The 115,343-nt window shown below is 52.8% G+C and carries 101 protein-coding genes (2 of these 101 cut by a window edge); 24 read left to right on the forward strand and 77 right to left on the reverse strand.

Annotated features, from left to right (window positions below):
* Positions 1 to 821, forward strand: partial view of a helix-turn-helix transcriptional regulator gene (locus AC2TF6_RS26005; RefSeq protein ID WP_491309129.1) — the 3' portion only. Its footprint begins 139 nt before the window's first position; only the last 821 of its 960 coding nucleotides appear in the window; the start codon falls outside the window, past its left edge; the stop codon is at positions 819 to 821.
* Positions 822 to 940: 119 nt separating this feature from the next.
* Entirely contained in the window at positions 941 to 1,927 is a 987-nt protein-coding gene (locus tag AC2TF6_RS26010) for an ABC transporter substrate-binding protein (protein ID WP_491309130.1), read from the forward strand.
* A gap of 262 nt (positions 1,928 to 2,189) precedes the next feature.
* Here AC2TF6_RS26010 and AC2TF6_RS26015 read toward each other — a convergent pair whose 3' ends face one another.
* The 9 genes from AC2TF6_RS26015 to AC2TF6_RS26055 all read right to left on the reverse strand — a co-directional run bounded on the left by AC2TF6_RS26015 (position 2,190) and on the right by AC2TF6_RS26055 (position 11,544).
* The gene (locus AC2TF6_RS26015; RefSeq protein ID WP_491309131.1) at positions 2,190 to 3,101 is read right to left on the reverse strand and encodes a winged helix-turn-helix domain-containing protein; all 912 of its coding nucleotides are present in this window, start codon (positions 3,099 to 3,101) and stop codon (positions 2,190 to 2,192) included.
* A gap of 166 nt (positions 3,102 to 3,267) precedes the next feature.
* Positions 3,268 to 4,233 (reverse strand): ABC transporter ATP-binding protein, encoded by a 966-nt coding sequence (locus AC2TF6_RS26020; protein ID WP_009675723.1) that lies wholly within the window; start codon positions 4,231 to 4,233, stop codon positions 3,268 to 3,270.
* Complete coding sequence (locus tag AC2TF6_RS26025; protein WP_491309132.1) at positions 4,230 to 5,210, reverse strand: ABC transporter ATP-binding protein; 981 nt, start codon at positions 5,208 to 5,210, stop codon at positions 4,230 to 4,232. The genes AC2TF6_RS26020 and AC2TF6_RS26025 overlap by 4 nt, the downstream gene beginning before the upstream one ends.
* A 5-nt stretch (positions 5,211 to 5,215) precedes the next feature.
* A complete protein-coding gene (gene opp4C, locus AC2TF6_RS26030; protein ID WP_491309133.1) occupies positions 5,216 to 6,145 on the reverse strand; it encodes an oligopeptide ABC transporter permease in 930 nt (309 codons plus the stop codon).
* A gap of 12 nt (positions 6,146 to 6,157) precedes the next feature.
* Positions 6,158 to 7,114, reverse strand: a complete 957-nt coding sequence (locus AC2TF6_RS26035) for an ABC transporter permease (protein ID WP_009675750.1) — start codon at positions 7,112 to 7,114, stop codon at positions 6,158 to 6,160.
* 75 nt (positions 7,115 to 7,189) lie between these two features.
* Positions 7,190 to 8,914, reverse strand: a complete 1,725-nt coding sequence (locus tag AC2TF6_RS26040) for an ABC transporter substrate-binding protein (protein ID WP_491309134.1) — start codon at positions 8,912 to 8,914, stop codon at positions 7,190 to 7,192.
* A gap of 757 nt (positions 8,915 to 9,671) precedes the next feature.
* Complete coding sequence (locus tag AC2TF6_RS26045; protein ID WP_491309135.1) at positions 9,672 to 10,151, reverse strand: hypothetical protein; 480 nt, start codon at positions 10,149 to 10,151, stop codon at positions 9,672 to 9,674.
* A gap of 98 nt (positions 10,152 to 10,249) precedes the next feature.
* Positions 10,250 to 10,420: a hypothetical protein gene (locus tag AC2TF6_RS26050; protein WP_009675738.1), complete on the reverse strand. Its 171-nt coding sequence runs from the start codon at positions 10,418 to 10,420 to the stop codon at positions 10,250 to 10,252.
* 221 nt (positions 10,421 to 10,641) lie between these two features.
* The gene (locus AC2TF6_RS26055) at positions 10,642 to 11,544 is read right to left on the reverse strand and encodes a LysR family transcriptional regulator (protein WP_491309136.1); all 903 of its coding nucleotides are present in this window, start codon (positions 11,542 to 11,544) and stop codon (positions 10,642 to 10,644) included.
* A gap of 178 nt (positions 11,545 to 11,722) precedes the next feature.
* Between AC2TF6_RS26055 and AC2TF6_RS26060 the strand changes: the two genes are divergently transcribed.
* Positions 11,723 to 12,466: an SDR family NAD(P)-dependent oxidoreductase gene (locus tag AC2TF6_RS26060; protein WP_491309137.1), complete on the forward strand. Its 744-nt coding sequence runs from the start codon at positions 11,723 to 11,725 to the stop codon at positions 12,464 to 12,466.
* A 321-nt stretch (positions 12,467 to 12,787) separates the two neighbouring features.
* Here the strand turns inward: AC2TF6_RS26060 and AC2TF6_RS26065 are convergent, their stop codons facing one another.
* On the reverse strand, positions 12,788 to 13,579 hold the full coding sequence (locus AC2TF6_RS26065; protein ID WP_491309138.1) for a formate/nitrite transporter family protein: 792 nt from the start codon (positions 13,577 to 13,579) through the stop codon (positions 12,788 to 12,790).
* Positions 13,580 to 13,696: 117 nt separating this feature from the next.
* Positions 13,697 to 14,248 (reverse strand): helix-turn-helix domain-containing protein, encoded by a 552-nt coding sequence (locus AC2TF6_RS26070; protein ID WP_491309139.1) that lies wholly within the window; start codon positions 14,246 to 14,248, stop codon positions 13,697 to 13,699.
* A gap of 79 nt (positions 14,249 to 14,327) precedes the next feature.
* Here AC2TF6_RS26070 and AC2TF6_RS26075 point away from each other — a divergent pair, with 79 nt between their 5' ends.
* The gene (locus tag AC2TF6_RS26075; RefSeq protein ID WP_491309140.1) at positions 14,328 to 15,053 is read left to right on the forward strand and encodes an AzlC family ABC transporter permease; all 726 of its coding nucleotides are present in this window, start codon (positions 14,328 to 14,330) and stop codon (positions 15,051 to 15,053) included.
* A complete protein-coding gene (locus AC2TF6_RS26080; RefSeq protein WP_454234883.1) occupies positions 15,050 to 15,376 on the forward strand; it encodes an AzlD domain-containing protein in 327 nt (108 codons plus the stop codon). Before AC2TF6_RS26075 ends, AC2TF6_RS26080 begins: the two co-directional genes overlap by 4 nt.
* A 383-nt stretch (positions 15,377 to 15,759) precedes the next feature.
* Here the strand turns inward: AC2TF6_RS26080 and AC2TF6_RS26085 are convergent, their stop codons facing one another.
* The 6 genes from AC2TF6_RS26085 to AC2TF6_RS26110 form a co-directional block, all read right to left on the reverse strand.
* Entirely contained in the window at positions 15,760 to 16,791 is a 1,032-nt protein-coding gene (locus tag AC2TF6_RS26085; protein WP_491309141.1) for a Gfo/Idh/MocA family protein, read from the reverse strand.
* A 29-nt stretch (positions 16,792 to 16,820) separates the two neighbouring features.
* Positions 16,821 to 17,807: a sugar phosphate isomerase/epimerase family protein gene (locus AC2TF6_RS26090; protein WP_491309142.1), complete on the reverse strand. Its 987-nt coding sequence runs from the start codon at positions 17,805 to 17,807 to the stop codon at positions 16,821 to 16,823.
* A 17-nt stretch (positions 17,808 to 17,824) separates the two neighbouring features.
* Positions 17,825 to 18,649: a carbohydrate ABC transporter permease gene (locus tag AC2TF6_RS26095; protein ID WP_491309143.1), complete on the reverse strand. Its 825-nt coding sequence runs from the start codon at positions 18,647 to 18,649 to the stop codon at positions 17,825 to 17,827.
* 57 nt (positions 18,650 to 18,706) lie between these two features.
* A complete protein-coding gene (locus AC2TF6_RS26100) occupies positions 18,707 to 19,660 on the reverse strand; it encodes a carbohydrate ABC transporter permease (RefSeq protein WP_491309144.1) in 954 nt (317 codons plus the stop codon).
* A 33-nt stretch (positions 19,661 to 19,693) separates the two neighbouring features.
* Positions 19,694 to 21,049 (reverse strand): ABC transporter substrate-binding protein, encoded by a 1,356-nt coding sequence (locus tag AC2TF6_RS26105; RefSeq protein ID WP_218230859.1) that lies wholly within the window; start codon positions 21,047 to 21,049, stop codon positions 19,694 to 19,696.
* A gap of 209 nt (positions 21,050 to 21,258) precedes the next feature.
* Positions 21,259 to 23,532: an Ig-like domain-containing protein gene (locus tag AC2TF6_RS26110; RefSeq protein WP_491309145.1), complete on the reverse strand. Its 2,274-nt coding sequence runs from the start codon at positions 23,530 to 23,532 to the stop codon at positions 21,259 to 21,261.
* A gap of 237 nt (positions 23,533 to 23,769) precedes the next feature.
* Here AC2TF6_RS26110 and AC2TF6_RS26115 point away from each other — a divergent pair, with 237 nt between their 5' ends.
* The 4 genes from AC2TF6_RS26115 to AC2TF6_RS26130 all read left to right on the forward strand — a co-directional run bounded on the left by AC2TF6_RS26115 (position 23,770) and on the right by AC2TF6_RS26130 (position 28,983).
* Positions 23,770 to 25,887: a cache domain-containing sensor histidine kinase gene (locus tag AC2TF6_RS26115; protein ID WP_491309146.1), complete on the forward strand. Its 2,118-nt coding sequence runs from the start codon at positions 23,770 to 23,772 to the stop codon at positions 25,885 to 25,887.
* A gap of 17 nt (positions 25,888 to 25,904) precedes the next feature.
* Positions 25,905 to 26,963 (forward strand): response regulator, encoded by a 1,059-nt coding sequence (locus AC2TF6_RS26120; RefSeq protein WP_491309147.1) that lies wholly within the window; start codon positions 25,905 to 25,907, stop codon positions 26,961 to 26,963.
* A gap of 237 nt (positions 26,964 to 27,200) precedes the next feature.
* Entirely contained in the window at positions 27,201 to 28,229 is a 1,029-nt protein-coding gene (locus AC2TF6_RS26125) for a hypothetical protein (protein WP_491311719.1), read from the forward strand.
* Positions 28,230 to 28,518: 289 nt separating this feature from the next.
* Complete coding sequence (locus AC2TF6_RS26130; protein WP_491309148.1) at positions 28,519 to 28,983, forward strand: hypothetical protein; 465 nt, start codon at positions 28,519 to 28,521, stop codon at positions 28,981 to 28,983.
* Positions 28,984 to 29,339: 356 nt separating this feature from the next.
* Here the strand turns inward: AC2TF6_RS26130 and AC2TF6_RS26135 are convergent, their stop codons facing one another.
* The 32 genes from AC2TF6_RS26135 to AC2TF6_RS26290 all read right to left on the reverse strand — a co-directional run bounded on the left by AC2TF6_RS26135 (position 29,340) and on the right by AC2TF6_RS26290 (position 59,727).
* On the reverse strand, positions 29,340 to 29,795 hold the full coding sequence (locus AC2TF6_RS26135) for a DUF6630 family protein (protein WP_491309149.1): 456 nt from the start codon (positions 29,793 to 29,795) through the stop codon (positions 29,340 to 29,342).
* Between the two features lie 263 nt (positions 29,796 to 30,058).
* On the reverse strand, positions 30,059 to 30,760 hold the full coding sequence (locus tag AC2TF6_RS26140) for a hypothetical protein (protein WP_491309150.1): 702 nt from the start codon (positions 30,758 to 30,760) through the stop codon (positions 30,059 to 30,061).
* Between the two features lie 82 nt (positions 30,761 to 30,842).
* On the reverse strand, positions 30,843 to 31,157 hold the full coding sequence (locus AC2TF6_RS26145; RefSeq protein WP_491309151.1) for a hypothetical protein: 315 nt from the start codon (positions 31,155 to 31,157) through the stop codon (positions 30,843 to 30,845).
* 158 nt (positions 31,158 to 31,315) lie between these two features.
* Positions 31,316 to 31,972 (reverse strand): hypothetical protein, encoded by a 657-nt coding sequence (locus tag AC2TF6_RS26150; RefSeq protein WP_491309152.1) that lies wholly within the window; start codon positions 31,970 to 31,972, stop codon positions 31,316 to 31,318.
* Positions 31,973 to 32,207: 235 nt separating this feature from the next.
* Positions 32,208 to 32,750 carry a DUF6560 family protein gene (locus AC2TF6_RS26155; RefSeq protein WP_491309153.1) on the reverse strand — a complete coding sequence of 181 codons (543 nt, stop codon included), beginning with the start codon at positions 32,748 to 32,750 and terminating at the stop codon, positions 32,208 to 32,210.
* Between the two features lie 224 nt (positions 32,751 to 32,974).
* Entirely contained in the window at positions 32,975 to 33,688 is a 714-nt protein-coding gene (locus tag AC2TF6_RS26160; RefSeq protein ID WP_491309154.1) for a pentapeptide repeat-containing protein, read from the reverse strand.
* 25 nt (positions 33,689 to 33,713) lie between these two features.
* Positions 33,714 to 34,505 carry a hypothetical protein gene (locus AC2TF6_RS26165; RefSeq protein ID WP_491309155.1) on the reverse strand — a complete coding sequence of 264 codons (792 nt, stop codon included), beginning with the start codon at positions 34,503 to 34,505 and terminating at the stop codon, positions 33,714 to 33,716.
* Between the two features lie 437 nt (positions 34,506 to 34,942).
* Positions 34,943 to 35,215 (reverse strand): hypothetical protein, encoded by a 273-nt coding sequence (locus AC2TF6_RS26170; protein WP_491309156.1) that lies wholly within the window; start codon positions 35,213 to 35,215, stop codon positions 34,943 to 34,945.
* Positions 35,216 to 35,392: 177 nt separating this feature from the next.
* The gene (locus tag AC2TF6_RS26175; protein WP_491309157.1) at positions 35,393 to 36,067 is read right to left on the reverse strand and encodes a hypothetical protein; all 675 of its coding nucleotides are present in this window, start codon (positions 36,065 to 36,067) and stop codon (positions 35,393 to 35,395) included.
* Between the two features lie 231 nt (positions 36,068 to 36,298).
* Entirely contained in the window at positions 36,299 to 36,841 is a 543-nt protein-coding gene (locus tag AC2TF6_RS26180) for a hypothetical protein (RefSeq protein ID WP_491309158.1), read from the reverse strand.
* 394 nt (positions 36,842 to 37,235) lie between these two features.
* Positions 37,236 to 37,625, reverse strand: coding sequence for a hypothetical protein (locus tag AC2TF6_RS26185; protein ID WP_491309159.1), 390 nt, complete (start codon positions 37,623 to 37,625; stop codon positions 37,236 to 37,238).
* On the reverse strand, positions 37,622 to 38,041 hold the full coding sequence (locus AC2TF6_RS26190) for a hypothetical protein (RefSeq protein WP_491309160.1): 420 nt from the start codon (positions 38,039 to 38,041) through the stop codon (positions 37,622 to 37,624). Before AC2TF6_RS26190 ends, AC2TF6_RS26185 begins: the two co-directional genes overlap by 4 nt.
* Positions 38,042 to 38,323: 282 nt before the next feature.
* Positions 38,324 to 38,929, reverse strand: a complete 606-nt coding sequence (locus AC2TF6_RS26195; protein WP_491309161.1) for a pentapeptide repeat-containing protein — start codon at positions 38,927 to 38,929, stop codon at positions 38,324 to 38,326.
* 23 nt (positions 38,930 to 38,952) lie between these two features.
* Positions 38,953 to 39,729 (reverse strand): hypothetical protein, encoded by a 777-nt coding sequence (locus tag AC2TF6_RS26200; protein ID WP_491309162.1) that lies wholly within the window; start codon positions 39,727 to 39,729, stop codon positions 38,953 to 38,955.
* 35 nt (positions 39,730 to 39,764) lie between these two features.
* On the reverse strand, positions 39,765 to 42,716 hold the full coding sequence (locus AC2TF6_RS26205) for a hypothetical protein (protein ID WP_491309163.1): 2,952 nt from the start codon (positions 42,714 to 42,716) through the stop codon (positions 39,765 to 39,767).
* Between the two features lie 22 nt (positions 42,717 to 42,738).
* A complete protein-coding gene (locus AC2TF6_RS26210) occupies positions 42,739 to 43,128 on the reverse strand; it encodes a DUF4280 domain-containing protein (protein ID WP_491309164.1) in 390 nt (129 codons plus the stop codon).
* Positions 43,129 to 43,156: 28 nt separating this feature from the next.
* Positions 43,157 to 43,588 carry a hypothetical protein gene (locus AC2TF6_RS26215; protein ID WP_491309165.1) on the reverse strand — a complete coding sequence of 144 codons (432 nt, stop codon included), beginning with the start codon at positions 43,586 to 43,588 and terminating at the stop codon, positions 43,157 to 43,159.
* A 143-nt stretch (positions 43,589 to 43,731) separates the two neighbouring features.
* Complete coding sequence (locus AC2TF6_RS26220) at positions 43,732 to 44,280, reverse strand: hypothetical protein (protein ID WP_491309166.1); 549 nt, start codon at positions 44,278 to 44,280, stop codon at positions 43,732 to 43,734.
* Positions 44,277 to 44,912, reverse strand: coding sequence for a hypothetical protein (locus tag AC2TF6_RS26225; RefSeq protein ID WP_491309167.1), 636 nt, complete (start codon positions 44,910 to 44,912; stop codon positions 44,277 to 44,279). Before AC2TF6_RS26225 ends, AC2TF6_RS26220 begins: the two co-directional genes overlap by 4 nt.
* A complete protein-coding gene (locus tag AC2TF6_RS26230; protein WP_491309168.1) occupies positions 44,909 to 46,321 on the reverse strand; it encodes a phage baseplate assembly protein V in 1,413 nt (470 codons plus the stop codon). Before AC2TF6_RS26230 ends, AC2TF6_RS26225 begins: the two co-directional genes overlap by 4 nt.
* Positions 46,318 to 46,917 carry a hypothetical protein gene (locus AC2TF6_RS26235; RefSeq protein WP_491309169.1) on the reverse strand — a complete coding sequence of 200 codons (600 nt, stop codon included), beginning with the start codon at positions 46,915 to 46,917 and terminating at the stop codon, positions 46,318 to 46,320. Before AC2TF6_RS26235 ends, AC2TF6_RS26230 begins: the two co-directional genes overlap by 4 nt.
* Before the next feature lie 28 nt (positions 46,918 to 46,945).
* The gene (locus tag AC2TF6_RS26240; protein ID WP_491309170.1) at positions 46,946 to 47,722 is read right to left on the reverse strand and encodes a DNA and RNA helicase; all 777 of its coding nucleotides are present in this window, start codon (positions 47,720 to 47,722) and stop codon (positions 46,946 to 46,948) included.
* A gap of 26 nt (positions 47,723 to 47,748) precedes the next feature.
* Positions 47,749 to 50,400, reverse strand: a complete 2,652-nt coding sequence (locus AC2TF6_RS26245; RefSeq protein WP_491309171.1) for an Hsp70 family protein — start codon at positions 50,398 to 50,400, stop codon at positions 47,749 to 47,751.
* 22 nt (positions 50,401 to 50,422) lie between these two features.
* Positions 50,423 to 51,118: an iron-dependent peroxidase gene (locus AC2TF6_RS26250; protein WP_491309172.1), complete on the reverse strand. Its 696-nt coding sequence runs from the start codon at positions 51,116 to 51,118 to the stop codon at positions 50,423 to 50,425.
* Entirely contained in the window at positions 51,109 to 52,395 is a 1,287-nt protein-coding gene (locus tag AC2TF6_RS26255; RefSeq protein WP_491309173.1) for a normocyte-binding protein, read from the reverse strand. Before AC2TF6_RS26255 ends, AC2TF6_RS26250 begins: the two co-directional genes overlap by 10 nt.
* Positions 52,392 to 54,155 carry a serine/threonine protein phosphatase gene (locus tag AC2TF6_RS26260; RefSeq protein ID WP_491309174.1) on the reverse strand — a complete coding sequence of 588 codons (1,764 nt, stop codon included), beginning with the start codon at positions 54,153 to 54,155 and terminating at the stop codon, positions 52,392 to 52,394. The genes AC2TF6_RS26255 and AC2TF6_RS26260 overlap by 4 nt, the downstream gene beginning before the upstream one ends.
* Before the next feature lie 47 nt (positions 54,156 to 54,202).
* Positions 54,203 to 55,048 (reverse strand): PP2C family protein-serine/threonine phosphatase, encoded by an 846-nt coding sequence (locus AC2TF6_RS26265; RefSeq protein WP_491309175.1) that lies wholly within the window; start codon positions 55,046 to 55,048, stop codon positions 54,203 to 54,205.
* Complete coding sequence (locus AC2TF6_RS26270; RefSeq protein WP_009675759.1) at positions 55,048 to 55,584, reverse strand: FHA domain-containing protein; 537 nt, start codon at positions 55,582 to 55,584, stop codon at positions 55,048 to 55,050. Before AC2TF6_RS26270 ends, AC2TF6_RS26265 begins: the two co-directional genes overlap by 1 nt.
* Positions 55,585 to 55,644: 60 nt before the next feature.
* Positions 55,645 to 56,223, reverse strand: coding sequence for an FHA domain-containing protein (locus tag AC2TF6_RS26275; protein WP_491309176.1), 579 nt, complete (start codon positions 56,221 to 56,223; stop codon positions 55,645 to 55,647).
* A gap of 169 nt (positions 56,224 to 56,392) precedes the next feature.
* Positions 56,393 to 56,824: a DnaJ domain-containing protein gene (locus AC2TF6_RS26280; protein ID WP_491309177.1), complete on the reverse strand. Its 432-nt coding sequence runs from the start codon at positions 56,822 to 56,824 to the stop codon at positions 56,393 to 56,395.
* A 189-nt stretch (positions 56,825 to 57,013) separates the two neighbouring features.
* Positions 57,014 to 57,439 carry a hypothetical protein gene (locus AC2TF6_RS26285; RefSeq protein ID WP_042232073.1) on the reverse strand — a complete coding sequence of 142 codons (426 nt, stop codon included), beginning with the start codon at positions 57,437 to 57,439 and terminating at the stop codon, positions 57,014 to 57,016.
* A gap of 119 nt (positions 57,440 to 57,558) precedes the next feature.
* The gene (locus AC2TF6_RS26290; protein ID WP_218230876.1) at positions 57,559 to 59,727 is read right to left on the reverse strand and encodes a transcriptional regulator; all 2,169 of its coding nucleotides are present in this window, start codon (positions 59,725 to 59,727) and stop codon (positions 57,559 to 57,561) included.
* Between the two features lie 428 nt (positions 59,728 to 60,155).
* Between AC2TF6_RS26290 and AC2TF6_RS26295 the strand changes: the two genes are divergently transcribed.
* Positions 60,156 to 62,210: a VWA domain-containing protein gene (locus AC2TF6_RS26295; protein WP_491309178.1), complete on the forward strand. Its 2,055-nt coding sequence runs from the start codon at positions 60,156 to 60,158 to the stop codon at positions 62,208 to 62,210.
* Between the two features lie 93 nt (positions 62,211 to 62,303).
* Here AC2TF6_RS26295 and AC2TF6_RS26300 read toward each other — a convergent pair whose 3' ends face one another.
* The 6 genes from AC2TF6_RS26300 to AC2TF6_RS26325 form a co-directional block, all read right to left on the reverse strand.
* The gene (locus AC2TF6_RS26300) at positions 62,304 to 63,293 is read right to left on the reverse strand and encodes a serine/threonine protein kinase (RefSeq protein WP_491309179.1); all 990 of its coding nucleotides are present in this window, start codon (positions 63,291 to 63,293) and stop codon (positions 62,304 to 62,306) included.
* 215 nt (positions 63,294 to 63,508) lie between these two features.
* Positions 63,509 to 64,687, reverse strand: a complete 1,179-nt coding sequence (locus AC2TF6_RS26305; protein WP_491309180.1) for a response regulator transcription factor — start codon at positions 64,685 to 64,687, stop codon at positions 63,509 to 63,511.
* Positions 64,684 to 66,852 (reverse strand): histidine kinase, encoded by a 2,169-nt coding sequence (locus tag AC2TF6_RS26310; RefSeq protein ID WP_491309181.1) that lies wholly within the window; start codon positions 66,850 to 66,852, stop codon positions 64,684 to 64,686. The genes AC2TF6_RS26305 and AC2TF6_RS26310 overlap by 4 nt, the downstream gene beginning before the upstream one ends.
* Before the next feature lie 54 nt (positions 66,853 to 66,906).
* The gene (locus AC2TF6_RS26315) at positions 66,907 to 67,731 is read right to left on the reverse strand and encodes a carbohydrate ABC transporter permease (protein WP_009675707.1); all 825 of its coding nucleotides are present in this window, start codon (positions 67,729 to 67,731) and stop codon (positions 66,907 to 66,909) included.
* A 14-nt stretch (positions 67,732 to 67,745) separates the two neighbouring features.
* Complete coding sequence (locus tag AC2TF6_RS26320; RefSeq protein WP_491309182.1) at positions 67,746 to 68,636, reverse strand: carbohydrate ABC transporter permease; 891 nt, start codon at positions 68,634 to 68,636, stop codon at positions 67,746 to 67,748.
* A 120-nt stretch (positions 68,637 to 68,756) separates the two neighbouring features.
* Entirely contained in the window at positions 68,757 to 70,097 is a 1,341-nt protein-coding gene (locus AC2TF6_RS26325) for a sugar ABC transporter substrate-binding protein (protein ID WP_491309183.1), read from the reverse strand.
* Positions 70,098 to 70,337: 240 nt separating this feature from the next.
* Here AC2TF6_RS26325 and AC2TF6_RS26330 point away from each other — a divergent pair, with 240 nt between their 5' ends.
* The 5 genes from AC2TF6_RS26330 to AC2TF6_RS26350 all read left to right on the forward strand — a co-directional run bounded on the left by AC2TF6_RS26330 (position 70,338) and on the right by AC2TF6_RS26350 (position 75,548).
* Positions 70,338 to 71,498 (forward strand): Gfo/Idh/MocA family protein, encoded by a 1,161-nt coding sequence (locus AC2TF6_RS26330; protein WP_491309184.1) that lies wholly within the window; start codon positions 70,338 to 70,340, stop codon positions 71,496 to 71,498.
* 309 nt (positions 71,499 to 71,807) lie between these two features.
* Complete coding sequence (locus tag AC2TF6_RS26335) at positions 71,808 to 72,665, forward strand: AraC family transcriptional regulator (protein WP_491309185.1); 858 nt, start codon at positions 71,808 to 71,810, stop codon at positions 72,663 to 72,665.
* A 140-nt stretch (positions 72,666 to 72,805) separates the two neighbouring features.
* Positions 72,806 to 73,879, forward strand: coding sequence for a Gfo/Idh/MocA family protein (locus AC2TF6_RS26340; RefSeq protein WP_491309186.1), 1,074 nt, complete (start codon positions 72,806 to 72,808; stop codon positions 73,877 to 73,879).
* Positions 73,880 to 74,066: 187 nt separating this feature from the next.
* Positions 74,067 to 74,927 (forward strand): sugar phosphate isomerase/epimerase family protein, encoded by an 861-nt coding sequence (locus tag AC2TF6_RS26345; RefSeq protein WP_491309187.1) that lies wholly within the window; start codon positions 74,067 to 74,069, stop codon positions 74,925 to 74,927.
* Between the two features lie 231 nt (positions 74,928 to 75,158).
* Positions 75,159 to 75,548: a hypothetical protein gene (locus AC2TF6_RS26350; RefSeq protein WP_491309188.1), complete on the forward strand. Its 390-nt coding sequence runs from the start codon at positions 75,159 to 75,161 to the stop codon at positions 75,546 to 75,548.
* Between the two features lie 66 nt (positions 75,549 to 75,614).
* Here AC2TF6_RS26350 and AC2TF6_RS26355 read toward each other — a convergent pair whose 3' ends face one another.
* Both AC2TF6_RS26355 and AC2TF6_RS26360 read right to left on the reverse strand, forming a co-directional pair.
* The gene (locus tag AC2TF6_RS26355) at positions 75,615 to 76,913 is read right to left on the reverse strand and encodes a glucuronate isomerase (protein ID WP_491309189.1); all 1,299 of its coding nucleotides are present in this window, start codon (positions 76,911 to 76,913) and stop codon (positions 75,615 to 75,617) included.
* A 63-nt stretch (positions 76,914 to 76,976) separates the two neighbouring features.
* Positions 76,977 to 77,744 (reverse strand): SDR family oxidoreductase, encoded by a 768-nt coding sequence (locus AC2TF6_RS26360; protein WP_491309190.1) that lies wholly within the window; start codon positions 77,742 to 77,744, stop codon positions 76,977 to 76,979.
* 302 nt (positions 77,745 to 78,046) lie between these two features.
* Here AC2TF6_RS26360 and AC2TF6_RS26365 point away from each other — a divergent pair, with 302 nt between their 5' ends.
* Entirely contained in the window at positions 78,047 to 78,901 is an 855-nt protein-coding gene (locus AC2TF6_RS26365; RefSeq protein ID WP_491309191.1) for an AraC family transcriptional regulator, read from the forward strand.
* A 142-nt stretch (positions 78,902 to 79,043) separates the two neighbouring features.
* Here the strand turns inward: AC2TF6_RS26365 and AC2TF6_RS26370 are convergent, their stop codons facing one another.
* The 4 genes from AC2TF6_RS26370 to AC2TF6_RS26385 form a co-directional block, all read right to left on the reverse strand.
* Entirely contained in the window at positions 79,044 to 80,141 is a 1,098-nt protein-coding gene (locus AC2TF6_RS26370) for a YitT family protein (protein ID WP_491309192.1), read from the reverse strand.
* Positions 80,142 to 80,223: 82 nt separating this feature from the next.
* Entirely contained in the window at positions 80,224 to 81,465 is a 1,242-nt protein-coding gene (locus AC2TF6_RS26375) for a cation:proton antiporter (protein ID WP_369999311.1), read from the reverse strand.
* Between the two features lie 4 nt (positions 81,466 to 81,469).
* On the reverse strand, positions 81,470 to 81,964 hold the full coding sequence (locus AC2TF6_RS26380; RefSeq protein ID WP_326053874.1) for a cation:proton antiporter regulatory subunit: 495 nt from the start codon (positions 81,962 to 81,964) through the stop codon (positions 81,470 to 81,472).
* 327 nt (positions 81,965 to 82,291) lie between these two features.
* The gene (locus tag AC2TF6_RS26385; protein ID WP_491309193.1) at positions 82,292 to 82,651 is read right to left on the reverse strand and encodes a hypothetical protein; all 360 of its coding nucleotides are present in this window, start codon (positions 82,649 to 82,651) and stop codon (positions 82,292 to 82,294) included.
* Between the two features lie 224 nt (positions 82,652 to 82,875).
* On the opposite strand from AC2TF6_RS26385, the gene AC2TF6_RS26390 reads away from it, so the two are divergent.
* On the forward strand, positions 82,876 to 83,568 hold the full coding sequence (locus AC2TF6_RS26390; protein WP_491309194.1) for a M24 family metallopeptidase: 693 nt from the start codon (positions 82,876 to 82,878) through the stop codon (positions 83,566 to 83,568).
* Positions 83,569 to 83,599: 31 nt separating this feature from the next.
* Here AC2TF6_RS26390 and AC2TF6_RS26395 read toward each other — a convergent pair whose 3' ends face one another.
* Both AC2TF6_RS26395 and pdxR read right to left on the reverse strand, forming a co-directional pair.
* Entirely contained in the window at positions 83,600 to 84,361 is a 762-nt protein-coding gene (locus AC2TF6_RS26395) for an HAD-IIB family hydrolase (RefSeq protein ID WP_491309195.1), read from the reverse strand.
* 415 nt (positions 84,362 to 84,776) lie between these two features.
* Positions 84,777 to 86,156 (reverse strand): MocR-like pyridoxine biosynthesis transcription factor PdxR, encoded by a 1,380-nt coding sequence (pdxR, locus tag AC2TF6_RS26400; protein WP_491309196.1) that lies wholly within the window; start codon positions 86,154 to 86,156, stop codon positions 84,777 to 84,779.
* 264 nt (positions 86,157 to 86,420) lie between these two features.
* Here pdxR and AC2TF6_RS26405 point away from each other — a divergent pair, with 264 nt between their 5' ends.
* Positions 86,421 to 87,062, forward strand: a complete 642-nt coding sequence (locus AC2TF6_RS26405; RefSeq protein WP_491309197.1) for an iron-containing redox enzyme family protein — start codon at positions 86,421 to 86,423, stop codon at positions 87,060 to 87,062.
* 19 nt (positions 87,063 to 87,081) lie between these two features.
* Positions 87,082 to 87,531 carry a hypothetical protein gene (locus tag AC2TF6_RS26410; protein WP_491309198.1) on the forward strand — a complete coding sequence of 150 codons (450 nt, stop codon included), beginning with the start codon at positions 87,082 to 87,084 and terminating at the stop codon, positions 87,529 to 87,531.
* A gap of 159 nt (positions 87,532 to 87,690) precedes the next feature.
* Here the strand turns inward: AC2TF6_RS26410 and AC2TF6_RS26415 are convergent, their stop codons facing one another.
* From AC2TF6_RS26415 to AC2TF6_RS26425, 3 genes are all read right to left on the reverse strand, one after another.
* The gene (locus tag AC2TF6_RS26415) at positions 87,691 to 89,745 is read right to left on the reverse strand and encodes a glycerophosphodiester phosphodiesterase family protein (protein WP_491309199.1); all 2,055 of its coding nucleotides are present in this window, start codon (positions 89,743 to 89,745) and stop codon (positions 87,691 to 87,693) included.
* Positions 89,746 to 89,970: 225 nt separating this feature from the next.
* Complete coding sequence (locus AC2TF6_RS26420) at positions 89,971 to 91,725, reverse strand: fibronectin type III domain-containing protein (protein ID WP_491309200.1); 1,755 nt, start codon at positions 91,723 to 91,725, stop codon at positions 89,971 to 89,973.
* Between the two features lie 357 nt (positions 91,726 to 92,082).
* Entirely contained in the window at positions 92,083 to 92,367 is a 285-nt protein-coding gene (locus AC2TF6_RS26425) for a GNAT family N-acetyltransferase (protein WP_491309201.1), read from the reverse strand.
* A gap of 108 nt (positions 92,368 to 92,475) precedes the next feature.
* On the opposite strand from AC2TF6_RS26425, the gene AC2TF6_RS26430 reads away from it, so the two are divergent.
* Positions 92,476 to 92,925: a GNAT family N-acetyltransferase gene (locus AC2TF6_RS26430; RefSeq protein WP_491309202.1), complete on the forward strand. Its 450-nt coding sequence runs from the start codon at positions 92,476 to 92,478 to the stop codon at positions 92,923 to 92,925.
* A gap of 64 nt (positions 92,926 to 92,989) precedes the next feature.
* On the opposite strand, the gene AC2TF6_RS26435 is transcribed toward AC2TF6_RS26430, so the two are convergent.
* On the reverse strand, positions 92,990 to 93,952 hold the full coding sequence (locus tag AC2TF6_RS26435; protein ID WP_491309203.1) for a DUF4097 family beta strand repeat-containing protein: 963 nt from the start codon (positions 93,950 to 93,952) through the stop codon (positions 92,990 to 92,992).
* Positions 93,953 to 94,162: 210 nt separating this feature from the next.
* Here AC2TF6_RS26435 and AC2TF6_RS26440 point away from each other — a divergent pair, with 210 nt between their 5' ends.
* Positions 94,163 to 94,573, forward strand: coding sequence for a YuzC family spore coat inner layer protein (locus AC2TF6_RS26440; protein ID WP_491309204.1), 411 nt, complete (start codon positions 94,163 to 94,165; stop codon positions 94,571 to 94,573).
* A 383-nt stretch (positions 94,574 to 94,956) separates the two neighbouring features.
* On the opposite strand, the gene AC2TF6_RS26445 is transcribed toward AC2TF6_RS26440, so the two are convergent.
* The gene (locus tag AC2TF6_RS26445; protein WP_491309205.1) at positions 94,957 to 95,820 is read right to left on the reverse strand and encodes an NAD-dependent epimerase/dehydratase family protein; all 864 of its coding nucleotides are present in this window, start codon (positions 95,818 to 95,820) and stop codon (positions 94,957 to 94,959) included.
* 156 nt (positions 95,821 to 95,976) lie between these two features.
* The gene (locus tag AC2TF6_RS26450) at positions 95,977 to 97,596 is read right to left on the reverse strand and encodes a glycoside hydrolase family 13 protein (protein ID WP_491309206.1); all 1,620 of its coding nucleotides are present in this window, start codon (positions 97,594 to 97,596) and stop codon (positions 95,977 to 95,979) included.
* Between the two features lie 566 nt (positions 97,597 to 98,162).
* Between AC2TF6_RS26450 and AC2TF6_RS26455 the strand changes: the two genes are divergently transcribed.
* Positions 98,163 to 99,740 (forward strand): M4 family metallopeptidase, encoded by a 1,578-nt coding sequence (locus tag AC2TF6_RS26455; protein ID WP_491309207.1) that lies wholly within the window; start codon positions 98,163 to 98,165, stop codon positions 99,738 to 99,740.
* A gap of 178 nt (positions 99,741 to 99,918) precedes the next feature.
* On the opposite strand, the gene AC2TF6_RS26460 is transcribed toward AC2TF6_RS26455, so the two are convergent.
* From AC2TF6_RS26460 to AC2TF6_RS26470, 3 genes are all read right to left on the reverse strand, one after another.
* The gene (locus tag AC2TF6_RS26460; RefSeq protein WP_491309208.1) at positions 99,919 to 100,290 is read right to left on the reverse strand and encodes a DUF898 family protein; all 372 of its coding nucleotides are present in this window, start codon (positions 100,288 to 100,290) and stop codon (positions 99,919 to 99,921) included.
* A gap of 43 nt (positions 100,291 to 100,333) precedes the next feature.
* A complete protein-coding gene (locus AC2TF6_RS26465) occupies positions 100,334 to 101,074 on the reverse strand; it encodes a stalk domain-containing protein (protein WP_491309209.1) in 741 nt (246 codons plus the stop codon).
* 275 nt (positions 101,075 to 101,349) lie between these two features.
* Complete coding sequence (locus AC2TF6_RS26470) at positions 101,350 to 106,809, reverse strand: glycerophosphodiester phosphodiesterase family protein (RefSeq protein WP_491309210.1); 5,460 nt, start codon at positions 106,807 to 106,809, stop codon at positions 101,350 to 101,352.
* A gap of 352 nt (positions 106,810 to 107,161) precedes the next feature.
* Between AC2TF6_RS26470 and AC2TF6_RS26475 the strand changes: the two genes are divergently transcribed.
* Positions 107,162 to 107,581, forward strand: coding sequence for a DUF4395 family protein (locus tag AC2TF6_RS26475; protein WP_491311720.1), 420 nt, complete (start codon positions 107,162 to 107,164; stop codon positions 107,579 to 107,581).
* A gap of 133 nt (positions 107,582 to 107,714) precedes the next feature.
* On the opposite strand, the gene AC2TF6_RS26480 is transcribed toward AC2TF6_RS26475, so the two are convergent.
* Positions 107,715 to 108,203 carry a DinB family protein gene (locus tag AC2TF6_RS26480; RefSeq protein ID WP_491309211.1) on the reverse strand — a complete coding sequence of 163 codons (489 nt, stop codon included), beginning with the start codon at positions 108,201 to 108,203 and terminating at the stop codon, positions 107,715 to 107,717.
* 62 nt (positions 108,204 to 108,265) lie between these two features.
* Positions 108,266 to 109,135: a DUF6597 domain-containing transcriptional factor gene (locus AC2TF6_RS26485; protein ID WP_491309212.1), complete on the reverse strand. Its 870-nt coding sequence runs from the start codon at positions 109,133 to 109,135 to the stop codon at positions 108,266 to 108,268.
* 278 nt (positions 109,136 to 109,413) lie between these two features.
* Between AC2TF6_RS26485 and AC2TF6_RS26490 the strand changes: the two genes are divergently transcribed.
* Entirely contained in the window at positions 109,414 to 112,686 is a 3,273-nt protein-coding gene (locus AC2TF6_RS26490; RefSeq protein ID WP_491309213.1) for a S8 family serine peptidase, read from the forward strand.
* Here the strand turns inward: AC2TF6_RS26490 and AC2TF6_RS26495 are convergent.
* The 3 genes from AC2TF6_RS26495 to AC2TF6_RS26505 all read right to left on the reverse strand — a co-directional run.
* Positions 112,610 to 112,870, reverse strand: a complete 261-nt coding sequence (locus tag AC2TF6_RS26495; RefSeq protein WP_491309214.1) for a hypothetical protein — start codon at positions 112,868 to 112,870, stop codon at positions 112,610 to 112,612. The two genes, AC2TF6_RS26490 and AC2TF6_RS26495, sit on opposite strands and share 77 nt — an antisense overlap.
* A 183-nt stretch (positions 112,871 to 113,053) precedes the next feature.
* Positions 113,054 to 113,632 carry a TetR/AcrR family transcriptional regulator gene (locus tag AC2TF6_RS26500; protein ID WP_491309215.1) on the reverse strand — a complete coding sequence of 193 codons (579 nt, stop codon included), beginning with the start codon at positions 113,630 to 113,632 and terminating at the stop codon, positions 113,054 to 113,056.
* Between the two features lie 185 nt (positions 113,633 to 113,817).
* A protein-coding gene (locus AC2TF6_RS26505) for a copper amine oxidase N-terminal domain-containing protein (protein ID WP_491309216.1) crosses the window boundary here: on the reverse strand, positions 113,818 to 115,343 show its 3' portion. Its footprint extends 91 nt past the window's final position; 1,526 of the gene's 1,617 nt are visible here — the last part of the coding sequence; the start codon falls outside the window, past its right edge; the stop codon is at positions 113,818 to 113,820.

Here is a 115,343-nt window from a genome sequence, read left to right on the forward strand (position 1 = left end):
GGACCGACTGGACCATCCGCCGCGAGCGCGAAATCCGCTGCGCCTCTGAAGCCGCCATGGTCGAACTCAGCTTCTGCTTCGAAGGCAGCGGACAGGTGGAGGTTTCGGGCAGCGCCCACGACTTGCAGGAAGGTTCGTGCTCCCTGCAGCTCCTGCGCGATTTCAGCGCTTCCTTCCGATATGAGCAGGGTGCGCGGGTGCGGACTCTGGCGTTCGGGATGCCCGTGTGGCTGTTTAATGCGTACCACGGACCCGTTGCCGCAGCTTCCGCCAGTGCGTTTGACCGCCTGCTGGGCACGGATTCTTTCCGGCAGTTCCGCTGTCCCATTCTGCCCGCTACGAGGAGGCTGCTCCAGGAATTGGAGGACTGTCCGTATACCGGAGCGATGAAGGGCATGTATCTGGAAGCCAAAGCGTTGGAGCTTTTTGCCGTTTATACGAACCGGTTTTTGTATGAGAGCGATTCGCAAGCCCCCGTATCCGGCACGCTAAGCCGCACCGACCGGCAGAAAATCCATGAAGCGAGGGAAGAAATCGTCAACCGGATGGATGCCCCGCCCTCCTTGCTTGAGCTCTCCCGGATCGTCGGGATTAACGACTACAAGCTGAAGCTGGGCTTTAAGGAGCTATACGGAACCAGTGTATTCGCCTATCTCCGCGAACAGCGGCTTCATAAGGCCGGCGAACTTCTCCGCACGGGCGATATGTCCGTCAGTGAAGCGGCGGCCCGGGTCGGTTATATGAATTTCAGCCATTTTGCCGAGGCTTTCCGGCGCAAATTCGGTGTGAATCCGTCCGTTTATAGAAAAGAACCGCGATAAAATCCGCGGAAGGGCCGTTTCATCCGCCGCAGGGTAGCCGCTCCTCCTCACCCGTTGTATGATCATTCTGAGTTTAAGTGAGAATGATTATCATTTGATGAAAGAGAGGAATTTACCTCATGCGGTTTACCGGAAAAGATTTTCGATTAGGCGGCGCCCTGCTCCTGCTGTTGTTCTCAGCGGCTTGCGGAACCGCCGGACAGCAGTCAGGAAGCGGTCAATCGGCTGCGGAAGGGGCGGACGGCGCCTCTGGCCAAGCCGCCGTCCGGACCATACGGGACGCCGGCGGCGAAGTCACTATCCCGGTTAAACCTCTGCGCATAGCGGATGTTTCCGGTTCCACCGAGGAGCTGCTTGTCCTCGGTTTCACCCCCGTCGTCACAGGCAACACGGAGATGAGCGCGCCGACTCAACTGACGCCGATCCTGCAGCAGAAGCTGGGAGGCGGCATCGTGAAGGCAGGCTGGTTCCAGAGCGAAGTCAGTCTGGAAGCCATTACGGCAGCTAACCCGGACTTGATCCTGGCCGGACCGGCACAGTCGAAGATTTACGACCAGCTCCGGACAATCGCCCCCACCGTGCGGGTCCCATACGGGTTTAACGCATTCCGGGAACGCTTTTCCTTCTTGGCGGAAACCCTGGACAAGAAAAAGGAAATGGAGGATTGGAGCAGCCGGTATGAAGCGGAAAGCCGTAAGCTAAAGGAGCAAATCACGAAGCTAACGGGTACTGAAACTTTTGCCGTGATCGAAGCGACACAGAAAGAAATCCGCGTCTATGCCGAGACAGGCATCGCCGATATGCTGTACCGCGATCTCGGGCTGCCCAAACCCCCAGGGACGCCCGATCCCGACCCTTGGGGCGGGAAGGTGCTGAGCCTGGAAGCACTGCCCGCCATCGATGCGGATCATATCGTCCTCTTGGCGGACAACGAGCAGAACGCGCTGGAACAGAGCCGGCTGTGGGGCGGGCTGCGCGCCGTAAAAGCGGGCCATGTCTACCGGGTGACGAGCAGGCAAAGTTACAACGAGGCGTTCTTCGCACTCGGCAAAGAAAATCTGATCGGGCAAATCGCCGGGGATATTCTGGAAAAAAATAAGCGTTAAGTACACTGCTGACGCCGAAAACGCAAAAAAGCCGGATCTCCGTAAAAGAGGAAATCCGGCTTTTTGCTTACTTCCTGGCTTTGGGTTTCGGGTTTCGGGTTTCGGGTTTCGGGTTTCGGGTTTCGGGCTTCGGGTTTCGGGCTTCGGGCCTCTGGCTCGGCTTCTTTCCGCGCTCTATGCCTTCGCCTCTAGCGGTTTTGCCGTGTGCTCCCCCGCCTTTCAGCACGCCCGGTACCGGGCAAGCGGCCTCCCGCAGCTTCGGCTAGTCTTCGAGGTATTCCAGCAGCAGCTCCTGCAGCTCGCCCACGGCCGATGTCCGCAGGCTGTAACCCGTGACGGTTTCCCCCGTCACATGGGCTTTGAGCAGACCCGCGCACCGCAGGCTGAACAGATGCTCGTGGGTGATCCCTTTGGATATACCCAAGTAACGCACCACCTCGATAAAGCTATGGGGCTCGCTGCGCAAAAAGCGGAGAATCCGCAGACGGCTTTTCTCGCTCAGGCTGCGGAGCATCCGGTACAGCTTCGGTGACGGCCCTTCCTCGTGATCGTGCCCGGGCAAACTGGCCGGGTACTGGCAGAGCGTAACGGGCCCGAAGCTGTAAAACACATTCCCCGGCACAAAGTGAACCTGCGGGGTCAACACGACCTTCTCCAGGCTGCCTCCCGGCTCGAAATACATGCCGCTTGTCGTCTGTTCCGCCAGTTCGACGGCAGGTATCCGTCCGATGAGGGCGCGGTTCTTCTCCGCGTCCTCTTCGAGAGCGGCTACGATGCCGGGCTCAACCTTGGCGAAGTACTGGCTGTTCCACTCCGACAGGAGGTGGACAAACTTGTCCCGCACCGCCTGCATGTCGGCGGGAAAGTTCTGGATGTACGGCGACAGGAGAACGTACAGATCCCCGAGGGACAAGCTTTCAAGCCACCGCAGGAAGCCGGGCACGCTTTTCTTTTCGGGAGACAAATAGGCGAAAAGAAAGATCAGCCGCCACTCCGGCGATAAATCCGTCGAATCGAGCTCCTGCCGGAAATCGTCCGTGAGTCCCGTACGGATTTCGGGGGCCCAGTCCGGGCCGAGATCGATTCTTTTATACCAAATCTTGCACAAATACGTATGCAGACTGACGATCAGTTCGTTCGCAGGCTGAAACGAAAATTCAACTTCATATGCCAATGCCGTTCACGCTTCCCTTCGAACCCAGGCTGTAGCTGTCTGGTCGCCTGTACGGTATGCGCCCGTTCAGAGGAGCGCGTTCAGACAGCTTGCACGAGATACCCGGCGGATAATCCACTCGAATTCCACTCAAGTATACGGACTGCTAGAAGAAGTGTACATGGCGTCAAACCAAATGGCAAGCGACATAATGCTCGCCCCCCACATTGCGGTATTCCGGAACGGCCTCCTTGCATACCGCCTTCGCGAACGGACACCGGGTATGGAATTTGCAGCCGGAGGGCGGATCTACCGGACTTGGAATATCTCCGGTCAGCACGATTCTCTCCCGGCGGATCTCCGGATCGGGAATGGGAATGGCCGAAAGCAGCGCCCGCGTATACGGGTGAAGCGGATTCGCAAACAGCTCGTCGCGCGGAGCCAGCTCCATCAGGGAGCCGAGGTACATGACGCCGATCCGGTTGCACAAATGCTCCACGACACTGAGGTCGTGGGAAATAAAGAGATAAGTCAGATCCTTCTGATCCCGTAAATCGCTGAACAGATTAATAATCTGGGCCTGAATGGACACGTCCAGGGCGGATACCGGTTCATCGGCGACGATGAAATCCGGGTTTAGAATAAGCGCCCTCGCAATGCCGATCCGCTGTCTCTGCCCGCCCGAGAACTCGTGCGGAAACCGGTCGATATGATGCGGAGCCAGTCCGCATACCGACATGATCTCCAGCACCCGTTCCCGGATCTCCGCCTTGGAGGCGAGCCCGTGGTCAAGCACGGCTTCCCCGATGGCGTCCCCTACCCGGATGCGGGGATTTAGGGAGCTGTACGGGTCCTGGAAAATGATCTGCATGTCGGTGCGGAGCGTGCGCAGCTCCGGCTTGGACAGCGAGAAAATATCGCGGTCCTTGTAGATCACTTCACCGGCGGTTTTGTCCGTCAGACGGAGGATGGCCCTGCCGGTGGTGCTTTTGCCGCTTCCGGATTCTCCGACGAGGCCGAAGGCGTCGCCCTTGTTGATCGTGAAGCTGATATCGTCGACCGCTTTGACGTGATTCACTGTCCGGTTAAGAAAGCCGCCGGAAACCGGGAAATATTTTTTTAAGCCTTTTACTTCAAGCAGTTTCGTACTCACCGGACTCCCTCCTCGTATAACCAGCAGGCCGTTCTGTGACCTGCGCCCGTATCGATCATCGGAGGCTGTTTCGTGCGGCAGATCTCCATGCAGTGCTCGCAGCGGTCGCTGAAATAGCACGATTCTTGCAGGTCCACCAGCTTCGGCACCTGCCCCGGAATCGTGTACAGCCGTTCCTTGCGCTGGTTGACGACGGGCTTGGCCCGCAGAAGCCCCTGCGTATACGGATGCTTCGGATTGCGGAACAGATCCAGCACCGGCGATTCCTCGATGACCTGACCGGCGTACATGACGACGACATGGTCGGCCATCTCTGCCACGACCCCCAGATCGTGCGTGATCAGCAGGATCGAGGTGCGGCGTTCTTCCTTGATCTTGCGCAGCAGATCGAGAATCTGCGCCTGGATCGTCACATCGAGCGCCGTTGTCGGTTCGTCGGCGACGAGCAGCCGCGGATTGCAGGAGAGCGCGATGGCGATCATGATGCGCTGCAGCATACCGCCGCTCAGCTCGTGCGGGTAGCTGTCGTAAATGGACTCGGCGCGTGCGATGCCGACCATCGTGATCAGCTCCAGCGCCTGCTTCTTCGCCTGCTTCCGGGAGACGAGCTGGTGCTCGATGATAGGCTCGATCATCTGCTCGCCTACTGTGAGCACCGGGTTGAGCGAAGTCATCGGCTCCTGGAAGATCATCGCGATCTCATTGCCCCGCAGATGACGGATGTCTTTGGGCCCCGCCTTCAGCAGGTCCTTGTCGTCGAACCAGACCTCTCCCGCGACCGTCTTCCCGCCCGGCTCCTGAACGAGCCTCATCAGCGACATGGCGGTGACGCTTTTGCCGCAGCCGGATTCTCCCACGATGCACAGCGTCTCTCCTTCATTCAGGCTCAGACTGACGTTGTCTACGGCTTTCACCGTTCCTTCATCGGTATAGAAATGCGTACTCATCTGTTTAATTTCAAGCAATGGTTTGTTCATTGCGCTCACCTGCTTTTCATTTTCGGATCCATGGCGTCTCTCAGTCCGTCACCCAGCAAATTCACGGCAATGACCGTGATAAAGATGGCGAAGCCCGGAGGCGCCCACAGCCACGGCCGCTTCTGGAAATCGATCAGCGAATTGGCCGCGTCGATCATGTTCCCCCAGGAGGCCGTCGGAGGCACGACGCCGAGCCCGAAGTAGCTCAGCGTCGACTCGCCGATGATGGCCCCGCCAACCCGCAGCGTCGCGACGACAATGAGCAGCGGAATCGTATTCGGCAGCAAATGGTGGAACAGTTTGCGCCGGTCCCTCAGGCCGAGGGCATCGGCGGCCTGGATGAATTCGCGTTCGCGCAGGCCCAGAATCTGGCTGCGCACCATCCGGGCGAGTCCCGGCCAGCCCACCAGGCTGAGCATGATCATGACGATGTACAGCCGGTAATCGGACGGCACTTTCCATTCGGACAGGACGGCGCCCATAATGAACAGCATCGGCAGTTCGGGAATCGTCATCAGCACGTCGGCGACGCGCATAATGACTTGATCGACGACTCCCCGGTAAAAGCCCGCGAGGATGCCGAGCACTGATCCGATCAGGACGGACAGCACCATAGACGCGAGGCCCACCGTAAGCGAGATGCGGCCCGCCTGCATAAGCCGGGTCAGAATGTCGCGGCCCAGCTGGTCCGTACCGAGCCAATGCTTCAGGCTTGGCGGCGCCTTAATCAGACCGGCATCCACTTTACCGGAGCTGTACGGCGAGAAAAACGGGCCGATGAAGCAGAGCAGAAATATAAAAATAAGAACGCCCAGACCGAGCATGGCCATCTTGTTCTTCCTGAGCCTCAGAAACGACTGTTTCCACAAAGAAGACTTAGGAGCCGACGGCTGTCCTGCGGCCGGGTTTATCGTATGTTGAGCGCTGACTGGCATGCAAGAGCCCTCCTATTTCAATCTTACGCGCGGGTCCGCCACGCGGTAGAGCAGATCGGCGATCAGGTTGCTGATCACGGTCAAGGTCGCGATAAAGATCGTGAACCCCATCAGGACCGGATAATCCCGTACGGAAAAAGCCTGCATGTACACCTGCCCGATCCCCGGCCAGTTAAAGATTTTCTCCGTAATGATCGCTCCTCCGAACAAGGAAGGGATCTCGAAGCCGAGCAGGGTGATGGCGGGCAGCAGCGCATTGCGCAGCGCGTGCTTGTATACGACCGTCTTCTCCTTGAGCCCCTTGGCTCTTGCGGTCCGGATAAAATCCTGCTTGATGACCTCCAGCAGATTCGTCCGGAAATACCGGGTCAGCGATCCGACGCTCAGCATCGTCAATACGGCAACCGGTAGAGCCATGTGTCGAACGACCTCCCATGCGTAAGCCAGACCGGTCGACGTGCTGCCGGTCGTGGTTTTGCCTCCCGGCGGAAACCAGCCGAGGTCGACCGCGAGCAGCTTAATAATGAGCAGCCCCACGAAGAAGGCCGGGAGCGACATGGCGGCGAAGACCAGAAACGTAATCAGGGCGTCAAACCAGGAATACTGCTTCGTAGCCGAGAAAACCCCGATCGCTATCGCGATCAGCCACGTGAAAATCATGGAGGTGAACGCGATCAGAAAGGAGTTGCCGATAAAGTTGACGACCAGCGAGGTCACCGACTGCTGGTACTGCAGCGAGAAGCCCAGATCGCCCTTCAGCAGATTGCCGAGCCAAATAAAATAACGTTCGACGACCGGCTTATCCAGCCCGTACAGTTCTTTCAGCTCGATTTTTCGCTCCATCGACAGCTTCGGATTGGAATCGACGAAGTCGCCGGGCGTCAGCGCATACAGCATAAAAATGAGCATGGATGCCCCGATCAGGGTGATTAGCATATAAATCAATCGTTTGATTACGTAAGACTTCATTGTGTACCTCCCAAGAAAGATGCCCAGCCTGTAAGCTGGGCATGACTCTTTCCGCTATTGATAGGATAGAAAAGACTACTCGATCTTCAGCTTAGGCAGGCTGGAGGAAATGCCCGTGTAGCCGTTCGGTTTGAAGCCTTCGATTCTCGCGTTATGCGCGGAAATGATTTTCCGGTACGTCAGCAGAATATACGGCGGATCGTCGGACAGTTCCTTGTACAGCTCTTTATAAGTCGCTTTTCTCTGCTCGGTGTCAAAGGAAGAGATTCCTTTCTCGATCAGCTCATCCACTTTCGGATTCGCATAGCCGTTCGTATCGGTGAAGCTGCTTTTGTTCTTGGAGTAGAAGCTGATAACACCGTCGGACGGATCGGTCAGCATCGTGGTCGAGAAGGAAGCCAGATCGTGATCGCCTTTGCTTGTTCTCGCCAGCAGGGCGTTGTAGTCCATCAGTTCCGTTTCGAGCTGGATGCCGATGTCCTTGTAATTTTCTTTGGCAATCGGAACGAGCACGTCGCTGAGCGGGCCTTTCGTCGTGAAGTAATGGACAACCAGCTTCGCGCCGTCTTTCTCCCGAATGCCATCGGCTCCCGGTTTCCATCCCGCATCGTCGAGAAGCTTCTTCGCTTTTTCCTGATTGAACTTGAACGTATTGACGCCTTCTTCGGTATAAGCCCAGGAAGCGGGAGAAATCGGCACGTTCGCTACCTGACCGTAGCCCTGGTAGGCAGCTGCGACGATTTTCTCGCGGTCGAGGCCGTAAATAAACGCCTGACGGACGTTTTTGTCTTTAAAAATCGGCTTGCTGTGGTTGAACTTGATAAAGCTGTAAGCCGTAGAAGTATAAATGTTTACGTTCGCGTAGCCGAGACCTTTGAGAAGCTCCAGGCTGTCGTCGTTGGCCGGATAAGCGCTGTAATCCACTTCTCCGGTCTGGAAGAATTGCGTCGCGTCACCGGAGGTCGTTTTATAAATAAAATGTTCCACGGACGGCTTGCCGCCGAAGTAGTTTTCGTTCGCGATAAAGCGGACTTCCTGTCCCGGAATGAATTTCTCCAGTTTGTACGGGCCCGTTCCTACCGGCTTGGTATGGAGCGTTTTTATATATTCAAGATTGCCCGGCGTGTAGTTTTTGCCGTAGTAGGCTTTGGAGAGAACCTGGCCGCCCAGCAGTTGAAGAGCTCTGGCGTTAGCTTTCTCCGTCGTGATTTCGATCGTTTGCGGATCAATGACCTTGATGCCTTCGATTGTGGAGGCTTTGCCCTCTTTATAAGCCTGACCGCCTTTAACGGCCGTTTCCGTAATATCCGTTTCACCGTCGTAAGCTTTGTCGTAGAGCACGCTCAGGGTGAACGCTACATCATCCGCGGTCAGCGGGGAACCGTCGCTGAATTTAAGGTCTTTTTTAAGATGGAACGTATACTTCAGCCCGTCCTGGGAGATGTCCCATTTCTCGGCCAGAGCCGGGATCGGCTTACCGGTTTCGTCGATGTCGACCAGCGGCGAGAACATGACCGAGGTTACATTGCCGTCATAGCCGTTGTGATAGAAATAAGGATTGAACACTCCGCCGGGTTCCGTGAGCGTAACCACGACCGTATCCTTCCTTGCGGTAGCGGCGGCCGGCGACTTGGATTTGTCGGTTGCGGCAATAAATTGATCCGCACCCGTCTGCTGTTTGACCTGGTTGTCCGTTTTCGGCGCTTCCGATGCGCCAGGTGTCCCGGAGCTGCTGCAAGCCGACAAGGCCAGTGAAGCGGCCAAAATCAGACTAACTGCGTATGAAGCTCTTTTTTTCATGATAGTTCCTCCCCGTTTTTCAGCTGCATCCCATCCGAATGCCAAATTCTTAATATCCCATTGGTAAAGTAGGAATTAATCTTATCGCCATTATAGGAGGATTTTTTGGTTCTGTAAATAGGGAACTTAAAAAATTTTCTCCAGAAACAGTACTAATAAACACTTGATAGATATTATCCGCCAACAAAATCATTGTATGGGCGTTTTCTCCTTTAGCGGTTTATACTACAATCTGTTAAGGAGGTGCTGTATCTAAATGGAATTCATAGAAACAGGACTAAAACTATTTGTTTTTATAATAGTTATTTCACTATTCTTTACTTTAGTAGGGTTCCTAGTCAAAAAATATCTAAGTGACTTCTTTCAAGGTTTTTCTGAAATAATAATAAAAATATTTAGTTCAATTAAAGAAATTTTTAGAAAAACGGGCTAACCGTATTGTTAGTCCGTTGAACCTGCTGAGAAACTTAGCTACTCTAAGCATACGTCCTCTAATTTCCATTAGCGCTTCAAGTTCTGCAATATGCAGGCGTTCTTTTAAAACCGTTTCACATTTTTGACCGCTTACGCCGAATGATAACCGAATAAAAGCGGCACAAAAAAGACCCCCGGCCGTAAAAAGCCGGGGGCTTTGTTTCGTCGGCGGGCGGCCTTCGAAGAAGGCGCCTGCTTATTTAATTTGCGGATTCCGGCGCGTCTAGGTACACGTTCGGGCCGGTATTCCTCTCGGGTTTCCGGCCCTGTCCCCGGTCAGCCGTTATCCCGCAGCCTCTTCCGAACCCGGCGCAAGCTTGCTCCCGCCGCGGAAAAAGGCCGGCAGCCGCATGTGAACGAACTCGGCCGCCAGCAACGTAGCCGTCAGCCCTGCCAGGGACACGGCAACCGCGAGCGGAATATCCCAGATGCGGGGAGTCACCGTAAAGAAAGGGATCAGCGAAACGGCGAGAATCGGCGGCGCGTTCCACGTGGCCCTATTTAGCCAGATGATAATCAGCGTATTGACGAAGAGCGCGAAGATGCCGGGAATGAGGTGGTAAATCAGGGTGCCGACGACCGAGGCCAGCACCGCACCCGCCGAGATAGATCTCATGGCCTTCGCGGTGAACGGGCGGGAAATAAACAAAAAGCTGAAAGCGCCTAGCGCCGGAAAAAACAGTCCGTGCATAGCCGGGTAGTGCTTCGAAATCCCGTAGATGACCATGATGTAGAGCGCTACACCGATTATTTTCACATTCATGACGGACGGTTCCTTTCTCAAGCGAAAAACACCAAGTCCCGAAAGCGGGCTTGGTGTCTTCCTCTCCTTATAGCTAATTTCAAGGGTTTCAGGAAGATTTACGAGTTTCTTTGAAGTTCATATTCGTTCTGATGCAGCTCTTTAATCATGTTTCTCAGAAAGCTGCTTTCCTGCATACCGAGACCTTTCGTATTGTCTTTTGCAATCATGTCTCCGATGGTACGCTTTAAAATCTCACTGCGCCGTCCCAACATTTCCGCATACGTCAATCCAAGTCAACTCCCGGTTCGTTTATTCGTGTGTAAAACACTCTTATAAGTATAAAGAAGGAAGCCGGCTTTGGAAAACGGACTCAGCCCCCCTGACGCAGGCTCACCCGCGCTCACCCCCGAAGAGCCTTACTGAGCCGTGACGTTCGGAAACATCCTCCGGTATCCTCCCCTATCCTGCCGAGAATCCCGCGGGTACGGACGCAAGGCGAGCCGGAAACCTACTCAAGCCCGCTTCTCAGCCGCTCCACAAACGTCTTGGAAACCCGCGGGAAATGACGTCCTTCCGAACGTACCCAGCCCAGGTAAACCGGCTGCCCCGCCTTGAACTCCAGCTCCGCCGTCAGCATGTTGACTTCCGTGAACAAGGGGGTCCATTCCCGCCGGAAGGAATAATCCATCCCCACGGTTACCGCATTCTGCTCTTCCACCGCCTTGCGGATGGCGTCCGTGTTGTTGGTCGTGAATAAAATGTCCACCTCGCCGTGCTCCGCGGCGAACCGGTTCATAAACCACCGCACGTATTCGTCGTTATACAGCACGACAGGCTGGGTTCGGAGCATTTCGGGCGTGACGGCACCCCGGTAAGCCAGCGGAGACTTATCGCTCATGCCCACGACCATTTTTCCTTCCAGCAGCCGTTCGAAGGTCACACCCTCGCTTTTTTTCAGCAGACTCTCGAACAAAATGATAAAACCGATGTCCAGCCGGTTATGGCGGATGTCATCGAGAATTTCCTGCGAGCCTTTCTCGGCGATTTCCATCCGCACCAGCGGGTAATCTTGCTTGAACCCCGCGACGGCATCGACCAGAAGGGACATCGGCCCCGGAATGGTGCCCATGCGCAGCTCCCCGCTCAGCGTCTCGCCCCAGCCCCGCGCGGTTTCTTTGAGCTCGTCCAGCTTGCTGAGCACTTCAAACGCCTTGCGGATGATTACCTTGCCTTCGGCCGTCGGAACCGCGCCCATCCGTGAGCGCGCGAACAGAACGACCCCGAGCTCGCCTTCCAGGTGAGTGATGGACTGGCTGACCGCGGACAAGGACACGTGCAGATTGCGTGCGGCGCTAGTGATCGATCCCGTTTTCGCCACTTCAACGATGTATTCCAACTGCTCCAGATGCAAAATTCCGCCCCCTTCCTTAAGCACGGCTTAAGTATAGCTTACTAAGTTTAAATAGTTCTATAGGAATAAAAGCGATACAATAAAAGCAAGATGATGAGGACTTGCCCCATGGCAGGACCTCCCGGATTACACGGCCGTAACGACCGTTCACCCTATTTATGAAACGGAGAGATACCTCATGAGATTTACTGATAAAGTAGCCATCGTAACCGGAGGAGCCAGCGGAATCGGAGAAGCGACGGTCCGCCTGTTCGCCCGGGAAGGCGCCAAAGTCGTCATCGCGGACTTTTCCGACCGCGGTCAGACCGTAGCCGACGAGCTGAAAGCGGAGGGCCGCGAAGCCCTGTTCGTCAAAACCGACGTCACCAAGGAAGACGACGTTAAACATATGGTTGCCGAAACGGTCAAACAATACGGCAAGCTGGATATTTTATTTGCCAATGCGGGCATTGCCAAGGACAGCCCCGCCGACAAGCTGAGCTGGGAAGCCTGGCAGAAGACCATCGACATCAACCTGTCGGGCGTGTTCCTCAGCGACAAATACGCGCTGGAGCAGATGCTCGCCCAGGGAACCGGCGGCGCAATCGTCAACTGCGGCTCCATCCACAGCCACGTCGGCAAAGCCGGCGTCACCGCGTACGCTTCCGCGAAAGGCGGCGTGAAGCTGCTCACGCAAACGCTGGGCATCGACTATGCGCAGCACGGCATCCGCGTGAACGCCGTATGTCCCGGCTACATCGACACGCCGCTGATCGCGGGACGCACCCAGGCCATCACGGACCACCTCACGGCCCTGCATCCGATGGGACGTCTCGGGAAGCCGGAAGAGGTTGCGAAAGCGGTGCTGTTCCTCGCCAGCGACGACGCCTCGTTCGTGACCGGCACGACGCTGCTTGTGGACGGCGGATACACCGCCCAGTAACGCGCCGCACGATTCGCCGGATTGATATTTCCCAACGGGGACTATCAGCCGGGTTTCATAAACCTTAAACCTCCTTAACCGTTTGCCCGGTTAAGGAGGTTTTTTTGCGGGCGGAAGCGAGGTCCACCCGCCCGAGCCGGGGCTGCCGGGCCCGGGTCCGTCCTGCCGGCTCGCGCAGGCTCTCCCGGCGCGCGGGCCGGTATAACCGCGCCAAAAAGGCTCACGCCCGTCAAACGGGGTGAGCCTTTTTGTGGCCCAAGCGGCGGCTATCCGCCTCGGGCTCCGCATGAAGCGGACAGCGCTATGCTCCTTTTTTCACCGCTAAGCTTCTTCGTGCTCGTCCATAAACGGCTTGTTCACGTAATAATACATCACCGCCATCAGAATACCGCCCCCGATAAGATTGCCGAACGTCACCGGGATCAGATTATGGAGAACCCCGCCCCACGAAATCGTATCCGGATGCTCGACCACCAGCGCAATCGCGAACGTACACATATTGGCAATGCTGTGCTCGTAACCGGAGATGAAAAAACAGAACACGAACAGCATCATCGCAAAAAGCTTCGCTCCGTCCCCTTTGAGCGACATCGGAATAAAAAAGGCCAGACACACGAGCCAGTTACAAAGAATAGCCCTGAAAAAAAGCTCTAGCGAAGGCGCGTTCATCTTTTTTTCCGCCACGCTCAGAAGGAATCCGTTCACGTCATGCTCCCTGAACAGCCCCGTTGCCAGAATCAGCAGCGCGAACGCCACGGCTCCGAGAATATTGCCTCCGTAGCTGGTCAGCCATAACCGGATGACCTCCGGCCAGCGCAGCTTCCGCCTTAGCGCGGCAAACGTATAGTAGAACGTGTTTCCCGTAAAAAGATCACCGCCGCCATACGAGATCAGAATAATCGCGGCGCCGAAAGTGATCGCGGCCATCGGATAGGTGAACGGGGAATGTTCCAAATAGAAGAAACTTCCCGTCTTGAACGCGACGATAACCCCGAACCCGATAAACATACTCGCCAGCGCGGAACGGGATAAATAGCGGAGCTTGCTCTGCTTGTAAATTTTCATTTTTTTCATCGCCAGCTTCTCAACTTGCAGCAGCGGCTGTACTTCCATAGCCCGGTCTCTCCCTCCACGGCAAATCCACCAGTTGTGCATATTTTCCATTCCTATGTAGCTTATTACGAATTCTCTATTTAATAAAGGGCTATATGAAGAGCTCGTGCCAGGCTATTAATCGGGATAAGAGATAATGATATAAAATCTAACCAGTTCATCCGTAGAATTGATATAAATGTGTTCGGTATTCGCGTTAAATTTAATCGTTTCATCGGGGGTTAATTCAAACTTCTCACCTTGAACATCAAGTGTAAGTACACCGCGTTGTAGAAGTACATATTCCTCGCCTAAATGCTTTTCGGAAACATGACTAAAACCGGGTTTCAGGTCTACCGTGAAAACTTCAAACTTTTTGTCCGGATTAAAGGGGAACATAGAATACACAAGATAATTTCCGTCATCATCGATCAACGGGTTCAATTGGTTGATGTTTATTTTTTCGATTTGCGGCTTATCCGTTTCCTTTAAAAAAACGGAAAAAGATACGTGCAACCCATTGGCAATTTTCCAGAGAGTGGTGACAGTCGGATTCGATTTTCCGTTTTCAATTTGAGCCAGCATCGCTTTACTGACCCCCGTTAATTCCGCCACGCTATCTAAGCTCAATCCTCTCTTTTTTCTCAACTGGGCAAGATTATGGGCGATAACCTTTTGAATAAACTCCATAAAACGTCTCCTTGACTCTCTTTTTTGTTTAATATAGCATACAAATATACAACATAACATACAAAAAGGTGAGGATACGATGCATGAATTATCTCATGAAATGACTAACGAAGAAAATCTCACTACCTTCTCCCAAGGCGTAAAAGATTGCATTCCGACTTTATTCGGTTATATCAGCGTTGGAATTGCCATGGGCATTGTCGGGGTATCATCCAATCTAAGTATACTAGAAGTTACCCTTTTATCGGCATTGGTTTACGCTGGAGCGTCTCAATTCATTATTTGTGCATTATTAGTTTCGGGAAGCCCTGTTTCAGTCATAATATTTACAACTTTCGTTGTGAATCTTCGGAATTTTTTATTGAGTATGACATTGGCTCCCCGCTTTGCGAAATATTCTTTATTAAAAAATATCGGGGTTGGAGCGTTCGTAACGGATGAATCGTTCGGTGTAGCCATGAATAAGATTGCCAAAAGAGAACCGATAAATGTCCAATGGATGAACGGACTGAATGTAACGGCGTATATCTTCTGGGTTTTATCTTGCATGTCGGGGGCTTTCTTTGGCAAATGGATTTCAAATCCGGAAGTATTCGGTTTAGATTTTTCTTTGACAGCGATGTTTTTGGCGCTGCTTGTTTTGCAATTACAAACTATTAACAATGGAAAGTTGAAGTTTTATTTAGCCTTAATTATTTATGTCGTTATATTGATGCTGGTTCTATGTATGTTTATTCCTTCTTATGTAGCCATCATTTTATCAACGATTATTGCTGCAACTATCGGGGTGGTAAAAGACAAATGAGTATCCAGATATCCTTTTTATTCATCATTTTGGGGTGTGCCGCCGTAACCTTCCTTCCGAGAATTATCCCATTTATCGTTATAAGAAATATTAATCTTCCGAAAGTTGCAGTCAAATGGCTTTCGTATGTTCCCGTTTGTATTTTTACTGCGCTTATCGTCGAGAGTTTCATTAAGGAAGATGAATCGTTACTAGCGATTGATTGGAGTGTTCTCACGGCTATCGTACCGACTCTTCTTGCGGCCGTATGGACGAAGAGTTTATCCGTTACGGTTATAGTTGGAATAGTGTGTATGGCTGCCGTCAGGTTTTTGATTTCATGAAAAAAGGATAGGACAAACAAAATTTCTATTTGTCTCTCTCCTCTTCTTAAAGTCTCTTTCCTTTATTTCAAGTGTCTTAGGGCTGAATCAAGCTTCCAGCAAAATATCGAGCCGGACCTCACGCTGACAGAGGTAGACCGGTCGATCCGCCGCCGCGCTTTCAGCCGCTTATTCCACCCAAGTTTTGCGCAGCTCGTCAAAACTTGCCCTGCAGCTTCATTCCATACGTCGAGGTAGTTCTCGAAGATGGTGTCACCGCGCTGGATCATGAACGCTTTCTCTCTCTTTGTGAAGGTGTTGTCGAACAGAGCTGCATAGAGACAAAAGAGACCCCTCTTCCACCTCGTACGGCAGAAATGAAGAGTCTCTTCTAAATAATAAAGCTATCTAGCCGGAGTGCCTTGGCAAACGGTTTCCTTGCCGGTCCGGGCGGATTCGTAGGTTCCCAGTATGATCTCCAGCGAATGCCTTCCCTCCGTTCCGGGCACGATGGGCTCTCTGCCCTCACGGACAGCGAGTGCCATGTCCCGGATCTGGATCCGATGGCCGTCGGGAATGACCTTGAACGGTTCGAATTCCGGGAGTTCCACAGGCTCCCCGTCGATTTTAAGCGCCACGATATCGTCGTCTTCGATCACCAGGGAGCCCCTCTCCCCGTGAATTTCGATCCGGTGCACAGGCCCCAGATGCGCGGTGGTCGTAATTTCAAGCAGTCCCAGCGCGCCGTTCTCGAACTGAAGCACCGATACCGCGGTATCTTCCACCTCGATATTTCTCAGAACGGCTTTGGCTTTGCCGTACAGGGAAGCGACGGGGCCCGCCAGCCACTGGAGGAGGTCCACCGTATGAATCCCCTGATTCATCATGGCCCCGCCCCCGTCCATCGCCCAAGTGCCGCGCCAGCCCGCGCTGTCGTAATATTCCTGGCTGCGGTAAATATTCACATAGCCCGAGCATAGGCTGAGCTTGCCCAGCCGGCCCTCCCGGATCAGCTCCCGGGCATACAGGGCCGCCGGGGACATCCGGCGTGGGAATACCGTCGAGAGGAGAACGCCGTTCTCGCGGCTTACCCGGATCATGTCGTCGAAGTCTGCCATCGTAATGGCCATCGGCTTCTCGACGAAGACATGCTTGCCCGCTTTGGCGGCCTGCACGGCCTGCCCGGCATGAAGCCCGCTCGGCGTACAGATGCAGACCACGTCCAGATCGTCGCGGGCCAGCATCTCTTCGAGGCTCTCGTAGACCGCGGCCGAGTAGGTCTGTCCGAAACGGGCCGCGGTTTCCGGCACGAAGTCGTACACGGCGGTCAATTCCGCTTCCGGGGTCTCCTGGATTCCCTTGGCGTGAATGTCGGCGATGATGCCGCATCCGATAAGGCCGAACCGGACTGGCTGCGCCGTAACCGGTGTTGTCATAAGAAAGTCACTTCCCTTTCGATGGTAGGCTAATTTCCGCCGGGAGCGGACACGGATGAAGAGGATGGAGATGCCGGTGTCGGCGCTGCTGGCGATGCAGTTGGGGATACCGGTGCTGTCGTTGTCGGTGCTGTTGTCGGTACCGACGTCAGTGCCGCTGCCGACGCCGTCTCCCGGAGCAGCTGCCGGACCGCGTCGCGGTCATGGGCAAGCTGCTCCAGAGGTGGATACGGGGCGAAACATTCGAGCGTCACCCAGCCCCCGTATCCCGACTCCGCCAGCGCCTCGAAGAGCTCCCGGTGGCCCACTTCCCCCTCGCCGAGGCGGCACTGGAGGAAATGCTCTTCCCCGTGGCGGGTGACGTTGCGAAACGTCCCCGGCCCGCCCGCCTCGGGGATTCTTTTCTCGTCCTTCACATGGACATGGAGCAAGCGGCTGCCCAGCCCCGTAACGGAAGCGCGGCCGAAATCGGTGTCGCTGATGTACATGTTGCCCGCGTCGTGAATCAGTCCGACGTTGTCTTCACCGATCATCTCCAGCAGACGCAGGGAGCTCTCCACGGTCTCGATCAGGCTCACATTGTGAATCTCCAGCAAAATTTTCTTCTCGTGCCTGCGGGCTTCCGCCGCACATTTTTTCAGCCAGTGGGCCGCCTTCTCATAATGGTAATCGGCAGCCAGGAAAGCGTTGGGTCCTCCCGGAAAAATCCGGATCATGTCCGTCTCCAGATAATCCGCCCGCTCCAGCAAGCCGAGAAACTCGTCGTAAGCGGCTGCGCATTCGGGATCGCCCGATTCGGAAAACCGCCCCATGTAGCCGCCGAGCACGGGGATATCCAGCACATGCTCATCGGCGAGCCTGCGGATCTCTTTAACCCTTGCAAGAGAGGTCTGAGGCGAAAGATGGGGCTCCCGGCACGCGATTTCGATCCCGTCGAAACCGAGATTCGCCGTGATTTTCATCGCTTCCTGAATACTGTACTCCATGAGAGCCCCGCTAAATGCCGCGATTTTCATAAGGGAGCCGTCTCCTTTCACTTAATGCCCGAGGCACTGTGGTTCTGCACGAAATACTTTTCCGCGAACAGGAATACGATCAGAATCGGCACCAGGCTGAGCAGAGCGGCCGCAACCATCAGCTGCTCGTTGCCGAACCACTGGCCCCCGAGCGAAAGAATTCCGATCGGAAGCGTAAACTTATCGTTCGAAGTCAAATAAATGACCGGCGTCAAAATTTCGTTCCATTTGCCCATAAACGTAAAGATCGCCAGCGTAGCCAGGGTCGGCCTCGCCATCGGCATGAAGATCCGCCAGTACACCTGGATCGGGTTGCAGCCCTCCAGCTTCGCGGACTCCTCGTATTCCTTCGGAATGTTCATGAACGCCTGCCTCATCAGGAAAATGCCGAACGGCTGCGCGAGCCATTCGATCACCCAGAGCGGCGTCAATGTATCGAGCAGTTGCAGCTTATTGAAAATAATAAAATGCGGGATGATGATGACGACCGGCGGGATCATCATCGTTCCGAGCACCATAACGAACAGCGCGTTCTTAAGCGGAAACCGTAGTCTGGCGAACGCATAGCCGACCATGGAGCACGAGAGCAGCGCCCCTATCACCGACAGCAGGGCAACGGTAAAGCTGTTCAGCGTGTACCCGCCGATATTGCCGAGCTTCAGCACCTCCGCGTAATTCGACCATTGAAAAATTTCCGGTATCCATTTCGGAGGTACGGACGTGTATTCTTTATACGTTTTGAGCGAGTTCATCAGAGCCGTCGCAAACGGGACGATCATCACCAGCGACGACAAGATAATGGCCGTATAACGGAGAATCGTCGGCAGCCTTTTATGTTTCATACAGGGTTCTCCTTTCCGGCGGCGGAACCGCACCAGAGTCCATTCCGCAAGGCACGGTCAATCGTAGTGGACCCATTTTTTCTGCACCTTCATTTGAATCAGGGTAAGCGTGAACAGGATCATGAACAGCACCCAGGCGATAGCCGAGGCATAGCCCATCCGCATGAAGGTGAAGCCCTCGCGGTACAGATACAGCATCAAGACGAGGCTCGAATTGTTCGGGCCGCCGGCGGAGCTGATGTCTCCGCCTCCCGTCAGAACGTACACCTGCTCGAAAGCCTGGAAGGTGCTGATCGTGCTCAGAATCACGACCAGGAACGTCGTCGAGGAGATGAGCGGAAACGTAATCGACACGAATTTACGCAGTGTACCCGCTCCGTCTATTTCAGCCGCCTCGTACAAATCCTGGGGCACGCTCTGCAGACCGGCCAGATAAATGACCATGATGTAGCCGATCCCCTTCCAGACGGCGATCAGAACCAGCAGCGGGATAACGAGCTTCCCGTCCTGCAGCCAGCGCTGCGGATCGAGACCCAGCGAAGCCAGAATCGAGTTGGCGAAGCCGAAACGGGGGTTGAAGATGGCGTCAGACACATACAGAATGACCGTCCACGAAGAAATCACGGGGATGAAATGGGCCATCCGGAACAGCTTCAGCCCTTTCAGCTTCTGATTCAGCACGACGGCCAGGATCAGCGCCAGAATCGTCTGGGCCGGCACGAACAGAACCGCGAAATACAGCGTGTTCCACAGCGATTTCCAGAAGAGAGCGTCTCCGAACAGACGCCCGTAGTTGTCCAGTCCCGTCCATTTCGGAGGGTTCATCATGTCGTATTGCGAGAAGCTGAAATAGAGCGAAGCGATAAGAGGCCCGGCGACGAATACGATAAAGTGAAGCAGGTAAGGGGAGACGAGCAGCAGTCCCCACTTCCCCTCCTGATCAAGTTTTCCAAGCTTTCTTGCCGGGGTCTGAGCTTTCGCATAGGCTTTGCCGCTTACGGTATCGTTCATAGAAAGCCCGACCTCCCTTCCGTAAATTGCGGTTTACTTCTTATAAAAATCATCCAGCACCTTCTGCACCGCCTTGTCGGCATCCGCCAGCGCCGCGTCTATCGGGGCGTCTCCGAGGAAAGCCCGCTGCGCGTTCTCGTTGAACTTCCCGACCCACTCTTCCCATACGGCGTTGTTGTCGAGCGTCTTGGCGAAGTCCAGGCTCTCGAGGAACGCCTTGCGGTTAGCCGGCTTCTCGCCCGCTTTCAGGAATACGTCGGAATTCGCGACGGATTTCTTCACCGGAATCGCTTCGCCGAGCGCCGCCCATTCTTTCTGGACGTCGTCCTCCGTGGCCCAGTATTTGATCCATTCCCAGGCTGCCTGCGCCTTGGCGTCCGCCGACTTCTGGTTCACGACCCAGGAGTTCGCGATAACCGGCGACACCCGCTTGCCATCGGGCCCTTTGGGCAGCAGCGTGACATCGTAGTTCAGCTTCGCTTCGTTGGCGGCCAGCACGCGGGCGTAGATGCCGATACGCATCGCCGCAGAACCGCTCGGGAATACCGCCATGGAGCTCTGGAAGCTTTTCAGATCCACCGGATCGGTAATAATGCCCTTCTTCATGCCGTCCACCATCCACTCGAACGCCTGCTTGTTCTGCGGGGTGTTGATGATCGACTTCTGTGCCGTCTCGTCCAGAACGCCGCCCCCGTAGGATTTCATCACGGAGAACCAGCCTTCCGTAATGCTGAAGAAGGTCAGCCCGAACTGGTTGACGTTCTTCGGATCGAAGCCGGATTCGTCCGCCTTCTTGCCCTTGGCGTCAAGCGTAAGGAGGGCCGCATTCTTCTTCAAGTCTTCCCACGTCCAATTCTCATTGGGGTAGGCCACTCCGGCTTTGTCGAACAAGTCCTTGTTGTAGAAAAGCGCTCCCACCTGAATGCCCTGCGGCACGGCCCAGTACTTCCCTTTGGCGTCTTTGTTGAAATCCAGCCCGTAGTAGTCGTCCTTCTTCAAATCTTTGCCGATCCATTCGGTGAGGTCTTTAACCGCGCCCCGCTCGGCGTATTTCATGACATAGACTCCGTCCGAGAGCCACACGTCCGGCGCCTGGCCGGCCGCGATCTGCGTATCGAGCTTCTGGTAAAACTGCCCGTAAGGCGCACTCTGGGTGTTTACTTTGATGTCCGGGTGCTTCTTCATAAACTTATCGATCAGTTCTTTCATCTTCGCATCCGACTTCCCGTCGGAATAATAACCGAGCAGAATTTCGACCGGCTTGCCGCCGTTGTCTTTGGAATCGCCGCCCGTACCCGTCGTTTCCGCCGTCCCTTTCGAGCAGCCGGCACCTACCACAGCCAGTGTCAATGCCGATAGAAGCACGGTCGTCCAAGTCTTTCTTCTCATCTCTCGTTCAGCCCCTTGTCTCTTCAAAATGAGGTTGTTCGTTTGGTGGTTGACCACCGTCATGTGACGCCAAGCATCGCCCGCCGGGAGCCGCGCGCAGCGTGTCGTTCGCGCGTTGAAAGCAGCCCAGCGGAATCTGCCGGCTCTTGGATGTGTCCGTTAGCCGGGCCGGTCCGGGCCGACCCGTAAATGCCTTAAACGAGCCTGCCCTACTCCTCCGCGCCGCCCCAGACGGCCGAAGCTTCACGGGGCTTATCGTAGGCATGCGCCCAGTAATAGCCGCCCGCCATCACCCGCCGGGGCGCGAAGCCGATCTCGCCGGACGCGGCCTGGACAAGCTCCGACACCGCGGTGAAAGTCCCGTCGCCGGCGGACCGGCCGTCCACGTACTTGCCGCCCATCCGCGTGAATCGCCCGTGGACCGCGGCCGCGACGGGTTCACCCGTCCGCATGTCGGCCGTCTTCAGCCGGACCGTGGCTTTCGTGCCGTCGTACGTCACCTGCATGCCGTCCACGATCATCGGCTTCAGGCCGGTGACGCCCGTCTTCGCGGATACTTCCGGCGAGGCCGGACCTTCGTTCCCCGACGCATCGACTGCCGCCACACGGTAGTAGTACACCGTGTCCGGCAGGAGACCGTCGTCCTTGAACGTCAGGCCGCGCGCGGTGCCGGCCAGCAGCTCCTCCGCGGGCTTGAATCCCCGGACCGTGCTCCGGTAGATCTTGTAGCCCTCGACTTCCATGTTATCGGAAGCCCGGCCGTAGGCCAGATCGATCCGCTGGTAGTCGAAAGCGGCCGCTTGGGGCTTGCCTTTCACTCCCGAAGGAGGCCGGTTGTCGGCCGGCGGCTGCCAGAAGCGGGCGCCGGGACCCCAGGCGGAAGGCAGCGCGCGCAGCGTATCGTAGTGATGCAGCGCGATTCCGCCGAATGCGGCGTTCCCCTCGAACGCGGCGTACACTTTATCCAGCTCCCGCTCCATATAGGAGCGCCCTTCTTCGCTGAAGGAGATCGTTTCCGGATCTCCTCCGTCCACGATGTCTTTGGTCTCTACGCCGAGGATGACGGAGTTCGGCTTTCCGATTTTATTGGCATAGTCAATCTCTCCCTGCGCCTGCTGGATGATGCCGACACTGCCCTCGGCCTGATCCCGGTAATCCATGATGGCGATATAGTCCGCCGTATCCTGGATATGCTCGGACAGCCATTTCGTCGAGCCGTTCCACGTAATGCTTTTCGCCGTGTCCGACGAATCGTACCATCTCGGGATAGCTGGACCGACCGGCAGAGACAGGCCCGACGCCTCTTTGCGCTCCATCAGCGCAGCGAGCATATCGAGGTATTGAATCTGAACGTCCGGGTAGCCCGTTTTAAAATCCGGCAGCGAATACGGCTCCGTGTCAACGTTCACTCCGTCAAACTGTTCCGCAGACTCGGAAGCCAGGTTATAATTCAGCACTTTCTCGAATTCCCGGAGCGCTTCTTCCCTATATCTCGGATAAGTTCCGAAGTACGGCGGAACCGTGCCTCCCGCTATCAGCGCCTGCACGCGGTAGCCTTGGGCATGAGCCCATCGCACGAAATCCCGCACCTTGGGCCTCTCGTCCTCCAGCATGTCCGTGCCCCCTAATTTGTCGACCCCGAGATAAAGCGTCGTAACGGGGTCCTGCCCAAACGTCTTCGTATCCTTCGCCATCGCATCGAGCACTTGGCGGGAACCCGGCGTCTGGATGAGGTTGTAGGACGCGTTCTCCCAGATCCACATGGCGCGGTCCTGGCGTGGAAGCACGGTGACCGGCTTCGTTCCTTCCCCTCCGCCCGTCTGAACGTAGGTCGTCAGGCTCCGGCCCGTATGGCCGCGGACGTCGGTTGCTCTGGCCTCGATGCTGTTCGTTCGGCTCCCCGCTTTCTTCGTGTCCCATTTGTAGATATAGCCGCTTCCCTTCTTCTCGGCCCGCATCCAGTTCCCCCCGTTTATGCGCACCTCCACGGATTTAACCGGACTCGCGCCGTAAACATTCACCGTTACGTCGGCAGTGCCGCTCACCTTATCACGATCCGCAGGGCTCAAGATCGTTACCTGCGGGACGCCTGCGGCCGGATTATGCACCGTCAGCCGGGTAAAGGCCGACCAGGCGTTGTATCGGGTCGCCGTATCCTTCCCCCTGGCGATCAGCTCGACTTCCCCGTCGTATGCGGTCGTATCCAGGTCATAATACCAGGTGCCCGCATCATCTCCGTCGGGATCGTCCATGTGCGCATCCGCCACTTTTTGCCCGTTGATCACCAGCTCGACCTCGTAAGCTCCCGCATAAGAGCCGCCGATTCTTACTGTACCGACCTCCAGCCGGCCTCCGTCCCTGTGGGAATCGATCGTCAGCAGCGAAGCCGCATTCCCCCTGGACACCGGAAACGTCATTAAACCAAGCAGAAGAACCAGTGCGAAAAGAGAACCTTTTTTCCAGCCGTTCCATACGGATGTCACGGAATCAACCTCCTTGTCGGATTCATGTTCGTTTTACGGCCCCGGCAGGCGTCTATCTTATTTCGCGCTTACCGACAGGCTCTTTTTTAACGGACCGATAAAAATAAAGCGTTTTCAATGTGTAGTTGTAGTATACGAGATGAAAAAGCGGCCCCGCATGGTTTTTTATTTACAATTGGTGTTTTTTTGCTACACTATTTTTAACTTGGACTATGAAAACGGAAAAGGGGTGTGACGATGAAGACCCGGAATTCCCAACGCAAAATCATTTCGATCCACCGGCGGCTGTTTATTCTGATCATTTTCTTCATCGCTCTGCCCGTCTTGGTGATGGGCTGGCTCTGGTACGAATCCTCCACCCGCACGATCGAGCAGTCCGCCATCGAAACGAACCGGCGCTTTATCGAACAAACCGGAAAAAACCTGGACTTGTATATCAAGAACTTGGAAAATTCCACCTATCCCATCGTAACCAGTCCCTTGACCCAGCAGTTTCTGGCGCCTGCTCTGCCCTCCGCTTACCCGTATTACCAGCTTACAGAAAAAGTCGAAAACGATCTGTTCGCGCAAATGATCTACGGACGCTCCGATATTGTCGGCATTTCCCTGGTCGGCAAAAACAGCCTGCAGATCAACGATTTCAGCGAGGCGAAAGAAATTCTGGATATGAACACGATCCGCAGTCGCAACGCGGACCTGCTGAAAAGGCTGGACACCCTCGGCAATTTCGAGATCCTCGGTTTAAACCGGGTCGGCTCCAGCCCCGTTCTGACCGTTGCGCGCAAGCTGCACAGCAGCTCGACCTATTTGTACGAGGGACTTCTGATCGTCGATCTTAATCTGGAGCAGATCGAAAATATATGCAAAGACGAATCGCAGGGAAGCTTCAGCGCCTGGATCTCCTCCGCAGACGGAGAGCTTGTCTACCATCCGGACGCCTGGAAAATCGGTACGCGCATTTCCGGGGAGCAGCTGCTTCGGTTTCAGGGAGGGGAACACGCCTCCGCTTCTTTTTCCTTCCGGACGGATACGCCTCAGGGAGAGGAACTCGTCATTTATGAAACCTCCCGGGTGACCGATTGGATCGTCGGGGCCAACATTCCGATGGAGACCATTATCGGGAATCTGATCCGCCTGCGGAACATCTCTCTTGCGGCTGCGCTGCTGCTGTTCATGATTGCGCTTTCAATCGTGGGCGGCTACTCGCTCTCCATCACACGCTCCCTGACTTATTTGCAGCGATTGATGGCAAAGGTCGAGAACGGCGATTTTAATGTCCGGCTTACCTCCACGCGGGAACGCAAAGACGAGATCGGGCTTGTGTTCCGCAGCTTTTCCAAGATGGTCAGTGAGCTGAACCGGCTTGTGAGGGAGGTTCATTCTTCCAAGCTGAAAGAGCAGGAGCTTATTATCAAACAGAAGGAATCGGCCCTGCAATCCATGCAAGCGCATATCAACCCTCATTTTCTGTATAATTCGCTGGAAATCATCAATTCTCATGCGATCCTCGAAAATAACCGCAGCATCAGCAAAATGACGGCGGCCCTGGCGCATATTTTCCGCTACAACACGGGAAACGCCGGACCTCTCGTATCGCTCGGCGAGGAAACGGCGCATATCCGCTCCTATCTGGAGATCCAGACTTCCCGCTTCCGCAATCTCCAGGTGGAGATTGACGTCGAGGAACCGTGGGTCCGTACCGTCCCGGCCGTCCGGCTGACGCTGCAGCCCCTGGTGGAAAACGCCTTTATTCACGGCTACCGCGACAAAAAGCCTACGTATATCGGCATTGTCGGCAAGCCCCGTGAAACGTACTACGCCGTCGAAATATCCGACCACGGCAGGGGCATGAGCGCGGAGGCGGCCGGGCGGCTGACCTCGCTGCTTGCCGGTGTCACCGGGGAAGGGCCGGCGTACCCGGAACCGGGCGGCGCTGCTCCGGTTGGCCCGGGCGAAGCTCCGGCGGCCGCTCCCGGCCATGCCTTTGAGGCAGCCCGAGAAGCGGCTGCGTCTTCCGCTGGCCGGGGAACGGGTGCCGCTGCCGGGAACGGCCCTGGAGCAGCCTCCGCATCCGTAAACGATCCGGAGGTGCCGCAGAGACCTGCCTCCGGAAACGACCCGGCTTCGGAGCCCTTAAGCGTCCCGGGGACGCCGCAGAAGCCTGCCGCCGGAAAGGCATGGCCGGATGCGGCCGGGACGCAGGCGGACGACGGCGCGCGCCAAGGCGGAATCGGCCTGCTCAATGTGCATCAGCGCATCCGGCTTACGTTCGGGAAGGAGTACGGAGTCTTCCTCCTCTCTTCCTCTCCCGGCGCTGGAACCTGCTTCGAAATCCGCCTGCCGTATACCAACTAAATCAAGGAGGTCTTGCCATGTATCGGATGATGATTGTCGACGACGAATACATGATCCATTTGAGCGTCCGCAAAATGGTGGAAACGTCCGGACTGGACATTATCATCGCGGGCGAAGCGGAAGACGGAGAGGAAGCGCTCCGGCTGCTCGGGAGCTGTTCCCCGGACATCGTCCTGACGGATATCCGCATGCCCGAACTGGACGGGCTTTCCTTCATCGAAGCGGCGAAAAAGCGGAATGAACGGACCCAGTTCATTATTTTGTCGGGCTACAGCGATTTCGAGTACGCCCAGCAGGCGATCCGCTTCGGCGTTTCGGATTTTCTGCTGAAGCCCGTCGATCCCGACCAGTTCCGCGAAGCGCTCGGACGGGTGTACGATCAGCTCGCGAGCAGTGAAACGAAGCTGTCCCGCCAGCATGAATGGCTGCTGACGCTGCAGGGGCTGAGCGAGGAGCTGCTGGAGCAGATCTGGGCCGCCTGCGAGGACAAAGCGCAGCTTCTGGCCGGGGAGGCGCTCCGGCATTACATGAGCTCGGGCCCGGCCGAGCTCAGCCCTCCGCAGTTTGCCCACCATTTCACGGGCATGCTGGAGACGGAGCTGGGCAAACGGGATTTCCGGTTTGCCCGCCCTTACGCAGACCGCGAATGGCCGGGCCATGCGGCGGATCTCGGGGAGGCCCTGCGCGATGCCTTGAGCGCCATGATCCGTGAAATCAAAGGGACCCGCAACCTCGGGTCCCGGCAGAACATCCACAGGGCGATGCAGTACATGCAGGAGCACTTTGCCCGCGAAGATCTCTCGCTGAGCGAGGTGGCGGAGGCCATCGGCATGTCCGATGCGTATTTGAGCCGCACGTTCAAGGAGGAAACGAACGTTAACTTCGTGAAATACCTCATCCGGCTGCGGATGGAGAAAGCCAGGGACCTCCTGGAGCATACGGATTGTCCGACGACGGATGCCGCGTACCAGGTCGGCTTCTCCGACTACTCCCATTTCAGCAAAACGTTCAAAAAAACGTACGGGCTTACGCCTTCCGAGCTTAGGAAACAAAGCCGGCAGCATCCGAACGGATAGTCCCGCATAAACAGAAGCCGCAAACAGCCCCCACCGCTTGCGGTTTTTTTGCATGGTAATAAAGTGGGAACATCCAAAGCGAACGCCCCATTTCCTGGTAATTTGATTACATTTTCTGGTATCCTGATTATAACTTTTTAATTAAATTAATGAAATTATTTACATTTTTACTAGAAGTGATAAGCTTTTTTTGAAAGAACCCATACAACTATAAAGGATGTGTGCCGTTTGAAGAAAATGAAGACCGCCCTCGCTTCCAGTCTCACTCTGCTGTCCCTTGTAGTCTCTCTCGCCCCTGTGTCCGCTTCGTCAAATAACCGGGAGCTGGAGAAAGAAGTCGCCGCCGAAATTACCGGCCAGGAGCGTCAGATCATGATCGACGTCATGAAGAACCTTCCCAAAGAAGAGCGCGAAAATGTCATTTACATCGACGACAACGGGCAAATTCATGCAAACAAGATAGAATTGAAAGATGTCTTCGGCAAAGTAGCTGTATCGGAAGAGAATACCATAGCCGTCAGCAACAATGAAACCTTCACCCTGCCGACAAGCACCGACTCGCCGGCACTGAACAAGAGCGCTTCCGTTACCCCGCTGGCGGGTTATGCCTGTGGAGAAGCGGGCGGCCCGTACAGACGCGTTTTCTCGAATCCCGGTTATTCCTGGTGGTCCGGCAATGTATACCTGCCTTCCAGCGCCAACAATGAAGTCTACGTGAACAACGCTTCTTCCAACGATACTCCTTACATTTATACGGGTGGACACGCCAGCAACGGAGCCTCCGAAGTCGATGCCGGATTCCAGTACAGCAAAACTTACAACAACTGGGCCCACTCGATCTTTACCGGCGGTGTCTACTACCATAACAACTCGTTCCGCTTCAAGGCCGGACAAAATCTTACGTTCAAATTCTACGTACCGGCAGACGGACAAGTCGCTCTATATGCCGCAGGTACCCGGTATGACACGAATGCGGCGGACAACTACACCGTTGTAACCAATGCGTCCGGCTGGAAAAAAAGCGGTGCCGGCAACGAGCTCAAACGGATCACGGCCATCGCGAGCAACGCCTCCAAGCCTTACAGCACCGGTACCTACCTGAAAAACGTCAAATGGTCGAATTCCATGATCGGCACCAGCTCGACCAGCAATCATCAATGGCTCGCGGCAGATACGGGCGGCTACTGCACCTATCCGAACTCCACCCAGGTCAGCGTGAACTATGTCAACGCGGGTGAGGAGACCGTCAGCATCAACATGAACTAGCTGGGGCTGCTTTCCATTCTATTCGTTCCCGCACTATTTCCATAAACTAATCCCTTCGGGCAGGGCTTAAATAAGATAATCGGCCCTCCGTACGAAAACAGAAAAGGTATATCCCCCGTCTTGAGGAGGATATACCTTTTTGCTAGTTGGTTTACCCGAGCAGAGGAAAAAATTATTTCTCTATTTGAGACCATCACGCGTATCTCCGCAGAATACCGCCCTCCTTATTCCCATATAGTGTAAACGCAACCTGATTTTAAATCCCACTAAAAACAGAGGAGATGAGTTGATGAGAGTAAAAAAATGGGTGCTTGGTTTAATGACAGCCGCCCTGCTGTCGTTAACGCTGTTAATCAGCGGAGCAGCCGCAGCGCCGGTAACGAGTGTGCACAGTATCTGGTCTACGAAACCTATTCAGGTCATAGACAACGGTACTGCTTACAAAGCTAAAGCGGGAAATGTCATCATCAGTTGGACGAATGAGCCCCTGTCCTCGGGTGACAGCGGTTTCTTCAACGCTATCGTTCAAGCCAATGGAAGCCAGTATGAGTTCCGGCTCGTGTCGTTCGGCTCCAGCACAAACGATGAGATTGTAGGCAAATTCGACATTTACAAAAATTCCACCCTTGTCGCCTCTTCCGTGGCCGGAACCGCTTACGGATTGAGCCAGCCGGTCGGAAGCTATTTCAAGTTCTACGACACGACCCAGCAGTGGCATGTCTCGGCTTATATTACGAGCCGGTTCGATTATTAAAATCCTAGTGAGAAATAGGGCTGTGTAAACCCAGACCCCCCGTCACCGGAACAAGGGCTGCCGTGTAAAAAGGTACATTTCCCTTCATTTTAAGGGAGATGTACCTTTTTTAGATCGCGGCATCCTGATAACCGACTTCCTTTACTTGTTCATTTAATAAACGGAGCCTTCAAATTCCCTCATTTTATCCATTTTAATTCTATCCGTTTCATCTTGTGGAACAGTATTCAGGTACCCAGTTTTCTGGTATCAATTGATTGATTGTTTCTGCTATCTCTCTATATAAATCATTCATCTGCCGTTCCATCCTGCTAACCTCCCGGATGCCATTTGCCCACTCAACAGCGTTCCTCATCTTAGGAATAATACTGTACATATCTTTCTTTTGAAGGAATTCTTTCATCATGCAGAAGATCTGTTTGCAGCAATTTAGTTTTATTCTCTAGCTTGGCAATGAAAAGCGCATAAAAGTCACCAGAGGTCGGATAAGAAAATAACCCGTATCCCCTTTTTGATATAATTTTATTAGTTTCCTTTATCTTGTCAGGTAACAATTCATATTCAAACGCTCCAAGCTCCTCAAGTTCTTCTTGTGAAGCTAATTCAAGGTTACGAGCAAATTCATAATCCAAAATGTAATCCACGATCTCGCGATCATCCTCACCTTTGTAATCAACATAGAGAAATTGCTTCGTAGACAGTCCATATTTTAACATACACTCATGTATATCGAATGCCTCTGGGTCACCTAAAATCGCTTCTACATCTTTCCTATCATCAAATATGAGCCGCACGATATCTTTACCTGACATGCTTATTTCCTCCGTTAAAATTATTGGAACAATTCCCCGTGTTTATTGGGAATATATTCGGGATAGTTCTTGCGATAGAAAGTATCGATAAGACGCAGTAAAGGGTCCCATTCCGGATAGGGTTCGGGATCTTTAGGGTTAATCTATTTCTTTATTCTGGCACTATGTAGAGACTAATTCATGGCCCCCAAAAGGAAACCTTAATAGACTTAGCGCCAATCAAGGTCAACTCATTGTTTGAACCATCATAACGGAAGATGAGATTAATTATTGTCAAGCTGCAGTTCCATTGAATCCCTTTCAGCACCATATCCACTCTTATAATTAATCAATCCTTTACTGCTTTCCCATATAAACGATTCATAATATCCAGTAGAAACTTGATTATTAAATGAGTGATATTCTCGTTTATCTCCATTTACTTCAAGATAGTGATGCCATCCTGGTTCATTTTTGCTTAAAGTATCTTTTATTTCTTGCTCCTGACAAACAATGACACTACCACTTGGCATTTCTTCACTTGATTTTAGCTTAATAAGATTATCTTTTGTTGGTTCTATTTTATATACTTTATCTTTCTGAACATAAAAATATCCTAAACTCAACCGCTCATTAGGAACACTTTCTATAGGGTCAAGCTTCAACTCATATAATTTACCATATTTAAGATTATCCACTACATTAATTTTCAATATCACATCTTTTTCAACAATATCATCAAATAGAAATTGTCCTTTATATTTCAACTGTGAGACACCGCTTTTAAAGAAAAATGAGTTACCAATAGTCTCTTCATTAGTATTTTTAGTGTTATTAGAACCATCCACTTGATTATTATTTGAATTAGCTTGTATTGATGGCTGTACATTATTTGCATTGCTGCCTTGATTCGAATAATTTGGAGATTTCGCACAGCCAGAAACCAAAACAATTCCAAGGGCTATAATTATTGAGATATTTTTCATCATGGTTCTCCTCAAATTAATTTTTTACTTATAATACACTGAGATACAGAATACCCGTTGATCGAGTATTCTGTATTTCATGTCAAAGTTTTAATACCAAACAAAATTCTTCAGCTTCTTCGTTGTTAGCGATTGAAATAGAGCCTCTCCAATTATAATATCCTAATCCATTGTATGATTCAGCAAATGCCATCATCGCAGCCATATCATTAGAATCTGAAGTTAAACTATATTTGTCCCTGAGTGATTGCTTTTCTAACAATGCATCTACAGCAGCATCGGTAAAGTTATCAAGATTTTTCCCTACTGGTACATGCGTTGTTGGTTGTCCAAGCTTTTTTCTCCTCATATATTTTTTTGAAATTATTAATATCCCAATTAAATTTGTTCGTATCAATCGAATTAATCTGAGATATTAAATCCACTTCTTGTTTATATAACTTACTGCTGTTGTATAATGTTTCGTTAATAGCATTTTGTAAAGCTATATTAGACAACAAAAAAGCAGTAACTGGGTTACCAATTACCGCATAGCGATGTCAAACAATTTGTGTACTATATTATCACAACTATTTTATTTTCTACGATGTTTCTAAAATTCGAATAATTTCTCATCATATTATTACCGTATGCACTTACAGCCTTATTGCCATTTATCATACTCTCATAATTTTCTTTAAATTCTTTTTTTATCGACTCGTCTAAGCTAGCATAGTATCTTTCAGTGGCTTCTTCTGCTAACTCACGTGAACCATACCTTAAGATAAAACTAATATCAACCACATAACCATTTGGAGGATAAAATCCTCTCACAGCAACTTGTTTAACAAAGTTATCCAGATCATTCATACAGCATTCTACAATCGGTATGAATACACTATCTAACCAATTAGTGAATTCTTTAACGGTATGTTCCCAATTTTCCTCATTTGCGATATTCCAATATAATTGACCACTTGGAACATTGCATTGACGGGTATTAATATGAAATATTTTATCTTTCGATTTTAATGGGATAATTGCACATTCACCATAAAATGCTACGTTTTTATCAGATATATTATTCCAACTTGTATAAAAAAACACCTTATACATGAAATTCTTATCTTTTTTTGTCATCCAATGACCTGACTTAGAATATTTCCATCCACTGTCTGTATACTTTTCAGATATTAAACTGCATACGTTATCAAACGCTTCGTTTGCTTTCATATTTACACCTCAGTCTAAATGGTCTGCATTCATTAAAAAGGGTCAATCATGGTAATATATGACCATAATCAATCTGTTCGGTGCATCGAAATAGCGTTATTTAACGCTCCTCCAAACAGTAGCCACTTCAAAAATTACTTACCTATTCGCTAAAGACTAGGTGGAAACAAAGAAAAAACAGGTCAATCATAGCAGAAACCCACCATAACCGACCTGTATATTTTTAGTGAAGAGATTACTGATAAGAATTTATTACACGTATTCGTTCAGAAATTATTGCCGACGCTGGGGCAATCCGCTCCGAACCTAATTTTCGAGATAAATGCTTTACGAAATCATGAATACCTCGATTCTCAAGCGTGACTGTTATAGACTTTTTGTTCGATCTGATAACAATGGCCCCACCGTAAAGCGTAGTGCTCTCAACTCTAGTAATATCGGCAAATCGTATTGTTTTCTTTCCATACCATTTGTACGTACGGATTGTCTCTTCATTTATAACCATCTTAGAAATTGCCGCTCCAATCGAACAGAATCCAAGAATCAGCGCAATCATTCCACATGCGGCAACTGCTTCTTCTTTTATCTTGGGGTCAAAAAATAATACAACTGTAACGGCAACAAAGACTAGAGCAAGAAGAAAGACTCCCCATTTGATAAACCAGTGAGGGGAAATCACCATCTCCCCATTTCGATTTATTTTGGCCGGTTTTAGGCAGGATGCCCACATTCTTATTTTCATCTTATGTGAAAGCTTCTGAACCAAATTGTGTTCCAATATGATTCCTCCATTTCAAAATTTGTTGATTATTTGATGATAGTGCCAAACATACCCTGCTGGTGGTTTGTTGGAGAAGCTAACTTCATTGTTCTCCTTATAGGGCTTGCATCTCTTTTTACGTAGAGACTACAGCACTTGGTTTTTTCCAAGCAACTATCCCTCACTTGATTTTGGGCATAACGAAGACCGCCACTTAAAGATGGCAGTCATCATGAAGCTTATTATACCATCTTTAAAATCTCTTCTCTAACAGCATCATCGAATATGGCTCCCTCTACAATAGCGCCTTTCCAAGAAACATCGTTAAGTTTTACATTTGTAAAGTTTGCCCCTGTAAAATTCCCGTTACAAAGTATGGCTCCTGTTAAGTTCCCACCTGTGAAATTAGCATAACTAGCATCTACCTCAGATAAATTCGCACTTATAAAATCTGATTCTTCAAAATTGCCGCTTACAAGATTAGCCCCTCTCAGATCTGATTCATCAAAATAGGCTTTTGAGGCACTTATTCCATGTAAATTGGCTTGACGGAAAGTGGCTTTTATCAAGGTTGATCCTGACAAATTACCATTACACAGTTCAACTTCATCAAAACATGTCTCTATGCATGTACTTATTTTTATTTCAGCATCTTTCATTTGTGCATTACGTAGAGTTGCTTCGCTCAAGACACAATCAGCAATATCGGCACCCTCAAAATTACAGCTATCAAAATTAGCTGAAAGAAATTCACAGTCCCGAAGGGACGCCCCAATAAGAGACGAAGCTCTTAAATTTACATCGTTAGCAAATATACGATTTGCAATGACCCCCGTTAAATCTGAAAACGAAAGATTCATACCACTCACTTCCAAGCCATCGATAAGTTCATTATTGTATCGGGATTTATTTAGTATTCCCAATATGTTCGATCTTTCATCGTTTTGATTATTCATTTCCCACACCACCATTCAAACACATTTATCCTTCCAAATACTTCTTCCATGCGGAATTGGGACTAAATGATACTCCCATGTGATCTTCATCAAAACTGGGCAAAGCAAGGACATGAGCTGAGTGTAAATAATTCATTACATTCAACCACTTATCTAGAAGAATCTCTTTTTCTGCCTCCCAAGGTTTATCCATAATATCAATACGGATTCCTCCCCAGCTAAGTTCAGTTACAATTCCAGGAGATTTTTTCAAGAAATCTCTTCCAAATAAATCTAATATGTGACCACCAAAATAGGTTCGTATTCCTACACCCAGCGGTCCACTTGGAAGAAATTTTACCGGCACAGGCTGTGAGCATAAATTCATCCACATATGCTGACGCTCCCTCTCAGAATTCCAGGGATATGTTGGAGGCCAAAAAATATGAGTCACTCCCCATCGAGGTTTAACATTTTCGGCAATTTGATCGGATAGGTCAAAGAAAACTGGCCACAATTTTTGAGGCATAGACTTATTAAACTCAAAATCCAAGTAAGAACGTGGATTTGTCAGCAAACTAAAACTCCCAGAATACTTGACGGATTTATCCCTATGAAGATTAATTTCAGATACCCTACGTTCCATGATCGCTTTTTCAATGATTTCATCACGATTATATTCTACACGTATCGTCTCACTATTCCCCCATTGAGTGGGGGTAAACTTGGTATTATTTTCAAATACACTTAGTAAATTACCAAGAACCTGTTCATCGCATATAGATACTGTTGGATACATACTTATGGAAAATAAATTTGGGTCTTTCCAGCTCATCATTTATAATTGCCTCCTTTTTCATCCATAAATCTCAAGCCATAATTAACTATGACTATAGTTTACAGAGTTTTCCAACGTCCACCATTAGGTAAATCCTTATTGTATTCCCATACATGCGTTATTTTTCCTGTTTTAAGATCGGTATAAAATACATCGCTATCTTTTCCTAATGGATCTCCAAATCTGCAGTGCTCATGAATTTCCAAATCTGCATAGCGTTCGTCCTTTCCTTCACTCATTTGGTGGTGCGTGGTGCACATGGGTGGTAGCCATAGACATAACAAAAAAAAGGCCAATCATGGAAATATATGACCATAATCGACCTGCCCGATAACTAACAGCAATGTTGTTTTCATTATAATATTCACGCCTTCATGCAATCACTGCTGCTTATACGCACGCACTCAAAAAGCATAATTATAAATCAACAGCGTTCCTCATCTTAGAAATAATTCATATTCATACTCTCCAAGCTCCTCAAGTTCTTCTTGTGAAGCTAATTCAATGTTACGAGCAAATTCATAATCTAAAATGTAATCCACGATCTCGCGATCATCCTCACCTTTATAATCAAGATAGAGAAATTTCTTCGTAGACAGTCCATATTTTAATAGGCCCTCGTGGATATCAAAAACTTCTGGGTCACCTAAAATCGCTTCTACATCTTTCGTATCATCAAATATGAGCCGCACGATATCTTCATCCGACATGCTGGTATCCTTCGTAAAAATTATTGGAAAAATTCCCCATGTCTATTGGGAATATATTCGGGATAGTTCTTGCGATAGAAGTTATCGATAAGACGCAGAAAAGGGTCCCACTCTGGATATGTCTGCTTGGGCTTAGTCGCCCGACTCATTCGGCACTGGGTAGCCATAGTTACAGTATTACTTCCCCCAGTATATCCCTAATTCCTCAAATGAAGTCATACTCTCACTCAAACCCTCAGGACTTTCTGTTTGAATTGTTTCAATCTTACTTTTTGATAAAATGATGTTTTCATGAGGATTATTTACTTTCCTATCATATATGGACTTTAACAAATCTACTTGTTCAGGGGTCATCTCATAATAATCTCGCCAAGATTCAATTGCAGAGTCGCTTTCCATAATCTGCCTCTCTAATAAATATCCACCACATTGCACCATTCTTACGATATTATCAACTGAAGTAATAGTATCATTATCACCCCAAAATGCAGTAGTGATAGATGGTGAGGTCGTGCCATCTTCATCCTCATCAAGAAGATATTCTAAAGTTTCATTCTTAGCCAACTCAAGGACATCCTTTGGTGCACCTGTAAAAAAATCTAAAGCTGTAGGGATATCTGTTCGAGTAAAGTTGTCCTTTCGAAATGCCCCAACAAAATAATTATCTTTGAAAGTAATAGTTCCTCTTCCTCCCGAACCATCGACAACACTATAATTTTCACCATCCCATGAATGTTCGTATGATAATTCAGGATAGTGAGCAACCATTATTGCATGTGCTATCGATGCAAGTATACAACCGCTAAATAAATTGTTTTTATTTAATTGACTATTTAATATCACAGGTTTCATTTTTTTCTCCTTTTCGGTTTAGTTGGTGGTACTTTCTTGCTTGGTTTATCAAGATTTGAGGGTAACTTATTTGATTTGTCTCGATTTTCTTTTCGAGATAATACTTGAGCATTAACAGCCCTTTCAAAAATTTCTTACTTGTTTGATGAAGACTAGGTGGAAACAAAGAAAAAACAGGTCAATCATAGCAGCAACTCACCATAACCGACCTGTATATTTTTAGTGAAGAGATTACTGGTAAGAATTTATTACACGTATTCGTTCAGAAATTATTGCCGCCGCTTGGGCAATCCGCTCCGAACCTAATTTTCGAGATAAATGCTTTACGAAATCATGAATACCTCGATTCTCAAGCGTGACTGTTATAGACTTTTTGTTCGATCTGATAACAATGGCTCCACCGTAAAGCGTAGTGCTCTCAACTCTAGTAATATCGGCAAAACGTATTGTTTTCTTTCCATACCATTTGTACGTACGGATTGTGCCTTCATTTATAACCATCTTAGAGATCGCCGCTCCAATCGAACAGAATCCAAGAATCAGCGCAATCATACCACATGCGGCAACTGCTTCTTCTTTTATCTCTGGGTCAAAAAGTAATACAACTGTAACGGCAACAAAGACTAGAGCAAATAGAAAGACTCCCCATTTGATAAACCAGTGAGGGGAAATCACCATCTCCCCATTTCGATTTATTTTGGCGGGTTTTAGGCAGGACGCCCACATTCTTATTTTCATCTTATATGAAAGCTTCTGAACCAAATTGATTTCCAATATGATTTCTCCATTTCAAAATTTGTTGATTAGGTACACTTTTCAAGTATTACTGTGCGTTCAAACAAAATGCCGAAATCTTTATACGGGCGTTACATAGGTTAAATGTGTTATTGGTTGAATAAATGACTTACTCGGCAATGGGCGGTTTTTTTTGAACAGCCGTCGCTTGTATGTTTGTGTTATTTGAGATATAACGGTAACTAAAAAGAGCAAACACGGGCGGTTAGCTCGCATTGTGGCGTTGTAGTTTGTATAAGAAGAGTATTCGATTGCGCCTATACACTACCATGGTATCAAACCGTTATTACAAATATGAGGGTGTACTCATTGTACCAAACGTTGACAACGCCAACATTAGGATGAAACTTTGCATATACGCACGGTGAAAGCTTTAATTGTTTTTATTAACATATAATTCAGCTAGTAAGGTTTCGCCAATATTGTCGATTTGTTTATCTAAATCACCTGCTACAAACCCACGCAAAGAATTATTTCTACTATCGATGTAAAAGCTAATGCCGTCTTTAAAACCTATGTGATGGGTTAGGTCACTAAACCATGCTCTTTGAAAATCATATGTTTTTGAAAATTTATCAATTATGCCAAAAACATCCGATTCATTGTGCTTCTTTATTGCTTCTTTAAGCATGTTAGGTGTTCCAGCAAAGATTATACACTTATCATAATTTAATCTTTCGTATTTACTAAACGCACATTGAAATAAGAATTTTTCAAAGTTATCTGCAAAATAACTTAAAAACTGGCTATCCTCATCAGTCATAACAATCTGAGGATTATCAGTTTGGGTAAAATCAAATGATAGTTGACCATAAAATGATTCAGTTTGAAAAAATGTATATATTTATCACTTAAAGTGTCTGGTTCTTCCTCATGTATCCCTTCATAAGAATTAATTATCTCAGAAATTGAAGCATATCCTGCAAGTTGAGTTTTTAGTAAACCCTTATCATCCTGCCCCATATAATTTAAATAAATCTCATATTCTTTAGGGAAATGATAGTTATATTTATTAATTTGTGTTAGATTTTTTAGCGTATCTATGTCCTCTTTTTTTGCTGGTTCTATTTCATTTACCCATTTCTCATCAAATCTTGATATATATTTTGATAATCGTTCAAAAAGATTTGTACAATCTCCTATGGGTGGGATGTGATTATTTTTTATCGGCATTTGCATATTTCATGTACTCCTCTGAGCGCCAAACAGTATCCATACCTGTTATTTTACTTGAGTTATCATGTGCAGTATTTACTACTTTTGACCTACACGTTTTGTGCTTCTGCAGTAGTCTCTGGATTTCTAGGTGGGTATGAGGCTACGTTACCCGTCCCCTAAGTTTAATCCTTTATTGTGGTATAAAAAGATGATAGTCGGTTTCACCAACTATCATCCTACTATTCAATCATTATGATGTTTTATGAGAGTAGACACGTAGTGATATTTGTTCAGCATGCATATCTAAAGTTTACTTTTGACTATTTCCATGACTCCTTCATCAAATATAGCCCCATCTATTAAAGCACCTGTCCAAACTACACCATCAAGCATGGTATTTCTAAAATCTGCTTCTTCGAAATTCCCCTCTGTGAGGGTTGCACCTGTAAGATCTGCATTAGAAAAACTAGCTTGTTGAGCATTTATTCTAGATAAATTCGCGTTTTTAAATGACGAGTTACTAAACGATGATCCAATTACTTCCCCATCAGAAAAGTCAACTTCATCAAAGCAAGTTCCTCTGCACATACTTATATTAATCTTGGCTCCTTTTAAAATAGCTTTATAAAGGTTCGCTCCATTTAGAACACAATCTCCCATATCTATCTTCTCTAAGTTACTGTTGCTGAAATCAGTTTGTTCAAAATCACAATCGAGAAAGGAGGCTCTTATTAATGATGATGCTCTAAGATTTACTCTTACCGCCTGAATACAGTCTCCCATTACCTCAGATAAGTCAGTATAAGCTAAATCTACACCGCTCATCTCTAGTCCATAAATAACTTCCTTGTTTATTTTATAACTATTCAATATTTTCAAGACATTACTTCGATCCTGTTGCCCTGTCATTTTAACCACACCCCATCTGCACTTTACCTATTGAGATAGTTTTGCCAAGCGGCGCTAGGACTAAACGTTGCGCCCATCCGATTATTGGAAAATTTCGGAACAGCTATTGCGCCAGAGGTTTCTAAATATTTCATTACTTGCAACCACTTGTTAAGTAATTCACTAGAATCAGCTTCCCATGGCTTCTCAATTACATCCATACAAATTCCTTCCCAATCAAACTCAGATACATGACCAGGTGAATTTTTCAAATACTCTCTTCCAAACAGTTCAAGAACATTATTACTAAAATAAGTTCGAGATCCTACTCCCAAAGGACCGTTCTGCAGAAACTCCACTGGTACTGGTTGTGAACACAAATTCATCCATATTTGATTACGTTCATTTTCAGTATTCCAAGGATATGCTGTTGGCCAAAATATATTTGTAATTCCGTAACGAGGTTTTGCAATATTTGATATTTTGTCAGATATCTCAAAAAACATCGACCAATGTTTTTTAGAAAGGGATTTATGGAAATTAAAATATAAAAATGATCGATTACTGAGATTTACATGGAAATAACCGGAATATTTGATAGACTTATCTCGATGAAGATGAATTTCTGTTATTCTTCGTTCTGTAACTTTCTCAATAATTTCATTTCGATTATACTCGACCTTAATCCGTTCATCATTTCCCCAATGGGTAGGAACAAGCTTTTCATCTGACTCAAAAACATCTAAAATACGACCTAGCACCTCTTCATTACTAAAAGATACTGTTGGATACATTTCAATTAAAAATAAATTTGGTGTCATTTCTATCCTCCGCTCAAAGAAATCAATCACATGAATCAGGGATCTATCCAGTAACCCCCACCTTGAATGCTTTCATCCACTTTCCAAATGCGAATAATCTTACCACTTTCAGGATCGACATAATAAACCGTGCTCTCTTTTCCCAATGGCGCACTAGGTCTCGGTCTAGCAGGAATTGCATCTAATTTAGGGCTATCACTTGAAATAGTCACAATATGCTTACCATTGCCCGCCTCAAGCATTTCTCTTTCAGCCCGCATTTGACTATCATTATAAACAACTTGATCATCGGAACCGGATTTGTGTTTATGGTCATGGATAAGATCAATTTCACCTTTTCCGTTTCGTGCAATACTATCTGGACGAGTAAGATGTCCTTCACTTGATTCGAAGGTAACAACTTCACCAGTATTATTATCTTCCAATTTTCTACCTAATTGCTCTTCGAGTGCATTTCTACCTTTAATCTCCTGTTCTATTCCATTTGCTCTATTCTTTCTTAATTGTTCAGTTAATGCATCCCACTTTTTACGAGAAACCGGCTTTTCACCGTTGTCCAGCTTCTCTTCACAATAACGCTCATACCGAGCATCATCGGCTGCTTTCTGATCTCCTCGTGCGTTCGCTTCATCAATTTTTTGCCGATAATACTTTTTCCTATCTAGAGGTAGTCCTTCACCGCTAGGTTTACCCGTCCCCTCAGACTTAACGGCTGTTGCTTCTTTCGCCGCCTTATCCTCCATTTCCTTCATGTAGGCCTTGTAATTTTCGTGTATGTCCGAATAATAAGGTTTTGGACCTTTTTCTGCTTTGGATAGTTGAATATTGGGTGTTGACCCGATGCCAACTAACGCTGGTTGTCTCTGTCCAAACGAAATGCCGCTGAGTCCGTCTATATAACTCTTAGCTTCTTGCAAATACTTTTTCCCGAGATTACTTCCTGCTTGGGCCAAATCCCCCATCTTTAGGTACAATTTTGTTCCAACTGAAAGAGCACCATCCTTGACCCACTTAACAGCTGGTCCAGCCGCTGCAAAAATACCGCCAAACAGGACCCCGTCTTTAAATGCGCCCATACCTCCTGCTAAGGTTGGCTCCCGGCCCTCCATAAGTTCAGATGCCACATAGCCTGTATAATTATCTACACCGCCTATAAATAGCATGGCCCCAAGCCTTTGCGCGACCTGTCCGCCAGTCTGTGGCAATAGCGACCCTCCGGCTCCCCCAAGGCTTCCAAAAGGACCGAATATCGCACCACATACAGCTCCTATTGTAGCTCCCTTTAAGGCATTAAAGAGGTAATCGCCAACGCCACTGAACTCGCCTTTAGCAATATCGGAAGCAGCAGTACTTGCTATTGCTCCGACTGCTCCAATAGCAGCACCTATCGCTGCTCCTACAAGAACAGCTCCTACACCGAAGGTTGCAACGGATAGAGCAACGACGGCCACTACCGCCACAACTGCAACAGCGGCTATAAGTAAGCCTCCCCAACTGAACTTCTTCTTCGGCGGCGGTTCCGGCGGAGGTGGCGGCGTCCCCTTCTGCGGCTCATCGTTGTACGGCGAGTACGAGGTCTGGTCCCTTCCCACCGCAAGTACGTTCTCGCTGAGGAAGTGGTACTCGCCTTCAATCGCAAATCCGCTCTGCGCCGCCAGCTTCTTCGCCATCAACTGGCTCGTCGCCTTAATCACGATCCGTTTGGGCGTATACAGCGAGATGTCCTCTCCGGCATTCAGCGTCAGCTTCTTATGGCTCGTGATGGTGACGCCGCTCGCATCGTCGAAGCTCAGCTTCAGCGGCTCTTTGCTGCCGCCCGCCACGTTGACGGCCGTCGGCGTCAGCTCGACTTCGCTTCCGTGCTCCGTGCCGAAATACCGGTTGCTCGGATTGCCCGTCTTGGCGCAGCTGTCTCCGTTCTTGCGCACGCAGTCGAGCACCTTCGCGTTGCCGCAGCTGTCGTCGGGCAAATACAGGCTCGCATCGGTGCCGGCCTTCGGCATGCAGTACATGGCATTGCCTGTCGGCGGCGCAAAAGCGAACCAGTGCGCCGAGGCTTTCGGCTGCTCTTTGTCGATCGTCAGGTGAAGCTTGACGAGCTCCCCTTTCACGTCGAGCACCTTGCCCTCCAGCGAGATGCCGGTCAGCTTGTCGTTATGCAGGCTCGGCTGGTACATGCCTTCCAGACGTGAAAGGCGGTACGTGTATTTCAGCTGTCCCGCTTCCATCCGGCCGACTGCCTCACTGACCCGCATCGGTTTGTCCTTGAACCGGAGCTCTTCCCCAATGGCATAGCGGCTGCCGCTTTCGAACTCATAGCCGAAGAAATCCGTATCGTGCAGCCCCGCACCGCTGCCGCCCGCTTTCTGATACGCCAACAAATCCTTAAAAGCTTTGTAGGACGTATCGGAAGGCAGCGTACGGCTTTTGAGCTTCGGGATGCCGAAACTGAATTTGGGCTGCACACTCCAGATATCGCTGATTAGTACCGTGTGAAAACGGCTCGCCAGCCGCTTGAGCAGCTCCCAGTCCGTTTCATCGTACTGGATAACCGGAGCGCCGATAGGCACGCCTGCGCCCGCTTCGCAAATTACATCGTGGCCGGGATAATCCGACAGGATGGCGGCAATCAGCGCGGGATAATCCATATCCGCCTGCTGAAAAGAACGCCGTTTCCTGCGGACATCCAGCAGATAGCTGCCTGCCATCGCCTCGATTTCAAGGGTGTACACACCCTGGGTAAACGCGGCCTGAACGTCCGTGATTAAACCTTTGAAGATGGGCTCGTCTCCATGTTCGCCGCTTTCAACTACTTGTATTTCATCCTTTAAGGAAGCTTCGAGTACCGCGCCGACATGATCCGCTTCATCTACGATGCCGCGCAGTTTCATCCGTCCGTGCTCGCCCGGCTTCCAGGTAATCTCCACATGATCAATCCGCTTCATCCGGTAGGGAGATGTTACCCTGATCTGGTCGTAACCTATCATACTCCGTCAGCCTCCGATCGGATTAATTGTCATGCTGTCCGTCGCTTAAGAATTTAATGACACCCTCTAGCTCACAGTGCAGCTCGGAGTCTGTCGTTAAGGCCGATTTGCCGGCCACTTTTGTAGTTTCTTTGGAATGAGTCCACTTAGCCAAAATAGACGGCAGACACGGTTTTCCGGAAATGGTCTGTCCGCTTTCGCTGATCAAATAAATCGTTTCCCCGCTCTGATTGAGCGGACTATTGCAAATGCCGAAATGGGAAATATTATCGGGCTTAAAATCCTCTTCGTTCATCATAGGTTTCTCGTTCACGTAAGAGCCGTGGCTGTTAGGCAGATTGATGTGCCTTTTATGGGTTCCGCACTGGCATTTAATGTACGCTCCCCTGACTACATACCGGGGTCCTGTCATGACGTGCCGCCTCCTCGGTCAACATGATTTATAACCGTTCTAACTGTTGCTTTTGCTTGGCTAAGGCCTCTACAGCCGCCCCGGCCCGTTCCCTGCCGAGCTTCTCGCTCAGCTTGTCCACGAATTCCGCGGACCCCACGCTCATTAGGGGAACCTTGACGGCTTGTCGCGTCCCCTGCAAAATAAACCGGCCGCCGAAAAAGCGGGAGAAACCGACCTTCTCAATATCCGAAAAGGAGATCGTTTTACTTGCGAACCAGCTATGAGAACGTACTTCATGATCGGTCACGATCGTTTTTGACAACAGCAGGAAAATAGCAAGGAATCCGAGAATGAACGCACACGCCCCGATAATCGCTATGAACTGCCTGCTTTCTTCCGCATCCATCTCCATAGACGGCATCAGAAGCAGAGCACTTACCGCACATAAGAAACCAAGGCTCACCAGCCAGCGAAACATTCCCAATCTGACCAGTTTCAGGTCTCCTGCGGTGTTTCTTTTCGCGGGTCCAAACATGGGATTGAGCATTTTTTCTGTCATTTTTCTTACAATTGAGATGTACATGGTCCTAAATAATCCCTCTTTCTATGAATAATTTTCGGCTATCCCAAATTTCCCGTATCCTCTTCAACCGCCGCGCGTTCCAGCCGGATTCCGGCGAAATCTCTTCGCAGCAGGCTTTCGGCGACATCCAGACGAACGATGATCAACGGCTTGGCGCTTTCTTTGATCTTGAAAATTTTGCGTCCCGCCAGCTTGCTTCTCTGAAGGACCAGCTTTTTGACCACCGTTCCGTCCCGGTTGAGCTCGCTGGAGGGGCTCAATACCTCCGCCTCTTCAAAAAGAGGCAGATAGTAATTGCTCTGCTTCCGCTGGACCCTGTCCATCAGGGGAATGAGCTTGACCGGCAGATCCGGCTCGTAGGCGGCCGCGATTCGTTTCAGCCGGTCGGAGATCAGATACAGCTGTCCGTCCAGCACATCCGGGTACTCCGTTTCCGGGGTCGACTTTACCTGCATCACAACCGTGTCGGCAATCCGGTGCGCTCTATCCGGACGAATATCCCGGAGATCGATCCGGCTTATCACATCAAGAAGAACCGGCGCGTCCGTGCAGCGCTCGTCCTGCTTCAGCACAAAGTAATCCATCATCCGCTGAGAGCCTCCCCGCTTGCGCCGCTTTGCGATTCCAGCGAACCGTGCAGAAGCTGGCACTCATCCCGATATTCCCCGGCCAGTAAGGCGATTTGCGGAAACTTATCCATCTGTTGATAGTTCTTGCGAGCAAGAAGCTGCGGCACCATATTTCTCATAAATTCCACGGTCAGCAGATGATATTTCACGGCTTCGATCTGCTTGATCCGGTCCAGATCTGCGGAAGTGACACGCCTTGCATAAGATTTCTTCGTCTCCTCCAGTGCTTCCATACGCCGGAATAAAGGAGTGAATATAAATTCCGCCCTCCACTCCGACCGGCAATCCGCCGTATCCGTCAACCAGTTCTCATCGTAAGCCTCAATCCGGTAACAAGGGCTGTTCTCCATTACGCTTGTCCGCATAAGGGAAAAGTAGATGTACCGGATAGTTCCCTTACATCCTTTGGCTTGAAGTTCGACGGCTTGTCCGCAAACCGCCTCGAAAGCGGCAAGAAACTCCTCTTCTATACGCTGCCGTTGTTCTTGGTAGGCGGCATCAACCGTCATCAGATCTTCCTGCCACTTGCCGAATATATGCTTCTCCAGGAAGTCCTCCAGCGCCGCCTCTTTATCGATCCGTCTGCTCATTCGATGTTGACCTTGGCGCCGCTGATTTTGACTTCATCCATGATGCTCAGGCTTGCATCGGCCTGTTTCAGGTCAATGCCTTCTTTCCCTTGAATGAGCACCTTGCCGCCCCCGGTAATCTCGATGTCTTCCATCGCCGATATGGATATTTTTTTGTGGCTGTTGATCTCGATCCCGCCGTCGTCGGTAAGCCGCATCAAGAGGCTGCCGCTGCCGATAATCTCAACGGAGCCGGGCTTGAATACAATTTGCTTGCCGTATTTGGTGCTGATGCTCTTAACGGAGGGATCGCTGCGCTTCTGGGGGTCGGAGGAATCGGTATCCACGGAACTGGCGGCATAGGCGTTCTTCTCCTGCTCGTCCGGGAAATACAGACGGACCTCGTCCCCGACCTCGGGCATGCAGTACCAGCCGCTGCCGTCGGGAGACGAATAGACCGTCGAGTACGGGAACCACAAGGCTTCATCGGAAGATGATTTCCCGTCGATATGAAGCTTGACCTTCACCTTGTCTTTGGATACGTCCTTGATAGACCCGAACAGTGAGGTGCCGGCCAGCTTATAGGCATACAATGTCGGGCAGCTGAAGCCCTGCTTGTCTCTTAATTCATACCGGTTGGTCAGCGTGCCGCCTTCCATCCGCGTGCTCGCCCGGTATACATACAGCTTCCTCCGCTGAAACGTAACCGGACTGCCCAGCTCCAAAATCATGCTGCTGCTGACCTCGTAGCTGATGCTGTTCTGTTCGTCGATGCCTGAGACGCCGTTCTCCGACTTCCGCTTGAAGTCCTTCAAATTTTTGCGGATGCTGTAGTTGTAGGCGTCGAGCTTATGGGGCTCTCCCAGGTCCGGCACGCCGATATAGCATTTCATGCCCTTCTGCGAACAGAGCGGAATCAGAGGCAGATGCAGACGGGAAGCCAGTCTCCTGGCGAATTCCCAGTCCGTCTCCTTGTATTGGACGACCAGTCCGCCAATGCTTGTTCCTCCGGCAGCCTCCACGACAACGTCCGAATTCGGATAAGAACCCGCGATGCGATCTAACAACCCGCGATAGGTCATCTGCTTATTTTGAAAAGAACGGGTGACTTTCCGGATGTCCATCAGCAGTGTCGAGCTTTGGGCTTCGATGGTTAGAGTGCGGACATTGTGTACAGCCTTTACGGCCATATTCGTTACGATTCCTTGGAAAATGACCGTCGTACGCTCTCCGTCACGCACCGAAACGGCAATCTGTTCATTCTCATCGGCCTGCTCTACGTACCGGTCCAGCATCTCTTCCGGAACGATCCCGCTGATCGTCAGCTTGGCATGCTCATTGACCGTTTTTTCCATATGGAGGTCCATAATCTTCTCGAATTTGTACGGCGCAACGGAAATGTCGGCAAATGAAAACACCGTTTGGCTCATGCTGGCTCCGCCCCTTCCTCCACTTGAACGACCCGGACGGCCCGCACGATCTGAAAAGCTACGTCCCTCCAAGCCTCATACTCGTCGTATTTGCAGCTGAAAGTTCCCATAAGGGTCTTGCCTCCCAGCTCCAGAAAAAACATCAGATTATAGAGAAAAGCATCCAGCGCCGGACTCTTGAATTCGAAATAGCCGACCTGTTTTCCATGGATTTCCTCGACACCTTCCGTAAAAAACACGTTGGAGGGATTCACTTTTTTAAGGATCGTTTTCATTCCCTGAGTCAATTCTTCGACCCATTCCTCTTCCAGGTCTTGATCGATCCGGTTAAGCGTAATATTGATGCTGCCGTCTTCATTGGTTTTGATCGTTTCCGGCCGCTGGGAATGAGGATATTTGATGGCACTTAATGCTTCGGGCATATCTGTGAAATCTTTCGGGATAAATACCAGAAGCTTGTCATCGTAAAAAGCCTGCTGCTCAAACTCGTAATAACGTTGTCCGATCCGCACAGGCCCTTCGCCGATGGTGTTTACTTTCTGGGATTCTTCCATCTTGTTCAGCATCGCAATAATCTTCTCGTCCGAAAACGCCACGGCACTTCCCGCCCTTCTTCTTTCTGGATTAATCCACGATCATCCGCTGAGGGGACCCGAATCTTCCCCCGGGTACCGGCCGTCCTCCGCTCCCCGATTCCTCCAGAATGCGGGACAATTGGGTGTGGATCTGTTCATTGGTATAAGGCTTGTATTCCCTGCCCAGCCGTACCGCCAAGTAATGAAGAATCGCTTCCCGGTCAACGGGCTGCATACTCAGGCACTGCATGGCGAAGGCGAAATCCTGGGTGCCGGCTGCCCGGTTTTTCAACATCTCCGCCGCAAAATGCCGCATGATTTCCGGATGAAGCGTACTCTGCCGGAAACCAGCATATTGTGCACGAAGCCGGTTAAGCGTGTTGTACTCGGTCGCCAGGTCCGCGAAATTGCGGTAGTCCGAGCGCAGCCTCGCTCCTTCCTTCAACTTGAACCGCGCCAGCTCCAGTTCCCCGGGAGAGACGGATACGTGCTCGTCCAGCAAGGGCTCGGCCCGGCAGACGGTAAAATCGCCCTCGGTTTCGGCAGGATAGAACCGGATTTTCAATACGGTCTCCCGCCCCGAAGCCTCGTAGGGAAGCTCAACCTCACGAACCAGCGTGTAGATAAGCCCTCCGTGTTTAACAATTCCGGGTCCGATGCACAGGCTGTCTTCGCCAACCCGGATTTCTGTCCCGGCTACGATACCGTCTGAATAATCCCTGAGAAACAAATCCGTCAGCTCGTGAGGGTAATCCCTCAAATTTTCGAGCATCTCTGTTTTCAAAATCCGCCCTTTGGCGAAATTCGGATAGGTACGGGTAAACATAAACACCCCCCTTTCGTCCGCGTTTCTTACTTCAAGCCGTCGAAGAAATCAATTTCCGACAGATCATTTTCAAAGGCAAAAAATCGTTTGGCGCCCAAATACAGCTGTTCCTGGCGGCGCGCTACCGGTACAACGTGGAACCCCCAATTTTGGCCCCCTCCGAAGACGAAAAATTTCACTTCTTCATTGACGATGGAATCGGTCTCGTCCTGAGGTATGTTGCGGCCGTAAGTCTCCGCGATGTCTTCGTAGAGCACGGGTTGGAAGCTCTCAGGCCGGCTCGGATAGCTGTATTTCTGCCGGAGCTTCCCGTTCATATCTTTGAGGCAGAACTCGATCTCGGCGGCTCCCCAAGGTCTCGAAATCGAGCCTTGCGCGGTATTGACGCGGTCCAGCGTGCTGATCAGCACCTTTTCGCTGCGGCTGTGCGTATAAGCCGTGACCGCGTAAGGGATAACGGCGGCCTGATGCGTCACTTGAGTTTGGATGATTCCGGCCTTCTTGTCCCCCAGATAACGGATAGCGCCTCTCAGACAAGCCAGCTTCAAATCCGGCACCCGATCGGTTTCGCCTGCCTTTTGCGTAAATTGAATGGTTCTGCCAGGGACAAATTCTTTCAGCGCTTCCCGGAAGACATCGATCCGGCAGGACTGGCCCGTCAGCTTGATGATGGAGTATGTCTGCAACTCGCCGCTCTGGTAGAAATCTTCCAGAAACTTGCGTACAATTTCATAAATATCCGCTTTGATCAAATGGTTAATCTCCTGAATGGTGAACACCACATCGGGGAATTCATACCGGTCCTTGAACCTTCCCTGCTCACGCACGGACAAATACCACCGGTCCACTCCTGTGATTTTGAGGTCGTGCTCGCGGACATCTCCGCTGCCGGAGTGAAACCGGTTCCTCAAGATGCCGGTTTTGCGGAAAAACTCCGTCTTCATGTTCTCCGCCATTTCCCACAGGAAATGAAAATTGTTACGAACCCGGTTGTAATCCTCCCGGGTATGACTGCCATACTCCCTGAAACGGGTAGGAAGCAGCAGTTCCGATTCCCTGTACCGTTCTTCCAGCCGTTCGTATACCGACGCCACCCCAACCTCATCGACATGCCGGAAAACATCTCCGCTCGGAATCCCGATAAGACTGTCGATGTCCGTCACTGTTTCTCCGCAGCTGTAATACTCGGCGAACACGATTTTCATGTACTGCATGATGCGGTAAGTCAGGTTATTGCCCCCGAAGTTGGTGTCGCCGTTCTCATACGTAGTCTGGACGTCAAGCCTGTAAGACATATGGCCGTCCTCGATACGGAACCGGCAGGAAGACAGGTCCGTCGTGCCTCCGCCGCAATCGATAACGAGAGCTTTGTAGGTTTCTCCGTCTTCAAAACGATTCTGCTGGAAGCGGTCCGCGATCGTGTTATAAAGGACAGCCATCCCTTCATCCAGCGAATCTTCCGTTTCCAGGCGGTATTCCGGCAAAATATCCGTATACATGTCCAGGAATTGGGCTTTGAGCTTGACCGGGCTGGACATATGCAGATTCCGGAAGCGGCATTTGAATTGATGCTCGGCGGTCTCGATAATATACGCGAGGTAGGCGCGGATAATATCGCTTCTGCGCACATGCGTGCTGTTGCCGCTCGCATCGCTTACTTCCTCGGATCTCGCGTAATCGTTCACCCACCGTTTGATCCCGTGAAATACGGTCGCCTGCGTGCCGGATCCGAGTTTCTTCCGGTATAGAAGGGCTTCGTGTCCGAACTGGTACCGGGGATTCAAAGGATCGGAACAATCCGCCACGCGGACGACCGTCGGCAGAAGCTCGATCCATTGACCGTCCGGGGCGGCCGGATCGGGGAACGCCGCGTAGTTAATCGCATCGAGCCGGACCGTTCCGTTCAAGAGGTCCTGGCTGCAGGGCGTTTGAACATAGGCGCCGTCGAGATAAGCCCCCGCCGTCGTATTGGAGGTGCCGAAATCAATGGCCAATACGGCTTCCGTCAGCTCCGGCTCCCGGATTTCCAGATCGGCGGCCGGCAGGCGGCAGTAATGCAGATTAACCGGGGGAAGGGGCTTGTTCTGGTGGTAGATCCGGTACAAATAATCGGAGTCGTGCCGGCTGAAGAAGAGCAAGCTGTAGTTGCGGTTGGCCGAGCGCTTCAGATAGGCGTCCCGGTTCCTCGTCAGACAGAATGTGCCTGGCTTCGATACACTTTGGACCACATTCAGTATGCCGCACAGCTCCATCTGCTCATTTACAAGGAGGGCGTTCGTTCCCGAGAAAGAGGCAGCTCCCTCCAGCCTGCAGCCGTCCCGCTCATCGAGGCGAAGTCCTTCGTAGAGGGTGATTCTGGCCGGGACTTTCGTGCCCCTCTCTCCTAAAGGCGTACGCAAATAGCGCCGGATCGCCGTTTGCAGCCGTTCTTCGCCGCCCGGAACCGGGCCTCCGATCAACAGGCATTCTTCCGTCCCCCTGTATTTGAGGATGGTGGCGATGAAGCCTTCACGGTCCAGCGTATTGGCGAACCCTTCAATCAGTTTCTCTTTACTGCAAATGGTCCGGAGCTGATACGTCGTCATTTCCGTCAGCTCCTCACGGCTGTAGCGTACGACGCCCGGATCGGCCATTCTATCCTCCGGATGTTGATACAGCCTGTATGAGTATCCGTTCATCGTTGTCCTCCTTCACGGCTGGTCAATACATCGCAATGCGGTCCAGCCGCATAGTCTCTTCTACGCCCAATATGCCGAAATGCCGGTTCCAATAAAGCTCGGTGTGAAAACGGACGGGGAGCAGCAGATCCAGCAGCAAGCTGATCTTGGCCCGGCCGGACTCGCTCTCCTCCTGGTTGATATAGAAGAGAAGCTCATTCCTCTCCTCGCAATTTGCATAAATAGTGGACCCGGGAAACAAAAGGCGGGCTGTCCGCTTCAAGGTAAAGAGCGCATCCCCGGTCTGAACCGTCTGCAGGACACTTGCCGCCACAATATCCTGCTCCTCCTTGCCGCACCTCTGAAAGTTCCGCCGCACCTTGTCCCCGAAAATCCCGGCTTCTATGTCACGGCGGACAAACCGGATGTAAAATTCCCTTTTGTTCATTCCCTGGAGCAGATCGATCTCGCCCAGAAAATGAATGAGAATATCAAACAAAGCACGTCTGAATTCCGGGTACTCCGTGTAATTAATATCGAGCATCCCCCGGAACATCTCGTCAAAACGATAAAACGGATTAATTTCAACCTGTTTCTCGACGTGACTTGCGTTCATATGTTCCAGGCTCAGCTCCATATACGGGGAGTACACGGAAGCGGCGGAGAATTGAATGTCTTTCTTGTCCAGACCGCACTGCTCAGCCCGGATCAACAGATCCCATATGTAATTCAAACCCATACCCCTTCGCATGTGTATTCGGGCAGGTACATTTGAACCTCCGACACGACAAAGCTCATGAAGTCGTTTCTTATAAACTCATCCCTTCCGAACGAACGGCCGGGCCGAAAGCTCAGACACAGCGCGGCCCTGCCGCTTGACGCCCGCACCTGGTCGCTGATGAAAGGGTTCATTTCGTACGTAACTGCCGTTGAATCCGCTTTGTCCACGATCCGAATATCCTCCAGCGTCAAATATTCGGAAGCTTCAAGGGAATGCACAATCCGCGCCACTTCCCCTTTGGAGCGCACAATCGTGGCCTGCTTTCGTGCGTACTTGCCGACAAAACTGCTGGCGCAGCGGTTTGAGACAAGTGCATATTGAAGTCTCCCGATCTTGATATCAACCGGTTGTACAACCTTCAACACGTTCCAGACCCCGGCTTTCTCTTGCGGCGAAACGATCGTCAGCTCTTCCCCGGATCGTTTGATGTACCGGATATCGTCCGTGTGCCCATCCACCAGATACCCATGCTCCAACCCCGTTTTCCTCAGTGACAGAACATGTTCGAAATTAACCTTGTCTGAAGCGGGAACCGGAAATCCGCTGTTCTTGATCTCAAGCCGTTCCATATTCCAAAGCGGAATCCGATCCGTCCGCTTGTAAGCTTCAAACTCTTCCAGATTCACTGAAATTTCCGTAATGGTCTCATCTTCCCCGGGTATTCCGGCGCATTCCGTCAAGACGACGTCGATAAATTTATAGGCAAACGGATGGTTGATTGTCCGCCATGGAATACCGTTTTTCAGGAATATCTGATACAGATTCTCGATCTCTTTGATGTACTTCTCGCAAGGCCGAAGCGCTACTTTAATCGGATAGGTTCCCGAAAGCGTCTTGAGATGTCCGTCGAACAGCCTGCCGCTCTTCGTCAGTTCCCGGATCCGTACGGAATCACATTCCAGGAACAGAGAGATCAGCCGCGCTTCTCTGCCGTCCCTCAGCCCTTCGATGACGTGAAGCATATCAATCAAAGTGTTCTCCACATCCTCCGGGCACATCGGATACAAAAATTCATGGAGAGGGTCCCATTCATCCCGCGAACACAAGCTGGCATAAATATCAAACCGGCCTTCCCAATCTTCAATCTCGTCAAATACCCGCTTTTCCAGCTGCAGGTTCATTTGCTCCTGATAGTCCACCAGATTCAGAAAAAGCCCCGTCATCAACTGCTTGAGCATACGGCGCTGCTCCAAATCCTCCATTTTGTTCAGCCGGTCCAAAATAATATCCTTCATGCGGGGGAATTCCCTCCTTCGCCCTTAGCGGGCCGAGACTGCCCTTCTCCGCCGGCGGGTGACCCGGATGCTCCCGCCGGAGAAGGCGAAGATTGTCCTCCTGCGGAGGGTGATGTCTGCGGCTGAGCCGGCTGATTCGGTCCGGATGGATGATCCCCCGATCCTTGACCCGGAAGAGCTTGTCCCCCTTGAGCCGCAGGAGCTGCAGGCGGTGCCGCCGGGACAGGATTTTGCTTTTCCTCGGCTTTGGTAATCTTCCTCTCCATACCAAGCACCCGTTCCAGCATCTTGATTTCCTGATAAATCTCCTGGGCCGAGGCAAAAGCCGTGATCGCCCCGGCGTAGTCCTGGGCGGCCATGCTGCGGTCTCCCTTCTTGTCCAGCTTGTCCGCTTCAAGAAGCTTCGTTTCTTTCTCGATGCCGGCGATCTTTTCCTGAGTCTCATCCAGCTTTCCCTTAATAAGCTTGTCCCCGTCCGGGAACGAAGCTTCCGCAGATGCCTGCTTCGCTTTCTGGTAAATCTCAAGAGCGCCTATGTAATCGAGAGCGGTAAACTTCTGGTCCCCTTCTTTGACCGTATTCATGACAGCCGAATAAGCCTGGATACGCCCTATGCGCTCTTCCAGATGCTGAGGATTAAAATCAGCCTGATTTTTGATCTCGGACTGGGCTTTAGTAAAACTCGCCGCGGCTTTATCGTATTCCCCTTCCTTAAGGAAGGTGTCCCCGTCCACGATATACTGGGCGGCACGCTGTTTTTTAGTAAAGAGCACGGTGTGCACCTTATCTTTGATCTTCTGGGAATCGCTGCGCGCTTCGCTGTATTCCTTGAGCGCCTTGGCATAATCCCCCTCAGCCGCATAGTCGTCCCCGCTCTTGCCGTGCTCCAGCATGCCCTGGGCCGCTTCCGCTTTACGTGCGGCTTCTTTGGCCGCGTACACATAAGCTCCGCCTCCGACCAGCAGCAGAGGAATGAGAATCAACGCGATCCGTTTGGCCCACTTCCGCTTTTTTCCCTTCACTTCTTTGTAGACTTTATTGGCACAAACAGCCGCCGCCGTATAGTTCGGAACCATCCGTTTTTGCCTGCTCAGAAGAACTTCTTCCAGCAGATCCGTAAGCTCCGCCGGACCTTTCGCTTCCTCGACGGCGTCCACCATCTCGGCGGATGCGACGTTTTCCCACATTCCCGGAGTGCTCATCAAGAGCACATCCCCGTCTTCCAGCATGAATTTCGGAGAGACATACGGCTCGAACACATCCGGTTTGCCTGCATAATTCAGCAGGTTATGCCTCTCTTCATGCCGGTCTACGGCTTCAAGCGGAATACGTTCTTCATCCGCCCAGGATTGGGCCAGGCTCTGGTCGCGGCTCCGTTCCACGAGCCTGCCTCCCCGGATCACATACAATCGCGCGTTGCCCGCAACGGCCCACACGATTCTCGTGTAGTCCGTCACGACGATCAGCACGCTCGCCTTAAGGCGGACCCGGCGGCTTTCCTCATTCAGCCATTCGCTGGCTTCCTGCATGTATCGTTTAAGCCGGGCGGCCGACAAGGCGGGCTTATTCAAAAAGCGGGACAAAATACTGCGGACAACCATTTCCGCACTGTTTACCTCGCTGTCCGAATCAAGACCGTCCGCCAGCACCCAGCAAGCCATATCTTCAAGCTCGACAAAGGCAAAGTAGTCCCTGTTCTGCACAAAGGTCCCCGCTTCGGTAACGAAACCGGTCTTGAAATCGCTGTTTTCTTTTCTCATTCGTCCCCCCGCTCCCTTTTGTCAAAACCGGTTTCCTTCATCCGGCTCTACCAGCCCTTCTCCAGAATGATGACCGTTGCATTATCCTGCTTATGAAGCCCCTTGGCTTCAATCGCATCGATCATGCCCTGTGCGGATTCCTCCGGCGAGCTGCTGCCTGTCAAGATTTGCTCCATTTCAACCTCTGTTAACGTGTTATACACCCCGTCACTGCAAAAAATGATTTTGTCCCCTGTCTTTAGCCGGAACGGCGTCTCACTGATTTCCATGTTCTGAAACTGCTCATACCCGAGGTAGTTAACCAGCTGTCTTCTCTTGGGATTGGCGGCCATTTCATCCTTTGTAATTTCACCCGACAAATATTTCTGCTCCAGGACGTTCTCATACGTATGTTTAGGATTAACAGGAAGAAACTCCCCCTGCCGGTAAATCAGAATCACGCTGTCACCGACAGCGCCCCAATACAGGTTATCCCCGTTGAGGATTCCCGCCACAAGAGTCGTACCGCCCTGAGCCCCTCTCAGCTGTTCGACTATCTCGGAATTCACCCTGCGAGCCGTTTCGCTTAAAAAATGAGGGATATGCCGCACATGCTCCACATTCAAGAAATTCTTCAAAAACGTGGACACCGCAAGTGTACTGCACATTCTGCCGTTCGCCAGTCCGCTGATTCCATCTGCCAGTACGGCCAAAGTTCCGATGGTCGTTGTGGTGCTGGCGAAATAATCATCCTGCTCGTTCCTGGCTCCGATGGTCTGTCCGTTCCCTATCAGTACCGTGGGCACTTCAGGCTTCCGTTTATTCAGCCGGCTCCGTACATACAGCATCAGCAAAATGAGGAGAATGGCAGCCCCGACAATCAGATACGGTGTTCCATCTGATCCCGCCGGCATTAGCCGATCCCCGCAGCGGCCGTATTATTCCACTCGAAATGCGCCCCGCACAGCGGAATGAACACAAATTTGCTCCGCCCGAGCTGGAGCAGATCGTAAGCGGTTAATTCCACCGGCGTATAGACCGCCTCGTTATTGTGGTACGCCAATCCCGATGCGTCTCCGGGCAGCAGATAAAAATTCCGCTTCTTCGGATCATAGACAATGACCGCGTGGTTCCGTCTGGAAATCGCGTTGTCTCCGATAATCCGGATGTGCATTTCTTCCGAGCGGCCAATAAAATTTTTCTCGGCCATGATGCGGTAATCTTGTCCCATTTGAGGCCCTTCGATGCAAACCAGCCATCCCGCAACCGGTTCAATGCCGGTCGTCTCCCCCAGAAACGGCATCGTCTTATCGTCTTCCTGCACTCTCTGCGGCCTTGATTCTTCGGCTCGTGAAGCCGGCGGCTCGACCACAACGCTGCAGTAAGGGCACGTATTGCCATGTTTTCTGGTGCTGAACATGTGTCCATTGGCGCATCTTGTCAAACTCATCCTGTTCATTCCTCCGTTTGTCCTATCGGATCGGCTGTCAGCTTCTTCTCCGCTTGCTCCTTATTTGACCAAAAGCCTCGTATTGGCTATGTATACAATATCTCCGACATCCAGCTTGTGAGGCTCCTCGACTTCTTGCTTGTCTCTGGGACCCCTGCCGCTTTTCTGGATGCCCACACCGCTTTCGGAATCGACGTCCTCAATAAACCACTCCCTGCCGCTGCGGTTTAACACGGCATGTTCGCTTTGGATCAGCGATGCATATTCGGCATCGGCCAGATCTATATCAACCTCGTTTTGACCGGAGCTTTTGCCGATCAGCAAGGATGTTTCCCCCTGGATATACCACTCCTTCACGCTTTCCCCGTCCTCATTAAGCAGAACAAGCTTCGCGATCGCCTCCCGTTCCGGCCTTTCTATCGGCATACGGTAGTATACGAACCCCAGAACGGACAGCCCTATCGCCATTAGAAGACTGACGAACATTTTCAGCGTATTGTCGGTATTAATAAAATAGACATAAATCAAGACGGCTGCCGCCAGCCCTGCAATAAGAACGTCTAGTAGAGTAATCCATCCGGATTTTCTGCCTTTCACGCCGGTTTCCCCCATGTCCTTCGCATTATTGCGTAACAACATTCGCGCCATCGGGAACGCAAAAAAAGTTCCCTTCCTGACGGCAAGATGTCTCCGACACATCCCGTACACCGTAGAAGTGGAACCTACTGCTTCATTGGCACCCGCCAGCTTCTTCACCAGAGGGGCATCCCGCAAGCCGACTTTGCTTACGCGTTGTTACCGAAGCAGACTACTTCTTCTTCGCATCGAAGAACCGGTTAAAGAGGTCTGTCGTATCCATCGGATTTTTCTGAGATGGTTTGGCTTCCCCGCCTCCGGCTTTGCCGGCAAAACCGAAAAAGCGCTCAAAATTCTTTCTTACGTCGTTTGGATCAAATTCAGCCTGCTGCGCTCCGGCACGGCTGCCTGCCGCTTTTTCATGCGAGCCCTTGCCGCCGCTCCCTCGCTGATCCTGCCCGTCGAGCTTATGATCGTAAGCGTTTCGCGACGCTTCATCCTCCAGCGTCTGGTACGCTTCATAGATCTGCTTAAACTTGCGCTCCGCATCCGGATTGCCTGGATTAAGATCCGGATGATACTTCTTGGCCAGCAGCCTGTACGCCTTCTTGATCTCCGCTTGCGGAGCGTTCCTTGCCACGCCAAGCACCTGGTAATAATCCATTCTGTCCTCGTCCCTGCACATATGAGATAAACCTCTGCCAAGGTCTTCCGAAAATAAACGACCGCGGTGTAGAGGTAGGTTTATTCGCCAATCAGGATCGCTTTCCGATGCATAGATGCCGGAAAATTCCGGAACAGAATTCAAGAGGCATAACGCCTCTTAAATTCTGTTCTGATGAACGGCCGGAATTTATATGGAGTAGCCGCCTTCGACTTTCGCGAATTCGGTTTTGTCCTTTTTCTGCTTAATAAACAGGCTGAAACTTCCCACGCCTTCGGTGTCTCCGAAATTCTCGCTGTAGTCCACTACGAAAGCATTCGGGAAATAAATCTTACGGACAACTTGGTCAGCCGCAATGACTTCAAGCGTCACTTTTCTGTAGCAGTCCGCTTTCTCGGCCGGAACCAGCGACCACAGACCCAGCTTGAGCGTGTCATCCGCGCTGTCGCCGTCCGTAGCCGTAATAATTTTGCCCGAGATTCGGAGCGTTGCCCCTACATCGGTCGATCTTGCATTGGAATCGTTTGGCGTGTCGGTATCGTAAGTTACCGTTTGAATGTTATCCATGCCCAATTCGAATGTTTCTGCGCCTTCTACTTTAAGTCTGAAACCCATTTGTATTACCTCCTTGAAATTGGTTGATAAGGTTCCCGTCGGCAAAGATTGCTTGCGAGATTTATGTATAAAGGCAGGTATGGGAAACCATGCCTTTAACATACGCTTTAGTGCACCGATCATACTTTGACCGGCGACGTACCCTTCGTAATCGTCACTTCCAGGTTCTTCACGTTGCCGTTAAATACAAGATCGATATGGCACAGGTTGCTCTTGTCGTCGATGATGTAGCTCATATCGTCTCCATCCTGAATGATCGAGTTTACGAATCCCCGGGTGCCGAGCCATTTGCTCTTCTGGCTGCTTGGATTGTTGCTGAAAAATTTAACGATATTCTCATGTTTGAAATCACCGGTCTGGAAACGAAGAATCCGCTCTATGTAAGTGCTGACCAATGTTTTATAAATGGAATCGAATCCGTCTTCCGCCATCGCAAGACTGCGGGCCTTATACACGGTAATTCGTTTGATATCGCGGTCCTGAAGCTGGGCATTCTCCGAAGAGAAAATGAATCCGAAGTTTTTGCGGTTAATGGCATCCTTGATGTTGTTGGTGAAGCCGGATATTTCCTTGGCCATAGTGGACACGGCCCGCAGACTGTGGTCCCCCGCCTCGATATCAAAGCGTACGCCCGGATAGTCTCTGCTGACGCTCTTAAACTGCTCCCGCAAATATTCCGGGCACTGGTAAGCGGATACCAGACCGGCCGCCACGTAACTCGCGCCGATATAAACGCCTTCGATCCACAGCTTCAGGATGTCTTCCTTCTCCTGGGACAGACGCGCTCCGTCTTCGGTATGCAGCATGCGGCTGTCGATCACCACACCCGATTTGTCTTTCGGGATAATGGTAAAGTTCGGTACGCACGGGACAGCAAACTCGCTGTACTCTTTGCGGACAAGCACACCGCATTTATCGATATATTTATCGATTCCCGCTGTCGCCATGCTGTTGAAGGTGGTGTCTTCGCCCGATTCGAAGCTGAAGAACAGCTGCACTTTATACTCCTTGAGGACTTGGAGCAGCATGGACAGCGATTCCATCGTGTTTCCGTCAGGCTTCATGACCTTCTCGTTGCCTTTGAAACGCTCCCGGCTGACTTTGACTTTGCCGGCCGTTTCGAGTTCAACGGAAGGAACGATACCGAACCAGATCGTATCGCTGAAATCGTTTTTGGAGTTGACTGTGTTGAGATAGGTCTCCAGACGCGGAATATTGCTGCTCTTCACCGTCATGTCCAGCTTGCTGTTCGTCACGAGCAAAGTAGGCTGCATGCCCTTGTTCTTCGTGGCGTACTGTTCGAAAAACATTTTGACGCCCAGTATTTTCTCAACGAGAGGTTTTACCGTTTTGACGAAGTCGTCCTTGGCGTTTTTGTAGAATTCCAGATAGGTGTTGTAGTTCTGGACTTCCGTCTCCACATCCACGGTGCTCTGCACAGCGGGAAGCGGGCAGAACGTGCGGACAACCAGATCTTTCACATATCCCGACGGCGTTTCCGTGATTGATTCGTAATCTTCTTCGAACACGGAAACGAGCTCGTTAGAGCTGTTATCGTCGAGCAGCATAAGTTCCGTGCTCCCGCTCTTCGGCGCCTCGATAATTTTGAGCTCGCCGTTATTGCCGATCGTCAGCATGCCGATCTGGAAAGCCTCCGACTTGTTCTCTTCTTGCGCGCTGCCGAGCAGAAGCCGGGTTTTGATATCCTCGATAGCAAGCGGAAGCATCGCCATGACGTTGTTGTAATTCTTGCTCGCATCTTCGAACATCCCGTTGAGCTTGTCACCCAGATCGAATTTCTTCGGATCTCCTTCATCCAGCTTTTCGTACTGCCCGTATAAATAATGGATTTCTTTCCGGACCTGGCGGATATCGTCCATCACTTTTTTTGGGGAAATCATATCGAGCAAATTCTCGAATTTAAAATCCACATTGGGGATACCCTGGCTGCGTTTGGTGTCGATCAGGGTGAAGAGCATTTTAAGAAAGTCGTTGTTCTGGTCGATCCTGATTTCAGAGATGGCGTCATCCGCCAATCCTTCCGGCTTCTTTAACGTGTACATCACTTTCTGATTAGCCGCATTGTAGAAGGAGTAGACCGTGGGAGAAAACTTGTCGAGAAACTCATCGAAATTACGTACAAGCAAATGCCTGTTAATTTCCTTGATTTTGTCATCGCTCAAGCTGTCAATGGCTTTGACATCTCCTACGATGGTCACTAGGTCTAATTTCTCAGGATTAATTTCCTCAAAAAGCATCGTTCGGTTCGTTTGATTGATAATGTCCATAGCGGTCAGCGGAAAGTTTACCTGATCAAGACCTTAGGCAAGGCTTGTTTGATGGCGAAACAGTAAACCTGCCGCCCCCTCCTTCCTGTGAGTTTAGAACTAGTTTCTTCTAATTAAGTAGTTATAAAGAACTATTTATGTAAAAACATGACTTCACAATCCGAGAATGGAAAAACATCCGGTTTGTGACTTTAGAAGTATCATAATGATCCACGTTTGAATTTGTCAATATTTATGAAAACAGGGATAGAACACCTTTTATATAAGTAAAAACGTAGCTTAAAAATAAAAATTTACTTTTTTTATCCACGATCTAACATTTTTCATTTTTAAAGCCGATGAACTATACTGTGGAATAAAAGAAAATTTACCAATTATTTGTATATTATTAGTAATATAGTCCGATATCTCTACAAAAAGGTGATGTCATGTCTCTCGTCCGCAAGCTTATTCACTCTAAAAAATGGCTCCAGGCCGCACTACTCGTGTCTCTGGTTGCAGGTCTGCTGATTTATCCCCGGCCGCTTTCCGCCGCAAAAGTGGAAACCCCTCAAGGACTCGATGCCATGTTTGTGCTGGACACGAGCTTTTCCATGAATGAAACAGACAAAGACGGCATTGCCGCCGAAGTCGTCAAAATGTTCATGGATCTCGAGGGAACCGGCCATTCCCGGGTCGGCTACGTGGCCTACAACGATAAAATTGTCTCTTCGCTTCCGCTTTCGGACCTCGGATCGAGCGAACGCTCCAACGCCTGGAAATCAACACTGGACGGAATCAAACGCCGTGGGTACTCCGATATGGGTCTTGGTCTGCGCAAAGCGGCCGAGCTAATGGAAAACGGTTACGATCCCGCCCGGAAACCGTTCCTTATTCTGCTGTCCGACGGGGGGACCGACTTCGGCAAGCATGCCAACGGAAGAAACGCGGACATTTCGGGCCGGGACGTTGAAGACTCTATCGGCATCGCCAGAAAGCTCGGCATCCCGATTTATACCGTAGGATTAAACCGGGACGGGTCCGCCCGTAAATCGGAACTGGAGAACATAGCCGCCGAAACCGGAGGCACCTCCTTCATGGCGGGCAGTGCGGATGATTTGCCGGAGATTTTCAATCTCATCTTCGCCAAACAACTGCAATCGTCCCTTATTTCCGTATCTGCCGTCTCGGCAACAGGCGAGCTTCAAGAAGTAACGGTACCCGTTGCGAACTCGAGCATAAGCGAGGCAAACCTTATTCTTTTGTCTCCGAATCCTCTAACAGAGGCGCAAGTCTATTCCACCTCCAAAAATGTGAGGCTTTACAAGTCGGACAATTATACGCTTATGAAAGTGATCGAACCCCAGAAGGGCAGTATGAGGGTCATTTTCCGGGGGAAACCGGGCGATCTGGTGAAGGTGAACCTCCTCGCCGGCTATAAGCTCCAAGCGGGGGTTGAACTACCGGAGGAAGCGCAAAAGGGAGTCGCCTTCCCCTTCACAGCGCGTCTGTATCATTCCGACGGCAAGCCTCTTGGGGATTCAGACCTATACGGTTCTATGAAAACGGAACTAGTCGTGACAAATCCGCAAAAGAAAACAGAGGAGCGTTTCCCGCTTAAGCAGGAAGGAAACGGCTTCGAGCTTGCGCATATTTTCCCGGCGACAGGTACTTATCCGTGGAAAATCGTCATGACCGCTCCCGATTTTTACCGGGAAACCACGACGGCCGAGCTGAAAGTGCTCAATACCCCGCCTGAAGCGAAACCCGGAATGATCAAAATCAGCCGGGAGGACGGCGAACAGAAGATTGACCTCGGGGAATATTTCCATGACGCGAACGGGGATAAACTTACGTATTCCGTTGCCGCTGACGACGGCCGGAATTCTGTGGAAGCAAAATTCCAAGACGGCTTCCTGCTCCTAAACCCGCTGAATACCGGTAACAGCGAACTGCGGGTTACGGCAACCGATGAAGAGGGCGCGAGCGCAACAGCAACCCTGGCTGTAACCGTCGTTTCGATATGGACGCTTATTACGAAAGTCCTGCTCGGAGTTGCGGCCGCGGCAGCCTTAGGCGCGGTTCTTTACTTCACCCTTCGTCCGAAACCTAAATTTACGGGACGCTTGGAAGGTTATTTTCTACAAACCGCCAGCGGCAATGACATCCCGGTAAAATACTGGCCGCTGACTTCTTTTGATACGCGGAGCATCAGTCTCCAAGAGCTGTTCCTCAGCCTGAATGTGAACGAATCGCTGCCCGAGGCTGATCGCATCTTCTTCGAGGCACGTAAGGACGGCAGCCTCCTGTTCCGTCACAACACACGCTGTGCGGTGCAGAAAGGCTCGTCTCCGCTAGGCAAGAAACAGAAAGACAAGCTGGAATACGGGGATAAACTCTACATCACTTTCGAAGACGGTGTTACGGAGATCGAGCTTCGTTATAAAGCCGTGAAGGCCAGTTACCGGCCGCAAACACAAGAAGCGCAGACCGTCCGGACATAAACGGACGGTTTGCGCTTCTAAAAAATTCGGGAGCAAGCTGCGACTCATGAGGATCGGCTTTCATTGATGAAGCCAGATGGGTGGTAAGAAGAACTAGACATCTGACTTAACCAAATCCTTCTTCTTACCGGAGGCGGCAGCATCTCCCGGCGGGGAATTTCGCCCGGGGCGAAAGTTTGCACGCAAGCCCTCTACCGCTTTCCACAAAAGCGACTCCGCTTTTAACGCGGTTCTCAAACGCTGCAAGCTCCCCCTCTGTCCGGCATCCATGGACAAGCAGTTCATAATGCGGCGGGACAGCAAAGGTGTCACTTTACCGCCCCGCTTACGTAAAACTTGTTCAACCGGGTCATGAAACAATCTCCGGCTAGCCTCAACCGGCGCTTCTCCGCACAGGCAGTAATACAGGGTCGCACCCGTACTGTACAGGTCGGAGAAAGGACCTTGGCGAGATGCGGCCGAATAAAACTCCAAAGGAGAATATCCCGCCGATGTAAAAATAGGCTTGTCCTCACTCAACGAGTGGACGGCCGATCCGAAATCAAGCAGCTTAGCCTGACCGTCCGGGCCGACGATAATATTGGAAGGTTTGATATCACGGTGCAGCACGCCCTGCTCATGAATATACTCAAGAGCATCAAGGAGACTGGGCACCGTCGTTGCATAAAATCGGCTTTTCGAGCGTAAACGGTTTTTACGGATACAGCGTTCCAATGACACTCCGCGGCAGCGTTCGAGAATGATATAGGCCGTCCCGTTTTCCTCCACATGTCCGGTAAGCCTCACAATGTTCGGGTGCCGCAAGTGCCCCAGAATCACCGCTTCATTCAAAAAGACGGACTTCAATGTCTCGTATTTGCTTCTTAGAGAAGGAGTCCGGCACAGTACGGACCTTCCGTCCACATCCCTCAAAGCCAAACTTTTAGGGAAAAATTCTTTTATGACACACGCTTCGCCTGTTCCGGTTTCCCGTGCCGCATAGACAATGGACAGCTCGCTGCAAGCAAGTATTCTACCAATCCGGTAGGCTCCACCGTGAAGGAATGTCTTCGACGCCAGCCCGCATTCAATTCTTACCGACATACTCCCCGCTTCCTCGCTCTCCTGCCAAGACGGCAGCATTCTAATCGATGCCATAAAGCCTCAAATAATATGCTCATATTAACATATAGCCCACCATCTGGATAATACTAATTTTGTTAAAAGAGCTATCTACATATAAAAGGCTCCCTCCGGAAGAAGGGAACCCGTTAGATCGTGTAAAGTCCGGACTTGCTTGCCAACCCGCGAATCCCCGCTCATACCACCGTCACATTATGCTCCTGCCGGTATTCCGTAGGCGTCTGCATAAATTTCTTGCGGAACACCTGCGTAAAATGCCGCACATCCTGGTAGCCCACCCGTTCGGCGATTTCCGCCAGTTTCAGCTGCGGGTTGCACAAAAGCTGCTTGGCCTGGTCCAGCCGCAGGCCCGTTACATACTCCTTGTAGCCCTGGCCGGTCTTCTGCTTGAACAGCTGGCTGAAATAGACCGGGTTCAGGAAGACGACGGACGCCATCTTCTCCAGGGACAAGTCTTCGGAATAATGCGCCTTGATGTATTGAAGCGCAACCTCGATGGATTTGTCCCCGCTTACTTTGATGCTGTCGTACTCGACCGCAGCGGAAGCCTGCCTCAGCCGGGTGACGGTTTGCGGTACGCTTTTAAAATCATGATGCAGTCCCGAGTTCAAAATCTGGAACGGTACCTTCAGATAGTGCTTGAGATGACTTTTCAGCGCGTCCAGCAGGGTATCGATCCGGATTCCGTCGTTCAGCGCCACGAGGCCGAGCAGGCTCTGGCGGTCGTAGCTGACGACAAATCCCTGGCCATGCGTCTCGATCATCTCGGAGAGGACATTTTCCACGATAAAATGCTCCAGATGAACGCTCTTGCTCCCCGCATCCATCTGGACGAACACGAGGTAATAGTCCGGGAAATCCTCCACAAACGACTGGATATCAAGGTTGCCGGTATCCAGCCCCGCCGCCAGCCGGAGAAAAACCGCTTCGCGCAAATATTTCAGGCTCGACTTCAGCCTCACGCTCTCTTTGCTTTGGAGGTTTTCGCGTCTGATCTCGCCGGTGAGGCTCTCGATCAACTCAATCAGCTTAGGCTTGCCGATCGGTTTCAGAAGATAGTCGCGGGCGCCAAGCCGGACCGCCTCCTGCGCATAAGCGAATTCGGAGTGGGCGGAAATGACGACCCACTTGATGGCCGGATGCTTCCGCTTCGAAATCCGCATAAATTCGAGGCCGGTCATGCCCGGCATAATAATATCGGTAAGCACGATGTCTACGTGCTGTCCGCTGAGAATCTTAACCGCTTCCTCGGTAGAAGCCGCCAAGAAAACGCCGTGCCCGGGGTAGGCGTGCTCGATGGTGCGCTTGACCCCTTCCCGGATGACGCTTTCATCGTCCGCAACCAGAATATTCATACGTTTCTCTCCTCCTTCGGAAGCGGGACCCGCACGATCACGGTCGTCCCCTCGCCCGCTGAGCTTTCAACGGTGACGCCGTATGCTTCGCCGTACATGTGCTGCACGCGCCGGTGCAGATTTTGCAGTCCGATGCCTCCCTGGGACGACGCATCTTCCTCACTGCGGCTTATGTCCGGCCGGGGAGGGAAGCCCGCACCGGGCGCGAGAACCGGGGGGCCGGCATGTGCCGAAGCCTGCGCCGGACCGGAGGACGCGGCAGCGGCAGCGACAGTTCCGCAGGCGGACACACCGGTACCGGAGGGGGCCTTAGCGCCGCTGCCCGAGCCTGCTGCGCCGGCACCGCAGGCCGCTGCGCCGACCGCGCCATCGCCGGGATTGAAAGCGGCTGCGTTGGCCGCTCCGGCTCCGGCTTCGGTACCGGCGTCTTCCCGGCCGCCCGGCTCACCTGCCGCAGCGGACGCGTCCGCTTGTGCTGCACCGCCGCCTGCGCCCGGACGGTCCGCGCTCTCCGAAGCGCCCGGCGCGCCTCCCCCGCTCCGCCTGCCTCCTGCGGTGCATTCGCCGTACAGCGATTCGCGCAGCCCGCGCAGCTTCTCCTCTTCGATGCCGACACCGTTGTCCTCGATTCGGATCGCCAGCTCCCGGCCGTCCGCAAACGTCGAGATGGTGAGCATCCCCGGTCGGTTAAGCGGCTCCAGGCCGTGCTTCACGGCATTCTCGATAATGGGCTGGAGCGTCATCTTCGGGATGCGGATGTCCATGTACCGTTCATCCGTCTTCAGCTCCACTTCCAGACGTCCTTCAAGCCGGACGAGAATAATGGTCAGATAGTGGTGAATCTGCCGGAATTCTTCCCGCAGCGTAACCTCCGCCCCTTCTTCCCATCGGCTGCTGTAGCGGAACATATGAGAGAGCGAAAGCACGACTTCACCCAGCTTGTCGTTGCCTTTCTCGTCCAGCATCCAATAAATCATATCCAGCGTATTGTACAGGAAGTGGGGATTGACCTGGGACTGGAGCGCATGAAGTTCCGCGTTCTTTTCGCTGACCGATGAAATCTTCACCCGTTCGATAAGCTCCTCGATCCGGTTCACCATATGATTGAACGATCCGACCAGAATGTTGATCTCCCGGTAGGACGTCACATTCACGATTCCTTTGAAGTTGCCCTGCTCCACCTGCTTCATCTGCCGGATCAGCCGGATGAGCGGCATCGAAATCCGTTTGGATACGATGGACGCGATAAAAGCCGAGACGAGAACGAGAATCGTTCCGATCAGGATAATATAACGCTGCATCTGCACGAGCTCGACGTTCAGGTCTTTGTAGGGCGTCAGGCTGACTACCAGCCAGTCGGCAAAAGGCAGCTTGGAAGCTACCGCCAGCCGCCCGTTCTTCTGATCGACGGTCATTTCCTGGGAATCGTCCGGCAGAGGGACATCTTGGAGAGAAGGCAGCGATTCGGCCGAAGCGGTGGAAGACACGAAGCGCCCCTTGTCCGAGACGAGATACACCTCGCTGTGTTCGCTGAGCTTCAAATTATTCAATGCGGACAAAATCGCCTGCGGATTCGCTTCGTAAAGCACAATCCCGATCGGCTTATGCTCGTTGAGATCGTAAATCTGGCGGCCGAAGGCAAACACGGTCCGTTTCTCGTTCTGGTCGATCAGGGAGTGCGGAAACACGCCCAGCCAGACCATTTTGCCCGAAGATTGACGGACGTCCCGGTACCAGTCGGAACTGCGGTATTCGGGATCGACCACATTCATGTAGTTGCCGTAGTTGTAGATCTTTCCTTTGTCCATGATGACGTGGATGCCGATCAAATCTTCCCGGGAGTAGAAAATCGCCCCGATCATGTTAGTGACGGAGCGAGTGTTAATATAATCGAGCGCAGGCTCTTGCGGCGATTCCGTCAGCAGACGGACCAGATCGAAATTGTTGCCGATCGTTTTGGACAAGCTGTCGTAGCCTTTGAGCAGCAGGTCGAAGAGGTCGACGGTCTGCGAGACGTTTTTCCGGGAAAGGTCGCTGATCTTCGTCTGAAACTGCTCGGTCGTGCGGCTGTAGAACAGCAGGGAGATGATGATCAGAATGCCGGACATGCAGAACAGGAACAGAAAAAACAACCGGTGGTGGATGGATTGGAAGCCGCGTCTCAAGGATTCATCCCCTTTCGTTGTTTCGCCCGGTTCCCCATGCCGTCCGTGCAGCGCCTACCCTTTTACCGCTCCGGCAACCATGCCCTTCGTGATTTTTTCCGAAAGAATGAAATAAAGGAGTATGACGGGCACCGCCCCCATGACGAGAAAAGCCCCGATGTTGCCGTAGTTGACGGAATACTGGCTCACAAAGGTGTACACACCGAACGGAAGCGTCTTCAGCTTCTCCGAGGAGATGAAAGTCGCCGCCAGGATGTATTCGTTCCAGATGTTGATGAACGTCAAGATGCAGACCGTCATGACCGGCGGAACGGAAATCGGGAGGATGATGCTCCGGAAAATGCGATACACGCTCGCCCCGTCCATGTAAGCGGATTCTTCGATTTCGTGCGGAACGGATCTCATAAAGCCGCTCAGGATAAAGACGGCAACCGGCGTCTGGAACGCGATGTAAGGCAGAATCAGGGACAAGTGCGTGTTGAGTATGCTCATGTTTTTAAAAATAATCATTAAAGGCAGCAGCGTAGCCTGCAGTGGAATCATCAGCCCGATCAGGAAAACGAGCATGACCGCGGGGGCCAGCTTCCAGCGGAACCGTGAAATGGCATAGGCTGCCATGGAGCTCAGCAGAATGACGCAAACCATCGTAACGACGGTGACGAACACGCTGTTGAACAAATACTGCAGATAGTGTCCCGCTTCGTACGCTTCTTTGTAATTGCCCCACCTCGGCGATGCGGGCAAGGAGAAAAAGCTGCTGCCGAGAATCTCTTCGTTGGTCTTCAGGGAGTACGTAAGCAGCCAGAGAAGAGGATACATCTGAGTGACGATCAGAATCGCGAAAAGCGCATAGACGATTCCTTTTTTGACGGATTTCACAGGCGGTCCTCCTCCTAGCTTACCTTATTTTCCAGACGTTTGAAAACTACGTTAATCAGCACCGTAAACGCCAGGCACAGGATGACCAGGAAGGTGGCAATCGCGCTGCCGTACCCGTATTTCTGGGACAGGAACGACATGTTGTACATATGCGTCGAGATGACGTCCGTGGAGTGTGCGGGCCCTCCGCCCGTCATGACCATCACGAGATCGAACGCCTGCAGGGAGCCGATAAAAGCGAGCACGAGCGAGATTTTCAGAATGGGCACGATCATCGGAAACGTGATGTAGCGGTCCGCCGTGAAGCCTTCCGCGCCGTCGATGCGGGCCGCCTCGTAGATCTCGGCCGGAATGTTCTGCACTCCGGTGAACTGGATCAGCAGATGATAGCCGAAATACTGCCACAGGGACACGATGTACAGACAGAACATGGCAATGTCGGGCTCGGTCAGCCAGCTGTGCGTCCATTCGGTCAAGCCGAACGCGGTCAGCATCCCGTTGATCATCCCGCCCATCGAAGCCGGGTTGTAGACGGTTTTCCAGAGCTGCCCGATAATGACGACCGACAAAATAACCGGCAAAAAGTAGATCGATACGAGCGAATTGGCTTTCTTCACGTACCGGTTCAGCAAAATCGCCACCATCAGGCAAATCGGAATCTCGATCATGGAAAAGACCGCGTAAAGCAGCGTCCGGCGGACAGACGGCCAGAAGACCGGATCGCCGAAAAACATCGTCTTGAAGTTGGCCAGGCCCACGAATTTGGAGCCGGATATGCCGTTCCAGTCCAGCAGCCCGGTATAGAACGAGACCAGGATAGGGACGAACACCATGCAGACGTACAGCAGCAGGCTTGGAAGCACGAAGACGGCGATGGTTCGCGCAGGTACTTTTAACATATTCACTCTAGTACGCCTCCTGTAGACAAACGGCCGCTTGCTCTTTCTCTCTCCGCTGCGGCCCTTGCAAAAAAATGTCGATGAAAAAGGGGTCCGGTCCGAACCCCTCCATCGCAATGCCCCGTTTTATTTGATATTGGCCTCGAAAGCGCTCTGATGTTCCTGTGCGACCTGTTTCGGATCGGCCTTCTGGATGAACAGGTTCTGGATGCTGCCCAGGTGGACTTGAGCGGTAGCCGGGTTCATCGTGTTGTCGAACGCGAGGTCGCCGCCTTTGACGTTTTTGAACAGATCGAGGATGGAAATCGCCAGATCGGAGTAACCGGCGGCTTTAAAATCCCCCTCCACCTTCTGCCCGATGCCCACGGCGTTCTTCAGCTCGAACTGGACTTTCGGCAGATTCAGCGTGAAGTAGTTCAGGAAGTCCTTCGTCTCCTGCAGATGCTTGCTGTTGGCCGAAATGGCGAAGGCGCTGCCCGGTGCGATCATGTACTGGTTCACGTCGCCCTTGCCGCCTACCGTCGGGAACTGGAACACGCCGACTTTGCCGCCCACGGAAGAAGCGTCGATAGCGCCGGTTTCCCATGTGCCTATGATGTGCATGGCCGCTTTGCCCGTTTTGAAAATGTTGCCGCCCGCGTTGTAATCGACGGACGTCGCGCCTTCGTTAAATGCGCCGGCCTGCACCAGCTCCTGGAACTTCGAAACGGCCTCCGTGAACGCCGGATCGTTGAACGTCTTCTTCTTGTCGAGCACGTCCTGGAGGAAGCCCGGACCGCCGTTTGTGCGGAGCAGCATATTCATAAACAGGAACGAACCCGTCCAGGAATCTTTCTCCCCGATGGCGATCGGCGTGATGCCTTTGGATTTCAGCAGCTTCACGTCTTGCAGCAGTTCCTCGAACGTCTTCGGCGTATCTTTGATGCCTGCCTGGGCGAACAAGTCCTTGTTATAGTAAACGACCTGAATGTTATTGCCGTCCGGCAGGGCGTACACGTTGTTGTTAAAGCTGTAGTAATCGAGCAGCCCGTCCTGGTAAGTCCCTTTCAGGCCGTTCTTGTCCAGCATGTCGTTCAGCGGGGCGAGTAGCCCGGCATCGACGAAAGGCTTCATCTGGGCCGCCGGGTTCACGATCGTGATGTCCGGGATCTCTTTGGAAGCGGCCTGGGTTTTCAGCTTCATTTTCTGCTGGTCGGTGTTCATGGAATCAAGCTCGATATGAATATTGGGGTTTTCCTTCTCATACTGCTCCACGATTTTATGAAGCATTTTGTACGTAGGCGTCGTCGGATCGGGGTAAATGTTCTGGAATGTGATGGTGACTTTCTTGTCCCCTCCCTTTGACCCCGTATTCGTATCCTGCGTGTTCGTCCCCGCGGATTGATCGGCGCGTCCGCAAGCCGCCAAGCCGACCGCCAAGACACCGACCAGAGCCGCGGCGGAGATGCGAGCTGATTTTCTGCCCATTTTTCCTGACCCCCATTAAGTTCGAATTGTAAGTTTATTATCATCGTTTGGAGCGCTTTCAACAATGCAAGAAATTAAGGTTTGTGGTTTACTTTTTCAAGATTGTTAACTTTTTCAACTGAACAACCAGAGTTAAATCTTCCGATCAACTGGCAAAGCGCAGTAAAACGTCCCCCGTCACAGCCGTGCTAAACTAATACAAAACGGCCTTGATCTATGCCGGGGAGGATGGTTGTACAGATGGAAGTTGTCCGTATCGGAATCATCGGGTTAGGTAATATGGGCTCTGCACACGCTAAATATTTGATTGAGAACAAAGTAAAAGGCGGGGTGTTGGCCGCCGTGTGCGACCCGCGTACCGAGCGGCTGGAATGGGCGGCCCGGGAATTCGGAAACGCCGTGGCGCGCTTCACCGGGATCGAAGAGATGTACGCCTCCGGCACAATCGACGGCGTGATCGTCTGCACGCCGCATTACGGCCACCCGGCGGAAGCCGTCGCGGCTTTCCGGCACGGCCTGCACGTGCTGACGGAGAAGCCGGCCGGCGTCTACACGAAGCAGGTCCGCGAAATGAACGAAGCGGCCGCGGCGTCCGGCAAAGTGTTCGGCATCATGTACAACCAGCGCACGCAGCCGCTTTACAAGAAGCTCCGGGAGCTGATCAGGCAGGGCGAGCTCGGGGAAATCCGCCGGATCAACTGGATCATCACCCTCTGGTACCGGTCCCAGAGCTACTATGATTCCGGCGGATGGCGCGCCACATGGGCCGGAGAAGGCGGCGGGGTGCTCATCAACCAGTCGCCTCATCAGCTTGACCTGTGGCAGTGGGTGACCGGCATGATGCCCAAGCGGCTGCGCGCCTTCTGCGCTTTCGGCAAGCACCGGGACATCGAGGTCGAGAACGAAGTGACCGCTTACGCGGAGTACGAGAACGGAGCGACGGGCGTATTTATCACGTCCGCCTGCGAAACGCCGGGTACGAACCGGCTTGAAGTGGTGGGTGACCTGGGCAGAATGGTCATCGAAAACGACAAGCTGACCTTCTACCGGCTGCGGCAGTCCGAGACGGATTTCAACCGCACCTATAAGGGCGGTTTCGGGGAGCCGGAGGTGTGGAAAATCGACATTCCCGTCGGAAGCGAACGCGGGCAGCACCACCTCATCACCCAGGATTGGGTGAACGGCATTCTTCACGGCACTCCCCTGATCGCTCCGGGCGAAGAGGGCCTGAAGGGGCTCACGCTCTCGAACGCCATGCTGCTGTCCGCGTGGACGGACGAATGGGCGGAGCTGCCGCTGGACGAAGACCGGTTCTACGGGCTGCTCCAGCAGAAAATACAGGCTTCCGGAGCCGTGAAAAATGCGGAGGAGAAGACGCTCGATACGACAGGTTCTTACTGACAGGAAGAGGACGATGAATCGCAGAGTTCATCTATGAAGTGCCGGAACAAGGAGCCCGCCTCCGGTTGCGGGATTCATAGCGAACTGCCGCGATGTACAGTGCGGTTGCGGGCACCTGTCCCGTACCCTGTGATTGACCGCCGTCACAAAGGACGGCGCTCCATAGTCACACCGTGTGCCGCAAACGTACGAAGCTCTGGATACGCATTGTCTGCGAATAGAAATGGGAAGCGCTTCCATGCTACACTGAAAACAGAAAGGCCGCTTCCGGGCAGCCCTTACTCCCGATAAAGCGTGGTGCTCTCCCGCATGTTCATGAACCTGCACGACCGCGAAGATATACTCGGCCTGAGCTACCGCAACGAGGGGAAGGTCGATTCCGTTTTTCATTCCCATGCGTATTATGAAATTTATTACTTCCACAGCGGAAGCTGCAATTATCTGATCGGCGGCAACATCTATATGCTTCAGCCCGGGGATCTCATCCTCATGAACGGCATGACGCTCCACTGCCCCAAGGTCGACACCGCCGTTCCTTATATCCGGACGACCGTGCATTTTGAGCCGGCGGGGCTTAAGCCGTATCTTGAGCTGCCTCATGCGATCAATGTTCTCCAGCCTTTTCAGGAATTAAAAAACTGCCGCCTCACTCTTCGCGGCCCCGAAAAGGAAGAAGCGGAGCGCATCCTCCATGAAATGAGCGTTCACTGCAAGACGGACGGTTTGACCGCCTACAACCGCCTCCACCTCGCATTCCTGGACCTGCTGTATTTCGTTCACGAGCAGTGCCAGCGGACGCTGCGTACGGGGCGCGAATTCTCTTCCGAGAAAGAAAAACACGTCCAGCGCATCGTCAGCTTTCTCGAAGAGCACTTTGCGGATGATCTGCACTTGGAGCATCTTCAGGAGCACCTAAACTTCAGTAAATTTTATTTATCTAAAATATTTAAGGAAATCACGGGACTGACTATCTTTCAGTTCGTGTACCGCCGTAGAATCAACGAGGCCAAAACGTTGTTCCTGCACAATCCCGGCCACTCCGTTACCGATGTGTGCCTGCAGGTCGGCTTCAAGCATCTCGCTCATTTCAGCCGCTTGTTCAAGCAGCAGGTCGGACTGACGCCGGAAAAATACAAGAAAACCGTCCGCGAGCAGCTTTCTTCTTAACGGCCGGCCTCCGGATTGGCATCATTGGAGAAGGGTTCACACAGTCGGGGGGATTCACACCAACCGGTTCGGCAAATAAACCGCGAACCGGACTTGGTCTGCGCCAGCACCGGCCATAGCCATGAAAGGAAGGGTTTCTTTTGCACAAAAAAGACGGCATGAACTACGCCCCCGAAGGAAAAGCGGCACCGGTCGTCGCGCGGGGCGACTTTATTTTCGCCGCTGCGGGATTGGAGCACGGCCATATTTACGGCATGTGCAACGGACTGCGTGAAGCCGGGGGCGAGCTGAAATGGGTCTACGACCCCGACCCGGTAAAAGTAAAAGCTTTCCTCGCGGCCTATCCCGGCGTACGCCCCGCCACGTCGCTGGAAGAGATTTTGCTGGACGAAGAAGTAAAGCTCGTAGCTGCCGCCGCCATTCCGTGCGACCGCGGGCTCCTCGGCGAGAAAGTCATGCGCAGCGGTAAGGACTACTTCACCGACAAAACGCCGTTTACCGCGCTGGACCAGCTTCAATCGGCCAAAAGAACGGCAGCCGAGACCGGCCGCAAATACGCGGTCTATTTCAGCGAGCGGCTGCATGTCGAGAGCGCCGTCTTCGCGGGGCAGCTCATTCGCGACGGAGCGATCGGGCGTGTCGTGCAGGTGCTCGGCCTCGGCCCGCACCGGCTTAACGCCGCTTCGCGGCCCGGCTGGTTCTTCGAGTGCGCCAAGTACGGCGGCATCCTGTGCGATATCGGCAGCCACCAGATCGAACAGTTCCTGTTCTTTGCCGGCTGCCGGGATGCACAGGTGCTGCACAGCAAGGTCGCCAACTACAACAACCGGCAGTATCCGGAGCTGGAAGATTTCGGCGACGCGACCCTGCTCGGAGACAACGGGGCGACCCAGTATTTCCGCGTCGATTGGCTGACGCCGGACGGCCTGTCCACCTGGGGAGACGGGCGCACCGTTCTCCTCGGCACGGACGGCTACATCGAGCTGAGGAAATACGTCGATATCGCCCGCAGCGCGCAGGGCGACAACCTGTACCTCGTGAACGGCGAGGGCGAGCGCCGGCTTGAGCTGAGCGGGAAAGTCGGCTATCCGTACTTCGGGGAGCTGATCCTCGACTGTCTGAACCGTACGGAGCATGCGATGACCCAGGAGCATATTTTCAAAGCGGCCGAGCTCTGCCTGTTTGCCCAGCGGGACGCGGTCAGGGCCGAATAGCGGCAGGAATCCCGCTGCGGCCTCTATTACGGGAGTTGCCGCCCGGCCTGAACAAAGCGTCCTGTGGACCTGTGGGTCCTAAGCTCCCGTGACCACAGATATGCGATGCCGCATCGAGCGCTGTGAGCTGCACGCGGTATGGCGATTTACACATAACCAACCTATCCGACCGGAGGTGTCCTACCGAATGAAACTGTCCGTGTTTACCGTCGCTACACCCGAGCTGTCCCCGGAGCAGCTTGCCGCCGCTGCCAAAGAAGCCGGAATCTCCGGTATCGAATGGCGATACAAAGAGATTCCGCCCGAGATGGCCGGTGAAGCGCCGTCCTTTTGGCGCAACAATCTCTGCTCCATCTCTCCGGAGTGGGACGATGCCGAGCTGAACCGCTTTCGAGACGCCGCAGCGCGTCACGGGCTGCGTTCCCTCAGCGTGACGCCTTACCTCGACGCCGGCGATCTGGAAGGCACGGAGCGCGTGCTGGCCGCCGCTCGGCGGCTCGGTGCTTCCTTCATCCGGCTCGGCGTGCACCGCTATGACCGAACGCGTAACTTCCGCGAGCTGTTCGAACTGCAGCGAGCCTATCTGCGCGAGGCGGAAGCCTTGTGCCGGCAGTACGGCGTGAAAGGGCTCGTCGAGACGCACCACGTTACGATTGCGCCGAGCGCCTCCGCCGCCTACCGCCTCGTGGAAGGGCTGCAGCCCGAGCATATCGGCGTGCTGTACGACCCCGGCAACATGGTCTACGAAGGCTTCGAGAATTACCGGATGGGGATGGAAATTCTCGGCCCTTATCTCGCCCACGTGCACGTCAAGAACGGGGGCTGGGCGCCGGGTGCCGATGAGAACGGCATGACCCGCTGGGTTTCCGCCGCCCGCCCCATGAACCGGGGGATGGCCGACTGGCGGCAGGTCGTCGCGGATCTCCGGGCGGTCGGCTACACGGGCTGGCTGGGCGTCGAAGATTTCAGCGGCGAGCTGCCGGGCCCGGAGATGCTGAAGAAGTTCAGCGCTTTTATGAACGGGCTGATGCAGCCTTCCGAGGCGTAGAGGCGTCGTTCGAGCGATAAAAAAAACCAGCCGGATTTTCCGGCTGGTTTTGCTGTGTCGGATGGAGCGGGAAAACATGCGACTCTTTTTCTTGCAGACCGCCCCTCTCTATTTATCCACACTATTTAAATTCCATTATTATCCATGTAAAATAGAGATACATCGGTTCCTCGTTTGATGTCATCCCCGTACAATTCAGTGCCATTCAAAATTTTACTAGGGAGGACCCCCGTGAAGAAAATCTTTTTATTAATCGTGCTGATTTTATCCGCAGCAGGATGCGAAAGCCGCCCAGAAGCCGAACCGGCCCCAAAACCATTAGCTGATTTTTACCAGGCCGATTTGGACAAAATCGATCGGATCGATATCCGCAACGGTGCCACCGGCGAACTAAAAACATTTAAGGAGAAAGATATTCTCCGAAAATGGGTCGACGAAGCCCGCAGCATAAAGATAACCCCCGATCCTAACCAGGAAAAGAGAACGGGCTTTAGATATTCAGCAAATTTATATGAAGGCGAACAGCTGAAGTTCGGCTTTACGGATAGCCAAATCGGGAACGTATATATACTTCCTTCAGAACAGCTTGATTATCAGCTTAAAAGCTTGTTCGAATCATAAAATTTTTAAAAAAGGCGTCCCCTTTGTTATCTAAGCTAACAAGGAAGACAGCCTTTTCTTCATTTTTCAGCTCCAAACCCGCGCGCCACCTCTCTGCGCCTGCCTCGCCTCTCTGCCCAAAAACCGCCAGAAATTGCGATGATACAGGTCATCGAAGTCACGCTGTATCTCTTCCTCCGTCACGTACCAGCCGCTGCCGTGCAGCTTTTCGTACTTGTCCACAAGCACCCGGCCGATGATGGAGCGGGAATGCTCCCACTTGTAAATAAGCTGCTCGAGAACGCGGCAGTCCGAGTGCTGCGGAATGACGGAAGTTCCGAGAAGCTCCACCCGGAAGCGGGTCATCTCCTCCACGATGGATTCCACGTGAAGGAACCACCAGCAGCCGAAAATCATCAGGTTGCGGAATTTGCGCGCAAGCACCGCAAGCTCATGCTGATTTTCGCGGGCCAGCATCGTGACCAGGAATTTCTGTTCCGGATAGCGCCGGCAGAGGGCTTCCACCGCGGTCACGTCCGAGTGCATGCTCATGTCGCCCGCCAGACGGAGGCCCGGATTGACCGAGCGCCGCACTCCGATCATGAGCGCAAAAGGAATGCCGTGCTCCCGGCACACCGGGACCATCGCTTCGTCGATCATCCGGCTGCGGTGATCGTCCGACGGATACACAAAATCCCCCGGCATGGAGACCGCTAGATAGAGCGCATCCATCCGCCGGATCCATTCCGACAGGAAACGGCGGACTTCCCCGCGCGTCTCCTCCGTCCATGCCTCCTCCACGCGGTATCCGAGCTGCTTCAGCTCGCCCACTGCCTGCGGCCAGTTGTTCAGCAGCGCATCTACACGCAGAGCCGCGGAGAAACGCGGATCCGTATTGCCTCCGCGGTCCAGCCACACCGTTCGCTCGGCCGCATCGAACGGGTCGTTCGTCATGACGATGTGCTCCACCTTGGCGAGCTTCATGACCGTGTCGAGCTGTCCGCGCAAATCCCGACCTGCCAGTATGCGGCGGTATTCTTCCAGGTTACGGCTGGAAACATCCAGTCCGAGCCGGTTCAAAATCGTGATCAGTCCGCTTGCGGCCTCGCTCACGGGAGAATGATCGACGAACAGCTTTTTCCAGATGGTATCAGCCTGTTCCCTTTTCGACATCGCCCAGAAAGCCTCATAAGAGTCTTCCGACCACCGGAAGGACTCCGAAATCAGATAGTGATAAGTCAGCAATTCATCGATTCCCCAGAGCAGAGAGTCTTCAAAATCCGCGGAATACAGATGGGTATGCATATCGGTGACCGGGGTGGAGGCGGCCAGCCTCCCGACGATTTTTCTCAGCTCCGCCGCGTTTTGGATCGTTTGTGCCTTCATGGTTCCACATCCTTTTGATAGGGGTAGATTTCGCAAAAAAATCCCGACAAGAAGCGCTATGTTCTAAATCGTCATGGCCCCGAATCCCCCGTCAACCCGCAGGATAGAGCCGGTTACGAACCCCGAGGCCGCGGATGAGGCCAAGTACACGGCGGCGCCTTGAAGCTCGCGCGCTTCACCGAACCGATTCATCGGCGTATGGCTCATAATGGAGGAAATCCGCTCCTCCGAAAGAATTTTGCGGTTCTGTTCCGCCGGGAAAAATCCCGGCACGATCGCATTCACGCGCACTCCGGCCGGAGCGAACTCCCTTGCCAAATATTTGGTCACGCTGTTCACACCGGCCTTTGAGACGGAATAGGTGAACACCTTCGACAACGGCGGATCGGCCGATACGCTCGAAATGTTGATGATGCTGCCGCCGCGACCGCTTTCCACCATATATTTGCCGAAGACCTGGCAGGCCAGCATGACGCTTTTCAGATTGACGTTCATGATGCTGTCCCATTCCTCTTCCGTGATCTGGAAAAAAGGAGTCGCGCTGTTTTTGCCCGGACAGTTGAGCAGGATATCGGCTCTGCCCGTCCAGTCCAGCACTTCATCCAGGACACGCCGCAAATCCGCCGAGGACGTCGCGTCCGCCTGGAAGCAGCGGGCCTCGCCGCCCCCTTGCTCTATGCGGTCGCGGACCGCAGCGGAGGTATCCGGGTTGCGGCCCACAACGGCCACCTGCGCTCCGTGTCCCGCCAGTCCGGCCGCCATTTCTCCGCCCAGCGTGCTGTTGCCGCCGATGACGACAGCCGTTTTGCCCGTTAAATCGAATAAGTTCATATGAGTGTGACTCCTTTGGGGTGCTCCGGCTATGACGGATTGTCCGATTACATATAATAAGGACATTAACTATCTTCTCCCACGCATAAGCCGGGCCTTTTAGTGAGACAAACGGATTCGCTTTATTGATCTGCTTCTACCGTACCATGAGATGCTGTAGAACGCTTTCTTCTCGTTATGTACCTGCCTTTACTTATTTATATCTGGTTGGTGTGATTTTCGGAGAGGGCATGCTAAACTGTGTGTAAGATTAGGTTGATTAACTAACTGAACAGATACCCGCAAACCCGGAGGACAGCCTTATGAGCCTGATGGAAACCTTTACGAGGCCGATAGAAGCCCTGTATAACACATCCCGCATTCCCGCCGGCTTCCATTCCCATCTTTATTATGAACTTTATTATTTTCACAGCGGGCAATGCAGCTACCTGGTCGGGGACCGGATTTATAACCTTTCCCCGGGCGATCTTCTTCTGATGAACGGCATGACTTTGCATTATCCCAAAATCAATCCGGCTTTCGAGTACTGCCGCACCATTGTGCACTTCGATCCGGCCTATGCCGAGGGGCTGTTCCGCGCGCCCTTTCACACTCCGGTGCTGAACCCGTTTAAAAGAACGGATAACCGGCTGATTTCTCTGGAGCCTGGCGAACGAGCGATTTTGGAACCCATGCTGGAAGAATTGTGCTCCCTGTCCAGAGGAAGCGATTCTTTATGTCGCGACCGGTTCCTCGCTTCTTTTATGCGGGTCCTGCTTCAAGTGTATGAAATCGCCGACAACCCCCGTAACCGGAGCCACGAGCCCGCCGGACCCAGACAGCAGCATGTGCAGCAGCTCATTTCTTTTGTGGAGGCGCATTACACCGAGGATTTGTGCCTGGATGACATCGCCGCCGCCGTCCACTTGAACAAGCACTACCTCGTCAAACTGTTTAGGGAAACGACCGGTATCACCTTGTTTCATTATTTGTACCGGCGCCGCATCAACCAGGCGAAAGTTCTTTTCACCCTGGAACCCGAAAAAAGCATCACCGAGACCGCCTATGAGGTCGGCTTCAAGCATTTATCGCACTTCAGTCAGACGTTTAAAAAATTTACCGGCCTGACGGCGGACGAATACCGCAAACAGGTGCTGAACACCTATCCGAAGGAGTAAGGTGCTGTTTAGGGTCTGCTTCGCGTTAAAACACAAGAAGGCACCGCAGTTACTTGCTGCGGTGCCTTCTTGTTCCGGCGGGTAATCTCCCCGGCAAAGGTTCTTGCTCTTGCTCTTGCCCTGTTCCCGCTTATATAATCCGCTATTCCGCCAAGCTTCCGTCCCTTCTTCGCCCCCGCGAATCCGTCACGATACCGGCGGCCGGGTCGATCGCTTTCACAATCGCCTTCAAGCGGGCTTCTTCCATAAAATGAATGGTGTAAGAAAGGCTGCGCCCCCTGCTGCGACTGTGTTCCGCACTCACTTCACCGTGCAGTCCGCCTTCGTCCGGCCCCAGGCCGCTCCCGTTCCCGTTCGCCCCTCCCCCCGCAGACTCACGAGGCTCGATAGGCCGGAAGTTTGCCATGACCCGCCTGGAGCGCCGGCTGAAAAAACGCTCGGCGGCCCACTCCAGCCCGTAAGTTTGACGCTCTTCCGGCATCGCTCTTTTTGCAGCCGCCTCACGTTCTTCCGCTTCGCAGTCAAATGCCTTTCGTCCAAGCCTGGCCTCCATCTCTTTCTCGATTTCAGCGCAGTGCCCGCTTACAATCGTAATCCGGCGGTGCACGGAAAACCCCCGCAGGCTGAAATGCACCGTTTCATACGCGAGCAGGTAAGCTAGAATGGAGTACATCGCCTGCTCCCAGCCGTAAATAAAGCCCGCTCCCGCCAAAATAAAGCAGTTTAGCAGCATGAAATCTTGATCTTTGAAACCGAATTTCGCCAGTTTTTCGGTGTGGTCCCGCGTTTCCAGCGTATCCAGGGTACCCCCGTAGCGGATGACCAGACCGATTCCCAGCCCCAGAGATACTCCTCCGAGAAAAGCCGCCGACATCGGATTTTCGATCAGAGCCGGTACCGGATGCAAGATAAGGGCGCTGAGCGAAAATACGAGCAGGCCGAGAACCGTGAGCACCGCGAAATTTCGCCGGACCTGCCGGTACGAAAGCAGAATAAGCGGCAGGTTCAGCACGAACAGAAACAGGCCGAGCCTCATCTCCGTAAAATGGGCCGCCAAAGCGGAAAGGCCCGTCATTCCCCCGACCAGCATGCGGTTCGGGATCAGGAACAGCTCCAGCCCGACTGCGGCCAGCACGCTCCCGCAAATCACCATCAAGAGCTTGAAACACCACTGAGCCAAGGACCAGCCGCCCATTGTTTCTCCGGCCGGACCGATGCGGACATTTTGCAAAAGTTTCATCGGAATTCCTCCTCATCGCTTAGATTCCGTCCTTACAGGACCGTACAATCAGCCAGCGTCCGAGTGCGAATATCCGGCGGCATTACCCGCTTCCTTCCTTTTGCAGAACGGTTTTGCCCTCCTTCTTACCGGACGCGTCTTTGAAAGGAATCACTTTATTCATCCACTTGTAAATGGTTTTGCTTTCCTTGGTAAGCAGCGGCCCGAGAATCGCCATGATGAGTACGTACAGAGCCGCGAAGGGCTGTAAAACCGCCAGCAGTCCGCCCGCTTTGCCGAGATTGGCCATAATAATGGAAAATTCGCCGCGCGATACAATGGTCAGGCCGATGTTGGCCGAAGCCTTCGAAGGCAGACCGGCGCTTCGCCCCGCCAGCATCCCGGCGGCCAAGTTGCCGATCAGGGTAATCGCGACGGCTCCCAGCGACATCCAGACGGCTCCGCCGAGCGCCAGGGGATCGATGGTCAGCCCGAAGCTGAAGAAGAAAATAGCGCCGAAGAAGTCCCGGAACGGCATGATCAGATGCTCGATCCGCTTGGCGTGCTCCGTCTCCGCCAGGACAAGCCCGACGAGCAAAGCCCCGATCGCTTCCGCGACATGAATCGTTTCGGAGAATCCCGCTACGAGGAACAACGCCGCGAAAATCACGAGCGCGAACAGCTCGTTGGAGCGTATGTTCAGCAGCCGGTTTAGGAGTGGAACGGCTTTTCTGCCCGCTACGAGCAGCACCAGCATAAATCCGAGCGCGATGAGCGCGGAGAGCAGCACGCCTCCCAACGTTGTGGAACCGCTTAGGACGAGTCCTGACAGGATAGAGATATAGACGGCGAGGAAAACGTCTTCGAACATGATAATGCCGAGGATCATTTCGGTTTCGGGATTGGCCGTTCTTTTCAGATCGACCAGAACTTTGGCCACGATGGCACTGGAGGAAATCGTCGTAATTCCGGCAATCACCAGAATTTCGGCTAGAGGAAAACCGAGCGCCCAAGCGAATAAGACGCCCAGCGTAAAATTAATGAGGATATAAATCGTACCGCCCACGGCGATAGAACGCCCCGACTTGATAAGCCGGCCTACCGAGAACTCCAGTCCCAGATAGAACAGAAGGAACAGGACTCCGATCCGGCCCATAAACTCGATCAGCGGCGCGCTTTCAATGAACCGGAAATCAAAATGCCAGAACTCCAGCGCGTGCGGACCTACGGCCATCCCGATCAGAATATAGAAAGGAATGACCGAAAAGCGGAGTTTGGCTGACAACAACCCGGCCGCCGCAATAAGCGCGATAGCCAAACCTACCTCAAAAACCATGTGATTCATCTATTTAACCACTTCCATTCTTTAAAATGTGCCGGAACAATTTTTGCTGCTGTCTTTCCCCGACCACGATCAGAGTCGAATCGGCGGACAAGACATAATCCGGTCCCGGATTGATCTGCTTGCCGTGATTTTTGTCGACCACCGCAATGATGGTCGCTCCCGAATTTTGCCGGACGTCCAGCTCGCCGATTGATTGGCCGATGCACGCATACTCCGGGTCCATCTTGTACCATTCGATGATCAAATCGTCCAGAGCCACTTCGATCGACTCCAGCGCCTTCGGTTTATACGTCAATCCGCCTACGATTGCGGCAAGCTGACGGGCTTCATCGTCATCAAGGGTAACCATGGACAAGCTCTCGTCGGGATCGTCATAGTGAAAATGGTACATTTCACGTCTGCCGTCGTCATGAAGGATAACGACGATCTTATCTCCGCCGCGGGTATTTATCAGGAACTTCTTTCCTATCCCCGGCAAATCGGATTCTCTTACGTACATAGCGGTATAGCCTCCTATAAATGAGTGTAATTGGAACCGTTCGGTCCTGCTTCAGACTGCCCGTGCGCTTAGCTGCCGTAAGGAGTCAAAGAATTCGGGCAGACGGGGGCCTTGCCGCCCGGCTTATTTTTTCGCCGAGGCTCATCATCGTTTTCAATATCATCCACGTTATTTTTATACATTTTTATGCAATATTTATGCATTCAAGCAATTTTAGACAGACTTAAAAAAACCCTCAACAAGCGGCCGAAAAATTTGACAGCAGGTACTTTCGTTCAACATTCGGATGAATGGGACTATACGTTTCGCCGGATAACGGCAGAGAACTTAAGCCACGTAATTCGACGTGAATTTGATGGGTAGAAGAAGTTGTTTGCGCCTTAACAGGCAAAAGTAGGGTTTGTACCGGAGCCCCGGAACGGGAGCTTTAAAGAGGGTAAACAGGCACAGCACGAATAAAACCACGAGGGTGTTGGCCGCCTTCATCATTTTGGCAAAATGATGGGTAACGGCTTTGCGGATCACATACTTGGATTTGTGTTCGCTAAGCGGAGGGACAGACTCATACGTAGAGGATGACTGGCTGGCCGCGGCCTCCTGAGTCAGAGGCACGGGCGCGGAGAAGCTCAGCAGGAAGGACAGCGCAAGAAACAGACACCAGCGAATGATCGCGTTCCGTTGCTTCATCGTCTCCCCCCTTTTGTAATCTGTTACAACTATGATAACACATTTCGCGCGATTTCGAAACAGTCCGGCGCTTATTTTATGCATTTTTTTGTTTGATTATGCAAAAACACCGGCGATCTGTCCTTACTTTCTTGCCGAATCTGTAACTTTCAAACTCGTCCCTCAGCCCGTACAATAGAGAAGGAGATAATTGGATACCTGTTAGAGAGAGGAGACATACAACAATGGCAGCAACCCGACAGGAGCGTCATACAAATTTACGCGAGGCGGAAAAGAAAGCCCTTGCGCTTTTCGAAATGGCCGAAGCGAAAGGAATTCTGCGCAGCGGCGTTACGGAAAAAGAATTGAACCGTGAAATTTATCAGTTCGCCTTCGAGCTTTACGGGATCAAGAAGTATTGGCACAAGCGGATCGTGCGTGCGGGGAGCAATACGCTTCACCCGTACCGGGAAAATCCGCCGGACAGGATGGTGGAGCCGGGAGACATTCTCTTTATCGACTTCGGCCCGATCTTCGAAGATTGGGAAGCCGATTTCGGGCGCACGTACGTGTTTGGAGACGATCCTCTCAAAAATAAACTGCGGCGGGACGTCGAACTCGCCTGGCATGACGGCAAGGCCTTCTTCGAATCCCGTCCGGACATAACGGGCAGCGAGCTTTACGATTTTATGACCGCTTTGGCCCGCGATTACGGCTGGGAGTATGGCGGCCCTCACGCCGGTCATCTTATCGGGGAATTCCCTCACGAGATCGTACAAGGCGAAGAGGTCGAGAATTATATCCATCCCGACAATCACATCAAGATGCGGGATAACGATAAAAACGGCCTGGCCCGCGACTGGATCCTGGAGATCCATTTTGTGGACCGCGAGCGCGAGATCGGCGGCTTTTTCGAGCAGCTGCTGACTGTGGACTAATCATCGGCAAAAAAAGGAGCCTGCACGGCACTCAAACGAGTACCGTGCCGAGCTCCTTTAATTTTTGCAGGATATTCTCCTCCGTCCGGTCGTCGACGGCGATTTTCTCCTTGGCGAGTTCAGCCAGCGCGTCATGGTCCCCGATCAACACCGAATGCTTCGCTTTCCGGAAAAGCGGCAGATCGTTGTTGTCGTTGCCGAAACAAATGAACTCCTCCAGCGGGAGCCCGCAGCCGCTCAAGGCCGCCATCTTATTGACGCCTTGGCTGGTCACATCCAGAATGCCCTCCGAGGAGTGATAATGGATCGTAACGTCCAAAGCTCTCAGCTTCGCGGACAGCTCCTCAAACCGGCTGCAGGAGAGCACAACGATTTTGACAAATGATTGAATGTCGTCCAGCTCCACGCGTCTCGCCAGCCCATGGGGGTCCACATTAGCCAGGAACGGGTGCCCGGGACTCAGACGGTAAGCATAGTTCCATGTATCGTCGATAAGATATTCGGCCTCATAATCATTCAGCAGGTTAACGATTTGCCCGGCTAACGGCCCGGGAATCGGCTGGTACGCCAGCGGCTGCTTGCGGTAAAAGGTCATCGCGCCGTTGGCCCCGATCAGCAGATGTCCGCCGAATCTTTCGTCCAGGACGGGAAGCATATCCCGGCAGGGCCGCGCCGATGCGAAGCCCACAAAGTGCCCGGCATCCTCCAGCTCCAGCAAAACATCCAGAATACGCTTCGAAATCGGCTGTCCTTTGAAGCAAATCGTTCCATCCAGGTCAAAAATAAAGTTCATGTTCACGCCCACCTTACTCGATTGATGTACCTAATCGTAACGGGTACGGTCCGTCCGTTAAAGGGACAGAACGCGCAAAGTGAGCAGGACACCCGGCAGGCGTCCGGCAAGCTAGCGGCAGGTTCCGCCCGCCATGTAATGACCGTTAAGGCCCGTGAGCCGCAAGGGGCGTTACAGGTTTCGGGCAGTACGGCACAGCTGCGCCTTCCCGTAATGCGGTGCGAGGCTGGACGTACCGTGGACAGCCACGCCCTCCCGCAAAGCGGTCCGAGACCGGGTATGCGGGCACAGCCGCGCCCCCCGCAATGCGGCGCGGGGCCGGACGTTCCCATGCCGCGCGTACAGGGCGCAGCCCCGCCTTCCCGCAGAGCCTGCGCAGCGGGAACAAGCGTCCGCCGCCGTACAATCCGGCGGCTCAGAACCACGCTTCCGCCAGCGCCTTCACGCCGGCGGCAATTTCCTCCCGGCCCAGCGCCCCGTATCCGAGAAGCACTGTCGGATACGGGGCGCTGGGCCGCAGCCAGTACCGGGCGGTGCCGTACACCCGCACGCCCTTTTCCAGGGCCGCTTCGATCAGCTCGTCCTCCGACCGGTCCGTCCGTACGGTCAGGAAAGCGTGAAGCCCCGTATCTTTTCCCTCGGCCTGCGCTTTTCCCGGCATATACCGTTCAAGGGCCTCCGCGAAATACCGCTGCTTCTCCTCGTAAAGCCGCCGCATCTGCTGCAGATGCTTGTACCAGTAGCCGTCGGACAAGTACCGCGCGAAGGTGAGCTGGTCCAGTCTGGAAACCGGCTGGTCGTACTCCGGGACTTTCGAGTGAAACTCGGAAAGAAGTCCGGAGGGCAGCACCATGTAGCTGAGATTAAACACCGGCAGCAGCGCCTTGGAGATCCGGCCGATGTAAACCGCCTTGTCCGGAACCATGCTCTGAATCGCGGGAAGAATCCCTTCCTCGTATTTGAACTCCCATTCGTAATCGTCCTCGATGAGATATTCGCGGGAGCGGACCCACTCCGCCAGCTCCGTTCTTTTATCGGCAGACATCGTCATCCGGTTCCTGAACTGCTGGGAGGGGCTTACATACATCACGTTCGCGCCGCTCCCCGTCAGCTCCCGAAGCGAGACGCCGCTGCCGGTCAGTGGAATCGGGTGGACACGAAATCCCAAATTCAAAAACGTATTCCGGGCCCCGTCGTATCCGGGATTCTCGACGCCGATCCTGTGCTTCTTCACGTCAAGAAGCTGGCTTAACAGCATCACGAGCTGCTGGGGAGCCGCTCCCACGACGATCTGGTCCGGGGTAGACAGAACGCCCCTGGATTCATACAAAAGCCTGGAAAGCTCCTTGCGGAGCGGATATTCCCCCTGATTCGTTCCTTCGACGGCATAGCGACTCTGATACTGCGCGACCAGGAGATTCCGCACCTTGTTCCAATGCCGGAAGGGGAACGTCCCCAGCTCAATATTGCCGTAGCGGAAATCCGTCGCGACCGTCCGTTCGGAGATATTTGCCGCTTCCGCCCGGATAACCTCGCGCGAGGACGCATCCGGTTCGTACGTCACGCAGTAGCCTTTTTTGGGGATATTCCGCAGATACCCTTCCGATATCAGCAGCTGATATGCGTTTTCCACGCTATTTTTACTGACGCCGAAAGACCGGGCACTGCTGCGGAGCGAAGGAAGATAGTCTCCGCTGCGCAGCCTTCCTTCCCGGATCCCGTTTTTGAAATAGGTATATAACTGGTGAAAAATCGGCTTTTTGCTGGCCGAAAAATCCAGCGTAAATTCACGCATGACGCGACGCACCTCCTAAGCTTGGATGCTTCCTCCGGCTTTACCGGAGAACGCTTGGCATACGGCATCCTTATCGTTAAACGAGTGCCGCACCTTCTAATTTTTATCGTGCATATCCTGCCTGTCCCGCCCACGATTTTCTCATATCTTCCCAAACTTCACTTGAATTTTCAAGTCAACATAATTTAACGGAAATTTGTCGTTATTTGTCTTGAAAATTTACATTATTTTGTCGATATACATGTAGAAAGGGGAGAGACCTGAATGACAAACGTAACAACAACCAAAGAAGAAGTTATCAAAAGAATCAGCGGGATCATTTCATCGGAGCTTGCGCGTGTTAAAACCCAAAATCCGTTCTTTTTGAATTTCCCGGCGGAGAAAGATCCGCAGTATTTTGTCTGGTGCAATAACCTCTATCATTTATCCAAACATTTTGGCGAGCTGCTGAAGCTCAGATGGGAACGGTTCCCGGATGTGGACCACGATGTTTTCTCCACTCACTATGACGAAGAGAAAGACCATGCCGAGATGCTCCGCAAATGGATGATCGGCATCGGCTTGGACGATCCCGAAAACCATACAGCCAATTACGAGACGGAACACTTCATCTCTCTCCAATACCGTGCCGTTGCGGCCATGGATGAAAATATGTCACTGCTGATCATCAACAGCACGAGCGAAGGCTTCGCTCACGCCGTCTATCTTCACGCCCACAAAATTTTGCAGGAAACCGGCTTTACGGATCTCGAATACTGGGCGATTCACTGCGAGGCGGACGAGGAACACAGCCAAGTGTATCATCTCATCCAGAACATGACCGAAAAACAGCTGCAGGAAGCCGAACATCTCGTTAAATATACCTGCAACACGCTGGACGTCATGCTCGCATCTTGGTTTAAATAATTAGCGAAGGGGTAACAAAATGAGCGTTCTACTGAAAGATAAATTCAACTCCAGCATGGATAAAGCCAACCTGGTTTTTGCCTGGCAGGTCGTCGATAACCTGACGGTCGAGGAAGCCCGGGAAGCGGCTCGCATCATTACCGAAACTGTGGCAAACAGCGCCAAAGCAGGCAAAGTCAAGCTGCTCGTCGACAACCGTTTTATGGAGCGCGACGGACGTCCGATCGTGTTCACACCGGAGGTCAACAGCATTTGGGAAGAAGCGCAAAGAACCGTATTCCCTCATGTTTCCCACATTGCCGTGCTGTGCAGCGGCTCGATCATGAAGATGCAGATGGACCGCATCTCCAGAAACTCCAACATTTCCGATATTCAAAAAAGCTTCTGGAACAAAGAAGATCAGGCTATGCTTAAAGAAGCTTTCGATTTCCTCGGCATAAGCTCCAACGATCTTGTCAAAAACAAGTAACGGCTGAACGACCCGAGTCCCGCGTTTCCTCCCGAGGAAACCGGGGCTTTTTTCGTGCTTCCGTCTTCTCCGATGAAAAAAAGCGCACAGATCCCGCAGGATCGTGCGCTTTTCCCCTAGCGTAAGCTTCAACGCGCGGTTCGAAAGAACAGGTTTCGGTCAGCTCGGTTCTTTAATTTCCCGAACTTCCAGCGTGATGGGCTGCGTGTACAAGTCGTACTTGCTGCCGCCGTCGATGACCGCCGTATATCTCAGAAGAGCGTGAGCTTTGCCCGGTCTTTTTGCCGTGATCCGGCTTCCGTAAGCCTCCACGCTGCTTTCGCCGTCGAGCAGAATCACATCGGCCGCCTTCTCCAGCCGGTCGCCTTTGAACGTTTCCATCAGCACGGACAGGTCCTTGCTTTCGTAGTTGCCGACGACGATATGGTCTTGTACCGGTTTAACGTAGGCCGCCCAATCCGAAGCCCAGAACGCGTAGTCCGTCGTAATGCCGAACGCGCCGTAACAGAAAAATTTCGCAAAATTGCTTTTGTCGTTAAACGTCCAAGGAGAGATCAGAACTCCCCGGTGCTTGGCGGCTTCCATAAAGTTCGGCCCCAGCCCTTTGTAAGTGGTATTGAACGTGGTGTTTCTCAACTGCATCAGCCGCAGCGTGTTGGTCAGCGACCCGTCGATATTCGCCTCATTGGCGGTTTCCCCGGTCAGCAGCCCCATCGGCATTTCGGGCATCAGCTCGGAGAGACGTTTCAGCTGGTCCGGATTGAAAGCCATCGTGTTGATCAAATCTTCGGCGCCTTTATCTTTAACCACCTTAACAAAAGCATCCATCGCCGCCGGGTTCTTCGATTTCATCTCGGCCATAATCATCTTGCCCTGGCTGCGGGCGAGATCGATCTGCTCTTCGAGCGTCGGTATCTGGACGTACGGGAATCCGGCCGGATGCGGTTTGTTGGCGTTCAGCTTTTTCAGCTGGGCCAGAGTAAAGTCCTCGACCTTGCCTTTGCCGTTGGTCGTGCTTTCGAGCAAAGGATCGTGAATGATCACGAGCCGGCCGTCTTTTGTCAGGTACATATCGTTCTCGATAAAATCCGCTCCCGCCTCCAGGCCGAGACGGTTGGAAATGATCGTGTTCTCGGGAGCCTTCGACGGCATTCCCCGGTGACCGATAATGTACGGCTTGCGGATCAGCGTATTCCCGTGGGAATACACTTTCAGGGCTTTGTAGGCCGCCTTGGGCGAATCGGTCACAATCCCGTTAACCCCCGCCGTAATCAGCGTGTGCAGACCCAGCTCCGGGCTGGCCTTCGTCCCCGCCTCCTTCGTCCAGACGACGATCAGCCTTTGCTGAAGGTACGCGACGGAGGAACGGGAGGCCGAGGCCCCGGGCAGAATGGCGATCTTGGCCAGACTGGCCGTCGTTTTGCGGCGGATGTTCAGCAGATCGTCCGCCGACAAATTCCCGGCCGAGCTGAAATCCACGATGCCGCGCAAGGCCGGGTACAGCGTTCTGGCCCGCTTGACGAGCTCGCCTTGGTCGGACACGACGAAAGCGTCCTCGATGCCGCTCTTCTTAAGCAGGCCGGCCACGCGGTCCGCCGTCTCTCCGTCCCGGACGTAGAAAGCCGGGATCATCCGGCGGCCCAGCCCGTCCAGGACAGCCTCGAGCGTACCCAGCTCCGTTTTGCCGGAAGGGTCCGTAATGCGGAGTCCGCTGCCCACATGGAGAATGACCGTGGCGGGCTTCGCCGGACCGGACAGCTCCTCCAGCTGCTCCTTGCTGCGCAGCTCCGTCACGATAGTCGGCGCGATGGCAATGCCCGTCTCCGGCTCCGTGACCTGCACGAGCCTGCTTCCGGGTGCCGGGGGCTGCTTCACAGGCTGTGCTGCGACACCGGCGCCTGCCCCGACGGGTGGAGGCGTCCCGCCCCTTCTGGCGGAAGCTGCCGCTGTCGCAGCTCCGGTTTGTTTCGTTTTATCTGACAAGATGTTCGGGTGATTCGGGGTTCCGCCTGCAATCGTCGTGCCGCTTCCAAGCGCCTGACTTCCTGCATCGGCCATGTGAGCCTGCGGCATCCCCGCACGAAACGGAACCGCCATGCCCACCAGTGCCAACGTAACTCCCACATAGAAAATGTTCCAACGACGTGTCGACTGTTTGCGCTCTTTCCCTGTGGAAGGTTTCAGGTACTTGAAAAATCTTGCCGGTTGCTGCACGGCTCTCCCCCTTACATGTGGTGAAATAATCCCCACCCCGATAATCCCGTGTGTATTTGCAGATTATGATGGATACACCTCATTGTACCAAGTTCTCATTAGCGAGTAATGTATTCTTTATAAAGAATGTTTGAATTTTCCTTAAACTTTTCTTACAAAAATAAAAGACTTCCCGACGTGGATCGTCGGGAAGTCTTTGAATTCGCGCTTACCTGAAGACGGACATTAAGGCAGTTGGTTAAGGAAAGGTTTGACCGTTTTCGCGAAGTTGTAGCTGTTCATGCCATCCCAGTTGATGGACCAGGTCATGGCACCGCGGATGTCCGGATATTTCGCTACCGGCTTGTAGGTTCCGCAGCTGTTGCCGGTTGCCAGGCAGTTCAGCGCGTTATTCACGACCGATGCGGATACATAACCGCCGCCCGCAGCCGAAGAGGTTGCCGGAACGCCGATACCGAGCTGGCTAGGCTGTACCCACTGGATCGCGAGGTCCGTAAGAGCCGTCAGGAAGTCGACGGTTCCCTGCGAGTAGCACTTGCCGTCACGGCCGAGCATACAGCCGGAATTGTAGAACTGGGTGTTGATGACTGTCGTAATGTCTTTCACATTGTTGTAGAACTGGATGTAGCTCGTTTGGTTGTTCTGCATGTCGATCGTTTGCGGAGCCATGGTCATGATGAAGCCGGAGCCGACTTTCCCCTGAATCTGGCGGACCGCCGTGGTCAGATTCGGTACGTTGAAGCCGTGCTCCAAATCCACGTCGAGGCCGTCAAATCCATATTCCGTAATAAGGCCGGACATGGTGCTGACAAAGTTGGACACGTTCGGCGAAGCGCTGCTGAGGTCGATGTTGCCTTTCTCGCCCCCGATGGACAGGATAACTTTCTTGCCCTGCGCCTTTTTCGCTTTGATATCGTTAATCAGATCCGCATTGGTATAACCCCCGAGAGCTTTGGACAGATCGGGATCAATACCGAAGGTGACGCCGCCCGGCTTGGTGCGGTCCATCTCCGCGAACGATACGGCAATGATGTCGTACTCGGCCGGCACTTCGCTCAGCTTGAGGTTCTTCGCTCCGTTAACGAAGTTCTGCCAGTAACCGGTCACGATGTGCTTCGGCAGCTGACCGCCTCCGCCGGTCGGCTGGGTTTTGGCCGTAACTGCCGCACTGGCTGGAGATACGTTGCCGGCCGCGTCTTTCGCCTTCACCGTGAAGGTGTAGGAAGTATCGGCCGACAAGCCCGTTACGGTAGCGGTCAAGCCCGTTACCGTCTGCGCGAGAGCGCCGTTGCTGTACACTTCGTATTGGGTGACGCCGACGTTATCCGTTGCAGCGCTCCAGGACAAGGAGACGCTGGACGTGGTCGAGCCGGTCGCAACCAGGTTGCCCGGTGCTGTCGGCGCCTCTGTATCGGAGCCTCCGCTCGTAGGCAGTGTAGTCACGCTGAGCGCGCTGCTTGCCGCCGACACATTGCCTGCGGCGTCTTTCGCTTTCACTGTGTACGAATATGCCGTATTCGGGGTCAATCCCGTGTTCGTATAAGTCAGCGTACTGCCGGAAACGCTTCCAACAAGCGTAGTGTCTCTGTAAATATCGTAGCCCGTAACACCGACATTATCGGTGGACGGATTCCAGGCCAGCGTGATACTGGTGGAAGTCGTCGTTCCGGAAACCTTCAGGCCTGTCGGCGCTGTAGGAGCCTGGTTGTCTACTGTTCCTCCGCCTTGAACTTCTTTCCACAGGGCGGGAACGTTAGGCGGCTCCCAGCCGTTTAACGACGTATGCGGCTGTACGACCTGATAAGTTTTGCCGCTGTATGTGACCGTATCGCCCACCGCGTAGGAAGTCGATGACGCCCAAGCTCCACGATCGGCCGCCGAAGCCATTGCGGGAATTAAAGAGGCGAACAAAGTCGCGGTCAGCAGAAAACCGGCGGTTTTCTTCACAACCGATTTTGGACCGGTTAAAATCTTTTTCATAAATGAGATCCCTCCTGAATTGGTTGATCTGCGTTCCTGGGAACGCGGAATGGAATGCATGCTGCATCCGAAGTGCGGTGCGTCTTCCCACCTCCTCATGGTTATAAAAAGCAGTTGGCATAAGAAATGAAAGCCCTTTCCTACTTCCATTTAAACACGGACAGATAACCAAAAGTAGGGATAAATCTATTGAATATAGGGGGAATATTACAGAATAGAGCGCATAAAAAAAGCGCCATTCCGTCTGGAATGAACGCTTACGTCAAATTGCCCGGGAACCATTCCCACGGCCCTGTTCCAAATCCTGTCCCCCGGTGCAAAGTACCCGCCGGGTACACATGCTTTCGCCGCTAAAGTCTATTCTTCTTCACGCCGCCAAATATCGTGATATTCCTTGTGCCGCTTGAAAAGGGCGTGCGCGTACGAACAGGCCGGAACGACCGTCTTCTTCTCTTCCCTCGCCTGATCGACGACAGCCCGGACCAGCTCTTCGCCGACTTTCTGGCCCCGCAGGGATTCGGATACGAAAGTATGATCGATCACCAGCGACTCTTCGCCCAGGGGCTGATACGTAATTTCAGCGACCGCTTCCCCGTTTTCCATCACCGTGTAGCCGTTGCCTTGTTTGATAGTTTCTCTCATGGTACTGGCCTCCTCCTGATCTGCTCTTTTTATTATTAACCATTTTTTAGCCTTTCTATTTTCCGAGAATCTTGGCAAACTCAAATGAGAACGGGAGGCGGCGGAAAAATGAAAGAAAAAAAGGTCAGGGAAATCCGAATATCCGATTATCCGGCTATTTATTTGTTGAACCGAGACTTCAATCCGAACCTGCATTCATTTTCTGAACAAAAAGTAAAAGAAAAAATTGAAATCATCACCAAAAAAACAAACGATATCATTTTTGTTTGTGAACAAGACGAGGAAGTTATCGGATATATCCATGGAAGCCCCTATGAACTGCTTTTTTCCGATTCATTAGTCAACGTCTTGGGATTTGTAGTGAAAGAAACGTTCCGAAATCAGGGCGCAGGCAATATGTTGATCGAGAATCTTGAAGCCTGGGGAAAGACCAACGGATTTTGTGGAATCAAATTATTATCCCATCCGAGCCGGACAGCGGCTCACAGATTCTATGAAAACCGCGGCTATGTGTTTACAAAGGACCAAAAGAATTTTATAAAAAAGTTCGACTGCTAGCAAAAAAGCCTTAACCCATTACCGGGTCAAGGCCTTTTTTTCGTGAAATTATTAATGCCCTAAATTATTTCACCAGCTGAAAATCACCGGAACCGGTTCTTACTTTGAGCTTCACTTCGCCGCTGCCGAATTTACCTTTCAGCCGGTCTTTCTTATCGTTCTTCTCTTCATAAGAGAAGGCTTCCCAGTCGACGCTTCCGTTGCCGCTTCCGCCCTCGAAGTCGACGGCCAGCGATTTGGGCTCCTCGGTCAGTTCTATCTTCACGTTGCCGCTGCCGGATTTGAGATCCGCGTCCCGCAGCAGCTCGCCCGCTTCCACACGGATGTCGCCGGAATGCGTCTCTCCTTGCAGAGAGGCCTTGCCCTGCTTAAGCTCGACATTGCCGCTGTGCCCTTCGAATTTCAGGTTGTTCGCCGCATACTGTTCGGCTCTGATATCGCCGGAGCCCGCTTTTAGCGTAATAGCGTCTCCCTGAACGTCAGCCACATAAATATTGCCGCTTCCCGCATTCGCAACCAGCTTGGCGGATTTAATTTCACGGAAAGAAGTGTCGCCGCTTCCCGCTTTGGTTTCAACGGAATCTCCTTTCAGAGATTCGAGGTCGATATTGCCGCTCCCGGATTGTACACGGACGGACTTCCAGTTTTTCTCGGGCAATTCCACAACCAGCTCTACGTTGATAATCGTCACGCCTACTCCGATTTCGTTAGGTTCCTCGATTCCGACCGATAGCGTATCGCCTTTGGCATCGACCTTGAGCTGAAATTTCTCCGCCTGGTTTTTGCTGACACTGCCGTCCAGGCGTACGTTCACTTGGTCCCCTGCGCCTTTGACGATTCTGGTATCGGCGCTTCCTGTCTCTACGGTAATATTTTGTAAGGAAGCCGCTTCCGCCGTTTTTTCCAGATGTATGTCTTGCGTTTTGAAAGAAAGTCCGTTCCAGGAGAACACACCCACCGGATTAAAGTAATACAGCAGCGCCAGCACCCCAGCGCCAATCAGCAGAAAACCCATATTTCTTCTCATCTAATCGTTCCACTCCAATCAACCGACATTGTTCTTGAATCCAGCCGAGCCTTACCTCGCTTTCCAAGTATATCACCAGAAATTGACTGTCCGCATTGGACCTGCGAAGGTAATTGTTCCCCGTCTGAGGTCCAGGGGATCAGCCGGACACCAACCCCCCCGATTTTTCATAAACTGAACAAAAGAACGACCGAAAAGGAGTCTGTAAGCATGTACAGCCCCCCTTATCCCGTCCCGTATCCCTTCTGTCCTCCCGCGTTCGTGCCGGCCGTCCACGTTTTGCCTGCCGGACCGCGCCCGTTTCCCCGGCTTCCGGAAAATCCCGGATACCCGCCCGTCGAACCGAAGCAGCTGATCTCGTCAGCCGCTTCTTTGCGCAAGCTGCTCGCCGACGGCAATGTGGTCCTCGCCCGGCTGTCCGACGAGCCGTTCGCCCGCCGGCTGATGACAGCGGCGCAGGCCGGCCGCAAGCAGGAGGTCGACCGGCTTATGAAGAGCATCGCCATTTCCTCCGTCCTGGCTGCCCGCTACACCCCGAGCGGACTTGTCATGACCGTGACTCCCGGCGATCAAGACCTCGCATGCTGCGTCCTTACGATGTCCCTGAAGTGGGGACAGTAAGGAACTCGGCGGCGGGTGCGATCGGGCTCCATGCGGGGTGGCAGTTCCCGGACAGGGCGGCCGTAGGCCGGACGCCTCAGAATGAGCGGCCACGGAGCGCCGCAAGCTTGCGTTCAAAAATGCCTGCACGCACATGCCGTCCGGCAGTGTCTGCGGCAAAGGCCGTGGATTCGGGCCGCACCAAAACCAGCCTGCCGCGGGCCGAGAGGCTTTCGGCCGGAGCAGCCGGGGCCGCAGCCTCGACTCTGCGGCCCGGACCGCCGATACGCGGCGCCACACACTGCGCGCGCCGGGCTGATCGCGGTGCGAAACAATGCCGGACCGCCGCGCAAACCAAAAGGGCCGGAGGCGCACACTCCTCCGGTCCTTCCATCAGTTGGCGCTTAATTCCCTTGCGCCAGACTGGCTTTAAACCCTCCGCGCCAGCTCGGGTACACGGGCTCCCAGCCGTATTCGCGCCGGGCCTTGGCATTGGACGCTCCGCGTTCGCCCCGGCCCTGGCCCGGCTGGAACTCCGGCTCGGGGGCTCCGAGCGCCGAAGCGTAAGCGGGCAGCCAGAGCGTGCCCGGGGCCGGCTCGTCGTCCACGATGTTGACCGCCCCCGAGGGCCACTCCAGCGCAGCCAATGCGGCTCTTGCCGCATCTTCCACGTGAAGCAAGGAGCTGACGCCTTCGGTCGCCTTCACTTCGCCGCTGCGGACCTTGCCGGCGACAGCCCCGTCCCGGGCATACCAGGTTCCGGGGCCGTACAGCAGCCCGTAACGCAGAATGACGGACTCCGGCATCTCCGCCGCCGCACGCTCCAGGGCGGCTACGCCGTCCACCGTCGTCTTTCTCGGCTCTGGCGCCTCCAGATCTAGAGGCACATCTTCCCCGGCAGGCCCCACCCCCGGCTCATACATCCACGAAATGCTCTGGGCAATCATTTTCCTGGCGCCCGCCTCCCTTGCGGCGTCCACCAGATTGCGCGTGCCCTGCTTCCTGATCCGGGCGTTCTCTTCCAGATTATAGCCGCTAAGCGCCGTAAGCTGATGAATCACGACCTCGGGCTGTACCCTCCGAAGCTGCGCAATCAATCCTTCCCGGTCGAAAGCATCCGCCTCCACCGGGACGGCCCCTTGCGCCAGCACAGCATCCTTCCCCGCCTCGCTGCGAACCATGGCGTATATGGTATGCCCTTCCTTTACCAAGAGCGGAAGCAAGGGGCGTCCGATTACTCCCGTAGCGCCTGCCACAAAAATTTTCATCTCCAGCCCTCCTGTACGAGTTCCCTAAGCGGGATTCTTTCTCTTACTAAACAAAAGAAGGAGCGTTTTCGTGACAGGCCGAACCTTTTAAGGCCATCAATCATTAAGGAAGCGAACGATCAGCAGAGCGACCGCCCTCGCCGTATCAATCCCTCGTTAATTCTTCATCCGGTAAATCCACGCCTCGTACGGCTTCATTTCGCAAAAAGGGCCGTTCGGACCGTTCACCTTGTAATTCGCAAGAATCAGCTCTTTTTCCGCCGAAGCTATGGACCCCGGCAGCGTGCAAACCGTACTCTGATCCGAAATATTCAGCAGGACCAGCCATTTCTCGCCGTCCAACTCGCGCAGGAAAGCGTAAATCCGGTCATCCTCTTCCAGAAGAGGCTCGTAAGTCCCGTAGATCATCACCGGGTTTTCCTTGCGGAGACGGATCAGCTTCTGATACGTGTAAAAAACGGAATCCGGATCGGCGAGCGCCTGCTCCACATTGATTTCCCGGAAATTCGGGTTCACCTTGATCCACGGGGTGCCCTCCGTAAAGCCGCCGTTGGCCGAGCCGTCCCACTGCACGGGAGTTCTGGAATTGTCTCTGGCCAGGTGCAGCAGGCTCCGGAAAACTTCCTGCGGCTCGCGGCCTTTTTCCACTTCTTCCTTATACTTGTTCTTTAACGCGATATCGTTGTAATCCTCGATCGAATCGAACCGCACTCCGGTCATGCCGATCTCTTCCCCCTGGTAGACGTAAGGCATTCCGGGAAGGGTATGGAGCAGCACGGCAAAACATTTGGCCGATTGTACACGGTACTCCTTGTCGTTGCCGAACCGGGTGACAAGCCGGGTATGGTCATGGTTGTTCAGGAACTGGGAGTTCCAGCCCCGGCCCCACATGCCGTCATACCACCTTTTCTGAATCGCCTTGAACTTGTCCATCTCCCAGTGAGCCATATAATCGCAAACCTCGAAATGGAACAGGGTGTTGAGCTCGCCGCGGTCTTCGCCAACATAAAGCAGGCCGTCCTCCGGCGTCACAAACGGGATTTCCCCGACCGTAAAAACGTCGTAATGCTTCAGGACCCGCTCGTGCATTTCCTGCAAATACTCGTGTATCCCCGGATTATTTCCCAGATAGGAGATATTCTCCGGATGCTCCGCATCGGGAAAACCCGCCTGCTTCGCAAGCAGATTAATGACGTCCATCCGGAAGCCGTCGATGCCTTTGTCGAGCCAGAAGCGCATCATCCCGTAAATTTCCTCGCGCACCTGAGGATTTTCCCAGTTTAAATCAGGCTGCTCCGTTGCGAAGGAGTGAAAATAATACTCGCCCGTCCGTTCGTCGTATTCCCAGGCGGAAGGCGTGAAATAGGATCTCCAGTTGTTCGCTTCCCGGCGCCAGATGTAATAGTCCCTTTTGGGGTTATCTGTGGACGAGCGGGCTTCCGTGAACCAGGGGTGCTGATCGGACGTGTGGTTGACCACCAGGTCCATGATCAGTTTCATGCCGCGGGCATGAATTTCCCGGAGCAATCTCTCGAACGTCTCCATCGTGCCGGCCTTGGCCATTACGGTCCGGTAATCCGATATATCGTACCCGTTATCGACATCCGGCGATCCGTAGATGGGATTGAGCCAGATTACGTCCGCACCGAGCTCTTTTATATAATCCAGTTTCCGGATAACGCCTTCCAAATCCCCGTACCCGTCTCCGTCCGTATCGTAAAAACTTCTCCAATACACTTGATAGACAACCGCTTCTTTCCACCATGTTTTTTGCATGCACTTGCACTCCTCGCTGATAAAAGTCGGTTTCCAAATCTATAATTCGGCGCCGGGACACTCCACCCCTTCAAAAGCCGCCGGATGCCTTACTCGATAAAGCGCCGCTCCAGCCAAGTCTTTCCGGATTCACCATAAAAAAATATATTTATTGCGTAAAGCGTGACAGATGTGTGAACGGCACTGTCAATATTATACCCGCGGTCAATAACCTTCGGTCAATTCCACCTGCCTTCTTTCGCCCCCCTTTCACGGTTATTCCATCGTTCAAAATTGCTAATTTTAGTTAAATTTTATAAAAAATGTTTGACAAGAGTGTGAGCCCATTCTATACTACAGATACAAAAACAAGTTTTCCTACCCGTTTACTTGCATATTGATTTAACCGGTCCCTCATAGTCCCGCCGTTTCCCGTACGGCAGCTTTTTCGACCCACTTGGAAAGGGGTGATGCCACTCGGTTTGTAAGGCTGTTTGCAAGGCCGCAGCTAAGATTAACCGGCTAACGCGTTTTGCCCAGGCGCCGCACAGCGGCCATCAACCATTTCCTAGGAGGGATTTTTTATTATGAAAAAGAAGCTGACTTCGCTCGTACTCGGAGGAACACTCCTGATTGCATCCGCTCTGCCTGCAAGTGCAGCAACCGCCGAGGTTGCAACGCCGAAATCCGTAACCCCTAAATTTATCGGGGAAACTTGGAAAGCGCCGGCAGGACTTTCAAACGATGAGAAAGTGTGGGGCTTCCTCGATCACAAGAAAGAAGCGCTAAGCCTTAGCGGCAGCTTGAAAGACAATCTGAAGATTGTCACCAAGCAGACCGACGCTGCGAGCGGAACGAATCACTATCGCCTGAAGCAATACGTCAAAGGAATCCCGGTCTACGGAGCGGAGCAGACGGTGCATCTGGATAAGAACGGCAACGTGACTTCTTATCTCGGAAGCCTGCTTGCGGATTCGGAGCAAGAAGTGGCTAACGGAGTTAAAGCCAAAATCAGCGCTTCCGATGCGATCAAAACCGCTATTGCGGACACCGAGAAAGCCGTCGGCAAACTCGGCCAGCAGCAGAAGCCCGCACAGGCGGAGCTGACGATCTATCCGCTGGAAGGCAAAAACGTGCTCACCTATGCGACAGAGGTGAACGTATTGGAGCCATCCCCGATTCGTACCCGTTACTTTATCGACGCGGTTGACGGCTCTATCGTGAAGAAGTACGACCTGCTCGATCATGCGGTCGGTACGGGCACAGGCGTGCTGGGTGATAGCAAACAGTTCATTACGACACAGAGCGGCTCGACTTTCCAGCTGAAGGATACCACGCGCGGCAACGGCATTGAAACCTATAGCGCCAACAACGGTTCCTCTCTGCCTGGGGTACTTAAAACAAACACAAACAATACCAACTGGACCGACGGGGCGGCCGTAGACGCTCACGCTTACGCGGAGAAAGTCTACGACTTCTACAAAACCAAGTTCGGACGCAACAGCCTGGACGGCAACGGAAAGCTGATCAAATCAACCGTTCACTACGGAACAAACTATAACAATGCCTTCTGGAACGGCGTACAGATCGTTTACGGAGACGGCGACGGCGTCACCTTCCTGCCATTCTCCGGAGATCCGGATATCATCGGCCACGAGCTGACGCATGCCGTAACCGAATACACGGCCGGCCTGGAGTATTACGGCGAGTCCGGCGCCCTGAACGAATCGATTTCCGATATTTTCGGCAATACGATCCAAGGGACCAACTGGCTGCTCGGAGACGATATTTACACGCCGGGCACGCCGGGCGACGCGATCCGCTCCCTGTCCAATCCGGAGCAGTTCAACCAGCCTAGCCACTACAGCAAACGGTACACGGGCACTTCCGATAACGGAGGCGTTCACAAGAACAGCGGCATCAACAACAAAGCGTTCTACCTGATCGCGCAAGGCGGCACTCATTATAACGTTACCGTAGCGGGCATCGGCCGTGACAAAGCCATCAACATTTACTACCATGCCCTGACGTACTACCTGTCTCCATATTCCAACTTCTCCAACATCCGTGCGGCCGCCGTACAATCCGCGGTAGACCTGTACGGAGCCGGCTCCGCCGAAGCCGTATCCGTAGGCAAAGCTTACGACGCGGTGGGCGTAAATTAAGCGGGCGGCTTAGTCTCAAAGTTTAGTCCGTCGGGGGCATGACCGCGACGTTTGCGGCTCCCGCACCGCCGGTAATAAAGAAACCGCAGTCCTCCTTAGGAGACGACTGCGGTTTTTCAATTTTTGCGGAATCTGCTGTACGGCGGATAGGGAACGCCCGGCGTACCTGTTCTGTTTTTTACCGGAAGTACGTGTGCCTGGTTTTCCACTGCTCCAGCTTGATGCCCGCCCAGAAGAAATAAATGCCCAACGTGACAAGGCCGAGCAGGAACCACTTGATCCACGAACCGAAAAGTCCGACCGCCGTACCTTCAAAGCGCAGACGGCGTCCTTCAATGACCGTATGCTCAATCTTCCAGCGATAAATGATGACGAGGCTCCACGGGTAACAAATCCCTGCCGTTAGAGCTGTGATGATGGCCCCGAGCAGATACAGGCCTATCAATTCCAGCAGGCCTCCGTCAAAATAAGATTCCCCGCCCTGCGGCTTCCGGTCGGGTTCGAAATTGAAATCCTTCGGAAGTGTCACGTTGATCGTCGTTTTGGCCATGTCTTTTGGGATCTTCCCTTCTTATAATGACTTAGAAAAACGTTTATTTGCCGGACATCCACTTGTCAACTTCAGCCTTGGGTACTTCACCTGCAGGAACTTCTCCGATGTAAGCGGTAGACGAAGGACCGTAATAGTTGACCGGAAGCTCAAGAATCTCGCAGGCGGCTCTCATCGGAACATACGTCGTCCCGTCGTAAAGAAACGTACTTGCGGCGATGCGTTCCCCGTGAACCTTCACCTGCACACGATCCAGATAAACGTCGATGGTTCCGCCGCCCCGCACGAGCGTTCCGGCTGCCGCATCCGTACTCTCATCCGAACCCTGCTTCTCCCATTCGTCGATAACCTCATCGGGTACTTCACCGGCGGGGAGCTGGCCGATGTAGGCCGTCTGGGCGGCCCCGTAATAATTCACGCTTAATCCGAGCAGGTTAGCCAGATCCCTTATAGGCAGATATGTAGTCCCTTCATACAAAATATTAGGCGCCACGAACTCTTTGCCGTTCACCTTGATGTTCATCCGGTTAAACTGGACATCGAGTCTTGCCTGCACGGCATTCTCTTCCGTCTCTTGCCCTCCGCTTCCTTGTCCGGAACAAACCGGTGTGTCCGGAAAGTCTTCACAGAAATTTTGGCATAGCTGATCACCGGGATCTTCTTCGCAGATCTCGATATAAGCGCTGTGGGGCAGAAGATAATTTCTCGCCATTGCCGCCCCCGAGAAGCTTGCCACGACAATCGCCAAAAGAAGCGCCGCCAAGAAAGGCGTTTTTTTTAGCACGTTTCAAATCCCCTTTCTCCGTTTCACAAAATATTCCCCACAGACATTACTGTGGTTATAATGGGAACTTCCTCCTATGTTTATCGGTTTTTCCATACTCATTTATGAGTCTTTAGGCCTAATTTTTTCAAAAAGCAAACACTTATCATTATTCTTCCAGACGGCACCTGGAAACGTATAGTACGAAGTCCCATGAAGGGGAGGCACAAGCCCGTGAACCCCAAAAACCTGCGCAGAAGTTCTGCGCAGGTATGGGATCGGTGCTTTCGCTTGCGTTAGTTGATGAAGCCGGCGGTGACAAGGAACCGCCGCAGCATCACCGCGGACTGAGCGCGGGTCGCTTCGCTTGCCGGCGCCAGCGTGCCGTCCGTCATGCCGTTCATGAGACCGGCATGAACGGCTGCGGCTACTTCCGCCTGCGCCCAGCCGATCTTGCCCGAATCGGTGTACCGGGCAAGAATCTCTTCCTGCTGCGGCTTCGTGATCGCCGCAGCGGATGCCGCGCCCGCATAAGGCAGGGCGCGGACGAGCATGGCCGCCTGCTCCTCGCGGGTGATCGGGCGCTGCGGACGGAACGAGCCGTCCTCATAGCCGCCGATCAGACCCGCAGCCGCCGCAGCGGCCACATCTCCGGCGAACCAGTCGACGGAGCCGACGTCGCCGAAGGCTGCCGGCCCGGCCGCTTCCGGCAGGCCGAGCGCCCGGACAAGCAGCGCCGCGAACTCGGCGCGCGTAACGCTGCGCTCGGCGTCGAACCGTCCGCCGCCGCTGCCTTCCACGACGAGCTTCGCCGCAAGCAGCTCGACATCGGCCTGCGCCCAGTGGCCGGCCATGTCGGCGAAGACCGGCGCGCCGCTTACGACCGCGTAGAAGCCGCTGCCGCTCCGCTTGAACGTCACGGCCGTCTTGGCCGCCGTGCCTGCCGGTGCGAAGAGGGATGGCGCGAATGAGATTTTCTTCTCATTCGGGTAAGCACGCACGCCGGTCGCTCTCTTCGCGTCGAAAGTCCCGTCCAGGGTCAGCTCCAGCTGTCCCTGTGTTCCCAGCGCCGCAGAGCCGCCGGACTGGGCCTTTGCGGCGATTTCGAGCTGCACCGGCGTTCCAGCCGCCTGCAAACCCGCCGCTTTCACGGCCGCTCCGATTGCGGCCGCATCACTGTCCGCCGCATAGCGGAGGGTGTAGCGCACGTTCATGCTGCGGCTTTCGCCTCCCAGCTTGCGCGCAGCTTCGTCCAGCTTCAAATCCGCGAGCTGTACGGTGTACTTGCCTACCGGACCCGCGATGACGAGTGTCCGGCTGCCTTGAGGGACGTCCATCAATGCGGACGCCGGGATTTCGACCGTGTCGCCCGTGTAGGCGATTTCTACGGTCGAGTGGGTTTTGAGCGCTTCTCGCAGGGCCGAAGCGTCTACTTTACCTTCGGTGGCCGTCACCTTCCCGGCAGAACCGCCATTATTTCCATTGTTTCCATTGTTCCCGTTATTGCCGTTATTGCCGTTGTTTCCATTGTTACCGTTATTTCCTTCGCTTCCATTGTCGCCGCCGCTGCTGCCTCCATCGTTTCCGCCGCTGCCGCCTTTTACTTCCAGGGTAACCGGCTGAGTGTAGAGGTCATATTGGTTATTGGCATCCATAGAAGCCGTGTACCGCAGGAGAGCATGAGCTTTTCCCGCCTTTTTGCCCGTTATTTTGCTGCCGCTCACGTCCACGACATCCTGTCCGTCCAGCAGGACGATATCCGGTGCCGCGTTCGTTTTCGTCCCTCTGTAGGACTCCACTTCCAAGGACAGCGCCACGTTTTCGCCCGGAGACAGGGTGTACGCGCTCTTCCCCGGTTTAACGGAGGCGGCCCAATCCGCGGCCCAGGACGCATAGTCGGTCGTAATGCCGAAGGCGCCGAGCCCGAAAAACTTCATAAAATCGTTCTTGTTGTTAAATGTCCACGGAGAGATAATAACCCCCCGGTGTTTGGCGGCTTCCATAAAGTTTTTGCCGAGTCCGCTGTAGCTCGTGTTGAACGTCGCGTTCAAAGGCTGAAGCACCTTGAGCGTTTCCCTCAGCGATTTGTTGACATTGGCTTCGTTGGCATAGCCGCTAGCCAGCAGACCCGAAGGCATTTCGGGCATCAGCTCGGCAAGCCGCTTCAGCTGATTCGTGTCGAAGGACATCGCATCGACGAGGTCTTCGGCTTTCTTTTCCTTGATGATTCTTACAAAAGCATCGACTGCCGCCGGGGTACTGGTTTTGATTTCGGCCATTACCATGCGGCCCTTGGATCTGGCCAGGTCGATCTGTTCATCCAGTGTCGGTATCTTCACATCGGGATACCCGGTCGGGAACGGTTTGTTCGCGTTGAGCTTTTTGAGCTCGGCGAGGGTAAAGTCTTCGACTTTTCCTTTACCGTTCGTCGTGTTTTCCAAGACCGAATCATGAACGATGACAAGATGGCCGTCTTTGGTCAAGTACATGTCGTTTTCAATAAAATCGGCTCCGTATTCGAGGGAGAGCGCATTACTTTCGATGGTATTCTCCGGAGCCTCGGAAGGAATGCCCCGGTGACCGATAATATACGGTTTACGGATCAGAGTCGTTCCGTTGGAATACAGCTTCAGCGCCCCGATAGCCGCTTCCGGCGCATCCGTCACGATGCCGTTCGCTCCGCCCGTAATCAGATTGTGCAGGGACACGGTTTTATCCGCTTGAGCGGACTGGTCCTGCGCCCACACCACCAAAGTCCGCTGCTGGAGATAAGCCATATGCTCGCGTGTAGCCGCTTTCTGGGACAGGAGCGCGATTTTGGCCAGATTTACGGTCGTTTTGCGGCGGATTTCCATCAAATCTTCGTTGGTATCCGCTTTGGCCTGGCGGAAATCCACAATGCCGCGGATGATCGGGTACGCCAGACGCGCTTTTTTGACCAGCTCGCCTTTGTCGGACACGATGAACGCGTCTTCGATTCCTCTCGCTTTGAGCGCCTCGACAAGCTTGTCGGTGGTCTGCTCATCCCGGACATAGAAGGCCGGAATCACTTTGTTGTTCAGCGCTCCCAAGATGTCATCCAGACTTCCGATCTCGGCGCCTCCGGGAGCGGTGATTTTCAGATTGCCGTTCACGTACAGCATGGCCGTCGCAGGCAGGGAAGTTCCCTGCAGCTTAACCAGATCGGTGGAGGATTTCAGCTCCGTGACTACAGTAGGGGCCAGGGAAATCTTCGTCTCCGGCTCCACGACCTGCACGAAACGCTCGGAAGGCAGCGGAGGCAGCGCATCCTGCTGCAGGGTGACGCGGATATTGTCTACCTTCATGCGGCTTCCGTTCGCCTGGAGACCGATGCGGCCCTTCTTGTAAGCGCCGGCGTTATCGGTGTCGACGAGAAGCTTGTCGCCTATCCATTCCTGTACCCGATCGCCGTAGGCTTTGACGGTGTAATGGTACATTTTCGCAGGGTCGATCGCTTCGGTGTAAGAGCCGCGGTCCATGACGTTCCACTCATTGGCTGAGGTCCGCTCCGCGAATTCAACCCCGTTGACGGCTGCCGCATTTTGCCGCACGGCCATTTGGTAATAGGGGACATTGTCATTTTGGATACGGAACATAATCGAATGCCATCTCGCTGCATCGTTAGCGGAGAGATGTGTAATATCCGCCTCGATTTTGTAATTCCCGAACAGTCCCAGATACTCGGGAAGCAGTACGCGGGAAGGGTTATCCGGGGCGGCGGAGGCGTTCAGTTCAAATGCGCCCGACTTGACGGCCGCCGCGGAAGCGGTCGTTCCTTCTTTACGCGTCCAGTCCTTCGGAAGAGCGCCTTCGGCCGTTTGATCGAAGTTTTCCTCATAGAGGGTGTATTCTTTCTCCCCCGGATTCTTGGCAATGACCATCACGGTAAGCGACGCGTTATCCTTCTGAACCGTAACCGGATAAGCGCCTTTTTTATTCACCTGCAGAGTACCGTTTCCGGTTGAAACCTCTTGACCGGCCGGTTTCCAGAGAAGATCTCCGCCTTTCAGCGTCCCTTTGGAGAAATCGCTGAATTCGGCCTGGAAGCTTAGCGTATTAAGATCCAGTTTCATACCGGTATCCGTCAGCACATAGCCCTCCGCATGCTGCAGCTTAACGGCTTGCGCACCCGTCGCCGAAGGAGTGACGGTGATTTCACGCGCCGTTTCCGCATTGGCATAGACGGCTTTTACGGACGCTTTGCCCGCTTTTACCGGATAGAGCTGGTTATTCACGATTTTCACAATCGTCTCATCGGAAGAGTACAGGCGAATGGCGTCCTGGGCCGGCACTTCCGTTAACCCGTCCGAGTAATACACGCTTCCCGTAACGGTCACGGGCCCCGTCAAAGCTACCAGCGTGCCCGGCAGCGTCACATCCAGCCGATCGGCCGTTACCCGCGTCACCTTCAGGTTATCGAACGAAACTTTGCTTTGATCGGCCTGAAAGCCGACTTTTCCTTTTTCCAGAAGATTGGAAGGGAAATTCTGATCCATGAGAAGCGTAAAATCCGCCTCGTCCTTGGCTTTGATGTATTCTTTGACGTTGTTTCCGACTGCGCGGACCTTCAACGTATAGTCCTTATTGAACTCCAGCGGTTTCCACATACCGCTTACAGGCGTAGGCGAAGCCCAGTTGTTATTGGGCATCCGGTAAGCCAGCTCGAAGGTTCCGTTGCGGCGGACCGCCATTTGGTTGTACGGATTTTTCCCGTCGGCCGCTCCCCTGAACATCAGGGCCGCCCACCTCGCATCGTTAAGCACCTCTTCAAACCGCATGTCCGCTTCGACGATATAATCGTCCCACTGGACAGGCGCGGAGATGCGGGCCTGCTGCCCGGAGGCTTTGCCGTCGAAAGCCATGCGGCCGTTGCCGTATGTATCCTGAACGACGGTAAAGGGAGCACTTCCCGCATTCACATCGGAGATCCATCCGGCCGGAATTTGCCCCGGCGCATAGCCGTCGAAATTATCCTGAAGGAGCACGGGATCGATTTGAGCCGAAACCGGGTTCTCGTCTTTCAGGTTGAGAATTCCGTAGCCGGCCGTGTCGTTCCAGAACGATTTGGAGTTAAACGCGCTCCAGTAGCTTGTCCGCTGCTTGCTCGTGTCAGCCTCGTAACGGTCCGTTACACCGATCTCAAAGCCAAGCTGCTTCTGCAGACCCGCGTCAAAATGGAGCATGTCCCACGGAATCGCGGTTTCCAGCGTCCATCCGCCCTGGTCGGTGCCGACTGCCCTCAAAATTTTCTTCTCGTCTTTGCCGCTGTGGTTTCCCAGCGCCGCCCCGAAATGAAATTCCGGCGTAGAGCCGGGTTTGTACACGAATCCCACCTGCATATCGTCGGCTGCAAAAGGCGCCGACTGATGCAGGGTCGGATCGAAGAAGAAATTGATATTGTCCTGCTCGAACCAGTACCCCGTTCCGCTTGGGACCAGCGTGTCGTCCTCGGCTTTCACGCCGATATACAAATACTTGTTATCCCACAACAACCCGAACCGGGCGTTTTTGAACGTGCCTTCGCCTGTCCGGACATTCATCGTTTCGCTGAGGTTCCAGAGCGACTCGTCGAGCCTGCCGTCGATTACGGGCGGAGTCAGCGTCTTGCGGACATCCAGCGCCTTCCTCCCCGGGTCGGCAGCGTATGCCGCCGCATCGAACAGGCCAAGCGGAGCCGTACCGCACAGTAAAGCGGCGGTTAGAAACAGGCTCAAAAACCGGGAGAATCTTCTCATTTCTGATCCATTCCTTTCGAATGAGATATCCGGATCGGTTCCGGACGGCCATGGGCGAGAACAACAAAAAACCCTCTATCCATCAAACCGGAAAATGCCGAAGCAAGACATTTTTCGTTTGTGCATAAAGGGTTTTCTCCTGGACTCTTACCCTTGGATATTCAGTTGTTCCTGCATGTCTCTTACTCTACCAGTACTATGTCAGCGCTGCGTTAAGTATGCTTGAAGATTTTGTAAGCGTCCGGGTGGAGGCGGAACGGGAATATGGACGCGAAACGAACGGAAAGGATTACGGATTGACTTATCAAAACCTATCGGTTAAGTTGGTTATAAATCTTTGACGACTCGTGAGGTGATCTTCTTGAAAGAAATCCCTATGTCCTATATCAAAGCGAATCAGGCCGGCATCGTCCTGTTCGTGGTGCTTACGATCGCTACCCGTCAGCCTTGGCTGCTCGGCCTGCTGCTTGCCGTACAATTGGCGGGTCTGCTGCTCCACTGGAACTTGTTCGTGCAGGCGGCCAAGCCTTTCTTGCGGACGAACGGCGAAACCCAGGCGGCGGAGCTTCAGCGCTTCAACAACGTGCTCGCCGTGCTGTTCCTCCTTCTGTCCGTGCTCTCGTTCTCCGTCGGCTGGACGGCTGCGGGCTACATATTTGCCGGCATGCTGCTGGCGGCCGCCGGAACCGCTCTGCTCGGCTACTGCATCGGCTGCACGGTTTACTTCCAGTACAAACAACTCCTGGCGAGAAGACGGCTGAACCGCTCCTAACACCCGTACTTGCTCAAAAGAAAGAACCCGCCGGTCAACCGGCGGGTTCCGCAATAAGACGTGACGATCCTTCCGCCGGTTTAACGGCGGTCGGACAACAGGAAGGAGTGCGGCTCCTTCCTGTTTTTTTATTTTAAGCGTACAGCATAAAGAAGTTCAATTCATGACCGTTCTGCTTCAAATAATTGTACAGCTGCGAACGATGGTGGAAAAGATGCGTCACGATTTCGATCAGCCATTTGATTTGAGGCATGCTGTGCTCCAGATAGAAAGCTTTCGTTTCTTTGTTCAAAAGCTCGTCTTCGCTCAGCGAAACCATATAAGCTTTCAGCGTATCGAAGTGAGTCCGCAGCCGCTTCGCCAGTTGTTCCGGGTCCGTCATGTCCTGCGCGCCGTTTTCGACAAGTTCAACCTCCGGCTGCGTTTTTTCCTGCAAAATGGCCAGGTCCGAGGCGGGCAAAGCGGCAATATGATGGACGAGCTGCAGAAGTGTCCGCATGTTTTCCCCCGGGGTGAACCCCCACTCCTCCGGTCTGATCCGCCGGATCAGCGCCTCGCTTGTCCGGACCGACAGCTCCAGCTCGTCCAGAAGATGATCCCTGATTTGCATAACTCCGCTCATAGGTAATTCCATCCTTTCTTGTTCCATCCGAGATACATAACAGTATAACCAAACCCGACTGCTTACAGATAGGATAAATCGGACATGCCCCGGTATTCGGCAGCCGCCTTTATCGGCGATGCCCCGTAAAATCTCTTGAACTCGCGGATCATATGAGCCTGATCGAAAAATCCGCGTTCTGCCGCCGCAGCCGCCCAATCGGTGACGGAACCGGCCTGAATGTCCCTGAGGAGCGTTTGAAACCGCACCACTTCAGCGAACTTTTTCGGGCTGAGGCCCACCCATTGATTGAACGAACGGTGAAGCTGTCTCGTGCTGATGGTTTCGGACCGCGCCAGTTCGCTTACCGTCTCCACGCCGCCTGAAATAAAAACGCGGTACAGCACATTCTTCATCCGGATGTCCCCGTCCGTCCCCTTGTCACTCAGCTGCCGCACCAGACACGCTTCGACCGCTCCGATTCTTTCCCGGAAAGAACGGGCCCCCCGCACGCGCTCCTCTGTTTCTCCCCCGATAACCGGGCCGATTTGCCCGGCCGCAACCGCCTGATCGTGAAATTCGGACAAGGCCGTCCGCAGGAACGGATACGCGCCGCCGGGCAGAAAACGGATTCCAAACTTTCTCATGGGCGCCCCCTCCTCATAGGAAAGGGTAAAAGCTTGCTGGAAAGTCCCACAGTACCTTACGTGCATTTCACCCGTTTTCAGATTCTCCGTAAAAATGATATCCGTGCAGCCGTCGGGAAGAACCCGGTCCACCGCATCCGGCCGAAGAAGCAGCGGCGCAGCCTCAACTCCGCGCGGTTCGGACTGCCAATAGCAGCATACGTACGGCTTGAGAACGGGGGACGGCCCTTTTTCTTCATATATATAGGTAGAAACTCTTCCATTCGCCTGAACGGGCCGGAATAAGTCGTGCAGTCTCGCATCCATCTTCCCCCAGAAGCCCCCCACCCTTTTATCCTCTATCTCCCACTATAAGCCCGCAAGAAAAGCCGAGCAAGGCTCATTTTAAAGGCAATTTCCAACCCGTTTATCACGAAAATAAAATATTTTCTGTAAAAAAGCTGAAATTATCCATTTTTTATGGAATACATGGCCTTTAGGAACTGTCTTACCTATTGTACAGGCCTGATCTTGAAAAGGGAGGAGGTTCCGGATCGTTCACTAGCTCGTTTATTGTTCAAATATGAATGAAAAGAGGGAACTAGTTGAAAAATCGCCATCTCATCCAAAAATTATCCGTGATGTCGCTCGCGTTTGCATTCGTTGCAGGCACGGCGCTGCCTCATGCCAGTGCAGCCCAGTCCGGCAAAAGCATCCATCCGCGTACCCAGCTCAATGGTTCTCTGAATCCCGGTACAAACTCGCTCCCGGGCCAGGTCAAGGGGTATATTTCCCCGAAACTGAATACGGCCTCCACGAATTCCGTCCGTGTTATTGTCCAGCTGCAAAATCAGCCGGTCGCCGTAGGCAAATACGCCGCCAAGCTGGGCATGTCCGCTCTGGCAGCCGAATCTACCGAATCGGCCATCACGCAGGAGCAGACCGCTCTGGTCAGCGCCGCCAAAAGCAGCGGAATTAACCTCCAGGTCAATTACCAGTATAATACCGTTTTAAACGGACTGGAAGTAACCGTTCCGGCCAACAAAATTCCCGCGCTGGCAAAACTGGCCGGCGTTAAATCGATTCACCCCAGCGCCAACTATTTCCCGATCCCCGTAGACGAACCGCAAGGGCTCGATGTAAGCAGCCCCAACTATGACATCACTCCGCTGAAACAGATCGGCGCGGATGTCGCCTGGGCCAAAGGCCTCACCGGCAAAGGCCTCAAAGTCGGCGTTATCGATACCGGAGTCGACTATCTTCACCCCGACTTGAAGGATGCCTACAAAGGCGGCTACGATTCCTTCGAGAAGGATAACGACCCTTACGAAGAGCCTCCGCTTACTCCGGAGGAAGACCCCTACGGCACCGGATTTGACGGGACGTCTCACGGCACCCACGTATCCGGAACGATCGTAGGAAGAGCATCCAACCCAAGCTCGGACATCGTTCAAAAAGGCGTCGCTTACGAAGCCGATTTGTATGTATATAAAGTGCTCGGCCGGAATCCCGAAACGGGCAAATCGTCCGGCTCCTCGGCTCAGGTCATCGACGGCATCGAGCATGCGGTTAAAGACGGCATGAACGTCATTAACCTGTCGCTCGGCTCCGACGCCGAGAAAGACCCTAACTCTCCCGATGTCGTGGCTATCAACAACGCCGTGCTCGGCGGCGTAACCGCCGTTATCGCGAACGGCAACGCGGCGGACAAAGGGCCTTACTACTATTCGCTGGGATCGCCCGCGACTTCGCAGCTCGCTATCTCCGTAGGCGCCGTAACCAGCCCGAAAACGCAGTACACGGCATCCGTATCGGAGGCGGTCTATACGCCGCCCGTTTCCCCGGGCGCCGCTGCAGTCCCGCCGGTGACGCCTGCGGCCGCCGGATACAATCTCAACGTGATGGCCTGGGAAACCGGCCAGGAAAACTTCGCCTCCATTCTGGGCACCAACCCTAGGGACGTGGTGTACGTCAACCTGGGTCAGCCTCAGGATTATGAAGGCAAAGACGTAACCGGCAAAGTCGTGCTGATCTCCCGCGGTAATCTCGCCTTCGTGGACAAAATCGCCAACGCCAAGCAAAGAGGCGCGAAAGCGGCGATTATTTTCAACGGCAACACCGAACGCGGAGATGCGACTAAAGCCGATCTTTCCGAGTCGGTCATCGGCCGTGACGGCTTTGTCGGTTCCGCCGCTTTCCTCGGCGACGGCTTCGAGTACATTCCGACCTTCGACATGAAAGGCACGGAAGGACGCGCTCTCGCCAGAAAAGCACTGGCCGCTCAAGGCCAGACGCTGAAGCTCGCTTTCGGGGCCAACTATCCGAAGAGCGAAATCCCGGGCGATACGATGGCGACGTTCAGCTCCCGCGGTCCGAATGTGGACGGTGACCTGAGCATCAAGCCGGATATCAGCGCGCCGGGTGTGAGCATTCTGTCCACATGGCCTGCCTACGGCAAGCAAAAACCGAATGCGAACTACAATACCGCCTACAGCCGCATCAGCGGTACCAGCATGGCCACTCCGCACGTAGCCGGACTTGCGCTGCTGCTGAAACAGCAGCATCCGGACTGGTCGCCGCTGGATATCCGCGCTGCGCTGGCTAACACGTCGGACAAAATCAGCGACCTGGACGGCAAGCTGTACGACGTCTACTCGCAGGGCGCAGGCCGTGCGAACGTGGGTACTGCCGTGAATACGCAGGCGCTGCTCCAATCCGTGGAGCCGATCACCATTCTCGATAAGTACTGGCAGCCGCAAGCCGTGACGAACTACAATCCGTCCGTCAGTTTCGGCCTTCTGGCTCCGGGAACGAACGCCCAGAAGGAGCTTCAGCTGAAGAACGTATCGAAGCAAAGCGTGACGTACTCGGCCAAAGTCGTGCTGCATCCGAACGTAACGTCGGATCCGAACGCTCCGACCAAAACGCCGGATGTCACGAACCTGACCGTTCAGCTGCTCGGTCTGCAAAACGGTAAACTGACCGTTGCGGCCGGCGCTTCCAAAGGATTTTATTTGTCCGTAACACCGAAGAACAATGCGGTTAAAGGCGTTTATGAAGGCGAAGTGCTTCTGGAAAGAAGCGGCCAGCCTTCGCTGCACCTGCCTTTCGCCGTTCACGTCGGCCAGGATAAGCCGGAAAACGGATTCGGTCTGCAGGAACTGGAGCAAACGGAAAATGCCATTTATCCCGATAATCGTGACGGCTCCCCGACCACAACCGACCTTTCCTTCCGCCTGACGGCCAAGGACGTGAACGCGATTTCCCTCTGGGCTGTGGGACTCGATGACAAAGAAATCGGCATCCTCGACGAAATCACACAGACCGACGCTAACGGCCGACTCAAGCTGATCGAGCCGGGCGCTTACTCGTTCGAAGGCATCGACGGTTCTTATGTGGACGGAGAACTGGATGCGAACGGTAACCTGAAGGTGAAACAGCTTGCAGAAGGCACCTACAAGCTCGCCGTAATCGCTCAGAAGATCGACGAGTTCGGCAACAACGTGGGCGGCATCTCCTATACGGCTTACAGCTCCCTGCGTATCGCCAACCTGGAGAGCGACCGCGTCGCCAAAGCGAAAGACGATTTTAAAGCCAAAATCGTCAATACGCGCAAAATCAACCAGCCGGTTCTGCAGCTCCCTAAAACGGACGGAATCGTGTACAAGGTAACGAACAGCTCCAACAAAGCTTATGTCGACAACAGCGGCGTTCTGAAGTTCGTTCCGAACAGCGGGGTCGTCAACGTCGAGCTGACCGTCACGATCTCTTCCGCCAAGAACCCGGCCGTCAAAACCACGGTCAAAGTTCCTGTCGTGCTGAGCAAATCGTCCATTCCGCAGCGCCAGACAGCCGATGAGAGCGCGCTTGCCGAATAAAGCGGATCGGCGCTTCAACGGAATAAGCTGCGCGTAGCGGCGTCAGCGGCGTCAGCGGCGTCAGCGGCGTCAGCGGCGTCAGCGGCGTCAGCGGCGTCAGCGGCGTCAGCGGCGTCAGCGGCGTCAGCGGCGTCAGCGGCGTCAGCGGCGTCAGCGGCGTCAGCGGCGTCAGCAAAAAAGCCATCTTCCGGCTGCCTCAGGGCAGCCGGAAAGATGGCTTTTTTATAGTCCGGCATGTGCCGCAGGCTGACAGCTTCAGCAAGGTCAGCCTTAGCGGCAGACGTCTTTTATCGACATAGCCGGCAAATTTAGCTTATGGAAAAGGGGCCTGCCGGAACTCCGCGGTTCCTTTACACGTCACCCCGGTTTATTTAGTCAGGGGATTCCCTCCGCCGTTCCACCAGAGGCCAAAAAGCATGTCCGCCCATTCCTCGGTCGGCACGTTCAGCCAATTCGGCGTGTCGATGGCATGAAAAAAAACCGCCGTGATCACCGGAAGAGGAATATCCGCTCTCAGCGAGCCCGCTTCCTGGGCTTTTTGGAACAGAGCGGTCAGCTTTTTTTTCAAGTCCGCATGGCCTTCATTCAAAAATTCAAGATCCCGTCTCGCTTTGTCCGAGGCCGTTTCGTCGATTTTGGGGGCCGCCAGCATCAGCGTATGGAAGTTCGACAACTCCAGAAAAATAAGCAGCACTTTTTTTATGGCCGCTACCGGTTCGAGCTGCTCGATCCCTTCGCAAGCCTCGATCGTCTGCTCCATCGTTCTGCGCATGCAGGCCGCGACGATCTCTTCCTTGTTGGCGTAATATTCGTAGATTGTGCTTCTTGCGCCCGACAGCATTTCGGACAAGGCTTTCAGATGAAAGCCGTCATAGCCGCGCTCCATCAATAAGCGCTCGGTCGCGTCCAGCAGCTCCGATTTAGTAAACGCCCGTTGTCTCGCCATAACCCTCTTCCCCTTCCTTCCCCTATCTTATCACCGCGCGGATAGACAGACAAACCCTAAAGGGGTGACGAATGTGAGGACTATTTTTAAATGGAACTAGTTTTTCAAAGATAAAAAAACAGGCGATCAGTCCAAAATGTTGGAGAACCGATCGCCCTGAATTTTACATAGGCCGGAATATCACATTATTGTTCATATCCATAAACATTGATTCGTCTTAGCAATTTGTGTTCATTGTCATGAATAATAATATTGCCCTGGCTGTCTACGGCAAAGTCTACAGGAATAGAATCATCGAAAAATTCCATTTCTAAAGTTCCCACAGCAACCTCCCCACCGGGTCCACGCGGGCTAAACGGAGAATAAGGCAAATCCTCAAAATTAAAGTTACTCGTCGCGAGACGATCGTAGGTTTTGGTTTTAGGCTCATACAAGCCACTATTGTAACGAAGCTCGCTTAATTTCACGTAATCCTCGACTTTACCGGTGACATCGATTTTATAGAATCCGTTTTTATCAGCCGCATAAAAAAATTCGCCTTTGGAGGCGGCTGCGCCGATCTTCTCCATCTTTATTTTGGCAATCTCGATAAGACGTCCGTCTTCCCGCAGCATATGAATGGTTTTATTTACGTAATCCATTAAATAAATCTTGTTGTCCTTAATGAGTGAAACAAGCTTGGGCTTCTTTTCAGCTGCTATAACCGCTTTTAGAGATCGTTCTTTTCCCGCTTCTACCGAATAAATACTTCCAAAGAAGGTATTACTGAAGATTAAGTTAACGCCATCCAACGTTGTCATTATGTCATTCTCTTCGTCAAATAATGTCTCATCGGCATTATAAGTAATCAATTTTACCTCGGGAAGAACTTCATAAATGACTATTTTAATATCTTTCTTATCTACACTCGCCAACATATACAGTTTATCGCGCTTCTCATCGTAAAAAATTTTCTCGGGAGCCAAGTCTCTATAGGACAGACTTTGAACCTGATTTTTTTTATCCAAATACTCGATATCAAACTTTTCGTTTAAATTCAAAACTTGTTCCAACTTTCTGTTATCTCCCGTCTTTTGATTATACTTGGAGATAACATACTCGTACTTGAATTGGCGTTTCGAATCGTAGTCAATCATATAAATATCGTCGTTAGAATCGGTCACAAAACTGGATACAAAGCGTGTTTTCGCACTCTTGCACTCTAAAAATTTAATACATATCTTTATATAGGATTTCCCTATCTTAAGAGAGAGATTATCGACGGTCGGATGCTCCAGCTTCTTCTTTGGAGCTTCTTTTTCAGGGACTGGGGGAACCGGTTTATTCTCTTCTTTAGGTACGATAGTGATCACCTTGGAAGCATTGTCGTAAGCAACGTTGCGGTTCAAACTCTCGGCGATAAAGCGCAGAGGCACTAGGGTTGTGTCATTTACGATTGCCGCCGGCTGATCCAGGATCGTCGAAACTCCGTTTACGTTGGCTTCGCGCTGGCCGACTGACAACGTTACAGTCTGACCGGTACCTTTTAGGGTAACCGTCTGTGTCGAATTTTCCCAGCCCACTTCCGCTCCCAACAGTTCTCCGAGAAACCGGAACGGGACCATGCTGGTATCTTTCATCAATATAGGGGCTGCAGGCATAAGAGTTTTCTGCCCGTCAATATCCGCTTGAGGATTATCGATCGTCAGAGTAATAATTCGGTTCGTTCCCG

The organism is Paenibacillus sp. JNUCC 35 (assembly GCF_058269095.1).

Bases quoted from the DNA above. Each gene is read 5' to 3' on its own strand.
- AC2TF6_RS26010 (WP_491309130.1), top strand. From the start codon at position 941: ATGCGGTTTACCGGAAAAGATTTTCGATTAGGCGGCGCCCTGCTCCTG.
- AC2TF6_RS26025 (WP_491309132.1), bottom strand. From the start codon at position 5,210: ATGAACAAACCATTGCTTGAAATTAAACAGATGAGTACGCATTTCTAT.
- opp4C (WP_491309133.1), bottom strand. From the start codon at position 6,145: ATGCCAGTCAGCGCTCAACATACGATAAACCCGGCCGCAGGACAGCCG.
- AC2TF6_RS26035 (WP_009675750.1), bottom strand. From the start codon at position 7,114: ATGAAGTCTTACGTAATCAAACGATTGATTTATATGCTAATCACCCTG.
- AC2TF6_RS26040 (WP_491309134.1), bottom strand. From the start codon at position 8,914: ATGAAAAAAAGAGCTTCATACGCAGTTAGTCTGATTTTGGCCGCTTCA.
- AC2TF6_RS26045 (WP_491309135.1), bottom strand. From the start codon at position 10,151: ATGAATGTGAAAATAATCGGTGTAGCGCTCTACATCATGGTCATCTAC.
- AC2TF6_RS26060 (WP_491309137.1), top strand. From the start codon at position 11,723: ATGAGATTTACTGATAAAGTAGCCATCGTAACCGGAGGAGCCAGCGGA.
- AC2TF6_RS26065 (WP_491309138.1), bottom strand. From the start codon at position 13,579: ATGGAAGTACAGCCGCTGCTGCAAGTTGAGAAGCTGGCGATGAAAAAA.
- AC2TF6_RS26070 (WP_491309139.1), bottom strand. From the start codon at position 14,248: ATGGAGTTTATTCAAAAGGTTATCGCCCATAATCTTGCCCAGTTGAGA.
- AC2TF6_RS26075 (WP_491309140.1), top strand. From the start codon at position 14,328: ATGCATGAATTATCTCATGAAATGACTAACGAAGAAAATCTCACTACC.
- AC2TF6_RS26080 (WP_454234883.1), top strand. From the start codon at position 15,050: ATGAGTATCCAGATATCCTTTTTATTCATCATTTTGGGGTGTGCCGCC.
- AC2TF6_RS26085 (WP_491309141.1), bottom strand. From the start codon at position 16,791: ATGACAACACCGGTTACGGCGCAGCCAGTCCGGTTCGGCCTTATCGGA.
- AC2TF6_RS26090 (WP_491309142.1), bottom strand. From the start codon at position 17,807: ATGAAAATCGCGGCATTTAGCGGGGCTCTCATGGAGTACAGTATTCAG.
- AC2TF6_RS26095 (WP_491309143.1), bottom strand. From the start codon at position 18,649: ATGAAACATAAAAGGCTGCCGACGATTCTCCGTTATACGGCCATTATC.
- AC2TF6_RS26100 (WP_491309144.1), bottom strand. From the start codon at position 19,660: ATGAACGATACCGTAAGCGGCAAAGCCTATGCGAAAGCTCAGACCCCG.
- AC2TF6_RS26105 (WP_218230859.1), bottom strand. From the start codon at position 21,049: ATGAGAAGAAAGACTTGGACGACCGTGCTTCTATCGGCATTGACACTG.
- AC2TF6_RS26115 (WP_491309146.1), top strand. From the start codon at position 23,770: ATGAAGACCCGGAATTCCCAACGCAAAATCATTTCGATCCACCGGCGG.
- AC2TF6_RS26120 (WP_491309147.1), top strand. From the start codon at position 25,905: ATGTATCGGATGATGATTGTCGACGACGAATACATGATCCATTTGAGC.
- AC2TF6_RS26125 (WP_491311719.1), top strand. From the start codon at position 27,201: ATGAAGACCGCCCTCGCTTCCAGTCTCACTCTGCTGTCCCTTGTAGTC.
- AC2TF6_RS26130 (WP_491309148.1), top strand. From the start codon at position 28,519: ATGAGAGTAAAAAAATGGGTGCTTGGTTTAATGACAGCCGCCCTGCTG.
- AC2TF6_RS26135 (WP_491309149.1), bottom strand. From the start codon at position 29,795: ATGTCAGGTAAAGATATCGTGCGGCTCATATTTGATGATAGGAAAGAT.
- AC2TF6_RS26140 (WP_491309150.1), bottom strand. From the start codon at position 30,760: ATGAAAAATATCTCAATAATTATAGCCCTTGGAATTGTTTTGGTTTCT.
- AC2TF6_RS26150 (WP_491309152.1), bottom strand. From the start codon at position 31,972: ATGAAAGCAAACGAAGCGTTTGATAACGTATGCAGTTTAATATCTGAA.
- AC2TF6_RS26160 (WP_491309154.1), bottom strand. From the start codon at position 33,688: ATGAATAATCAAAACGATGAAAGATCGAACATATTGGGAATACTAAAT.
- AC2TF6_RS26165 (WP_491309155.1), bottom strand. From the start codon at position 34,505: ATGATGAGCTGGAAAGACCCAAATTTATTTTCCATAAGTATGTATCCA.
- AC2TF6_RS26170 (WP_491309156.1), bottom strand. From the start codon at position 35,215: ATGTCGGATGAAGATATCGTGCGGCTCATATTTGATGATACGAAAGAT.
- AC2TF6_RS26175 (WP_491309157.1), bottom strand. From the start codon at position 36,067: ATGAAACCTGTGATATTAAATAGTCAATTAAATAAAAACAATTTATTT.
- AC2TF6_RS26185 (WP_491309159.1), bottom strand. From the start codon at position 37,625: ATGACTGATGAGGATAGCCAGTTTTTAAGTTATTTTGCAGATAACTTT.
- AC2TF6_RS26190 (WP_491309160.1), bottom strand. From the start codon at position 38,041: ATGCAAATGCCGATAAAAAATAATCACATCCCACCCATAGGAGATTGT.
- AC2TF6_RS26195 (WP_491309161.1), bottom strand. From the start codon at position 38,929: ATGACAGGGCAACAGGATCGAAGTAATGTCTTGAAAATATTGAATAGT.
- AC2TF6_RS26200 (WP_491309162.1), bottom strand. From the start codon at position 39,729: ATGACACCAAATTTATTTTTAATTGAAATGTATCCAACAGTATCTTTT.
- AC2TF6_RS26205 (WP_491309163.1), bottom strand. From the start codon at position 42,716: ATGATAGGTTACGACCAGATCAGGGTAACATCTCCCTACCGGATGAAG.
- AC2TF6_RS26210 (WP_491309164.1), bottom strand. From the start codon at position 43,128: ATGACAGGACCCCGGTATGTAGTCAGGGGAGCGTACATTAAATGCCAG.
- AC2TF6_RS26215 (WP_491309165.1), bottom strand. From the start codon at position 43,588: ATGTTTCGCTGGCTGGTGAGCCTTGGTTTCTTATGTGCGGTAAGTGCT.
- AC2TF6_RS26220 (WP_491309166.1), bottom strand. From the start codon at position 44,280: ATGATGGATTACTTTGTGCTGAAGCAGGACGAGCGCTGCACGGACGCG.
- AC2TF6_RS26225 (WP_491309167.1), bottom strand. From the start codon at position 44,912: ATGAGCAGACGGATCGATAAAGAGGCGGCGCTGGAGGACTTCCTGGAG.
- AC2TF6_RS26230 (WP_491309168.1), bottom strand. From the start codon at position 46,321: ATGAGCCAAACGGTGTTTTCATTTGCCGACATTTCCGTTGCGCCGTAC.
- AC2TF6_RS26240 (WP_491309170.1), bottom strand. From the start codon at position 47,722: ATGTTTACCCGTACCTATCCGAATTTCGCCAAAGGGCGGATTTTGAAA.
- AC2TF6_RS26245 (WP_491309171.1), bottom strand. From the start codon at position 50,400: ATGAACGGATACTCATACAGGCTGTATCAACATCCGGAGGATAGAATG.
- AC2TF6_RS26250 (WP_491309172.1), bottom strand. From the start codon at position 51,118: ATGGGTTTGAATTACATATGGGATCTGTTGATCCGGGCTGAGCAGTGC.
- AC2TF6_RS26255 (WP_491309173.1), bottom strand. From the start codon at position 52,395: ATGAAGGATATTATTTTGGACCGGCTGAACAAAATGGAGGATTTGGAG.
- AC2TF6_RS26260 (WP_491309174.1), bottom strand. From the start codon at position 54,155: ATGAGAAAAGAAAACAGCGATTTCAAGACCGGTTTCGTTACCGAAGCG.
- AC2TF6_RS26265 (WP_491309175.1), bottom strand. From the start codon at position 55,048: ATGCCGGCGGGATCAGATGGAACACCGTATCTGATTGTCGGGGCTGCC.
- AC2TF6_RS26270 (WP_009675759.1), bottom strand. From the start codon at position 55,584: ATGAGTTTGACAAGATGCGCCAATGGACACATGTTCAGCACCAGAAAA.
- AC2TF6_RS26275 (WP_491309176.1), bottom strand. From the start codon at position 56,223: ATGTTGTTACGCAATAATGCGAAGGACATGGGGGAAACCGGCGTGAAA.
- AC2TF6_RS26280 (WP_491309177.1), bottom strand. From the start codon at position 56,824: ATGGATTATTACCAGGTGCTTGGCGTGGCAAGGAACGCTCCGCAAGCG.
- AC2TF6_RS26285 (WP_042232073.1), bottom strand. From the start codon at position 57,439: ATGGGTTTCAGACTTAAAGTAGAAGGCGCAGAAACATTCGAATTGGGC.
- AC2TF6_RS26290 (WP_218230876.1), bottom strand. From the start codon at position 59,727: ATGGACATTATCAATCAAACGAACCGAACGATGCTTTTTGAGGAAATT.
- AC2TF6_RS26295 (WP_491309178.1), top strand. From the start codon at position 60,156: ATGTCTCTCGTCCGCAAGCTTATTCACTCTAAAAAATGGCTCCAGGCC.
- AC2TF6_RS26300 (WP_491309179.1), bottom strand. From the start codon at position 63,293: ATGTCGGTAAGAATTGAATGCGGGCTGGCGTCGAAGACATTCCTTCAC.
- AC2TF6_RS26305 (WP_491309180.1), bottom strand. From the start codon at position 64,687: ATGAATATTCTGGTTGCGGACGATGAAAGCGTCATCCGGGAAGGGGTC.
- AC2TF6_RS26325 (WP_491309183.1), bottom strand. From the start codon at position 70,097: ATGGGCAGAAAATCAGCTCGCATCTCCGCCGCGGCTCTGGTCGGTGTC.
- AC2TF6_RS26330 (WP_491309184.1), top strand. From the start codon at position 70,338: ATGGAAGTTGTCCGTATCGGAATCATCGGGTTAGGTAATATGGGCTCT.
- AC2TF6_RS26335 (WP_491309185.1), top strand. From the start codon at position 71,808: ATGTTCATGAACCTGCACGACCGCGAAGATATACTCGGCCTGAGCTAC.
- AC2TF6_RS26345 (WP_491309187.1), top strand. From the start codon at position 74,067: ATGAAACTGTCCGTGTTTACCGTCGCTACACCCGAGCTGTCCCCGGAG.
- AC2TF6_RS26355 (WP_491309189.1), bottom strand. From the start codon at position 76,913: ATGAAGGCACAAACGATCCAAAACGCGGCGGAGCTGAGAAAAATCGTC.
- AC2TF6_RS26360 (WP_491309190.1), bottom strand. From the start codon at position 77,744: ATGAACTTATTCGATTTAACGGGCAAAACGGCTGTCGTCATCGGCGGC.
- AC2TF6_RS26365 (WP_491309191.1), top strand. From the start codon at position 78,047: ATGAGCCTGATGGAAACCTTTACGAGGCCGATAGAAGCCCTGTATAAC.
- AC2TF6_RS26370 (WP_491309192.1), bottom strand. From the start codon at position 80,141: ATGAAACTTTTGCAAAATGTCCGCATCGGTCCGGCCGGAGAAACAATG.
- AC2TF6_RS26375 (WP_369999311.1), bottom strand. From the start codon at position 81,465: ATGAATCACATGGTTTTTGAGGTAGGTTTGGCTATCGCGCTTATTGCG.
- AC2TF6_RS26380 (WP_326053874.1), bottom strand. From the start codon at position 81,964: ATGTACGTAAGAGAATCCGATTTGCCGGGGATAGGAAAGAAGTTCCTG.
- AC2TF6_RS26385 (WP_491309193.1), bottom strand. From the start codon at position 82,651: ATGAAGCAACGGAACGCGATCATTCGCTGGTGTCTGTTTCTTGCGCTG.
- AC2TF6_RS26390 (WP_491309194.1), top strand. From the start codon at position 82,876: ATGGCAGCAACCCGACAGGAGCGTCATACAAATTTACGCGAGGCGGAA.
- AC2TF6_RS26395 (WP_491309195.1), bottom strand. From the start codon at position 84,361: ATGAACTTTATTTTTGACCTGGATGGAACGATTTGCTTCAAAGGACAG.
- pdxR (WP_491309196.1), bottom strand. From the start codon at position 86,156: ATGCGTGAATTTACGCTGGATTTTTCGGCCAGCAAAAAGCCGATTTTT.
- AC2TF6_RS26405 (WP_491309197.1), top strand. From the start codon at position 86,421: ATGACAAACGTAACAACAACCAAAGAAGAAGTTATCAAAAGAATCAGC.
- AC2TF6_RS26410 (WP_491309198.1), top strand. From the start codon at position 87,082: ATGAGCGTTCTACTGAAAGATAAATTCAACTCCAGCATGGATAAAGCC.
- AC2TF6_RS26420 (WP_491309200.1), bottom strand. From the start codon at position 91,725: ATGAAAAAGATTTTAACCGGTCCAAAATCGGTTGTGAAGAAAACCGCC.
- AC2TF6_RS26425 (WP_491309201.1), bottom strand. From the start codon at position 92,367: ATGAGAGAAACTATCAAACAAGGCAACGGCTACACGGTGATGGAAAAC.
- AC2TF6_RS26430 (WP_491309202.1), top strand. From the start codon at position 92,476: ATGAAAGAAAAAAAGGTCAGGGAAATCCGAATATCCGATTATCCGGCT.
- AC2TF6_RS26435 (WP_491309203.1), bottom strand. From the start codon at position 93,952: ATGAGAAGAAATATGGGTTTTCTGCTGATTGGCGCTGGGGTGCTGGCG.
- AC2TF6_RS26440 (WP_491309204.1), top strand. From the start codon at position 94,163: ATGTACAGCCCCCCTTATCCCGTCCCGTATCCCTTCTGTCCTCCCGCG.
- AC2TF6_RS26445 (WP_491309205.1), bottom strand. From the start codon at position 95,820: ATGAAAATTTTTGTGGCAGGCGCTACGGGAGTAATCGGACGCCCCTTG.
- AC2TF6_RS26450 (WP_491309206.1), bottom strand. From the start codon at position 97,596: ATGCAAAAAACATGGTGGAAAGAAGCGGTTGTCTATCAAGTGTATTGG.
- AC2TF6_RS26455 (WP_491309207.1), top strand. From the start codon at position 98,163: ATGAAAAAGAAGCTGACTTCGCTCGTACTCGGAGGAACACTCCTGATT.
- AC2TF6_RS26460 (WP_491309208.1), bottom strand. From the start codon at position 100,290: ATGGCCAAAACGACGATCAACGTGACACTTCCGAAGGATTTCAATTTC.
- AC2TF6_RS26470 (WP_491309210.1), bottom strand. From the start codon at position 106,809: ATGAGAAGATTCTCCCGGTTTTTGAGCCTGTTTCTAACCGCCGCTTTA.
- AC2TF6_RS26480 (WP_491309211.1), bottom strand. From the start codon at position 108,203: ATGAGCGGAGTTATGCAAATCAGGGATCATCTTCTGGACGAGCTGGAG.
- AC2TF6_RS26485 (WP_491309212.1), bottom strand. From the start codon at position 109,135: ATGGATGCGAGACTGCACGACTTATTCCGGCCCGTTCAGGCGAATGGA.
- AC2TF6_RS26495 (WP_491309214.1), bottom strand. From the start codon at position 112,870: ATGGCTTTTTTGCTGACGCCGCTGACGCCGCTGACGCCGCTGACGCCG.
- AC2TF6_RS26500 (WP_491309215.1), bottom strand. From the start codon at position 113,632: ATGGCGAGACAACGGGCGTTTACTAAATCGGAGCTGCTGGACGCGACC.